Here is a 112,853-nt window from a genome sequence, read left to right as displayed (position 1 = left end):
ACTTAAGGGCACCTGCCTTGAACCCTTCTCGGTTTTCGCGGCGGATATGAACGATATCCAAGCCTGTTTGCTGAAGCTCGGCAATGATACGTGCTGTCTCAGCTACTGAGTCGTCAGTAGAGTCATCCAACACTTGTATCTCCAACTTGTTCTTAGGATACTCCAGCTTGGCTATATTCTCCAAGAGACGAGGTACTACATATTTCTCATTGTAGATAGGAAGCTGTACAGTCACATAAGGGATCTCATTAGGATCCAATAAGTTGAACTTGGGCGCTTCGTTATTCTGATGCTTGTTCTTTAGATAGTTCACAGACAGGTTGAGTATTGTCAAACTATAAAAGAAAATCAACAACAATGACAAGCAATATATAGTGATAACTACATAGGTGATGATAAGTCCTAAATTCATAATCACACATTTTTAATTGGGGGCAAAATTACGTTTTTTTTCGCAACCCACAATGATTATTTTTGATATTTTTAAAACAAACTTCTTTTTTTCTTAAATAAAAATAAACTCCCCCTTCTCAGGAGGAGCTTGACAGAATAATTTTAAAACTTATTTATTATGAAAAACCTTTCTATTTTTGGAATTTGGCATATTTGCTCTTGAACTTATCGATACGTCCAGCGGTATCTATAAGTTTTGCCTTCCCAGTATAGTATGGGTGGGAAGTACGAGAAATTTCCAACTTAACCAAAGGATATTCTACGCCTTCTACTTCTATAGTATCTTTGGCTTCTACAGTTGACTTGGTGATAAAGATATCATCATTGGACATATCTTTGAAAACAACCAAACGATAATTTGAGGGGTGTATCTCTTTTTTCATATTTTTCTTCTCATTTTTTCGAGGTGCAAAGGTACTACTTTTTTTTGAATTGACAAACAAAAAAAATGTTTTTTATTCACAACCTCTATTTTTAACATTTTTTATCTTTTCCATTCCTTCTCTACGGTGAGCAAAGTGCCGAAAATCAGGACTTTTTCTCCGAACTGAAGGAAGAGTTCTTTGCGGTGCGGCGCTTCTACAACTTCTTGAAAATGAACAATATCTTCTTCTTTTTCCGCTTCATACTGCACGCCGAAGGCCTTACTGCCGAGAGCATCGGTATGTATCTGTAAAAGCTTTGCTGCAGAACACTTACTTTGCCTTAGCAAAGGCTCCAAGCGTGAAGCTATCCACTCCTGCCAGAGAGGATATACTTCCTCTTCTATGTGATAGGTAAGGTTGTAAATATATTTCATATGCTATTTCCGACAATAATTTGGCTATAAGTTCCACTTGAGCCCCACAAAATAGGTGCGCCCTGGGGAAATACTCGAATAGAAACTGGTAGAAGGTGTTACGTAATCGAATAGGTTATCTATCCCTGCATTGAGCGTAAAGTGATAAGGGAGGTTTTTAGAAAACTGTAAGCGCCAGATGCTATAGGGGGCATAATATGTGTAAGTATTTTCTCCGTCATAAATATCCGACCCGCTGACATACTTGCCACTGAGGATGATATTGGGCAGGTATTTCATATCGGCCTGTTCTACATATTCCGCCTTGGCAGTAAAGGTATGCGGACGCACATCCGAACGGCTATTGCTGCTGGTATAATAAGCATAAGAACCCTTCAGGCGGAAATACTTACTGGGGCGATAGGTAGCTGCTATTTCGGAGCTCATGATATCGGTATTCCCTCCGTAATTGACATAACGAATGGTATCGCTGGCTTGTGTCCACCTATAAGCAATCTTATCCTTGACCTTGGAATATTGTGTCATGGCAGTAATATTCCATTTTCTGGCATTGAAATCCACGGAAAGTGTAATATTACGACTTGTTTCTGGCTTCAGGTCTTTGTTGCCCATGATCTGAAAGCCTCCCCCCCATGGATGAAACCAATTGGTATACAGTTCCTTGAGTGTAGGAGATCGGAAACCTGTAGAAAACCCTCCGCGGAAGGTGAACTGCTCCACCCTGAACATCCCTGAGAGGCGATAAGTCAAGTATTCTTTAAAAAGAGAATGGTAATCCATACGCACTCCGGTAACTAAAGTAAAGGCATCCGAAAGTGCCCATTCCTGCTGGGTAAAAATCGCATAGTTCTGAGCATTTTTCTTTTCCTCTGTTCCCTGATTTGTAAAGCGAAAACTCAATAGTTCATCGGAATTTCCTTCGGCACCTGCCACCAAGGAATGTTTTTCAAAAAGTGTTTGGTTATACTGAGCCCCTACCCGTAGGATAGAGTTTTCATAGCTTTTCTCCTTCTCATTGAGCAATACATAATACTTGTACTTATCATAGCGATCGTAAGCTGCCGAAAGACTCAGGGTCTTGCTATCAGTAATTTTGTAATCCGACTTGAATGCTGCTGTATAGTTATAGTAACGATCTCTGAGCTTCTTAGAACTCTCGGTACCTGCATTGCGCTCACTGAAATAATAGCTGGGCGTCAGGGTAATATTCCACTTAGGCGAGAGGTTAAAAGAGAGCTTAGGCGTAGCCCCATAGTTGGTAAATCCGGCTATGTTCAGTTCGCCCATCGGGGAGAGTATTTCTGAACCATTTTTGTAGGTTTTCAGAGGTTCTTTATCCACTATGACATAGGGTTCTCGGAAATTATAGAAAGAAGACAGGCGCAGACTTCCCCATTTTTGCTTAGTCGCTACAGAGAAATTTGTCTTATGATCCTTTTTGGTATTATAAAGATAGCTTGCACTAAGCTCCAAGGGTTTTTGGGCATTCTTTGTAATGATATTGATCACCCCACCCAAGGCATTAGAGCCATAGAGAGAAGAGGAAGCCCCCTTGATAATCTCTATACGTTCGATATTGTCCAAGTCGATACGATCATAGTCGATATTGTCAAAGGTCTCCCCTGCCATACGTTCGCCATCCATAAGGAAAAGCACATACTTTCCCCCGAAGCCCATCATATTGATATTGGGCATTCCCCCATCATAGGTAAAGTTGATTCCAGAGAATTCATTTTCCAAGAAAGATTGGAAGTCAGGAGCCTGAGCCTTTTGAATCTCCTGAGCGGTAACCACCTGTACTGTGATAGGCACATTCTTTAGATTGCGTTCTGTACGGGTAGCGGTAACCACTACTTCCCCTACTTCTATTTCTTTGTCCTTGCAGAGGGCAAAGATATAGTTTTTTTCGTCTTTTTTGAGAGAGACTTTAAAGAAATGGCCTTTGTAATCATCCTTAGTCACATAGAAATGATGAATCCCCTTCGGAAGGTCAGGGAAAGAGAACCGCCCCTCGGTATCGGTTTGTACACTTTTTTTCAGAGAAGCCAGCTCCACAGTAGCCCCAGATAAGGGGTGGCGTGTCTGGCAATCGGCAATCGTTCCCGTGAAAGTATATTGAGCCTGTAGCGTACCGACGCCACAGAAGCAAAGCAGCCAAATAAATATTCTTGACATTGTATATATTTTTCAGTAAAATAGAATTGCTATACTCTATGGGGGTATAGCAATTCTATTGAAATAGAGTTAGAGTTGGTATTGTTAGAACTTTCCATCCTCACTGAGGATATACTGGAAGGAAGGATAGTTCGCATCCGTTTTATCATTATAAAAATCAGTTACTTGGAACTTCACAAAAGCCCCTTTGGCTGTTTTGAGTACATATACCCACTTGGTAGGAGCATATACACTTGGCCATTTTCCTCCGCTGGATTGTCTATTATTCGGATTAAGCGACACATAACCTGTTGGAGTATCAAAGCCTCCTGATAGAAAAGTGGAAAAAGTATCTTCCTTCTCTGTTAGGTTGGGATAATTCCCATAGGACATAGTCCCTTTGACATCTTGTATATATTCACTGGGCAGGGTAGCGATGGGTGCTGAAAAATCCTTGTTTTCAGTTTTTGCGACCCCAGCCTGTCCTTTACCAGAAGCCCCTCCATTGAGCTTAGCATAGTAAGCAAAGAAAGCAATGTCCCAATCCAAACTATTTTGTGGATCGGCAACCTCTACAATAGCATTTTTTTCAAATGAGTAATACACCCATTTTTCTTGCCTTGCATTGAGGTTCTTCTCCTGTTTCACATTGGCAGGCTTTTTTTCTTCTTCCTTATTGCTATCTTTACTGCAAGAGGTGAGTGTAAAGATACCTGTTACTAAGGCAGCTAAAAATAACTTTACTTTCATAATTTTCTATTTATTCACTTACAGTCTTGCTCAATTGGTATTTTAGCTTAGGAGTTCCCCCTAATACATCTGTATTATCTTTGTAATAGTCGGTTACTTGTACTTTTGCATAAGTACCATCTGCTGTTTTAAGTACATATATGTAGTTAGTGGGTACATATACTTTAGGGGCTTTTGTTGGGTCTAATCCTATGATACCTGTTTTTGTACCAAATCCTCCTGACATATATTGAGAGAAAGAGGCATCTACTTTTGTAATATTAGGGTAACCTTGGCTCATTTTTCCTTGTGCATCTTTAGCAAAACCTGCTTTAGGGGCTTCTGTAACTGTAGCAAAATCAGTCGCTTCTACTTTAACTACTTCTGCCTTTCCTTTTCCAGAGGTACCTCCATTGAGTCTTACATAATATCCCTTGAAAGCAATATCCCAAGAGAGATCCTCTGCAGGATTATTAGGAGTTACTTCCCCATTTTTTAGAGAGAAATATTTCCAATCGCCTGTAGCATTCAATTGCACTTCTTTGGCTTCTGAGCCTGAGAAATCTAAAGTCACTTTTTCTGCTGGTTTAGCTGTTTCTTTTTCAGTTAAGAAATCATAGGAAAAAGTAATATATCCTGTTTCATTTTTATCATTGGTGTATCCAGTAAGTTGGATTTTCACATATTTGCCACCTTTGGCTGTTTTGAGCACATATACATATTTGGTAATCTCATGGTTGGGAGTCTTTTCTCCTTGTTTAGGAGGAATATAGTTATACCAACCTTTAGAATCTTGTTTGTTTACAGTACCAGAAATCACAGGGTTTTTTTCAGATTTAGTCACAGAAGGTTGTGTCTGTCCTGGATGAGGACGTCCAAAATCTGTAACTTCTTTATCTTTTTCATAACCCTCAGCAGGTGCTTTGGTTACAGCAGCAAAATCCTTGCTATTGGTATTGACTACTTCAGCCTCTCCGATACCAGATACTCCTCCATTGGTACGAATATTGTAGCGATTAAAAGCAATATCCCAATTATCAGTAGTTTTAGGATTGGTTACCTCCACAGTAGTCCCTGTTTGAAAAGAGAAATACACCCACTTTTGCTCATCAGAAGCATTCAAGTTTTTCACTTCTTTCACTGTATTTTGGGGTGGTATCGGGGTAGGAGTTTTGTTGTCATCTTTACTACAAGAAGTAAAGGCTACGAGACCTGTAAGGAGTACAGGCGCTAAAAATTTTACTTTCATTTTACCCTAAATTTTATAGTTCGTGGCCGCAAAGGTACGTTTTTATTTAGAATAAAACAAAATAAAATTTAATAATTAACGATTGATTGTTAGCCATATAACTGTAAGATATTGCTAATCAATCTCTAAAAGATTAAAACTAAAGGTTATTCAACCCTAAAATATTTCAACAGTACTTTGTACTCATCTTGTGCTGCCAAGCAAGTATCCAAGAGATAGCCTTCTACTTGTGGCCAATTCTGTAGTCCTCGATAGTAGTACCATCGGAGCTTCTCCGTGATGATAAAAGGGACTATCCCCTGTGCTAAGCATTCCTTAAAGAGCAACAAACGCCCTACTCTTCCATTACCATCCTGAAAGGGATGAATAGCCTCAAAATGCCAATGAAAAGCCACCAAATGTAGATTCACTTGTCACTTATCGTTAGTCACTACTCACTTCTTTTGACAAACTCTCTGACTAATGCTAATACTTTTGGCATGGTAGCATTGACAGCATTGAGTACCTCGGTATGGGAGACATTAGGGGCGATATCTTTTCCTCCCAAATCGGAGATAATGGATAGGGCAAAGACCTTCATCCCCTGATGGCGCGCTACGATTACCTCCGGTACGGTACTCATCCCTACGGCATCCCCACCAATGGCACGTACCATACCATATTCTGAAGGGGTTTCGAAGGTAGGACCTTGCAAGCCTACATAGACTCCTTTTTGTAGTTTTGTTCCTTGCTCCTTAGCGATATCCTCAGCAAGGGCAATCATAGAACGATCATAAGCCTCGCTCATATCAGGGAAGCGGGTGCCAAACTTTTCTAAGTTCTTTCCTCGTAAAGGGTGCTCTGGGAACATATTGATATGATCACGAATCAGCATAATATCTCCTATGGAGAAGTCAGGATTTACCCCACCAGAAGCATTAGAGACAATCAATTTTTTGATGCCTAAGAGGTGGAAAATACGAATAGGGAAAGTAACCTCCTGCATAGGATAGCCTTCGTAGTAGTGAAAACGGCCACTCATCAGTAGCACATATTTGCCGGCTAAGGTACCATATATAAGTTTGTTGCCATGCCCTTCGACAGTGGACTGAGGGAAGTTAGGAATTCCTGCATAAGGGATTTCCACAATAGGAGTTACTTCGCCCTGTAAGGAAGAGAGTCCAGAGCCTAAGATAATGGCAAACTCAGGGGTTTGTTCAGTGATGAACTGGCGGATGTAGTGAGCTGTCTGCTCATATTTTTCGTACATAATCTACTATTTTAGTGCCACAAAGGTACGGCTTTTTTAGGGATTATGCAAGAGGGTTCTGAGTTTTGAGTTCTGAGTTTTGAGTTTTGAGTTTTGAGTTTTGAGTTGCTAACAACTGCTCACTGACCTCTGTTCTCTGTTTTTAGCTGTTGGATTTCTTTTTGTAGATAGGCGATGAGGTTATCTTTCTCCAAAAGGCGTTTCTCATATTGCTCAATGAGCTTATCTGAAAGTTGGTTGATGACATAGCCGCCGCTATATTGGCAAGAAGTATTGTTATTATTGATGACGATATGATCGGCTTTGAGCAGTTCTTCGGGCTGTATACCAAAGAGGTCACACAGAGGGAGGATATAGCCCGCCCAAGAGTTACTTGCCCCGCTCTCCATACGAGCATAAGTAGACTGAGATAAATGAATATATTCCGCTACCTCCTCCTGAGAGAGGTTTTTGCTCTTGCGGAGGTTTTTAATTTTTTCACCTACGATTTCGTTCATCTCTTGTATTTTTATGCAAAAATAGGGTAAAAATATCTATTTTCAGCATAAACAGCTGTTTTTTTTCTTCTTATTTTTGTATGAGACTTTTTTAGCGTGAAAATGCTTTTATATTTATCTAATTATCAACATTTTAAATCATTCAATTCCATGAAAAAAATTTTAGTATTTTTGGCAATAGGGCTACTTTTAGGCTCTTGTTCCGACAAACTTACCTCCTCTAAGGCGGAGAAATTGGTAGAAAAATCTCTTGAAGAGAACCCTATGTATGGAAAAGTTCGTCTCTATACAGGAAAATTGAGAGAAAGTTCTTTTGATAGTAAAGAAGAGGCAGAGCTTTATAATAAATTGGCTACTGATGAATATATAAAAGTTCTTACTGATAAACAACCTGTTTTAAACTGGAGAGGAGAACCAAAAGAAGGAGAATTTAAGTATCTTTATACTGTTTCTCTCACTGAAAAATCTAAAGATTTTCTATTACAAAGCGATCATTACTCAGATGATATATATACAAACACTATGAAAAGTTACACTGCTAAAATTGACAAATTGGCTGACTTTCATATTGTCTCAGAAAAAGAAGCCGAAGCAAATGTTACTTTCTTAAAAAGAGACAAGACACCCTTTTTCCCTTTTGAAAAAGATCAAACAGATTTCTTTACTCAAAAAATAACTTTTATCAAAACTGAGAAAGAAGGATGGAAAGTTTATAGATAGTAGAAAATCTACTTTTATATATAAATCATAATTCAATTTTTTTATTTATGGAAAATACAAATTCCCAAGCTCCACAAGGACAGAATAGTGGAGAAAACAAACAAACAATTATCATTCAGCAGCCTGCCTCAAAAAGTAATGGAATAGGTACCGCTGGATTTGTATTAGCACTGGCTGCCCTTGTATTAGTTTGGGCTCCTATTCTTAATAGTATTCTTTGGCTATTAGGTCTTATCTTATCAGGGGTAGGGGTTACCAAACAACCTCGAGGCTTAGCCATAGCTGGCCTTTGTATTTCCTTGATAGGATTGGTTGTCCTACTGACCATCTTTGGTCTATTTGCAGCTAGTGCTGCCGCTGTTGGACACTAAGAAATAAAGAATCCTCTTTATGGACTGTTTTATCCCATAGAGGGGATTTTATCTTTAGAAATATCACTAAAAACACAATATACATGAGAAAGTTATTCCTTCTATTTGGCCTATTCTTCCTATCGCAGATAGGGTTCTCACAAAACAAAGATTGGGAGAAAATAATCGTTACTAAAAACCCTGAGGATGTAAAGGGACTCACACGCCTCAAGGAAGTATCTGCGGAGGCGGCTCGCTTCTATGGGAAGCAATCCAAATTGCGAGAAGAAGCCACCAAAAAACTAAAACAAGAAGCCGCTAAACTCGGAGCTACTGCGATACTCCTCTCCGTGGATGAGTTTGCCATGAGCCCTGTCAATAATGTAAGTATGGTCGGGATGTGCTTTACCGATGGCAGTGTTCCTGTAAAAGAAAATACTGACACTGAAACCTCTACCGCTTCTAATGAAGATATCATCCTCACCAAAAATCCTGATGACATCAAAGGGCGTACTCGCTTAGGGGATGTAAAAGGAGAAGCCAGTCAGTTCTTCGGTATGCAATCCAGACTAAGGAAAGATGCTACCAAAAAAATGAAAGAAGAAGCTGCCAAACTTGGGGCTACTATTATTCTTGTTACTACCGATAGTTTCACTATGACTCCTGTCAATAATGTGGTCATGGAAGGAACTGCTTACAAATAACCTCAAACTGAATGCTGTGAAAAGCCGCTTCCACTTTGGAGGCGGTTTTTATTTTCCCTTTTTCGGAGGGCTATAGTTTTTCTTAGGACAAGTAAGAACTGCAAGAAATAGCCCACTTAGAGCAGAATCAGGCACTATAAATTAATCCTGTAAAGATAACATTGCGAGAGGTATATTAACTAAAAAACCGCCCCAAAATAGGGGCGGTTTCTTTGTTTTAAAATAATTATTATGCCTCTGAAGAATTTCCTTCTTTAGCCTCAGGAGCCGCTTGTTCAGCAGCGGCTTTCTTGCCACCGCGGCTTCTACGAGTAGATTTCTTCTTGGCAGTACCCTTAGGAGAGTATCCTACTTCGTTGTAGTCTACTAATTCGATAAGCGCCATTTCAGCGTTGTCACCCAAACGGTTACCCAGCTTAATGATACGAGTGTATCCCCCTGGACGGTTGGCTACTTTTACTGAAATATTTTTGAAAAGCTCCGTAACGGCATATTTGTTATGCAAACGGCTGAATACGATACGGCGGTTGTGCGTAGTATCCTCTTTTGATTTGGTAATCAAAGGCTCTACAAATACCTTCAAGGCTTTAGCCTTGGCCAAGGTAGTGTTGATACGCTTGTGCTGTATCAAGGAGCAAGCCATATTCGCCAACATAGATTTTCTATGAGCGGCGGTTCTTCCTAAATTATTTATTTTATCTCCGTGTCTCATTTTCGTTGAATTAATGTATTATACCAGAATTAATTACTCTTTCTCCAATTTGTATCTTGAGAGATCCATACCGAAGGTCAGTCCTTTGCTTTCTACCAGCTCATCGAGCTCAGTGAGAGACTTTTTACCGAAGTTGCGGAACTTCATCAAGTCCGTTTTAGTGAAAGAAACCAAATCCCCTAAAGTATCCACTTCAGCTGCTTTGAGGCAGTTAAGGGCTCGAACAGAAAGATCCATGTCTATAAGCTTGGTCTTGAGGAGCTGTCGCATATGTAGAGACTCTTCGTCATAGCTTTCAGGCTGGACAACCTCTTCAGGCTCAATGGTGATGCGCTCATCGGAGAAAAGCATGAAGTGATGAATAAGAGTCTTAGCCGCTTCCATCAAGGCATCCTTAGGATGGATGGAACCATCTGTTTTGATTTCAAAAATCAACTTTTCGTAGTCGGTTTTTTGTTCCACACGATAGTTTTCGATGCTGTATTTTACATTTTTGATAGGTGTAAAGATGGCATCGGTAGGGATGGTACCCATAGGCATATTAGGTTTGGTATTTTCCTCAGCGAAAACATAACCCATACCCTTATCAATGGTGATATCCATTTTGATAGCCACGTCGGGTTCCATATTACAGATAACCAAATCGGGGTTAAGTACTTGAAATCCTGTTATAAATTTTTGAAAATCACCCGCAGTCAATTGTTTCTTACCGGTTACAGAGATAGAAGCCTTTTCATGGTCAGTACCTTCCGTTTGCAGTTTGAAACGCACTTGCTTCAAGTTCAAAATGATTTCAGTAACATCTTCAACCACCCCAGTGATGGTAGAGAATTCGTGTTCTACTGAATCTATTTTAACCGAAGTGATTGCGTAGCCCTCTAAGGAGGAGAGCATTACTCTTCGTAATGCGTTACCGATGGTGAGTCCATAGCCTGGTTCGAGGGGTCGAAATTCGAATTTTCCCTCAAACTCAGAGGATTCAATCATGATAACCTTATCTGGTTTTTGAAAATTGAATAATGCCATAATGTGACTGCTGACTAATATTATTTAGAGTACAACTCTACGATTAACTGTTCTTTAATGTTTTCAGGTATTTGGATACGCTGAGGGAGTGCGACGAAAGTACCTTCCAATTTTTCAGGATTCCAGGTAATCCATTCGTACACAGAGCTATTACTTGCCAAGGAATTTTCAATCACAGTAAGAGATTGTGATTTGTGGCGTACTCCTACGATATCACCAGGTTTTAGGGAGTAAGAAGGGATATTCACGACTTCTCCATTGACAGTGATATGGCGGTGAGAAACGAGCTGGCGAGCAGCACGGCGAGAAGGAGCGATACCCATACGGTATACAACATTGTCCAAGCGTGCTTCGCAGAGCTGAAGGAGCACCTCACCGGTTACCCCCTTGCTACGGCGTGCCTTTTCGTACATATTCTGGAACTGACGTTCAAGGATACCATAGGTATATTTTGCTTTTTGTTTTTCTTGTAGCTGGATTGCATATTCAGAGCGTTTGGCTCTTTTGCGGTTTATTCCATGCTGTCCAGGAGGATAGTTCTTTTTAGCAAAAGACTTATCTTCTCCGAAAATCGCTTCACCAAACTTACGAGCGATTTTAGTTTTTGGGCCTGTATATCTTGCCATTTTACAATTTTGAATTAAAGTGAGAGAGGATTATGAATTAAGGCTTGTCCTTCGATAATCGTGGCCTCTCTCTGAAGGGTTACATTTGTTATACTTTACGTCTTTTAGGAGGGCGGCATCCGTTGTGAGGAAGAGGAGTAACGTCGATAATTTCAGTTACTTCGATTCCTGCATTGTGAATACTACGGATGGCAGATTCTCTACCTACTCCAGGACCTTTTACGAATACACGTACTTTTTTAAGTCCTGCGTCGAAAGCTGTTTTAGCAGCATCTTCGGCAGCTACCTGAGCTGCATAAGGAGTATTTTTTTTAGAGCCTCTGAACTTCATTTTTCCTGCAGAAGACCAAGAAATCACATCTCCTTTTTTGTTAGTAAGAGAGATGATGATATTGTTGAAAGTAGCTGAGATATGAGCTTCTCCAGAAGATTCAATCACTACTTTGCGTTTTTTGGTAACTTTTGTATTTGTTTTTGCCATATCGCTACTTATTATTTAGTTGCTTTCTTCTTGTTAGCAACAGTTTTTCGTTTTCCTTTTCTTGTACGAGAGTTATTCTTCGTTTTTTGACCGCGCAAAGGCAATCCAGAACGGTGGCGGATACCACGATAGCAACCAATATCCATAAGTCGCTTGATGTTCAATTGCACTTCAGAACGCAATTCCCCTTCTATCTTGTAAGAAGAAACTGCTTCACGGATACGAGTGATCTGCTCATCGTTCCAATCGCTTACTTTGATGTCTTCATCTACTTGAGCTGTTTTCAAAATTTCTTTAGCTCTACTTCTACCAATTCCAAAGATGTAAGTAAGTCCTATGACTCCTCTCTTGTGTTTTGGTAGGTCAATACCTGCTATTCGTGCCATAATTTATCCTTGTCTTTGTTTGAATCTCGGATTCTTTTTGTTAATTACGTACAATACCCCTTTTCTTCGCACAATCTTGCACTCGGGGCTTCTTTTTTTAATAGATGCTCTTACTTTCATCTGTTGTCTGTTTTAAAAACGAATTATATTATTAATATCGGTAAGTGATGCGTGCCTTGGTAAGGTCATAAGGTGTCATCTCGAGCTTTACCCTATCGCCAGGAAGGAGCTTAATGTAGTGCATACGCATTTTCCCAGAGATGTGAGCGGTCACCACATGACCATTGTCCAATTCTACACGGAACATTGCATTAGAGAGAGACTCTATGATAGTTCCATCTTGTTCTATTGCTGCTTGCTTTGCCATTATCTTCTCTTTTTACCTGTTTTCATAAGGCCATCGTAATGGCGATTGAGTAGGTATGAATTAACTTGTTGCATAGTATCAATAGCTACCCCTACAAGGATGAGCAAGGAAGTACCTCCGTAGAAGAGCGCCCACTGCTGGTCGATCTCCAATAAAGGCAACTTGTTCACTACGGCAGGAAGTACAGCTATAGCCACTAAGAATAAAGATCCTGGGAAGGTAATGAGCGACATGATTTTGTCCAAATAATCACTGGTCTCTTGCCCTGGTTTCACCCCTGGTATGAAGCCTCCGTTGCGCTTAAGGTCATCAGCCATCTTATTGCTAGGTACGGTAATGGCCGTATAGAAATAAGTAAAGATGATAATGAGAAAGCCAAAGAGGACATTGTACCAAAATTCAAAAGGTGAACGGAAAGCATTCTGGATGCTAAGTGCCCAATCGGACTTAGAAAGTCCTGCCAAAGCAGCGGGAACGAACATGATCGCTTGTGCAAAGATGATTGGCATCACCCCTGCTGAGTTGAGCTTAAGGGGAATATACTGTCTGGCACCGAAGATATTCTTCTCCACCTGACCGCCGGTAGTTCTTCTGGCATACTGCACAGGAATCTGACGCACGGCCAAGGTAAGGAAAATACAACCTAAGATCACCAAGAGCCATAGAAGAATCTCTACAATAACAATCATAGGGCTGTGAACCCTGTTCATCTCACCGAAGAAAGCGTGAGGCATACGAGCGATAATCCCCACCATAATGAGCAAGGAAATACCGTTGCCCACTCCCTTATCAGTGATTTTCTCACCGAGCCACATCGCGAAGATAGTTCCTGTCACCAAGATAATAACAGAAGGGATGATAAAGCCTAATCCTTTTCCTTGGATAAAGGCCTCTTCAGGCACCCCTAAAGCACTGATTGAGTACAGGTAAGCAGGAGCTTGTACTATACAAATGGCAATGGTAAGCCAGCGAGTAATCTGATTGATACGCCTACGACCACTCTCCCCTTCTTGTTGTAGTTTTTGCAAATAAGGAATAGCGATTCCCATGAGCTGCACTACGATAGAGGCAGAGATGTAAGGCATAATTCCCAAAGCAAATACAGAGGCCTTAGCAAAAGCCCCTCCAGTGAAAGCATTAAGAATATCTAACAATCCTCCCTCTGAAGTCTTCTGAGTAAGGCTACTTAGTTGCTTGGCATCAATCCCAGGGAGAATGATATGTGCTCCAAAGCGGTACACTAACAAAATCCCAATAGTAAGGATGATACGATTACGAAGCTCCTCTATTTTCCAGACATTTGTTAAGGTCTCTATAAACTTCTTCATAAGATATCATTTATTAGAGCGTTATAGCTTCTCCGCCTAATTTTTCCACAGCAGCTTTAGCGCTAGCAGTGAACTTATGAACAGAGATCTTAAGTTTTGCTTTCAACTCTCCTCCACCAAGGATTTTAACCAAGTCATTCTTATTAGCCAAGCGGTTTTCCACGAGGATATCGAGATTGACTGTATCGGTAACTACACCCTTGTCTACCAATTCTTGTAGTTTTCCGAGGTTGATACCAGTATATTCCTTACGGTTGAAGTTTTTGAAACCAAATTTTGGTACGCGACGTTGAAGAGGCATTTGTCCCCCTTCAAAGCCAATTTTAGTAGAGAATCCAGAGCGAGATTTAGCTCCCTTGTGTCCACGAGTGGAGGTTCCACCTTTACCAGAACCTTGACCTCTACCTACGCGCTTCCCATCTTTGTGTACTGAACCTTGTGCAGGTTTCAAATTACTTAAATTCATAATTAAATGCTACTTTGTTTATTATGCTTCTTGTACAGAAACTAAGTGTTCTACTTTATTAATCATTCCCAAGATACTTGGGGTAGCCTCATGCGTTACGGATTTCCCGATAGTTCCCAACCCTAAAGAGATAAGGGTGAGTTTTTGGGTTTTAGCACGCTTTATGCTACTACGAGTCTGTGTTACGATAATTTTCTTTGCCATGAGAATGCTTTTTAACCTTTAAACATTTTATCCAAGGAAATACCACGTTGCTGAGCAATGGTTTTAGCACTTCTGAGCCTAAGCAAAGCATCGAAAGTAGCTTTTACCACATTGTGAGGGTTAGAAGATCCTTGAGATTTGGAGAGTACGTTATGTACTCCTAAGGATTCCAACACGGCACGTACTACTCCACCGGCAATTACTCCGGTACCTTCTGCGGCAGGTTGGAGATATACACGAGCTCCGCCGAATTTTCCTTTTTGTTCGTGAGGAAGGGTAGTACCATTTAGGGGGATACGAACTAAGTTTTTCTTAGCATCTTCCACCGCTTTGGCAATAGCCTCAGAAACCTCTTTAGACTTTCCGAGTCCTTGTCCTACTACGCCATTTTCATCTCCTACCACTACAATAGCAGAGAATCCGAAAGCACGTCCTCCTTTGGTAACCTTAGTTACGCGTTGTACGCCCACCAAGCGATCCTTAAGTTCCAATCCGCTTGGTTTTACATATTCTACATTTTTATAGTTCTGATACATAGTTTCTTAGAATTTAAGTCCGCCTTCTCTAGCTCCTTCTGCTAAGGATTTTACACGTCCGTGATACAAATAGCCACCTCGGTCAAAAGAGATAGATTCGATACCAGCAGCCAAAGCTTTTTTAGCGATAGCTTGACCTACTTGTTTTGCTTTTTCAGTTTTGGTACCTGTTGCCTTTAGATCCTTATCACGAGAAGAGGCTGCTACTAGAGTAACACCTTTGGTATCATCGATGATCTGTGCATAGATTTCACTATTGCTTCTAAAAACAACCAAACGAGGTTTTTGAGCAGTTCCAGAAACTATTTTTTTGATTCTGAACTTAATACGTTGTCTTCTTTCTATTTTTGATAATGCCATTATGTTACTTTTTAAGCTGATTTACCTGCTTTTCTTCTGAGTTCTTCACCTACAAACTTGACACCTTTTCCTTTGTAAGGTTCTGGCTTGCGGAAAGAACGAATCTTAGCTGCTACTTGTCCTAATAATTGTTTATCATGAGAGGTAAGCTTAATGATAGGGTTCTTACCTTTCTCGTTGATAGTTTCTACTTTAACTTCTTGAGGGAGTTCCATGAGGATATTGTGAGAGAAACCGAGCGCAAGGTCGAGTCTTTGACCTTGGTTAGTAGCACGGTAACCTACCCCTACAAGTTCTAACTCTTTGGTAAAACCTTCAGATACTCCTACGACCATATTGTGAAGTAGGGCACGATAAAGACCGTGTAGTGCATTACCTTGCTTAGTATCTAATTGTCTTTCCACTATGAGTTGTCCATCTTCTTGCTTTACAGCAACGTCTTTAACCACTTGGGTTAATTCGCCGAGTTTTCCTTTTACAGTAACAATATTTTCTTTGATAGTAATTGTCACTCCTTGAGGAATACTGATGGGAGCTTTACCTATTCTTGACATTTTTTAAGTCTATTTTTTTAGTAAACATTACAAATTACTTCTCCACCTATGTTAAGAGCTCTGGCTTGTTTTCCAGTCATAACACCCTTAGAGGTAGAAACGATAGTGATACCAAGTCCGTTCAATACACGAGGAAGCTTGCTAGCCCCTACATACTTACGAAGTCCAGGGGTACTTACACGTACAATTTTTCTGATAACAGGTTCTTTGGTTTCTTTATCGTATTTGAGGGCTATTTTGATAGTACCTTGTACATCATTTTCTTCAAACTTATAGCTAAGGATATACCCTTGGTCAAAAAGGACTTTGGTAATTTCCTTTTTAAGGTTTGAAGAAGGGATTTCTACTACTCGGTGCCCTGCACTACTGGCGTTGCGAATTCTAGTCAAATAGTCCGCGATTGGGTCTGTGTACATAACTTTTCTTATTTAATTACCAACTTGCTTTTTTTACACCCGGAATAAGTCCTTTGTTTGCCATTTCACGGAAGAGCACACGAGAGATCCCAAATGTGCGCATATATCCTTTAGGGCGACCTGTGAGTTTGCAGCGATTGTGCAAGCGTACAGGAGATGCATTTTTAGGTAGTTTTTGTAATGCTTCATAGTCACCAGCTTCCTTAAGAGCTTTGCGTTTTTCAGCATATTTTGCTACCAATTTAGCTCTTTTGACTTCACGAGCTTTCATTGATTCTTTCGCCATATTAATTCTTTTTAAAAGGTAATCCTAATTCGGTTAATAATGATTTTGCTTCTTTGTCGGTAGGAGCAGAAGTAACGAAGGTAATATCGAAACCTGCGATTTTGTTGATTTTATCAATATCAATCTCAGGGAAGATAATCTGTTCGGTGATACCTAAGTTATAGTTGCCACGTCCGTCAAATCCTGTAGCCTTGATTCCTTGGAAATCCCTTACACGAGGAAGGGCAGTGGTAATGAGCCTATCGAGGAACTCATACATACGTTCTCCACGGAGAGTTACTTTAGCTCCGATGGACATACCACGGCGGAGCTTAAAAGAAGCTACGTCCTTTTTGGAAGTAGTAGCGACGGCTTTCTGACCGGTAATCTTAGTGATTTCCTCTACGGCATACTCTATTTGCTTTTTGTCAGCAACAGCAGAGCCTACCCCGCGGCTTACTACGATTTTTTCAAGTTTAGGAACTTGCATTACATTTTTGTAACCAAATTCTTCCTTAAGAGCTGCAATTATGCGCTCCTTATATTCCTTTTTAAGTCGAGGTATATATGTCATAATTACACTACTTGTTTTGATTTTTTAGAAATTCTTACTTTTTTACCATCACGTTGTTCATATCCTACGCGAGTAATTTCTCCTGTTTTAGGGTCTAAAAGAGAGAGGTTAGAGATATGAATAGGAGCTTCTTTTTTGATGATGCCTCCCTGAGGGTTTTGTGCACTGGGTTTGGTATGTTTTGATACTAAGTTCACACCTTCCACGATAGCTCTATTTTTTTCGCGATCCACTTTGAGTACTTTACCTTTTTCCCCTTTGTGGTCACCAGCGATTACTTGCACGGTATCGCCTGCTTTAATTTTTAGCTTTATCATTATCGGACAGATATTAAAGCACCTCGGGTGCTAATGACACAATTTTCATAAACTGCTTGTCACGGAGTTCGCGTGCTACAGGGCCGAAGACACGGGTACCTCTCATTTCACCAGCAGCGTTGAGTAGTACGCAAGCATTTTCATCAAAACGGATGTAAGAACCATCTTGGCGTCTTACTTCTTTTTTGGTTCTTACCACTACAGCGGTGGATACTTGGCCTTTTTTTACAGTTCCATTAGGAGTGGCTTCCTTGATAGTAACGACGATTTTGTCACCTACAGAAGCATAGCGGCGCTTAGTTCCTCCAAGTACACGGATAGTCAAAACTTCTTTGGCTCCGGTATTATCTGCTACTTTTAATCTTGATTCTTGTTGTACCATAATTACTTCGCTCTTTCTATGATTTCTACTAAACGCCAGCACTTAGTTTTGCTAAGTGGACGTGTTTCCATAATGCGCACGGTATCCCCGATGTTGCAGTCATTTTTTTCATCGTGTGCAACAAACTTTTTGGTTTGTAATACGAATTTTCCGTACATAGGGTGTTTTACACGTTTTACTACAGATACCACAATGGATTTGTCCATTTTGTTGCTGGTAACTATCCCTATTCTTTCTTTTCTGATATTTCTCTTTTCCATATTAAGCCACAATGATTATTGTAATTTCCTACGAGTTAGCTCACTTTCTATACGTGCGATAGCTCTACGCGTAGTACGGATAGTTAGTGGATTCTCAATTGGAGAAATGGCGTGAGCCATTTTCATTCCCGAATATGTATTCTTAAGTTCGATGAGCTTTTGCTCGAGCTCAGCGACTGATAAATTTTTAACTTCTGACTGTTTCATTGTTAATAAAATTAATCTTGATAATCTCTCGCTACAACGAACTTAGTAGTTACGGGTAACTTCTGAGCGGCAAGGCGAAGGGCTTCTTTGGCAATTTCCAAAGGTACACCACCTACTTCGAATAGGATACGTCCTGGCTTTACTACCGCTACCCAGTACTCAACAGCTCCTTTACCTTTACCCATACGTACTTCCAAAGGTTTTTTGGTAATAGGCTTATCTGGGAAAATTTTGATCCAAAGCTGTCCTTCACGCTTCATATAACGAGTAGCTGCTACACGAGCGGACTCTATTTGACGGGCAGTAATAAAAGCTGACTCTAAGGATTTGATACCAAATGTTCCGTTAGAGAGCTGATGTCCTCGCTGAGAAACACCTTTCATTCTTCCCTTCTGATCCTTACGATATTTTGTTCTTTTTGGTTGTAACATTGCTTGACTGAATTTAAATTATTTTTTTCGGCGAGCACGTTTTGCATCAGAACTTCCTTCTTTGGAAGCAGAAGAACCGTTAAGGTTTTTCTTAGTCATTCCCACTAGTGGAGAAAGTTCTCTTTTACCATATACTTCACCTTTCATGATCCAAACCTTGATACCCATACGGCCATAAGTAGTATGAGCTTCGTCGGTAGCATAATCGATATCGGCGCGGAAAGTAGAAAGAGGGATACGACCTTCTTTGTAGCTTTCGTTACGTGCCATTTCAGCACCATTGAGACGGCCAGATATTTGGATTTTGATACCTTCGGCATTCATGCGCATAGTAGCAGCGATAGCCATTTTGATAGCACGACGGTAGGAGATACGGTTCTCAATTTGTCGAGCGATACTTGCTGCCACAAGCGGAGCGTCAAGTTCTGGTCTTTTGATTTCAAAGATATTGATTTGAATATCTTTTCCAGTAATTTTCTTAAGTTCTTCTCTTAGCTTGTCTACCTCTTGACCTCCCTTACCGATGATGCTTCCTGGTCGGGAAGTAGTGATAGTAACGGTTACAAGCTTCAAAGTTCTTTCAATAATTACGCGAGAAACACTAGCTTTAGCCAAACGAGTATGCACATATTTTCTGATTTTGTCATCCTCAGCCAATTTGTCTCCGTAGTCATTTCCTCCGTACCAGTTGGATTCCCATCCTCTGATAATTCCAAGGCGATTCCCTATTGGATTTGTTTTTTGTCCCATACTTTTATCTTAGCTTTCAGTGTTATTTTTAGCTCCTAATACGATAGTTACGTGATTGGAACGTTTGCGAATTCTGTGTGCTCTTCCTTGAGGAGCTGGGCGAAGTCTTTTGAGCATCGCACCCCCGTCTACACGGATTTCCTTGATGAATACTTGTGCAGCTTCGATATCTGCCCCTTCGTTTTTAACTTTCCAGTTTTCAATAGCTGAAAGTAATAGTTTATGCAAGGAGGTTGCTGCTTCTTTTTGGTTGAACTTTAGAATAGCTAATGCTTTTTCTACAGAAATACCACGAACCAAATCAGCTACCAAGCGCATCTTGCGAGGCGATGTAGGGCAATTATTCAATTTAGCAAAAGCCACACTTCGTTTCGCTTCTTTAATCTCTATTGCTTTTTCTCTTTTACGAACTCCCATAGCTTTTATTTTTTACCTTTATTCTTTGCACCTGCGTGTCCTCTAAAAGAACGAGTAGGGGCAAATTCTCCTAACTTATGTCCTACCATGTTTTCAGTAACATATACAGGAACGAATTGTTTTCCGTTGTGCACTGCGATAGTTTCTCCTACGAAATCAGGAGTAATCATAGATGCTCTTGACCATGTTTTGATAATGGTTTTCTTTCCTGTTTCCTTATTTTGGAGTACTTTTTTCTCCAAGGCATAATGAACATAAGGACCTTTTTTTAATGAACGAGCCATATCTTACTTATTTCTTTCTACGTTCTACAATATACTTATTACTAGCCTTGGTTTTAGAACGAGTTCTGTAACCTTTGGCAGGGATACCCTTACGAGAGCGAGGATGACCTCCTGAGGCACGTCCTTCACCACCACCCATGGGGTGATCTACAGGGTTCATTACTACAGCACGTGTACGAGGACGACGACCGAGCCAGCGAGAGCGACCTGCTTTACCAGAAAGTACCAACTGATGGTCGGAGTTCGATACAGCACCGATAGTTGCTAAACAAGTGAGCAAAATCATGCGGGTCTCTCCTGAAGGCAATTTGACAGTAGCATACTTACCTTCTTTAGCCATAAGCTGTGCGAAAGTTCCAGCTGAGCGAGCCATATTGGCTCCTTGTCCTGGGCGAAGCTCTATATTGCTGATTACAGTTCCTAGAGGGATCTGAGCCAGTGGCATAGCGTTACCTACTTCAGGAGCTACATTGTCTCCAGAGATAATCACCTGACCTACCTTCAATCCTGCTGGAGCGATGATATAGCGCTTTTCTCCGTCAGTGTACTGAACTAGCGCGATGAACGCTGTTCTGTTTGGGTCATACTCAATAGAAACAACGGTAGCTTCTACACCGAATTTGTTTCTTTTGAAGTCAATGATACGATACTTTTTCTTGTGACCACCACCTATGTAGCGCATGGTCATCTTCCCTTGGTTGTTTCTACCCCCGGTCTTTTTTAACGGAACGAGCAAGCTCTTTTCCGGCTTATCAGTGGTAATCGCATCGTAATTATTTACCACTCTAAAACGCTGACCCGGAGTCGTGGGTTTCAATTTTCTTACTGACATAAGGTCTTTTAAATAGTGTTATAAAAATCTATGATTTCTCCTTCTTTTACAGTCACTACAGCTTTCTTTACTGCATTAGTTTGTGAAAGTTGTAAGCCATTTTTAGTATAGCGAACAGAACGCTTTGGTGCATAATTAAGAGTACGTACTTTCTCAACAGTAACTCCATAAGCCTCTTCTACCGCTTTTTTGATTTGAATCTTGTTAGCCTTTTTATCTACAGAAAAGGTATAACGGTTATTCACTTCGCTATCATTAGTGGCTTTCTCTGTAATGATTGGTTTTATCAATATACTCATAATCTTACTTTGTTAAATTTGACTGAATCACCTCTACTGAGCTCTCCAACAATACTACAGTTTTTGCGTTAGCAATATCGTAAGTATTTAGTTCTGAGGCTGTTACTGTATTTACAGATGGGATATTGCGAGAGGACAAATATACATTTTTATTTGTATCCGCCAATACAAAAAGTGATTTTTTATCTTGGATCCCCAAAGCGGCTAAGATCTTAGTGAAGTCCTTAGTTTTAGGAGTTTCCAAAGAGAAATCTTCCAATACAATAATAGCTCCCTGTTGTGCTTTTTGGCTTAGGATAGAACGGCGAGCTAAGCGTTTTACCTTTTTGTTAAGTTTTTGAGTATAGTCCTTAGGGCGAGGTCCGAATATGCGTCCACCACCTACGAAGACAGGGGATTTCACGCTACCTGCACGAGCAGTACCTGTACCTTTTTGTTTTTTGATCTTACGAGTACTTCCTGCTACTTCGTTACGCTCTTTGGACTTGTGAGTTCCTTGTCGCTGATTGGCCAAGTATTGTTTGATATCCAAATAAATGGTGTGATTATTAGGCTCAATCCCGAAAACAGCCTCAGAAAGGGTTACCTTTCTTCCTGTTTCTTTTCCTTGTATATTTACTACTGCTACTTCCATTATTTATGAATCGTTACATAAGCATTTTTGTGACCTGGAACACATCCTTTTAGGATAATAAGGTTCTTTTCAGGAATCACTTTCAACACTTTTAGGTTTTGTACTGTTACTTTTTCAGCTCCCATACGTCCTGCCATACGCATTCCTTTGAATACGCGAGAAGGGTAAGAAGAGGCTCCTACAGAACCAGGTGCTCTGAGTCGGTTATGCTGACCGTGAGTAGACTGACCTACCCCACCGAAACCGTGGCGGCGTACTACCCCTTGGAATCCTTTCCCTTTGGAAGTACCTGTTACATCCACAAACTCACCTTCTACAAAAAATTCGGCAGTAATTGTATCGCCTAATTTGTAAGTGCTCTCAAAGCCTTGGAACTCGACAAGTTTCTTTTTAGGAGTAACGCCCGCTTTGGCAAAGTGCCCAGCTGCTGCTTTTGAAGTATGTTTCTCCTTTTTGTCATCGAAACCAAGCTGAAGAGCTTCATACCCGTCAACCTCTTTGGTTCTGACTTGGGTAACTACGCATGGTCCTGCTTCGATGATGGTACATGGGATATTCTTTCCATTCTCATCAAAAATGCTGGTCATGCCTACTTTTTTTCCAATTAACCCAGACATATAATAAAATTTAATTTGAACTTATTTTTTTCTTTACGCAAAATCAGGAAAACTTCTATTGTGAAATAATCCCAATTTTACAATCTGAAATTCAGGGTCAAATATTTCAACCCTGAATATCACTTGTTATACCGTTTTTCCCTCACGCTATTGTTTTGGGACAAGTCAAGCAAATCTTCCGTTTTGCTTTTATCACACTTTGATCTCTACTTCTACTCCACTAGGAAGCTCAAGCTTCATAAGAGCGTCAATAGTTTTAGGAGAAGAACTGTAGATATCCAATAGGCGCTTGTAAGAGCTCAATTGGAACTGTTCTCTCGCTTTCTTATTCACATGTGGAGAACGAAGTACCGTAAATAACTTTTTGTGAGTAGGAAGTGGAATAGGTCCTACTACTCCAGCTCCTGTTGATTTCACTGTTTTTACGATTTTCTCAGCAGATTTATCCACCAAGTTATGATCGTATGATTTTAATTTTATTCTTATTTTTTGACTCATTTCTTTACAAAATTAATTACCTCTTGCTTTTTTGATCACTTCTTCAGAAATATTAGAAGGTGTCTCTGCATAGTGAGAGAACTCCATAGTAGAAGTCGCACGCCCTGATGAAAGGGTTCTAAGAGTGGTTACATAACCAAACATTTCAGAAAGTGGTACGTTGGCTTTGATCACCTTAGCACCATTTCTATCCCCCATGTCATTTACCTGACCACGGCGACGGTTAAGGTCTCCTACGATATCCCCCATGTTTTCTTCTGGAGTGATTACTTCAAGCTTCATGATAGGTTCCATAAGCACGGCTTTGGCAGCACGAGCAGCCTCTTTGTAACCAAGCTTAGCAGCCAATTCGAAGGACAATGAATCGGAATCCACAGGGTGGAAAGAACCATCCTTAAGGGTAATCTTCATAGCATCCATTTCGAAGCCAGCCAAAGGTCCATTCTTCATAGCTTCTTTGAAACCTTTTTCGATAGAAGGGATATATTCTTTTGGAATGTTACCTCCCTTGATTTCATTGATGAATTCTAATCCGGTCTTACCTTCTTCAGCAGGTTCCATAGTAAAGACGATATCGGCAAACTTACCACGACCCCCTGTTTGTTTCTTGTAGACTTCACGGTGATCAGCCTTACCAGTGATAGCTTCTTTGTACTCTACCTGAGGTTCTCCTTGGTTTACTTCTACCTTGAACTCACGTTTTAAGCGGTCTACGATGATATCCAAGTGAAGTTCCCCCATACCAGAGATAATAGTCTGTCCTGAAGCTTGGTCTGTTTTTACTTGGAAAGTTGGGTCTTCTTCAGCGAGTTTTGCCAGAGCCATACCCAATTTGTCCACGTCGGCCTTAGTCTTAGGTTCTACTGCGATACCGATTACAGGGTCAGGGAACACCATACTTTCTAGTACGATAGGATATTTCTCATCACAAAGGGTATCCCCTGTTTTGATATCCTTGAACCCTACTGCAGCTCCGATATCACCTGCTTCTATATATTCGATAGGATTTTGCTTATTAGCGTGCATCTGGTAGATACGAGAGATACGTTCTTTGCTTTCTGAACGGGTGTTCAATACATAAGAACCTGCATCCAAGTGTCCTGAATAAGCACGGAAGAAAGCCAAGCGACCTACATAAGGGTCAGTAGCAATCTTGAAAGCCAAGGCAGCGAAAGGCGCATCTACTGAAGGCTTGCGAAGAGCAGGCTCTCCTGTCTCAGGGTTAGTTCCTTCGATAGCTTCTTTGTCAAGTGGAGAAGGCAAGTAGCGGCATACAGCATCGAGCATGAACTGTACTCCCTTGTTCTTGAAAGAAGAACCACAAGTCATAGGGATGATAGCCATATCCATTACTGCTGCGCGAAGTGCTTTGTGTACTTCTTCTTCAGTGATAGAGTTTTCGTCTTCCATGAATTTCTCCAAAAGACCTTCGTCATATCCAGCAACCTCTTCGATAAGTTGTGCACGATATTTGGCAACATCGGCTTTCATATCTTCAGGGATGTCTACGATGTCGAAAGTAGCTCCTTGAGTTTCCTCATGCCATATAATAGCACGGTTTTTGATCAAATCCACCACACCTTTGAAATCAGCTTCTTCCCCTATAGGAAGTACGATAGGCACGGCATTGGATTTAAGCATATCTTTCACCTGTTGGCATACCTTAAGGAAGTCAGAACCTTGGCGGTCCATTTTGTTGACAAATCCCATACGAGGCACTTTATAGTTGTCCGCAAGGCGCCAGTTAGTTTCGGACTGAGGTTCTACCCCATCTACAGCAGAAAAGAGGAACACCAAACCGTCCAATACACGAAGAGAGCGGTTTACCTCCACAGTAAAGTCCACGTGGCCTGGGGTATCGATAATGTTGAAGTGATATTCCTTAGCATCGGCTGTAGGTTTTCCATTTTCTGTAGGGAAGTTCCACTTACAAGTGGTAGCAGCCGATTGGATAGTGATCCCGCGTTCTGCTTCTTGTTCCATCCAGTCCATAGTAGAAGCACCATCGTGTACTTCCCCTATTTTGTGCGTTTTACCTGTATAGAAAAGGATACGCTCAGTGGTAGTAGTTTTACCCGCATCAATGTGAGCGGCAATACCAATGTTTCTTGTATATTTTAAATCTCTACTCATACTACCACAAATTAAAATCTAAAGTGAGAGAATGCCTTGTTAGCTTCTGCCATCTTATGTGTATCCATTTTTTTCTTTACAGCGGCACCTTCTTCTTTGGCAGCGGAGAGGATTTCACCTGCCAATTTCTGAGCCATTGACTTTTCATTGCGCTTGCGAGCATAGCCAATAAGCCACTTCATAGCCATAGACACTTTGCGGTCTGGGCGTATTTGCATAGGGATTTGGAAAGTAGCTCCCCCTACACGGCGAGAACGTACTTCCACATGAGGCATTACATTGGAGAGGGCATCTTTCCACACTTCCAAAGCCGTTTTTTCCTCATTATTTTTCTTTTGTTCTACGATATCAATAGCATCATAGAAAATCTTAAAAGCCACTGACTTTTTACCATCCCACATTAGGTTATTCACAAAGCGAGTAACCAACTGGTCATTATATTTTGCATCTGGTAAAAGAGGTCTTTTTTTAGCTTGTCTCTTTCTCATTTGATTCTTTTAGACGGTTTTAAAAAATTTACTTTTTCTTTCCTTTAGCTGGTGCTGCAGCTGCTTGTCCTGGTTTAGGGCGTTTGGCTCCATACTTAGAGCGTCTTTGGGTTCTTCCATTTACCCCAGCAGTATCCAGTGCACCACGTACGATGTGGTAACGTACCCCTGGTAAATCTTTTACTCTTCCGCCTCTTACCAATACTATCGAGTGCTCTTGGAGGTTGTGTCCTTCTCCTGGGATGTAAGCGTTCACCTCATTCCCATTGGTCAAACGCACACGCGCTACTTTACGCATAGCTGAGTTTGGTTTCTTAGGAGTAGTGGTGTACACACGTGTACATACGCCACGACGTTGAGGACATGAATCCAAAGCAGCCGATTTACTCTTCTTGGCTATTTTAGCTCTTCCTTTTCGTACTAATTGTGAAATTGTTGGCATTTATAAAATATTTTTTTAAGCGAGGGCAAAGGTACAAACTTTTTCCTAATTAACAAAACGCAATTCGCTAATTTTCAATATTTTTTTATTAACAATGTGATTTTGACTGCTTTTTCTCCTGTATATACTTACAAATAATTGATTTTTAGTTTGTTACTTATTCTTATTTCCATACTTCTAAAGACCTATATTTTTTAGAAAAGTTATTAACACCCCTTTTTAAAATGAGAAATAAGGAGAAATTCATTCCCTTTTTTGAATTTACTGAACAATGATTATTCTTCACTTTTGAACTCTATTTTATGAGAGAAAATTTTTTGGAGAGCAGGTAATCGTATTTCATTTGCTTAATTCGTATACAATGAATAGTGGTATAGAATATCTAATAATCTCTCAAAAAAAGCTAGTATGTGCTATACTATATAATCGTTATTCTTTTTTAAATTCCAAAAAAATAATACGTTAGGAAGGGGTACTACAAATACCTCTCCTACAGAGTTCCATGACAAATACCCAAAAGATATGTCCTAACATTTCTGAGAGATTCTCATCAAAAGGTATCTGGGATAGGGGAGGAACTAAACTAATAAGGGGCATTACTATATAAAAGCACCTATCCCCAAGGCCTTGGGTAGGTTGCGCTCATTGGCTGCTGTCATCTTAAAAATATATTTATCCATAACTTAGAATATAAGTTTGATAATTATTTTTTGATTCGTACCACCATAGCTGTATTACTTCCTCCAAATCCAGAAGCTGTTTTGAGAAAATGAGTCACTACAGCCTCTTGTGTTTGTTCTATGACATGAATAGGCTGGGACACACCCAAGGTGGTGTATCCTTTGCTCTGCAAGAGTTTTCGTCTTTTGGAAAGAGCGATAGTCAGTAGCGTTTCCAAGAGTCCTGAAGCCCCTAAGGTATGCCCAAAATAGCCTTTGTAGCTATTGATAGGCACTCCCAATAAGCCTGCTCGGGAGAAGGCAATGGCTTCCATCTCATCATTATAGAGGGTGCCTGTACCATGAGCATTGATCAGTTGTAACTGCTCAGGGGTAATCCCTGCTTGTGCCAAAGCCTTGCATACACTCAGGTATAGCCCTTCTCCCGTTCTTGAGGGACCTGAGATATGGTTAGCATCATTGATAGAACTACTCCCCAAGATCTGTGCAGAAGCTCCTACAGACTCCATGGAGAGAAAAGCGGCAGCGGCAGCCTCGCCAAGAGTAATTCCATCACGTGCCTTGTCATAAGGGCGGCAAGGCTTGGGGCTGACAGCTTGGAAGGACTGAAAACCCGAGAGGACAAAGGAGGAAATCTCATCTGCGGCCACTACAAGGGCATTGTCATACTGTCCACTCTCGAGCAACCTATCCGCTACCGAAAGAGCCATGACCCCCGATACACAGGCATTGGACACCACTATGGGTTCTGAGCGTATCCCTAAAAGACCTGCTATACTTTTGGCCAAGCGTGTCAAGTAGGGGAGATGTTCCCTATCCATCTGGCTGTTGAGCTGGGATATATTTCCCTTGGTCGTGGAGAGGATAAAAGCCGTATTCTCTGTAATGCGTATCGTAGGCAACAGAGGTACCACCGCCAAAAGAAGCATCTTCTCCAAAAAAGAAAGCTGCTCAGTAGCACTGATATAGGGAAAAGAATCCTCTATAGTGTCCATGGAGATTTTCGAGAGATATATATCCGAAAAGTTCTCATAATGAGGGTAAAACTGTATGCCTACCTGCCCCTGCAAAAGAGCTTCTACATTTTCACGTACTGTAATCCCTAAGGGAGTTACGCAATTATAGGAATGAATATATGCCACCTTTTATTTTTTAGTTTTATGACCTATTTTTTTACCTGATACATACCATTCTTCAAAACTCAATATATCACCTTCTCCTGCTATATATACAGTATCCATTTTCCATTGGAGTGCTATTGTATCTCCTTTTCGGAAAGGAATTTCTTCATCATAGTAAATAATCCCGACAGTATCCTTTTCTTTAGAAACTAAGAAAAAGAAATAATCATAATCTGTAATATTTTCTAAAAAAACAACTGTATCCTTGTATATTTTCCCTATTTCAAGTACTTGATCTCTTCGTAAATTACTACTTCTATTGAATTTCCCTATATTTTCAAGAACTTCAGTTATTTTTCCATTGTCTATAATTATTTTCCATCGTATAACTACATATTTTCCTTCTGAATAGTCCAAGTCCATATAGGTCATACTTTCAGCTTTTACAGGAAAACTTGTTTCTTTTCCATTCTTTTCAACCGTTAAAGTAGTAGGAGTGATTTTTTTAATCAAAACAACATCATTGTAATAGTGATCAAGGCTTAGTTCTTTATCAGGTAACAATTGACTTCTGAAATTTTTTACCAAAAGAGTTGTATCTATAGAAGAATTTATTTGTTCTTCCATAGTTACACTATTTGTATTAGGATTGTTTTCCCCACAAGAGAATAGTAAAAAGAATAAGAGAATACTATAATTTTTCATATTTCCTTAGCTCTACATATTCTATAGAAGTGAGTTCTATATTTCGCTCTCTAAAGGCATTATAAATATTCTTGATAAGATCGGACTTGATGATATACATATTCTGTGGTTCAAAGGTTACCGCATTGATCTCATAGGTAGCATTAAGTTCATTGAGGGAGATATGGTATATATAAGGAGTTATCTTATCTGTTACGCCCTTGGTAGCCTGTGCAGCGGCAATAAGAGTCGCATCGACCTCCTCCAAGCGAGCATCATAGCGTACTTTCACTTGGGTAGTGACCACCAATCCATTGGTACGTCCCATAGAAGAAAAATTCATCGTGGAAGAAGAAAGTATCATAGAATTAGGTACGGTAACCTCTTCATTATTAATAGTTTTTAGGCGAGTAACTAAGCTATCTTTATGTATAACCATTCCTATATAATCGCCTACCTTAATCCAATCATTCTCCCGAAAGGCACGCATATAGGTAATGAATATCCCCGCCATTCCATTAGATATAGTAGAGGAGGAACCCAGGGAAATAAGTAGCCCCAAGAAAATAGATACTCCCTGAAAAGCGGATGATCCTGATCCTGGAAGGTAAGGAAATATTACTATAAAAATAAAACACAAGAAGAGTATCCTAACCATTTTATAAGTAGGCTTTGCCCATTCCTTATAGAATCCTTTTATCTTGAGTGCTCCTCGCTCTATCTCATAGAGAAAGTATCGCATAAGGTTCAGCACCAAGCGAGCTATCAGCGCTATAATTCCTATAATAACTAAGTTAGGCAAATAATTCACTATGGCATTGCCTACTTGACTTAGTGGATCCAAAATAAGATTTAGTAACCTCTCTGCCCAGAGCTGAGTAGAGGGGAATAACTTCAGCGCCACAGATATACTTAAGAATATAACAATGAAAAAGATAATAAGCTTTACTAGAAAAAGAATACGAGTAAGAATATAGTTTATTTTCTCCTTATTCAATATCTGGTAATTTTTTACTTTTATCCCATTCTCAAATAATCTTTTTTTAAGAATTTGTTTTTCTAGTTTTCTAAAAAGGAAATTTAATAGACAGAAGAAAGTCGCAATAGCTATAACTAGCAATACCAATTCTCCTATGCGCATGAGTTTTTTCTGCATACTATGCTCATCCCTATAATGAGTCACTGCCCTAAGAATATCCCTTTGAAGAGATTTTGCCAATTCTTCTTGAGAGAGGTGTGCCATGATAGCATCTTCCTCACTTACTGCTTGTATCCATTCCCCTTGGTAGGTGATCATCAGTAGGTTATCATGAGATTGTATTTTGAGAGAATCTTGCTTAAAAGTGGGGAATTTTACTAATTTTTGTAGTTTTTTTTCTGTATATTCGGATCGCTCCAAAGGTGAATTGAGTCCTAAACTTGTATACACAGTATAGAGCGTATCCTTTTCCAGACACACAGGAGCTCCATTGGCTTTGGAGTAGATACGCTTGATTTCTTCCTGACGCTGTTTTTTATAGAGAGAATCCTTAGAAGTATCCACATGCTTGGTATCCAAAAGTAATAAGGCTTGTAGCTCTTGGCTTAGCACATTCACCTTTAGCGAATCTTGACTGCGCTGTACTTTTAGCTCCCTTACTTGGCGCTGGAGTAACTGTAACAAACTGTCCTGTGCTTGCCCAAAAAGAGCAGCTACAGAGAAAAAATTACTTAGCAGCAATAACAACCGGATGTTCATAATGGATTTATTTGGAAGGCAAAGTTACGAAATAATAGCTAATTATCAATAAATAATAATTATTTTTTCACTATTAATCTTAATAAAGATGAGTATAGGACATAAAAAAATTGCCTCTTGCGAGGCAATTCCTTTTTTAACCAATAAATTCCAATATTATGAAACAGTGCAAAGGTACGATTTTTCCCTGAATACACTATATTTTTAACCAATGTTTAACTTTTAATTACAAGTAGTTGATAATATACTGATTCCCTTATCAGTTTTGAAATTGCTGGCTCTTCTAAGTTCAGTAAGTTGTACTATTTCTACTTGTACACAATTGAGGTTCGTATTGCCTCGAATATCGAGCTTGTCTGTCAGCCTTGGAGCACGAGATATATCGAGCTTAACGAGCTTGTTACCACTTAGGTTCAGCTCTTCCAAGGTACTATTCCTAATAGTAGCAGTTTCTATCTTGTTATTAGAGAGATCTGCTTTTTTCAGGGTGAGCATTTTTTCCAATCCTTCCAAGGAGGTGATATTCTTATCCGCAGCCATAAGTGTCTCAATTTGGGCTAATTCACTATCCTGCATGATACCATCATTATTTCTATCATACCCTGCAGTGAGAAGATAATCCTTTAGGGTAAGGGTAGCTTGTCGGGTATTAGTATCAGTGTTGATCTTGTCATAATACTTATTAATCACCGTATTCTCTACCTTTGATTTATCACAACTTGCCAAGGATACCATGGCTACAGCCATTACAAATATTCTTTTCATAAGACTCTAATTTTTTTGTTAGTTATTTCACGGGGCAAAGTAACTTATTTTTTTTGAAAAAATAATAAGATTTAACATTTAATTTGTTGTTAATAGTTTTAGCTTGGTAATAGGGAGTATAGAAAAGAATCCAAATTCACCCTTCTATGTAGGGAAATCAAGCAAGTACTGACAACTGTAGGTAGGGTAGGGGATAGGTATTGAACCTTAATCATAGAAAATTGAGTATTATAAACATGTTTGTTTATTTCTTTTAGGAAAATACTCATTATCAAGTGCTCTAAAAAAGTGAGTTTTGTTGATAAATTTACAATAGAAAATAAGAAAAAATTTGCCCATTTTCTTTTTCCGTATATACAAGCTACACAAGGAAAAAAACAAATTTATTTACTAAGAGTTATCAACCTTTTATAAGGTGGTTTGGTGAATTTTTTAGAGACTTTTTTATAGAAAATAAAAACTGATAACAACTTTCCACTTTTAGTGAATAACCTCGGTAATAGACTATAAATCATTATATTATAATACCATTGATACGTTAATAACTGGTGATAAACTTCTATATCTATACCTACGACATTTTTCCTATTATTTTTTTATCTAAATTCACCCCGTATCATCATCATCATTTTTTTTTATTTAAAAAAAGATTTTATTTTTATGTATATTGTGTTTGTGGAAAAATCGAAAAAAAAATTTTTATTTTTAAATTCTTTGTACCTTTGCGCCATAATGGAAAGAAGAGGAGTAATTTGAAAAATATGATCAAATGAAAATTTCAAATAGAAAAATAATTATAGCCCTATGTACATTGATTCCATTTGTATTTTTATCGTGTGCAAAAATATATCATAGAGATTTATGTAAGGGATTTATCAATGAAAAATCGTTTGTATTAGGAGAATCTACGATTAAAGATATTCAAAAAAGATTCGATGCTTACAAAGATTTAGAAATTTTCCCCAATAATGATAGCCTTTATACTACTAAGGTTGAAGAAAAAGACGGTTTTATAAAGATATTATCTCAAAAAAGATTTCTATTTTAAGGATAGTTTACTTCAGAAAGTCAAATTGGTGGTAAGTACAAGTTGCTGTTGGAATAATGATTTCAAAGAAAATGATTTTGCAGAGAAAAAAGATGAAATTTTCAGAGCGTATGACAAGTATATTTCTACTATAAAATCAAAAAATTCTAAATCAAAATGCTTTAATTTTCAAAGTATTGATACGACAATATTTCATAAAACCACCTTATTTAAGTGGGAAAAATAAAACCAGAAAAAATCCATCGACTATATTGTAAATCAAAGTAAGGTACGCAGTGGGGTGCTATTGAAAAAAAGACAAATCAGAAATAGAAGAAATTATAAAACCATAAAAGGACTTAAATAAATGTTCAAAATACAACACTCAAAATAACTTATATGAGTAGGAAAAAAATTAAGCAAAAAAAGAAAAAGAACAAGGATTTTAGCAGAGATATTCTTGTGATCCTTCAGAAAAATAGCAATAAGAGTTTTACTTGGAAACAGATTGCTGAGAAGCTCAAGGCGACCTCTACCGAGATGCGTAATGATATCATTGCTTCCTTGACAAAGCTTGTAAAACAGTCTCATATTCAGGAAACTACACAAGGAAACTACCAAGCACAGGAATCTACTTATTACCACAAAGGGGTGGTGGATATGGCCTCCAATGGCAATGCTTATGTGGTTTGTGAGGATTTGGAACAAGATGTATTTGTTCCTAACAACTTGCTTAACAAGGCTCTACATGGTGATGTAGTGGAAGTATACGTATTCCCACGGCGTCGAGAGAAACTCGAAGGGGAAATCACCCAGATCATAGAGCGTAAGCGTACTACCTTTGTAGGGGTGGTACAGATGCAGAAGAATTTTGCTTTTGTAGTGCCTACCGATAGGAGAATGTATACAGATATTTTTGTACCTAAGACTGATTGTAATGGTGCTGAAGATGGGGATAAGGTCTTGGTACGTATTACTCAGTGGACATCGCGTGCCAATTCTCCCTATGGAGTGATAGAGAAGATTCTTGGCAAGCCTGGGGAACATGATACAGAGATACATGCCATCTTGGCCGAATATGGACTTCCTCATGAGTTTCCTAAGGAAGTAGAAGAATATGCACAGGGCTTGGATACTTCTATCAAGGAGGAAGAGATTGCCAAGCGTAGAGACATGCGAGAAGTGCTTACTTTTACCATTGACCCACGTGATGCTAAGGATTTTGACGATGCACTTTCCTTCCAAGTGCTTGAGAATGGTAACTTTGAGATAGGGGTACATATAGCTGATGTCTCTCACTATGTACAGCCCAATACGATTTTGGACGACGAGGCTTACCAGCGTGCCACTTCGGTATATTTAGTGGATAGGGTAGTGCCTATGCTTCCTGAGGTGCTATCTAACTTTGCTTGCTCACTGCGCCCTGAAGAAGAGAAATACACCTTCTCGGCAATCTTCGAACTCTCTCCGAAGGCAGAAATTCGCAATACTTGGCTGGGTCGTACAGTGATTCGCTCCGATGCACGCTTTGCTTATGAGGAGGCACAGGCAGTGATTGAGGCTTTTGATACCCCTTATATGGAGGTGCTGACGGATTTTGTGATGCCTCAGGAGATTTCCATTCGTCCTGAAGGGAGCTATACTGTTTCAAAAGAGATAGTAGAGGCTATTCTTTCGCTGAATGCCTTGGCTGAAATTCTCCGTGAGAAGCGCATGAGAGCAGGAGCTATTTCCTTTGATAAGGTGGAGGTGAAATTCCTTTTAGATGAAAATAATAATCCTTTGGGAGTATATACTAAGGAGAGTAAGGAAGCTAATAAGCTTATAGAGGAGTTTATGCTATTGGCCAATCGCAAGGTAGCCGAGTATGCCTCTAAGCTCCAAAAAACATTCGTCTACCGTATTCACGATGTCCCCGATGAGGAAAAACTCCTACAGATGCAGGGGATCATCTCTCGCTTTGGTTACCGCCTGAACCTCAAGGATAAGAAGAATATTTCCCACTCTATCAATCACTTGTTGGAAGAAGTACACGGCAAGAAGGAACAGAATTTGGTAGATACTTTGGCGATCCGCTCTATGAGTAAGGCAGCGTATTCTACTCATAATATTGGACATTATGGTTTGGCTTTTGACGATTATACTCACTTTACTTCGCCTATTCGCCGCTATCCGGATGTGATGGTACATCGCTTGCTGCAGCGATATTTAGATAAAGAAGCCTCGGCAAATGAGGCTGAGTATGAAGAGAAATGTAAACATTCGTCTCAGATGGAGAACTTGGCTACTTCTGCCGAGAGGGACTCTATCAAGTATATGCAGATCAAGTATATGGAGGATCACAAGGATCAGGAGTTCTTAGGAGTGATTTCAGGAGTGACCGAGTTTGGTATCTATGTGGAAATTATAGAAAATAAGTGTGAGGGGATGATACGTGCTCGTGATATCAAAGACGATTACTATGTATTCGACGAGAAAGCCTATGCACTGATAGGGGAGGTGAGTAAGAAGCACTATACCTTGGGCGATGAGGTATGGATACGTGTAAAGAATACAGACCTTATCAAGCGGCACTTGGATTTTGAGTTAGTAAAATAATTTTCCATTTTTGAGAAATCAAAAGAGGCTGTCCGAAAAGGATAGCCTCTTTTTGAATACTTTACAGTTATTTTTATTCTATAGTAATAGTGTATTTAGGATCAATATTGGTGCGCTCATCAAAGACGAAATCTATATAGCCTGCATCATCTTTTTTCCCACTAAGTTCTTGCTTAACACGTCCTACCTCTTGCATTTGTTTGTCAAATGCTTTTACAGTTATGGTGCCTGTAAAATCTTCTTCAAAGATGAAATATATTGAGATTTTGTTATCATTCCCAGACAAGGTTTCTATTTTGTGTCCTCCAAGCTTAATTCCTTTTTTGCTAAGGTTTTCTGAGAGTTTTATGGAGGAATTTCCAGCCTTATCCAATCCTTCTCCTACTCCATCGGCAAAGCTACGAGTACTTCCTCCAAGAATTTCTCCTGCTTTGGTAGCTGTCTTATTAGCTACTTCTTCAGTAGTATTGGCAATAGTACTTCCCAGATTACACGCTGAAAGAATAAGTACACTTACTGCTAAAATAACTTTTTTCATAATAGTTCTTTTAAATTGGTGCAAATATACGAAAATAATTGATTTATCAATAGTTTTTGGTATTTATTTTTCTGAATTAGACGCTGACAAACCCTTTGTTACTGCTTTACTACTTTTGAGATTCCCGATACGGTAACTTCATTGGCAGCATTTCCTTTGTACTGGACGGTAAGGATACCACTGATGCTACCTTTGAGTGTGTCCTCTACCCATAGGCGCATAGTTCCTATGCCACTTACTTCTTTGAAGAATACATTTTCTACTCTTACGTTTTCGAAATTCAAATCACCATCGCATCCTTCTATTTCTAAGTTTCCAACCTTTCCACTGAAAGCAATGTCTTTGACCCCTAGGCTGTACAAAGTACAGTTTTTGGACTGTAAGGAAACGGAACCTTTTCTTGCCAATTCTATTTTCAACTGTAGGTCATCTACACGGAGGGGGAGGTTTAGGTTGCTGACATACTCCATCTCGATAGCTGCCTTTTTCAGTTTGAGTTCTTTCTCACAACTTATATTACCAGCCATTTTAAAGTGTATTTTTTGGACTTCTTCAGGCACTGGTAGGCTTATGTTTATTTTTCCTGTAGTAATGAAAACAACCCCACCTTCTGTTTCTATATTCAGCTTGAGAGTATCTTTCTCCACCCTTGCTTTGATGATAGGGTGTATAGCATCATCAGCCTCTATCTGGATCTGGCGATCTCGGCTATTTCTTAGGGTGATATCGAAATGACTTTCGTCTATAAAAATATTCTTATAGTGACCCACTTCTACGGTTTTTACGCTTCTTTTTCCAGAAGGTTCATACACAGTTTGCCCATACATAGTTATCCCAACAAGGAATGCTATGAGGAAAAATAATTTTCTTTTCATAAAAAATGTTTTTAAATAATCTGGACAAAGATACGAAAAATATTGACATCTGGCTTATTTTTCCACTATTGATTTTATTTATTGAATTATTCAGACATATTATTTCTTTCTATAATAAAAAAATTAATTTTTTTCATTTTATTTGGAAAAAATGTTGTACATTCGTACCGATATAAATCATAATTTTGAAAAAATATGGAACGTAATTATTTTTTACTCTTATCCGTACTATTAGGAGTTTCTATGTTTGCGCAGGAGAAAGATTCTCTTGAGATGAAAAAAAAGTTACCTGATACAGAAGAAAATAGAAATGTTATGCTCAATGCATCGTCCAATTCTGGTCCTCGTGAGGTGAATATAGGGCTTCCTTCTTCTGTAGGTGGAATAACTGTTTTAGAAAATGATCTTCCTGTAGTGTATCATTTTTGGCCTGAGCTTCCTATACGGACTTGGCGTCCCTCACAGAGTTTAGATATGAAAGGGCTTATTTCTGTTAGTGAATCCACTCTCACTATTGCTGACTTTGGTTATGCGGTGAATTCCTATACTAAGACTGGGGGAGAGAAGACCCAGCTGGTAGGTACCCTCAAGGGCAATCACCATGGCTACTATTTAGGTGATGTAAACCTTAACGGTCGCTTTGGACAAAGCAATTGGTATTATGCTTTAGGCGCCTTAGTCACTGGAGATCCAGGAGAGGCTAAACACAAGGGCAGTAGACTTATTGATGATACTCAGATATTCAGAGGCGTATTGACCTACCGATTTGGTGAGAAAGATGAAATTAACTTAGCTTATAAGTATTCTCGCTCTAAGATGATAGGACATTACGCCCCTTTTATATATCATACTAATGGAGTAGTAAAGGAGTATGATGGCATAGGTATAGGTACAGATTCTTATATGATCACTGATGGTTATCTGAACTTCAAGAATGTACTTACAGGAGAGCCTTATAGAGCGGATTTTACAGGAAGTGATTCTAAACTTTGGTCAAGTTCTCATACATTTGACCTTTTTGGTAAGCATGATTTGGGTAATGACTGGTTACTAAGACACTCTACTCGCTTTCATGTAGCTAAGTCTTCGGCCTTATTACCTTTGTTGATAGGAGCAGAGAAGCGAGGTAATAATTCTTATACTTACTTAGATGGTACACCTTATACGGGTGAATATGTACAACGTATGCTTGCTATTCTTTCTCCACAGACTCCCACTACTACTCTGATGACACGCTTGTGGGCAGAGAAGAGAACAGAAAGACACAATTGGCGATTGGGTGTGTTAGGACAATACTACAATGTAGATGCCTATCACCAAGATCGCTCTTTTCTTTTTCATTCTGTAGAGAAACAACCTCGTATCTTACGAAAAAGTAGCACTACTGATCCTTTCTTTAATTACAATATTGGAGGAGAATATCATAACGGATATGAAACAAAAATTACCGCTTATGTCTCTGATAGTTGGAATGTAGCCCATTGGCTTGATTTCTCCTATGGAGCTAATTTCCAATACCAGAAGCTCGAAGGAGATTATAGTCTTCAGCCACGTGGAGCCGATGTAGTGCTCAACCAACCTTTTACTACCTTCAATCATGATTGGTATCACTTCAATGGAGACCTAAGGGCGGTAGTTAAGCTCAATGACCAATTTGGTTTTTTGGCTAATTTTACTTATCAAGAAAAGCATGGCTATTTGGAAGATTATTCAGGAGCTTATACTCCTGACTTTGCTAAGACTAAAACTCCTTTCTTAGCAGCAGGAATCTATTATAATAATAAGTGGTTGAGCTTGGTATCCCAAGTATCCACTCTTACACGTAATAACTATAAGACACGCTTGAGTATTTCTGATCCAGTAACCCGACGTCCGGAAGTGGTTTCTGCTCATTATGACATTCAGACAAAGGGATGGACTACCGACATGTTACTAAAACCTTTTCCTAATTTCCAATTGCATTACCTTCTCACTCTACAGAATCCAGAATATAGTAATTACAGCTGGGTGAATCCTTTCAATACTGCTGAGACTATTAGCTATAATGGTAATGTAGTGACAGGAATTTCTAAAATGCTGATGGAAATAGATCCTTCTTATACCATCAAAAAGTTCCGTTTTGGTCTTAACCTACGTTACTTTAGCAAACAATACGTGAGTCTTACTAATCAATTTTTCATAGAACCTCGTTGGGAATCTTTCTTTTCTTCTTCTTACGAGATTAACAAATATCTGAATTTTGGTTTCAATGTAGTGAATATTTTCAATCAAACAGGTGCTTCTACTAGTATTGCGGATTCTGAGTTTCCCTATGCCAATATCAATGATGCAGATGGTCGCTTAGTGACAGGTTCTTATATACGTCCGCTTACTTTTGAGTTCCAATTGAATTTTAAATTTTAGTCATTTTATGAAAGCAAAAAATATTCTTTTACCCTTAAGTTTTTTGGTGGGACTAAGCACCCTCGCGCAAGAAGCTGATATCAAGTACGTAACTAACAAAAAAGGAGCTACCTTGGGTTATAGTACTACCTCAGGAGTGAAGATACTTACCATAGGAGGTAAGAGCTTCAAAGACCTGAACAAAAACGGAAAGTTAGACAAGTATGAGGACTGGCGCTTACCTGTAGATGAGCGTGCCAAAGACCTTGCCAAACAAATGAGCATAGAGGAAATAGCAGGACTTATGCTCTACAGTAACCACCAAGCCTTGCCTGCCCCTCCTGATGGTTACCGCAAGAGTACCTACGGAGGTAAGCCTTTTGCCGAGAGTGGAGCCAAACCCTCCGACCTTACCGACCAACAGAAAACCTTCTTAGATCGTGACCATGTACGCCACGTACTGATTACTACGGTTTCCTCGCCTAAGGATGCAGCTATATGGAGCAATAACCTACAACGTACTAGTGAGAGCCTACCACTAGGTATTCCTGTAAATATCTCTTCCGACCCACGCCATACCACCTTGGTAACTGCAGAATACAATGCAGGAGCAGGAGGAAATATCTCCCTTTGGCCTGATGGATTGGCCATGTCCGCCACCTTTGATCCTTCTATCGTACAGAAGTTTGGTGAAATCGCTGCCAAGGAATACCGTGCTATGGGTATTACCACAGCTCTTTCCCCTCAGATAGACTTGGGTACAGAACCTCGCTGGAATCGTATGGTCTTCACTTTTGGAGAATCTCCAGAACTGACTACTGATATGGCACGTGCCTATGTAGATGGTTTCCAAACCTCCACAGGGAAGGCTGAAATCAAGGACGGATGGGGTTACGAGAGTGTCAATGCTATGAGCAAACATTTCCCTGGTGGAGGCGCTGGAGAGGGCGGTCGTGATGCACACTTCGCCTATGGTAAATATGCTGTATACCCAGGTAAAAACTTCGAGATGCACCAAAAACCCTTCGTAGAAGGTGCCTTTAAGCTTCATGAAAAGACCAAATCCGCTTCTGCGGTAATGCCTTACTATACTATTTCTTACAACCAAGATACCAAAAACCATGAAAATGTAGGTAATGGCTTTAGCAAATATATAGTCACTGACCTATTGCGCAACAAATATGGCTTTGATGGGGTAGTATGTACCGACTGGCTGATTATCGCTAAAGAACCAGGTACTCCAGGGGGCTTTGCTGGTAAGCCTTGGGGGGTAGAGGATTTGGATTTGCCACAGCTCCACTACAAGGCTTTGGAAGCAGGCGTAGACCAATTCGGAGGTAACAATATGGTGGCTCCTGTGGTAGAAGCCTATAAGATAGGGGTAAAAGAGCATGGAGAAGCTTATATGCGCAAGCGCTTGGAACAATCAGCGGTACGCCTATTGCGCAACATCTTCCGCTTGGGTCTGTTTGAAAATCCTTACCTTAACCCTGAAGAATCTGCTAAGATAGTGGGTAATCCTCAGTTCATGAAAGCAGGTTACGATGCTCAACTCAAGTCTATTATCATGCTCAAGAACAAAGGGCAAGTATTGCCTATTGACAAGAAGAAAACCGTCTATATCCCTAAAGTGTATAACGAACCTCAACGTAACTGGTGGGGTGTATATACCGAAGGCAACATCTCTTATCCAGTAAATATAGAGAACGTGAAAAAGTATTTCAATGTAATGGATGACCCCAATAAGGCTGACCTTGCCATTGTATTTGTTAAGAGTCCTACCCAAAACCACCCAGGATACAATGACGAACTCTTCAAGGCAGGAGAGAATGGATATATACCAATCTCCCTACAATACAATACTTACACTGCTGAATATGCTCGTGAGCACAGTATAGCTGCTGGTGACAAAGTGATTGCTCCACAAGTTACCGATCGTAGCTATAAGGGAAAGACAGCCAATGCCTCCAATATCACTGACCTATACAATATCTTGGAGACCAAGGAAAAGATGAAAGGCAAACCAGTGATTGTATCTATTACTGCCTCTCGTCCTATGGTATTCCACGAGTTTGAACCTATGGTAGAGGGTATACTGCTTAACTTTGGTACTTCCGAACAAGCACTTTTGGAAATCCTCTCTGGGAAAGTAGAACCTTCTGGCTTGCTTCCTACTCAGATGCCTGCCAATATGAAGACGGTAGAACAGCAGTTTGAAGATGTACCTTTCGATATGCAGTGTCATAAAGATACCGAAGGCAATGTATATGACTTTGGCTTTGGTCTTAACTGGAAAGGTGTTATCAAGGATGCTCGTACTGCCAAATATATAAAACATAGAAAATAGTTTTCACTTTTAAATTTTGTAAAAATACAGCAAGTTATTTTTTGGCTTGCTGTATTTTTTGTACTTTTGTCAGCCGAAAAGAAATATATCATATGCCGACTATTTTATCTATAGAGACTTCGGGTAAGAATTGTTCTATAGCATTATTTACTGATCATCATTTAGTACAACTAATAGAGGAGCGTACAGAACAATTTTCTCATTCAGAACATTTGCATGTATTCATAGAACACATACTCGAGGAAACACACACCCAGCCTAAAGATATTAAGGCTGTAGCTATCAGTATGGGGCCGGGTTCTTATACAGGATTGCGTATAGGTACAGCTACTGCTAAGGGACTCTGCTATGGTTGGGGTATCCCTCTTATAGCCTTGCCTACCTTGCGTATCTTGGCCGAGCAGGTAACCTATGAATTTGCAGATATTGAATATATTATTCCCATGATAGATGCTCGCAGGATGGAGGTTTTTACTGCTGTATATAATCGTGATTTTTCTCCTATACTGAAGGAACGTTCAGAAATTCTTACAGAAAGTACATTTGACACCTACCTTAACAAAGGAAAAACCATTTTTTTAGGAGATGGAATCACTAAGTTCCAAGCTATTTGTAAGCATGAGAATGCTTATTTTTTAGAGAATAAATTCCCTTCTGCTAAACAAATGGGTCGCTTAGCCTTAGAGAAATATCAAGCGCAAGCCTTTGAAGATATAGCTTATTTTGAACCTTTTTATCTCAAGGAGTTTTACTTTAATAAATAATAGATTGTTTCACGTGGAACTTTTATAAAGTAAAAATATAAAAGTGTTTCACGTGGAACAAATTTTACAATTGATTATTAGAAAATAAATATACTATATAAATCAATAGTCTTAGCCAGTGTTAAGGTAGAGATGCAATCTATTTTATCTTGTGATTATGTCTTATGATTGTAATTATGATTACATCATTAAAGAATTACTTACTGGGTTTGTAGAAAAATTATTGCTATCATAGAATAGTAAAATATATTTACCTAATAATCTATGAAAACATACAATAGTTCAATTTTCATAGCCATAAAAATTTGATTATTGATTTTAAAGTATTATTTTTCCATTATTTCTAATTGTGATGAATATTTATATTTAAAATAAAAAATAATTAAAATTTGATAGGTTTGTAGAGGTGATTTTTTGAATTTGTTTTTTTAAAATACTTATATGTCAGAGAAAATACGTTGTACTTGGTGCAAGGATGATTCACTCTATATAGCTTATCATGATATGGAGTGGGGGAGACTTATCACTAAGGACACCCTTCTTTTTGAGTTTCTCATATTAGAGAGTTTTCAGGCAGGGCTGAGTTGGATTACTATTTTGAGAAAACGTGAGGCTTTTCGTGAGGCTTTTGATAATTTTCTAATAGAGCAGATTGCTAATTATTCTCAAGAGAAGATAAGCGCACTTCTTACGAATGAGAAGATAGTACGCAATCGCTTAAAGATACAAGCGGCGGTAACCAACGCACAGGCATTTATAAGAATACAAAAGGAATTTGGAAGTTTTGTTAGCTATCTTAATACATTTATTCCTACTCCTATTGATAATCATCCTGAGTCACTTTCGGATATTCCTACTCACTCTTTCCTTTCAGATAGCTTGAGTAAAGACTTGAAAAAGCGTGGATTTAAGTTTGTCGGAACTACTATTGTCTATTCTTTTCTACAGGCTACAGGGTATATCAATGATCACGTTAGTAATTGTTGGGTGAGAAAAGAATTAAATGTTCCACGTGAAACAAATTAAAATAAGGAATAGAAGGTAAAGATAATAGTGGGTACTATGCTAATGAGAGAGTCTTTGGTGTGTCATGGTAAGAATACAATTTATTGTGTCTTATAGTTAATCATATTTTAGATTGCGAATAGATAGAATAGGAGATTAATTCTTTATTTGCTCTTTTCAAGAGACTGTCCGAAAAGTCTTGTTTTTCGAGAGTGAATTGTATTACATACTCCGCTTGTTCGGGGACTTTGTCCTACACCTGCTCACGGTAATTTTTCGCAAACCATTTCTGTTTGACCATGATTTGTTATGATTATGAATCTTGTTACTTTTTGCATAGGATTAATAATAAAAATTGCTACTAAAAACATAAAAAATCATTTAAACATATAAATTTTAAACGATTTCTATATTGAATAAATATTTATATTAAAAGAAAAAGAAAGTAGAAATTTGACACGTTTCTGAAAGTGAAATTTTTAACAAATGTAGAAATTTTGGTGTAACAAATGATTTTGAATATAAAAAATATTTTTCATTTTTCATTTTTTCACTTTTTACTTTATTCAAGGTTTCACGTGGAACAAAAACTTAAAATTCAAAATTCAAAATTCAAAACTTTAATGAATATAATAGACTATAGTGTAAGTAAGGAAGAATTTTTCTTGGAGTATGACCCAGTGTATAAGCTCTATCGTACAACTCCTGTGCCCCAAGAGCTGGGAAGGTATTACCAAAGTGATGCCTATATATCCCATACTGATGGGAAAAAGGGTCTTTTCGAAAAGCTTTACCAATGGGTGAAAACCTATACGCTACAGCAGAAAATAAAACTCATAGAGCGCTATGTGCCCCAAGGAAAACTCTTGGATATAGGTGCAGGTACAGGCGATTTCCTAAGGGTGGCAGCACAGCGAGGATGGAGTGTAAGCGGGGTAGAACCTGAAAAAAAAGCTCGCGATAGGGCAGAGGAGAAGGGAATCCTTCTGAAGGAAGATAAAACCCATATCACGGATACCTATCAAGTAATTACTCTTTGGCATGTGCTGGAACATGTTCCTAACCTACAAGAGCAGATTGCTTTTCTCAAAGACCATTTGACCAAGGGAGGATTGCTTGTGATTGCCGTGCCTAACTATAGGAGTAGGGATGCCCAACACTATGGGAAATACTGGGCTGCCTATGATGTACCCCGACACTTATGGCACTTCTCCCAAGAGAGTATTCGATTGCTTTTCACTGAAAAAGGTTTCCAACTCATAGGAGTCAAGCCCATGCCTTTTGATGCTTTCTATGTGAGCCTACTTTCCGAAAAGTACAAAACAGGGAGTATGAACTTCCTTAAGGGAGGTTATCAGGGACTTCTATCGAACCTCTCTGCACTGAAAACAGGAGAATATTCGTCCCTTATTTACCTGTTAAAATTGCATGAATAAAATAAGATAATAGGATACTTATCCTACTTTTTATAAGGGTAAACGTTAAATATTCATTCTGTTCCTATTTGTTTTGTTAAAAATGAAGATAATTGATATTTTCTTTCGTACTTTTGTGCCTACATTTTGAAAAAGTATAGTTATGAATAAAATTATCTTAGGTGTAGCACTAATGTTAAGTCTTGCTTCTTGTCAGCAAGGACAGAAAATTGCTTTTGTAGATAATAGCAAGCTCTTGGATGATTATCAAGAAAAAAAGGACTTAGAGGCGCTTCTCAAGGGAAAAATTGACAAATACCAACACAAGCGTGATAGTATTTCTCAGGCTTTCCAAGTGAAGGCTCAGGCTTTCGAAGCACAAGCAAAAACCTTGGCTCCTGCTGTAGCTCAGCAAAAGTATAGCGAACTGGCTCACGAAAGTCAGCTATTGCAACAACAACTCATGGCTGAAGAACAAGCAATCCAAGAGGAAAGCCGTACCAAAATGGATACACTACTGAAGAAAGTAAAGAACTTCATCAAAGAATATGGAAAGCAACATAGTTATGACTTTATTCTTGGTGCTAATGACGGAGGTAGTGTACACTATGGAAAAGCTGATAAAGATATTACAGCCGATATAGTAAAGGCTCTGAACGAGAAAAAGTAAAAAATTGTTACTTGTTTGTTTAAATTTTATTGGTTATTGATTGAAAAGTGTTTCTTCTGTACAAGGAGAGACACTTTTTCTATAGGAAAGCCTCTTTTACTGCTGCTAAAGCATTGGGGAAAACTCCATTGAGTAGTAGAAAAATTCCAAAAATAACTAAGAAGATATGGATACCCTGCTTTATTTTATGGATATTGGTAGGAGTGAGCTTGTGGCGAAGCCGCTTAGCGATGAGTATTTTTACAATATCTGTGAGCAAATAGGTCAGTAGTATAGTGCCTAAAAAGACCAGTACTTTTGTTGTGGTAGTACCTGCACTCGAGGAGAAAGTAGCAATGGTAGCTACCCAATAGAAAAAAACCCCTACATTGATGATATTCAAGAAAAATCCTTTGTAGAAAAAAGTAAAATAATTTCCTTCCTTGATCTCCACTATACGTGTCTGTGGAGGGTGTAGGCGATAGTCCTTGCGCTCTTTGAAAAAAGAAAATAACCCATATATGATGATGAGAATTCCTCCATATACGAATAGGTTGGGGTTATTCTTTATATAATCCGAGAGCTTACTTGTACCCCAATAGGCCAAGAGAATAAAAAAAATATCCCCAGAAATAGCTCCAAAATCAAAGGCTAAAGCCGAACGAATCCCCTTGGTAATACTCGTCTCTATCAGGATAAAAAATACAGGGCCTATGGTAAAAGCAAGCATAACTCCTAAGGATATGGCTACAAAAATACTCTCTATCATCTTTTGGTATAAAGGGCAAATGTACTAAAAAAATAGTAATTACAAAAGAACTTTTTATTCTATATCCACTGTGGGGTTATATTTTTGAACAATATCTCTCAGATAAGGATAGACTATTTCAGTCATGGTGGTGATAAACCATCGGGAAGATTTTATCAAGATAGTTCTATTTCCTCTTCTGGAGTTCCAAAAACGAATCTTTTTTATTTGTTTAGGGTCGAGTTCGCGAAGTGTAAAGAAAGTGAAAAAATATACCTTTTCTTTGCATAGTATGAAAAAAGGAAAATATTTCCTGAGCCAGAGCAAGTCCTTTTGTACTTTTAGGAGATAGGCAAAATCTTCCTTGCTCATTTCTTCCAATAACAAATGTTGGGCTTTGGCATGTCGCTTCACTACGTAGCTCAGCAGGTAGTATATCATAAGGAAAAGGGAAAGAGGAATCATCAGTAAAGTGAGCTGCTCAGGGACACTAAAATTGACTCCTTCCTTGGAGATTGCTACAAAGAATATAACAAAAGGGAGGACAATGAAAACACTTAGGAATATTCCCAGTCCTATACAAATGTATCGCTTGTATTTCTCTACTTTTTCCATATAGGTGCTGCGCTCCCTCTCCAAAGCATGATAGGGAATGTAGTGGGCTACACGCTCTTCGAAAGCATTCTTGCGAACAGCGACAAAGTACAACAAAACTCCCATAGACAGATAGGGGAGGGAAGAGACTATCAGAATAAGAATATCAGGGTTCATGGTTATCTGTATTTTTGAAAGTACTCATGAATGAGTTTCTCTAATTCTTCAAAAGAGATTTCGAGTTCGCTATCGTTTAGATAAATACCTGTAAAGTCTTTTCTCATACCCTTGAGCTGATTTACATATTTTTCAGGGTGTTTGAGTTTGATATGGATGTGTTGTCCATAATAATTTACTTTTCCTATAGAAGCTATTTCACTCCAAGGGATTTCACCTACCCTTTTACCCAGAGGAGTTGCATTGCTTTTGAGGTAGTCGGGGGTGAGGATAACACCTTCGTTCTTTTTGTTCGAGCGCCATAATTCTTGTATGTGTTTATAAAAAAGATAAGTTCCCGCTATAAAAAGGACTATAAAAAGCATTAGATAGAATAAGTTTATGCTATCAGCTGATAGGATAAAGAAAATAATAGCAGCAATACCAAGCATTACAAGGATATATAAGCCTAGGAGTTTGACCATTTTCTTTTTGCTAAATGGGATAATGATAGTGTTATTCATTTTTTTGTATTTAGTTAATAATTAAAATTCCTGATTTGTATATTGTTGAATAATTTGCAAGAAATGAGGGAGTACTTTTTTAGGTAGGGTAAATATTATTTTTTCAGGAGCTTTGAATTCTATAAAAATACCATTTCTACGATAGCTCCAATCTAGATCCGTTATTTGGGTAGGGTCAATTTCTTTGATAGCAAAGAAAATAAAAATGTACAACTTATCGTTGCAAAGCACAAATGGCGGATTATATTTGCTTGTGAATGACAAACTATCTTTAGCCTTGAGAAGGAGCTCGAAATCATCATCGCTCATTTGTTCTAAAAGCATATGTTGGGCTTTTTCGTTGCGCTTTATTACATAGAAGAGAAGGTAATGCAGTAACAAAATAGGTACATAGACAGATAGTAAGGTCATTTTTGTATCATCATAGATTGATAATATATTGAGTATTCCTGTTTTCTCATATTCTTCTTTGAGCAATATTGCTATAAAAACACATAGAGGGAGGTATAAAATCACTAAGAGTATGATATGTGCGTACTTGCTATATTTGCGTACTTGCTGCCTATAGGCTTCCCGCTTTTGTGAGAGGTGGCGAGTAGGGCTAAAGAGAGCTAAGCGCTCTTCAAAAGCATTTTTGCGCACTACTGTAAAGTACAAAAAGACGAGGCTGAAAAGAAATAAAGGAGCAAAACAGATAATATAAAGTGAGTCCATACTTATTTATTTTTTTGGTCTGTTAATAAATTGAGTTTTGTATATTGTTCTACAATTTGCAAAAAGATATCCAATGCACTTTTAGATATACTAAGGACGGTAACTTTAGCTTTAGGGTCTTTAATACGTACTATAAACCTATGTCTATTACTATACCATTTTACTGAGGTGATTTGAGTAGGGTCAATTTCTTTAATTGTATGGAAAAGAAAAATATATAAGTGATTGTTACACAACACAAATGGTGGGTCATATTTGTAAGGAAAAGATAAATTGTCTCTTAATTTGAGGAGCAGTTCGAAATCGGTATCACTCATTTGTTCTAAAAGCATGCGTTTGGCTTTTCTACTGCGTTTCTGCATATAAAAAATGATATAATAGCACACGAAAAGAGGCAGCAAAGTGGCTAATATTAACATCAAGTTCTCATCAGAAAATGAGGTATTAGCTTCGCTTATTTCTTGATAGTTTTCTTTGAACAATGCATAGACTAAAATGAAGAAAGGCAGTAAAAACAGGGCGAACATTATATTATTATATTTACTAACCTTCTGCATATAGGCTTCACGTTTTTGTGGTAGCTGGCGGTAAGGATAAAAAATAGCAAGGCGTTTTTCAAAATCATTTTTGCGCATTACTACAAAGTAGAAAAGCGCAAAGAGAAAAAGAAATAAGGGTACGAACCAGATCATGTAAATTATGTCCATAGTTACTATAATTTGAGTTTTGAGTATTGTTCAATGATTTGCAAGAAATAAGAGAATCCTCCTCTAGGTAGGCCAAGGGTTATTCTTTGAGGAGCTTTGAGTTGTACAAAAATACTATCTTTACCACGACTCCAGTTTACTTCGGTTACTTTGGCAGGGTCAATTTCCTTGATGGTAAAAAAAGAAAAAACATACAACTGATGGTTACATAATACAAAGGGTGGACTATATTTGCTTGTGAATGACAAACTATCTTTTACCCTGAGGAGGAGCTCAAAATCATCATCGCTCATTTGTTCTAAAAACATACGCAGGGCTTTCTCTTTGCGTTTTTTTAGGTAAATGATCAGGTAATGTGCCAAGAAAAGAACTAGTAAGATCATGATCATATTATTAGAGATTGGTATAACTAGTTTGCCTGTTTCCTCATATTTTTCTTTGATTATCAAGGTTATAAAAAAACACAGAGGGAGGTAGAATATTATTAAGAGAATAGCATTGAAATACTTGTGGTAGTTGTGCACCTTCTGCATATAGGCTTGGCGCTTCTGTGAGAGTTGGCGAGTGGGGCTAAAGAGTGCTAATCGCTTTTCAAAAGCATTTTTGCGCACTACTATCAAGTAGAAAAAGAGTAGTTCGAAAAGCAATAAAGGCAGAAAGTATGTGAAGGAAAGTGAGTCCATAGTTTATTAACAATATTGTTCTAGCTTTCTATTTGAGCGTCAGGACTGTATCTCTTGATAATCTCCACCAAAATAGGATATATATTCCTATACAGGGAAATTGTTGTAGATGTTGCAGATTTGATATGTACAATCATATTTTGTCCTTTAGCATAACTAAAGCTTACTTTTTTTATACTTGCAGGATCAATTTCTTTTATTACAAAACTAAAAAAATACAATCTATCTTTACAAAGTATAAAAGGAGGAAAATATTTAAAGAGATATGTATTTTTTTGTATATCTAGCAATAGCTCAAAGTCACTATCACTCATCTGTTCTAAGAGTAGTCGCTGTTTTTTTATATTTTTCATTAAAAAACGATACATTAGATAGGCGCACAAGCATTCTATTAGTATTATGAAAATTATAAAAAGAAAGATAATAAGACTATTGCTCACATCTTGAGATAATAGAGAGACAAACATAATCATCAATGGGAAACTCACAAATAAACCTATAATTATGCTTGCTTTTTTGGTATATCGTTCTGCCCCATTAATATATTCTTGTCGTTGGCTAGAAAGTAATCGAGGAGTATGGTAGGTTAAGCGTTTTTCGAAATCACCTTTTCGATTTATAAAGGTGTATAATACAAAAATAACTATAAGTATAGGTACTATAAGTAAAATCATTGAGGTATTCATAGTTGTAATTCATTTAAATTTTCTGACATATAATTAGGGGTTAATTTTTAAATTCTAAAAACTAACCCCTGAAATTTATTACTAACTCACTATATTGATAATCCTATTAGGCACTACAATTACCTTTTTAGGGGTGTTGCCTTGTAGCTGTTCTGCGGTTTGAGGATCGGCGAGGATGGCTTGCTCTATCTCTGCCACACTCATACTGGTAGCATAGGCGCGTTTGAAGCGTACTTTGCCATTGAACGATACAGGATACTCCTTGCTGTCCTCTTGCAAATACTTATCCTCGTGTACGGGATAAGGTGCATAAGTTACGCTTTCGGTATTTCCAAGCCTTTTCCAGAGCTCTTCAGCGATATGTGGAGCAAAAGGTGCTACCAGTACCGCAAGAGGCGCTAAAACGTCTCTATGGTGGCATTTTAGCGATGATAACTCATTCACACATATCATAAACTGACTCACTGAGGTATTGAAAGAGAAATTCTCAATATCTTCATTTACCTTTTTAATCGTTTTATGGAGTGCTTTGAGCATCTCGGGCGTAGGGGCTTCATCAGTTACTTGCCAGCCGTTGTCATTGAAATACAAGCGCCATAGCTTGCGCAAGAAGTTATATACCCCCGAAATACCTGCTGTGTTCCAAGGTTTAGCTTGTTCCAAAGGTCCTAAGAACATTTCGTAAAGGCGTAAAGTATCAGCTCCATACTGCTCACAAATATCATCAGGGTTTACCACATTGTATTTAGATTTGGACATCTTTTCTACTTCGCGACCTGTTATATACTTACCATCTTCTTCTAAAATAAATTCTGCATTAGCAAACTCTTTACGCCACGCTTTAAATTTCTCAATGTCTAACTCATCGGAAGTATCTTTTAAAAGAGAAACATCTACGTGAATAGGTTGCACCGATTGCCCTTTTATTTGATTTTTAGATACAAAAGTATTCGTGCCTTCTAAGCGATACGCAAAAGCACTCATTCCCAATATCATACCCTGATTAATCAGTTTTTTGAAAGGCTCTTCAGTAGGGGCAAAACCGCGGTCTTTGAGGAATTTGTTCCAGAAGCGTGAGTATAACAAGTGTCCTGTGGCGTGTTCGCTACCCCCTACGTAAAGGTCTACGTTTTGCCAATAGTCTACTACAGCTTTGGTAGGAAAGTCCGCACGTGCGTCTTTTTCCATCATATACTCCAACCAATACCAAGAAGAGCCCGCCCAACCTGGCATCGTATTCAATTCTAACGGGAATACGGTTTGGTTATCAATAAGTTCGTTGCTCACTACTTTGTGGTTTGCGGTATCCCACGCCCAAGCAGTGGCGTTGCCCAACGGTGGGTTACCCTCTTCGGTAGGGAGGTATTTCTCTACTTCGGGTAGGAGAATAGGGAGGTGCTCCTCGCCTATCATCTGTGGCAAGCCGTTTTTATAATATACTGGGAAAGGTTCGCCCCAATAACGCTGACGTGAGAAGACAGCATCGCGAAGACGGTAATTCACTTTGGCTTTACCTGCGCCCTTGGCTTCTAAGGCTGCTAATACTTTGGCTACTGCCTCGCTAAAGTTAGTGCAACCATTGAGAATGTCAGAGTTTTGGTAAGTCATTCCCTCTTTGTCGGTAAAGGCGTTTTCTGAAATATCTTTATCGAAGATGTTAATCACTTCGGGCATTCCTTTAGCGCCCTTGAAGTGTTTGGCAAAGGCATAGTCACGGTCGTCGCCGGCAGGAACTGCCATCACAGCCCCCGTACCATAGCTTGCCAATACATAATCGCCTATCCAGATAGGGATTTGCTTGCCGGTAAGTGGGTGCAGGGCATACGCCCCTGTAAATGCTCCTGATACGGTTTTGGTATCGGCCATACGGTCACGCTCTGAACGTTTGGCAGTAGCAGCGATGTAGGCTTCTACTTCAGCGCGTTGTTCCTCAGTAGTAATTTGCAATACTAAGGGGTGCTCGGGAGCAAGGGTAAGGTAAATAGCACCAAAGAGGGTATCGGGGCGGGTAGTGAAGACCTCGACTTTGTGCTCGCCGGAGGCGAGCACAAAGTCGATAGAGGCTCCAACTGATTTTCCTATCCAGTTGCGTTGACTTTCTTTGATGCTTTCACTCCAATCGATGGTGTCTAAGCCTTGCAAAAGGCGTTCGGCATAGGCGGTGATGCGCATACTCCATTGGGTCATCTTCTTGCGAATCACAGGGTGACCTCCACGCTCGGATACGCCATTGACGATTTCATCATTGGCCAGTACAGTTCCTAAGGCAGGACACCAGTTTACTTCGGTTTCTGCCAAGTAGGTAAGTCGGTATTTTAGTAAATGACGTTGTTTGCTTTCAGCTGTCATTGCGTGCCATTGGGCAGCAGTGAAGGTTGGGGTATCGTCGTCACAGTCAGCATTTACCTTACTATTGCCTTCTGTTTCAAAGAGAGCGATAAGGGTTTCAATAGGCTCTGCCTTGTCGGTTGCGTTGTTATACCACGAGTTAAACAACTGTATGAATATCCACTGGGTATGACGATAGTAATCGGGGTCGGAGGTCTTTACTTCGCGACTCCAATCGAATGAAAAACCTATTTTATCGAGCTGCTCGCGGTAACGAGCAATATTCTGTGCCGTAGTAACCGCTGGGTGTTGCCCTGTTTGGATAGCGTATTGCTCGGCTGGCAAACCGAAACTATCGTATCCCTGAGGGTGCAATACGTTAAAGCCTTTGTGACGCTTGTAGCGCGCCACGATGTCGCTGGCGATATAGCCCAGCGGATGCCCTACGTGTAAGCCTGCTCCTGAGGGGTAAGGGAACATATCAAGCACGTAGTACTTAGGTTTGGTACTGTCGTTTTGGGCTTTGAAAGTCTGGTGTTCTGCCCAATATTCTTGCCAAAAGGCTTCTATTTCTTTGTGATTATAGGTCATATTAGTCGTTAGTTTTTAGTTGTTAGATGTTAGTTCGGGGCAAAGGTAGTAATAATTTGTTGGTTCTTTAAGCTAATTCTAAAGATACAATCTCTGCTTTTTCTCCATTTTCAGTTTCACAGACGATAGAGATATAGTCAAAGCCATTTCTTTTCACTTCTTCCCAAGGGATATTTTCTCCATTGATAAGGGTTACTCTATCTTCTTCGTCTACTTCATAATCTTCTTTTTCTTCTTCGTAATCAATAGAATACCCAAAATCTATATGAATCTTGCAAGGAGTAATATTGTATTTTACCAAAGTTCGTTTTTCAACTTCTTCTGGGTCAAACTCATCGCAAAACATTGCATTATAGCCGTGTCGGTAGCCATCAAAAAGCAATATTTCTTCACCTGTTTCTGTATCTTTGGCTACTATTTTACAAGGAATTCCAGTTTTATTATCTACAATACAAGGGAGTTTTTTCCTCTTTACTTCAAATAAATCTCCATAATAATACACTTCAAAGAGCGTATTTCCATTTTTCGATTGTATATCCACAGAGAGATAATCGCCTGATTTTATATTAGAAGCATTTTCACTTAGGTAGGTAGGAACTTTTTGCATATACAAAATTATTTAGAATGTATGTTATATTTTTATTTAAAATCCCACTGTCTTTGGAAAGTTGCTTTTTCAAGAAATTCATCAAAGGTATCAGCTACTAATTCGGTATAAAGGTCATCATATATTACCCAAACACTATGATTTTCGGGGTGGAAGAAAAGTATACCGCCATCGGAAACACCAAAGGCAAAAGCTGTTTTTAGAACTTCAACTGAAGGAAGTTTGTCTATACTATTACCTTCTATTGATTTGTAGAAAAAGTCTTTTTGTGCAAGTAGTCGATAAGTAGGAATCAGCTTTTCACCATTATCATCAGTTTCACGGGTAAGAGAGAAAAAACCTTGTATTACATAAACTCTTTTAGGAAGAGTGGGTTTCTTACGGCGTGCATATTCGTAGAAAAAGTTAGATTTTTCAGGAATAGTAGCAAATAAATCTCGGTAGGACTGGGGAACATTTTGCTCTTGTATATTCATTTTATAATGTTTTTTTATTTGTATTTAAAATATGAAAGGTTTATTACTTGACCCTACACCCCGTTTTCACTTAAGTAGGAACTTTTTGCATATACAAAATTATTAAATGTAAAGTATAATTCTTAATTTGTCAATTTTCTAATTAGAAAATTTGGTGTGAGCTACAAGCTCGCATCAGCAGGGTTATAGTTTGAAAATAAACAGATCCCTAAAGAATTAATTTTTTAGGATCGTTTCTATTGTCAAAAAAGAAAACAATCTCTATCCTATCGGTGAATATTTGATAGAAAAGAGAGAAATTATGCAATATCAAAACTCTTCGAATTTCTTTTTCAGGAGTTTGATAAACAATAGGATGAGCTATAGGAAAATCCAATATCCTTTGTTCTATTCTTTCTACTTCATCTATAATTTTATTTGAATAGGTAGATGAATCGTTATGTTCTATCCAATATTCCAAAGTTGAAATATATTCCTCTTGAGCTCTTGGAGACCATATTACTTTTTTGTACATAATAGTCTCGCTTTTTTATGTACTTCTTCACTAGATATTCCTTTTCCTTCATGGAGTTCTTTCCATCCCTGCTCTATTCCTTCTATGATCTCAGCAGAGAGTTCTTCTTTCTTGACTTCCAATCCTATGGCTTCCAATACACGTACAGCCATTTGGTATTGTTCAAAAGTAATATTCTTGTTGAATTGTATAGTTCTCATAGTAGTAATTTTTCTGCAAAGGTAGTGATAATTTGCCAAACAACCAATAATGGAATTTAATAATAGACAATACTCCTTGTGTTGTGCCTTACGCAATGGGGATTGGTAGTATTCTTTTTGTGAATCCAATTGCCCTGGTCATCGTACTTGTAGGTAGTGGCAGGAGAAGAGCGCAAAATACCATTTTTGTAAGAACTTGTAAATGTACGGACTTGAGCTGTGTAGGGGATGTTATTACTCTGCTCAGTACGTTCTATTTCTTTCTCTACGCGTTCCTCTTCACCTCTTTTGTAGTGATAGGTTTTAGTGTCTGTTATTTTATCTTGTTTGTAAAGACAAATTGTAAGAGTTACTTCCTCTCCTTGATAAGAGTAAAAATGTTCTTGTGAGAGCTTATTACGCCAAATATACCAAGTGTTCTTAACCACGTTCCCTTGAGAGTCAAACTCAGTAATACATGTCCATTCGACATACTTTTTGGCCTTTTCACAACCTCCTGAATAGGAAGTAGTAGTGGCTTTTACTTGTTTTACTTTTCCTTTGAGGTCATACTTTTTCCAATCAGTTTGTTGGGCTTGCAAGTTGAAAACAAATGTTAGGAAGATAAGCAGTAAAAATAGTTTTTTCATAGTGGTTTATTTTCCGCAAAGGTAGTGATAATTTGTTAAAAAACAAACAGGCTGCCTGAGAAGGACAGCCTGTTTTGTTTTATAAAATGATAACAGCTTATTTTTTCTTCTTACCATCAGCTTTAGCAGCTTCTTGAGCGGCCTTAAGAGCGGCACGAGATACACGTACTTGGCATACTACGGTGTTGTCCGGATGCATGATTTTGTACTTTTCTTGTGCGATCTTAGTGATGTAGAGACGGTTACCCATTTCCATCCAAGAGATGTCTACAGGGACGAAGTCAGGCAAGTTCTCTGGTAAGGCTTTTACTTTAAGCTTACGGTTTACGATGCGGAGAGTACCCCCTGCCATAACCCCAGGAGCAGTACCTACGATCTGGATAGGCACAGCTAAGGTGATTTCTTTGTCCTTGTGTAGTTCATAGAAATCCACATGGATGATGTTGTCCGTAACAGGGTCAAACTGAATGTCCTGAAGGATAGCGTTGTAAGTCTTTCCTCCTAATTCAATCGTTGCTGTATATACATTAGGAGTATATATCAACTTTTTGAATGCTAAAGCATCCGCTGAAAAGTGAATGGTACTATTCCCTCCGTATAACACGCAAGGAACCTTTCCAGCATTACGTAAGGCCTTGCTTGCTGCTTTGCCCACGCTTTCTCTTTGAGATCCTACGATTGTAATCGATTGCATAAAATATATTAATTAAAAAATTTACATAATGAATTTGTCACTGATAGAGACATGTTGGTGTACGGAGTGCATCACATCAGCAAAGAGTTTTGCACAACTGAGTACATGTATTTTCTTTGTTCCCTCTAGGTTGTGAGGAATAGAATCAGTTACGATAATTTCCTCCATAGGAGAATTTTCTATTCTTTCTATAGCATTGCCACTAAGGATAGCATGGGTACATACCGCTCTTACACTAAGAGCCCCCTTTTCCATCATAATCTCAGAGGCTTTGGTAAGAGTACCTGCAGTATCAACCATATCATCCACCAAGATCACATGCTTGCCTTCGACCTCTCCTATAAGATCCATTTTCTCAATCACATTGGCTTTCTTGCGCTGTTTGTAACAGATTACCACATCGGAGTTCAGGAACTTGGCATAGGAATGAGCTCTTTTGGAGCCTCCCATATCAGGAGAAGCCATACAGAGATTTTCAAGGTTGAGCGACTTGATATAAGGCAAGAAAATAGTAGATGCATAGAGGTGATCTACAGGTATTTCAAAGAAGCCTTGTATCTGATCTGCATGTAAATCCATGGTAATGACACGTGTTGCACCTGCTGTTTCAAGCAGATTGGCTACAAGCTTGGCAGCTATAGGGACACGAGGTTTGTCCTTTCTGTCCTGCCGTGCCCAGCCGAAGTATGGAATGACCGCAGTGATATGCTTGGCAGAAGCGCGCTTAGCAGCATCTATCATCAGCAGCATCTCCATAAGGTTCTCCGAGGAGGGTTGGGTGGATCCAATCAAGAACACACGCGTTCCTCGTACAGATTCTTCAAAAGAAGGTTGAAATTCTCCATCACTGAAATGAGAAAAAATAATTTTCCCCAGCTCAATGCCATATTCTTGTGCGATTTTGCTTGCCAATTCGGTGGATTGAGTACAAGCAAAAATCTTAACGGCTGGCATAGAATATTCCATAAGTCAAGTGATTATAAGTATCTTAGATTTTTTTTATTGCGTATTACGAATGCCTTATAAGAGGTTGCAAAGATATAAATTAAAAATGACTCTTGAAAAAAAATTTTATTCTTTTTTTGCAGATTCAAAAAATAGTTGTACTTTTGCACTCGAATTCATAACACTACTTGCCTGAGTGGCGGAATTGGTAGACGCGCACGACTCAAACTCGTGTTCTTCGGAGTGAGGGTTCGATTCCCTCCTCAGGTACAACAATCCTCTTACTACTAAGAGGATTTTTTATTAACTTCCATCAAACACTTTATTTGTTATGAATACAATCATTGTCAATCCCTATTATACGCTTATTGCAGCGACTTTGGTATTGCTCATTGGGCGATTGCTTGTAGGGAAAATCAAACTACTTCAGAACTTCAACATTCCAGAACCTGTAGCAGGGGGCTTGCTCATGGCTTTTTTAATCTATATGCTATATATAGGTACGGGACTTTCCTTTGAGAATGGAATCCATATGGGGCAAGGACTCTCTTTGGATTTTGACAAAAGTCTACAAGATACTTTTATGCTTATCTTTTTCTCCTCCATTGGGCTAAGTGCTGACTTCTCGCGCCTAAAATCAGGAGGTGTCGGTTTGTTTATCTTTTTGGGAGTGGTAGCTCTTTTCATTGTGATACAGAACCTTGTAGGAGTGAGCTTGGCTACTGCTTTTGGGCTCAAGCCTATTATAGGGCTGATGACTGGTTCTATCACCCTTACCGGTGGGCATGGTACTGCTGGTGCATGGGGAAAGGTATTAGAACAAAAATACAGTATAGAGGGGGCTACAGCCTTAGGAATGGCAGCTGCTACCTTTGGCTTGGTATTAGGAGGGCTCATAGGAGGTCCTGTATCGCGCCGCTTGGTCAATAAGATGGGTAGAAAGCCCCTCACAGAATCTGGTGAAGAGAGTTCCGAAGCAGAAGTAGGAGTATTCGAGCATCCGGAAAAGCAGCGCCTTATCACTGCCAAATCGGCCATAGAGACTATGGCGCTCTTTGCTGCCTGCTTGTCCTTCTCTGCCCTGATGGATACCGATTTTGTCAAATCTTTTTTCCCAGAAAAATTCACCTTACCTCAGTTCATATGGGCTTTGCTCTTTGGGGTAGTTCTTCGTAATGTGCTGACTTCAGCTTTCAAGATTAATATGTTTGATCGTGCCATTGACGTATTTGGAAATGCTTCTCTGAGTTTGTTCTTAGGTATTGCTCTTTTGAACCTCAAGCTCTGGCAGATCATGGATTTGGCCTTGCCAATGTTGGTAATCCTTGCCGTACAGACCTTTGTGATGAGTACCTATGCATACTTTGTTACCTACCGCCTTATGGGCAAGGACTACGATGCCGCTGTATTGGCAGGGGGGCACTGTGGCTTTGGTTTGGGAGCAACCCCTACTGCTGTAGCCAATATGCAGTCTATCACTGAGAAATTTGGTCCTTCGCATAAGGCCTTTCTTATCGTGCCTATGGTAGGAGCTTTCTTTGTCGATTTTGTCAATGCTTTTATCCTTACTGGGTTTGTCTATATTTTCGGATAGTGAGCAGTGAAGGATGAATGGAGGGTGATTTTTTGAATAAATAGTTAGAGTCCTAAAATGGCTCCCTCGTCATAATACACTACCTTATCTCCCATAATTCGCGCAGGAGCAGTATATTTGTGAGGCTCGTCCTTACCTATGGCCATGATGTGGTCTACTTGCCAGCCTTTGGCTTTTAGGTAATCCGATATCATAGATCTATGACAGCGCCACCAGAGAGCTTCGGCACACATGTAAGCGGTGGTTTCTCTTTCGGCAATGGCTACAAGCTCAGCAATACCTTTTTCAAAATCAGGTGTCTCCATATAATCGGCATAGGCGCGGAAAGAGACGTTGTGCCAGCGGGTATTCTTGGAGTCTTTGTGCACTCTGCGTCTGCCCCCCAATAGTGGCAAGTGAGTATAAGCGATACCAACTTGAGGCAATACCACTTCTAAATTCTCTTTGTTGAATTGTGGATATTTGTTAGACCCTGGCAGTCCCCTGACATCCACTAAGTGCTGTATCTCAAAAGATTGCAATATTTTTATAAACTCCTCCAAGGTATGGGTGGAGTGTCCTATGGTATATATTTTCTTCATAAGTACAAAGGTAAGCCATATAACTCTCGAAAGTTGTTCTTAGGTGACTATTTTAATTTGTAAATATATAATAATCAATTTATTATAAAAAACTTCCCACAACTTCACCTGCTGGTGCGAGCAGAATGCTCGTTCTCTTTATGGTAGAGCTTCAAGCTCTTCTCTATAATAAGCACGAGCTACAAGCTCGCGCTAGCAGAAAAATGCCTGTGCGGCTCGCACTTCGCACGAGGAGATTTGTTAATTAGTCACATCTTGGTTCAACAGCTATAAAGCCTTTATGTATTTTCACTTTTCTAAGGCGTTTGAGTTTCTTTTCTTTTACAAAATCGTATAGATAGTTATAACCATCAAAAGATACTATAGCAATATTTCCATTTACGTATTCTATACTATCATATTTAGGTTCAGCTATTATTTCTCCTTTCAGATTGATAAGACCTGCACCTCTATCAGTATAGTATTCAGCCCCTCCATTTTTAAAGGAGCCTACCTCCTTATTAGTAAACTCAATCGGAATCACTATCTCATTTTTTGGATTGATATACCCCCATTTACCATCTTTGCGTACCGAAGCCAAACCTTCGCTAAAATTATTAACTTCTTCATATTCAAAGGGGACTATTACCTTGCCATAGCCATCTATATAGCCCCATTTACTACCTTTTTTAACCCCAAAAATAGCATTACCACTCCAATTGTTTATAAAACCATCATAGGTATCTAATAAATTACCATTCAAATCATAGACCATATACTTACATTCCTTACGCACACCTACTATGTAAGTGTTGTCAGAAGGTTCAATCACATAATTATCAAAATTTTGAATCACATAATTATCAAAATTTTGAATCACATAATTATCAAAATCTTGAATAACAGGTTCTCCTTTAAGGTTGATATACATATAATTTCTACCTTTTTTTACTCTAGCTACACCTTGTCGAAAAGCAAATGCATATTGATAAGTAGGAGGTATCACCCATTCATTTTTAGTATTGATATATCCTGCTTTGCTCTCGTTCAATTCTGCTACAATAGGAATATTGTCATCTATCTTATCCGTGTAAACCCAGTGATAGCTTATAGGGATAATTTCTTTCCCTTCAGAGTTAAAAAGACCTGCTTTTTGATTAAGTTTTACAGTATAGCCATTTTTGTTAGAGTTTATAAATGAATATTTTAAGGGGAGTATTATAGTACCTTTTTCAGAAACCACCCCATATTTCCCATTCTTCTCAACAATAAACTGACCTTCACAGCCAAGTTCTATAGAGTTATAATCCCCTTTAAGAATGGGCTGTAAATTTTCGTTATATACCGAACAGCCTTTTGCTTTACTACAAGCAAAGAAGTATGGTTGTTTTTCTTCTATAGAATTAAAAGTAGGGGCTAATACTGTTTTCCCCTGCAAATCTACCAATCCTAACTTACCCTTTTCTTCAAAGATAAAGTATTTAGGTTGTGCCAACCCCGTAAAGCTACACAACAGCAAGGTTAGTTTTAATAAAAAAAGAATTTTTTTCATTGTGTTTTTTAATTTACTGATTTATTAATTTGTTTGGCACGAGCTACAAGCTCACGAGGGTGAGTCACCCCTGACAATTATTATTAGCAAAAAAAATGCCCGTGTGGCTTCACACCTAACACCTAACACCTAATCCCTATTCTGCCCGTGCGGCTCGCACCTCGCGCTAGTGGTGGGTAAAAAAGGCTTCTCTTCTAATGTTTCTAAATTGAGTGTGCTAAGGTTGTAATTTTTATCTATCAACAGCAATGAATTGTTGAGAAACTGACTAAACCCTACTCTTCTTCCTAATTTGTACTTTTTATATGAAAAATCATTGCGATTGATGATGAATAACCACTCGCCATCTATCAAATAAACCCCTATGTAATCAGGATGATCTGAAAGACATATTGAAAAAAGTGTTTTGCCACTAAGTTTTTCTTTTTCTTTAAAATTGATACGCCAAACTTCCTTGTCTTCATTGTTCATATACACTAAGATATTACTGCCTAAATAGTAGTAACCTTTGTTGTTGCAAGCTACTTTACAATCAAATATACGTATTTTTTTATCCGTAGGTATGGCTGAAAACGTAAGTGTATCAAAGTTGAATTTGTACAGATTAGGCTGTCTGAAAGCACTAAAATACACCGAATTGCTCGCAGGATGATAAGCAGTGTTACCCCATTGTGTTTTTTCGTCGAGAGTAGCTATTACTTTACCCGTTTCGGCATCTACACAAAAAGGGTTCCCATAAATATTCTTATAAATATCGCTTTTAGTTACTGAAAATACTTTGCTACCTTCTCTATCAAGAGAGGGATAGATAAAAGTATGATTATAAATGGTATTTGTTATAGTTTTTTTATCAACATCAACCATAAGTAATGGTTCATTAGTGTTAATATCACGAGAAACAGCTATCGTTTTCCCATTATCAGCTACTGCCCTAACCAAATAATCCTTGTACAAAGAGTCTTTCAGCACACAAAATGCTTTTTCTTTATCAAAATCCTGACACCAAATACCCTCTTTTCCAAAGTAGTATCCACGCCAAAAATACATTCGTCTGTTAGTAAAATCTGTAATTATACTCATTTTATTGATTTTTTACTTTACAAAAAAGACAGATAAATTTGTTTTTTTTAATCCCCTCGAATTCGAGGGGTTATGAAAGTACAAAGATAAAGAAAATTCATTAATTATCCTTATCTTTGCAGCAAAAAATAATGTATGAAACAGTACAAAATTAAAGATTTTACACAGCACACTGATGACCCTACTTCTTATGATGGGATGGTGGTTATCAATGGAGAAGAATTAAGGGTGGACATCATCCTTGAAGATGAAGGCGAAACTGAAAAGATAGAACAGCAGATGAACTCTTTTTTCAGTGAGATAAACACCCTCCTGCCCAAAGCCAAAGAATGTATTGCCGAGAAATATTTAGACCTGTACAATGACAATTGGCGTTTTGGCGATGATGACGATGATGATCCTAATAAACCTGAGCTCACCAAAGAGGAATTTATGGAAAGTCTTAGCTTGCAGAGTCTCTTGTTTTACAGCGAGGATATAGAAGTTTTCTTTGATGACAAAGATATGTTCTTGGGGCACTCACTTATCGCCTCAGAGTTTGACGGTATGAATTTCAATGATGCCCAAATGTTTGGATAGAATAATTGATTGAAAATGACCTTAGAAACTATCATTACCCATTACAGAAATTGCTTAGCGGCATCACCCGATGCCATACTTATAGGTGAAATCCCCGAAGGGGCTGAAAATATTTCCCCAGAAGTGTTACAACTCATAGCCCCTGCACATTGTGCTTTTTTAAAACTTTGCAATGGTGGCTCTTTTGGCGATATCATTCTGTGGAGTACAGAAGAACTACCAGATAACCAATATCGCGTCCCTGCCGAACAGCCCTCGTGGTATGAAATAGGGCAACTATTGTATGAACCTCTTTTTCTTGACAAACACACCCAACTCGTGATTTTCCCTGCCGATAGCTATGAAGGTATTGAGGAGATTGATGTTGATTTTGATACTTTTGTGAGCGAATACATCCTTGGCAGTAAGTACAAGGAAAAAATTATAGGTTATGCCAATGCCGATGATGATTGGTCAGTATTTTTAAACAATTCTTCTATATGTTAAACCGCTTATAGTGGAGCTACAGGGCATAAAAACATCAAAAAAAATGGATAAAGAAAAAGCAATTATGGAGGTTTTATATTCTAAATATGGATCTATTTTAGAAAAGTATGGTTATAAACCTAATAAAGCCCAAAACAAATACAGCATCAAAACAAAAAACAATCTATCAGAGGTTAGTTTTCTTTTTTCTAAACGCAGCGATATCCTGCATCTTGTATATTCGTATACAGATTTGAAAGCAGGAAAATTACATATAGATATAGAAAACCAAATCCGTATGGAAGAAGGTGAAAATGCGCTTAAACTTCTGCGACCCACCTTTACCATTACCGATTGGAAAGATATCTTTACCTTGTATGGTTATGACTATCACAAAATGCCAGGTTGGTTCACTTTAATTGAATCTATTGATCATTTGGAGGAAGAAACAAAAAATACATTTCCACAAGCCTTAGAAATAATCATTGACTTAGATGAGAAATTTAAAACATTGGATGGGATATTGGATGTTTTATGGAAGAAGAATAACATAAATGAATATATGAATGTTTATGATGCCATCAATATATTGGTAATAAACAAATTAAAAAGTGAAGAAAATCTATTAGAATCCTATCAAAATATCATTTCTTGCTCCCAATATAAAAACCTCTCAGACAACGCTCAACGAGAAATTACAAAATATTTCAATACCCTGAAAAATAGCTAATTCCTTATACCCAAAAGAAACATTTCACAGCTCCCCAACCCTTACACCAATGAATTAAAAAACAATTTATTTCGTATGCAAATAAAGTATTTTCCTGTAAACTCTAAAAACTCTTATGTCGTTTTTGAAAATAATGACAAAATAGAAGAATTAGAACCTTTTATGAAGGAAAACAAGCTGTCACGCGTTATTTTTTCAGGATTTTTAGGGTATAGCAAATCTGTTCTTCCCTTCAATGAGGATATAGATGTGATTGAAGAAATTTCTATTCAATGCTCAAACATAACTGATTTTACCCCTCTTTATCATTTAAGTAACATTAAAAAAATCAGTATAGAAGAAAATGTGGCTCTTGCTCATCCGTTTGATATTAGAAAAATAGCTAAACTCACAGATTTCTTTACCGATGACACGCTTAAAATAGACGGTTTTTTTGACCACCCTACACTGAAACAGCTACACATAGAGCCTAAAAAAACAAAAAATTAGACATACATAACGAAAATAATATTTTAGAAAGTCTTAGCATTGCCAATAGTCATATACTAGATTTATCCGATTGTAAGAAATTCACCAACCTAAAAGGTTTATACATAGCTTATTTGCCTAAAATTGAAGATATTAACTTCATTTTAGGTATGCCTACACTCACAGATATCGAAATATGTTCCTGCAAGAAAATTGACAACTTGATTGCTACACTTGCCCAAAAGAACAACTTAGAAAAACTAACTCTTTGGAATCAAGGCAATTTAGATAGTATCATTCCGTTATCAAAATTAGAATATCTAACAACCCTCAACATTTGGGAGCAAACCAAAATTATTGATGGAAAGATTTCATTTTTGGAAGAAATGCCAAATCTAAAGAAAATAGATATAAGAAAATATACACACTACCATTAAAGCTAATTAGCAAATTATTACTATCTTTGCCCCTAATATTTAAACTAACATCATAAATACTTAACATTATGAGTTTTTTGAAAAAACTTTTAAATTTACATCAAGGAGAAGAGAAAAAGGAAAAAGTAATTGAAGATATCCTTAGCAATATCTCTTTTCGTGGCGCTAAATTGTGGATTTTAGCGTGTGCTATCCTCATTGCTTCCATTGGGTTGAATGTCAATTCTACCGCTGTAATCATCGGGGCGATGCTTATTTCACCTTTGATGGGACCTATCGTAGGGGCAGGATTTGCATTGGCTACTTACGATTTCGACCTATTGAAAAAAACGGGGCGCAGTTTGCTCATCGCTACGGTAGTGAGCCTCATAGTATCGTTTATCTACTTCTATATCAGTCCGTTTAAGGATGTGCAATCGGAGCTTTTAGCCCGTACCTCGCCTACTATTTACGATGTGTTCATCGCTTTTGTGGGTGGGTTGGTAGGTGCTATCTCCCTCACCCGTCAAGACAAAGGAAATCCTATCCCAGGGGTGGCAATTGCTACTGCTTTGATGCCTCCACTTTGTACAGCAGGCTTTGGTTTGGCAACAGGCAATACTAGTTTTTTTTAGGGGCTTTCTACCTCTATAGCATCAACTGTTTCTTCATTGGGATTGCTACTTTCCTCATCATCAAATACCTGAAATACACTCCTAAAAACACGGGTGACGAAGCGCTCAACAAGCGTTTGCGCGTTGTTATCACCACATTGGTCATCCTCATTGTTACCCCCAGTTTGTATTTGGCATATAGTCTTTTGAAAGAGAAGGAATTCAACGAGAATGTAGCTCATTATATCACTGCCGAGTTCGAAAACAACGGTTATACCATTATTTACAAGAAAATACACTACAATACGAATCCTAAATCTATTGAATTAGCCTTTTTGGATAAGAAATTTAGTGATGAAGAACTAAAAACGCTACAAAGCGACCTCAAAAACTTTAAACTGCTCAACACCAAGCTTATTGTACGACAAAAAGAATCGGAAATTGATAAAGAAATACTATCGGAAATCAACAAAAACAAGTCGTCGCTCTCTAGTAAAGATGTGATGATAAAGAACCTAACTGACGAGCTGGAAAAATACAAGCCTACTGATGCTACTTTTGCTAAAGAAATGCAGGTATTATTCCCAAGCATAGACGATTTTTATTTTGGTAAGCTGAACCTCTTGTCTAATAAAGATTCTCTACAAACGGCTACTGTACTGCTCTACACCCTGAAAAAAGATACTATAAAGGGCAAAGAAGTGACTAAAGAAATAGATGCCGCGCGATTGCAACAATGGCTCGCTGAGAAGTTTGGCGATAAGAAAGTGATTTGCCGAGTAGCAGATTAGGTCGTAGCACGACAAGCGATAAGTAAAAACTCCGCGTGGTGCGAGCCGCATAGGCAGTCACTATGGGGAGTTTTTTGGCTAACTTGTTAATTAACTAATTATTATCTTTGCAGTAGCACAACAGTAAATAGTCTCATCTTCCACTCATTCAGCAGCGATTAGACAGATGTTTTACACTATTATTAGCCTTAGATGAAGAAAGCTCCATAAGTAACACCCAGCAGACTTAACAAATGCAAATATCAAAGAACAACAATGACACATAACTTATTTCAAAACATCTACAAACACCCTCTGATAGGAGCGCAAGAACTGCAACAAATACAAAAAGCCCATCAGCCTATTGCTTTTCGCAAAGGTGATTTTATCTTGCGCAAGAACGAAATAGCTCGTGGTTATCTGATCTTGCAGAGGGGAGTTGCTCGCGCCTTTGTATATGACTATGAAGGCAATGATATCACTACCGACTTCTTTTGTGAAGGTGAAATTATCGTGCAAGAACTCTCTCTTTTTAAGCATTTGCCTTCTGCCGAAAATATCCAAGCCCTTACCGATTGTGAGGGCTGGCATATAGATTATGAGGATTTTCAAAAACTTTATCACAGTTTGAAAGGATATTCGGAATGGGGGCGACTCTTTATGACAGAGAAATTGTTTGAGGCAAAGAGACGATCGCTTGAAATGATTACACTTCCTGCCAAAGAGCGCTATATACAGTTTATAAAGAAAAAACCCAGTGCTATAAAGTGCGCCCCCTTAAAACATATAGCTACTTATTTAGGTATTACAGATACTTCGCTAAGCAGAATACGAAAGGAGGTTTGTTGAGAAAATCTTGTCGTTTTAAAAATTACCAGTAGGGGCTTTCCGCTAATTTTGTACCCTGATTGAATTATAAAAAATGAAATACAGAGAAATAAAACCCATTGGGTTCTTGACGAACTTTATTCAAAGTTTTTGGGAATATGAAACCTTTAGTACAGAATTTGAACATACGATTATTCCAGATGGATACTTCGACCTTATTGTAGAATTTGAAAACAATTCATTTAAACAAATAAAACTAACTGGAGTTTGGATAATGCCTATTAATGTAGTGATACCGAAATCAACTAAACTTTTTGGCATTCGGTTCAAACTTTTGGCAGCTGAATATATATTTCAGCGAGAAATAAAATCTATTCTGAACACAAACATAATTTTACACGATACATTCTGGAATATATCAAGTTATCAAACCAATGACTTTGAAATATTTGTTTCAGAAATCTCGAATTATTTGGAAAATTCAATCAAACATTTTAAGGAAATAGACAACAGAAAACTCAAACTTTTTGAATTAGTTTACCAAAGGCAAAATTTATCTGTTGAAGAACTTTCAAAAAGTGTGTTTTGGAGCAGCCGACAGATAAATCGGTATTTTAATCAGATGTTTGGGTTTTCATTGAAGCTATTTTTAAACATTGTTCGCTGTAATACTTCATATAAAGACATCTCGAAAGGAATTCTTTATCCAAGTGAAAACTATTTTGACCAAGCTCATTTCATTAAAGAAATAAAAAAATATACGGAAAAAACACCGAGAGAGTTGTCAAAAAACGAGAATGTCCGATTTTTACAATTAGCAACCAAGCGCAACGAGTAATTTTGCATTTTAAATTTAAAAGATTTATTATGAAGATTACAAAACTTACCCCAAATTTTGAAGTAACGGATGTGAAAAAATCGGTTGCTTATTATGAAAAAAACTTCGGGTTCAAATTGATTATGACTGTTCCTGCAACTCAAGACGGAATTGAACAAAGTTTTACCGAAGGTAAAGAATATGTTTATGCTATGATGCAAAAAGATAATGTTGAAATTTTCTTTCAACGTACCGATACATTTAAGGAAGATGTTGTTTTTGCAACAGGTTTGCCAATCGGAGCTTCCGTTTCTTTTTATATGGATATTGAGGGAATAGACGAATTTCATCAACAAATGAAAGCGAAAAAGTTAGAAATAACCGAATTAAAAACAACTTGGTACGGAATGAAGGAGTTTTACCTAAAAGACATTAATGGATACATTCTCGGATTTGCCGAAAAAGCTGAACAATAATGAATATTGAAGAATTGAGAAATTTTTGTTTATCATTAAAAGGCGCAGAAGAATCTATGCCTTTTGACGATAAAACGCTTGTGTTTTCCGTAAAAGGGAAAATGTTTTGTGCCACCGACATAAATACTTATGAGTTTGTTAATTTAAAATGTGATCCTGATAAAGCTATTCAGTTACGAGAACAATATAACGAAGTAATTGAAGGATATTATATGAATAAGAAACATTGGAACAGTGTAAAAACCAAAGGGGAAATTACTGACAAACAGTTTCAAGAATGGATAAAAGATTCGTATGATTTAGTTGTATTAGCTCTTCCAAAGAAAATACAAAAAGAACTCAACGATGAATAAAAACGCCATATAACAGGCGTTTGGTTATTTTTGGACAACCCAACAGCCGAAGATGATTTCTGGGGATAAACATTCATCATTGAAAACTTAAAATCTTGTCTTATGGCAAGATTTTTTTTATTTGAAGGCTGTACTTTTGCCCCCGAATTTTAAAAAGTATTTAAAAATGACAAAAACAAAACACTTTGATTTTCTTTTATCCATTCGCAAAAACCTATTGACTTACTTGGATAATCTTACTCCTGAACAATTAGGTTATATTCCAATAGGTTTTTCTAATAATATCTTTTGGAATATAGCACATTGTATTGCTGTACAGCAATTCTTATGTTATCAACTCAGTGGAAATAAACTGCTAATAAGCAATGATTTTTTAGAGAAATACAATCGTGGCACCTTTCCTCAAAAGATTGCACCTTCAAAGGAAGAAATCTACCAAGTAAAGGAATTGCTACTCAGTACAGTAAATCAATTACAAGAAGATTATCAAGGAAGGCCATTCAATGAGTTCCCAACGGTTAAGGTAGGTTTATTTTCTATTGATACTATAGAAGATGCTATGTATGTAAACAATATGCACGAATCGAGACATCTGGGAACTATAGTAGCTTTAAACTATTTTAGTTCAAAAATCTAATAAAAATGGCTTATAGTATAACACTTGCGAATAGAGTTCGCGAATATTTAGCCGAAATACCCCATATTACGGTGGAAGAAAAGGCGATGTTTGGCGGTTTGGCTTTCTTGGTGAATGACAAGATGTGCATCAATATAGGAGAGGATTCCTTAATGTGTAGGTTTGACCCTGAGCAGACAGAAGAAATTGCCGAAAGGCAGGGCTTCTTGCCAGTAGTAATGAGAGGCAAAGAGCTCTCTGGCTATTGCTATGTAGACCCTACGGGATACAACCAAAAAAAAGACTTTGATTTTTGGTTACAACTCTGTTTAGAATTCAACAGCAAAGCAAAGAGTTCTAAGAAAAAGAATAAAAACGACTAATTTTCAATAATATATGTTTGATTTCCTTACAGAACTTGCAGAAAACAACAATAAAGAATGGTTTGACGCTCATAAAGCTCAATACGAATCGGCTAAATTGGAAGCCACTACACTTTTTAAGCATATTTATTCTATACTTACTGAGAATGACACTTTGGCTTCACTAAAAATATATCGCATTCATCGCGATTTGCGTTTTTCTAATGACAAAACACCTTACAAAACGCACTTTGGGTGCTATATACAGCGCAAAGAACCCTACTATCTCGGTGGGTATTATGTATGTATCAGTCCGCAAGAGACTTTTATAGGGGGTGGTTTTTTTGAACCCAATAAAGATCAATTATTACGTATCCGTCAGGAGATATCATTTAACGCTGAGAAATTTAGGGCGATAATGAAGAATGAGGGTATACAAAAAGAATTTGACGGACAATTATGGGGAGAAGAAGTTAAAACAGTCCCTAAAGGTTTTCAGAAAGACGATCCAATGATAGATTATCTGCGTAAAAAACAGTTTCTTCTCAAGCACGATTACTCTTTAGAAGAAGCTACAGCAACTAACTTTACAGAGAAAGCAATTCAAGGATTATTAGCTATGCGTCCTTTTTTTGACTTTATGACCGAAGCTCTCACTACAAATCTCAATGGAGAATTGATATTGAATAATTAAAAGAATAAAAACAACTAATTTTATTTATATATGGCAATAAACATTAATCCTTTTCTGCAATTCAATGGTAATTGTAGAGCTGCCTTTGAATTTTACAAAAATGCCTTTGGGGGTGATTTTACAATGATTTCAACTGCTGAAGAAAACGCTCTACCCATAGCCGAAAATGAAAAAAATCTTCTTGTGTATATCGAACTTCCCATAGGAGATATAAAACTAATGGGAGCAGATATGTTCCCCTCAATGGGAGATAAACTCCAGCTTGGGAATCAGAATTATGTAGTAATTAATACCACGACCCAAGAGGAAGCTAACAAGCTGTTTGCTGTTTTATCGGAAGGAGGAACTATAGAAACTCCTATTGGGGAGCAGTATTTTGGTTACTATGGTAGTTTTACAGATAAGTTTGGCATTGGCTGGATGTTTTTATGCTAACTTTTTAAAAGTAAAACTCCCCGTGTAGTGAATAACTGCACGGGGAGTTTTTTATTTGTTAATTTTTACTATCTTTGTCCCCATAGAGGAAATTCAATCGTTATAGGGGTATAATATTAAATTCAAAAACGTATGAAAGATTTTGTATTAATTTTTCGTTTGAACAACATCGCTGATTTCAAACCTACTCCCGAGCAAATGCAAGAACGTATGAACTGGCTTGCAGGCATCGCTTCACAAAACAAATTAGCCGACAAGGGCAATACTCTTTTGCCTATTGCCGGCAGTGCCAAAACTATCAAAGCTGATAAGGTTGTAACCGATGGACCTTTTACCGAAATTAAAGAGTTTATCAGTGGTTATGTGGTAGTGAAAGCTGAAAACATTGATGAAGCAGTAGAGATGGCAAAAGCCAATCCTATTTTTGAACAAGTAGGTGGTAGTATTGAAGTACGTGAAGTGCTAAAAAGAGATTAAAATGCCTCACTCACAACTTTTATCCGATTTGTTTCGAAAAGAATACGCTAAAATGGTGGCAGTCTTATGTCGCCATTTTGGCTTTTCTCATTTGGAAATTGCTGAAGATATTGCGAGTGATACTTTCTTAAAAGCCTATGAATTATGGGAAATGCAGCCCTTGCCTGCTAACCCTACTGCGTGGCTTTACACCGTCGCCAAAAACAAAGCTAGGGACTATGAAAAACACGTAGCTATATTCCAAAATAAAGTAAAAAAGGGACTTACACCTACTGAAAAAAGCGAAGAACTTACCTTTGAAACTTCTGAAATAAACGACAGTCAGTTAGAAATGCTTTTCAATATATGTGATCCTTCTATTTCTGTAGAATCACAAATAAGTTTGGCTTTGCAAATACTCTGTGGTTTTACAGTAGAAGAGATTGCCAATGCCCTACTCACCCATACCGAAACTATAAAAAAACGACTTTTTAGAGCTAAAAGCAAACTCAGAGAGCATCATTTTCAAATCAAAACCGTAAGCCCAGCCGATATACAAGCCCGATTAGAAACTGTACTGCGCTGTTTGTACTTATTTTTCAATGAAGGCTATTTTTCAGAAACTAACAATCAGTTCATACGAAAGGAGTTCTGCAAAGAAGCCTTACGTCTTACGCTCTTACTTGCCGAGCACCCTCAAACTGACACACCACAAGTGAATGCTCTTTTATCGCTGATGTGTTTCCAAAGTTCCAGACTTGAAGCTCGTATCAATACCACTGGTGAAAACACTCTTTATGAACAACAAGATAAAAGCAAATGGGATAAAGAACTTATACACAGAGGCAACTATTACTTAGTAAAAGCCTGCGAAGACTGTCAAATCTCTAAATATCACTTAGAAGCTGGTATTGCCTATTGGCATACTACCCCTACCGATGAAAATAAGTGGGAGTATATTCTCCGCCTATATAACCAACTCATTATCATTGAATATTCTTCTGTAATAGCCTTAAATAGGACTTTTGCTTACGGCAAGGTGTATGGCAAAGAAAAAGCTATTGTAGAGGCTGAAAAATTAGGATTGCAAAACAATCGTTACTACCACGAGTTATTAGGATATTTGTATACTGATATCAATAACCAAAAAGCAATTGCTCACTACCAAAAAGCGATTACTCTCTCTAAATCCCCCAACGAACGCGCGACACTGCAAAAACAGATAGAACAATTAGTGGAATAAGATTTAAAGAACTCAAAATGCACACCTTTAGGGATTACTCAAAAAAGGGAAAAATGAAATGGTGTCAAATTATTACCAGTTAAAAATAGATGCCGCTGATGGTGGAATGGGTGGCTGATACAAAAGCTACAAATTTAGTAGGCTAAGTAAAAAATAATATGTACTTTTGCACATTATACCGTTTAAAGGTAGCCTGTGGCTACCTTTGAGTGCAAAAAAGGTAGGTATAGCCACCACAGCAGTAAAGAAATAATTGTAGCAAATGAAAAAGAAAATGATTTATATCCTTATAACCTTAGTGTTATTCTTGCTTGGAAGTGGGGCTTACTATATATTTCACTCAACATTTTTTGCAAAACCTATGGGCAAGTATGCCGTTGGCACAGTAACCTACTGTGTAACCGACCCTGATAGGGAGGAGATTTTTATCACGGATAAACACCAAGCCAGACAAATCCCCATACAAGTGTGGTACCCCGCCGAAAACACCGCTCAACCTGATTACGCCCCTTATATCCCTGAAGCTACAAAGGTGAGCGAGGCTATTTCAGAGCTTTTGCACATCCCTAAAGCGTTGCTTTATCCATTGCAATTCAAGCGTTCGAATGCCTTAGAAAAAGCCCCCATAAGCAAGGAAAAATCCCAATATCCTGTACTTTTGTACCTCACAGGGCTTTATGGTCACCGATGTATAAGCACTTTCCAGATACAAGAATTAGTCTCGCAAGGCTATATAGTGGTAGGTATTGATTGCCCTATGGCGGTAGCCTTGGCAACTTTCCCCGATGGCAGTACGCTCAAAAGCCTGCCACGAACACTCATCGACCCTATGCTCAATGAGAGCTTAACAGAAGAAAATCCTCTTCTGAGTTATAATGGAAAAACTTTTGAAGGGGGATTGATAGCCTACTTCGCCAAAGATGTATCACGAGTAATCGATTTCCTTACTGCGCTCAATACAAACGACCCTAACAATCTTCTTTACAACAAACTCAACTTGGATAGATTAGGAGCTTTTGGGGTCTCTCTCGGGGGAGTTATCGTATCGGAGGCCTCATGGAAGGATAGACGTATTAAGGCGAGCTTAATTATGGAATCTCCCATTCCTAAGAAGATAGCACAAACAGGTTTGCCTGTTCCTACAATGGTTATCACGCGTCCGGCAGAAGCTATGCGTGCTGAACGCAAGAAATCGGGAGGATGGACAGAAAGTGACATAGAGCAGCATCTCAGTACAATGAGGGCTTTGTTTGAGAATACAGCTGAAAGTGAATTTGTACAACTTCCTGATATGTTCCATGTAGATTTTACCGATGTACCCTTGTGGGTGCCTTTTCCTCATCTTTTGGGATTTAGTGGTAAAACCCCTATAGAGCAGACCCATGACAAACTGAATGGACTTACCCTTACTTTTTTTAAAGAATACTTATAATAAACTATATGAAACACTTCATTACATTCCTATTTATTCCCATTCTTAGCAGCTGCACAACCTGTTATTAGCAGTATAGATGTGATAAAACCTTATGGAGACTTCCAAAGTCCATTAGCTTTTGAAGAGACCGTAGTTGTACTTTAGAAAAACACCAGAAAAAATAGATGTTACAATGCTATAGTTAATAAATTCGTTAATTGGAGTGCTCAGAAATAAAGGAATTATCCTTATCTTTGTATTTTCTTAGAGAACACAAAAGATGAATGCCATTATCAATACTTCAGCCTACAGAGAATGGTTAGAAGCTCTTAAAACAAATATTCAACAAAGCCAAATCAAAGCAGCTATACAAGTAAATAGTGAGCTGTTGCACCTTTATTGGCGAATAGGGAAGGATATAGTTCAAAAGCAAGAACAAACCCAATGGGGTGATGGTTTTCTGCAAACCCTGAGCAGAGACCTACAAGAAGCCTTTCCTACTATGAAAGGGTTTTCTTATCGGAACTTAAAATATATAAGGCAGTGGTATTTGTTTTATAATCAAGAAAATATAATTGGGAAACAACTTGTTTCCCAATTAGAAATGACCCTATTCAATATCCCTTGGGGGCATCATATAATGATTATACAGCGTTGTAAGAACATATCTGAAGCCCTTTTCTATGTCAATAAAACCATAGAAAATCACTGGAGTCGCTCGGTGTTAGAACATCAGTTGGGGTTAAACCTCTATGACAGAGAGGGAAAAGCTATTACGAATTTCAAGCAGCAACTTCCTGCTATACAATCCGATTTGGCACAACAACTCACTAAAGACCCTTATATATTTGATTTTCTTACCCTAATGAAACCCTATACAGAGAAAGAGCTTCAAAGTTATTTAGAAGAAAATATGACTAAGTTTCTCTTAGAACTTGGGAAAGGATTCTGTTTTTATGGCAAACAAGTACATATAGATGTAGGTGGTGATGATTTCTATATTGATTTACTTTTCTATAATGTTCGCCTTCATTGTTATGTAGTAGTAGAACTTAAGTCCGTAAAATTCAAACCAGAACACGTAGGACAACTCAAGTTCTATGTTACCGCTGTAGATAAACAGATGCGTACTGAAGCAGATAATCCTACTATTGGTCTGCTTATTTGTAAAGACAAGAATGATGTAGTGGCTGAATATACACTTTCAGATGTTAATAGTCCTATTGGGATTTCCTCCTATCAGTTATATGAACAACTATCAGAAGGATATAAGTCCTCTCTCCCCAGCATTAAAGAGATAGAAGAGCAACTCAAAGATTAGCAAATCATCACTACCTTTGCACTCAAAAACAATATTATGGCTTTAAAATTACATATAATGTTATTTTTGCTATTTCCTCTTTTGGGAATGGCACAGATTAACTCTACAGAACTAAAAACCACCACCGAGTATATGGTGCAGAGTCCGTATACTTTTACACAAACTATAGAAAGGCTTCAGAAGGTTTTGAAGAGTAAAAACATTACCATTTTTGCTACTATCGACCATAAGAAGGCTGCCGAGGCTGTAGGCGAAAGCCTGCCGCCCGCAACCGTGCTTATAGTAGGCAACCCCAAAGTAGGCACCGCCCTGATGCAAGAAAATCCTCTCTTGGCTATTGAACTCCCTTTGAAAATCCTCATCTATGAGGACGGTAAAAAGGTAAACATACGCTATGAGAAAATTGCTGCTATTGCCGAAAAATACCATATAAAGCAAAACTTCAGCACAGCAGAGAAAATAGATGCAGCAATGCTACAACTGATAAAATCGTCAATTGGGGAATATCCTAGGGGAACAGCAGATTAATAACTAACCATTATGTATGATTCTTTAAAAAGACATTTTCAGCAAGTACTTCCTTTTACCGAAGAGGAACTCAGTGCAGTAGATCAATATTTTACTGAACATATTTTTGCTAAGAAAGCAATGCTTTTAGAGGCTCCTCACCCTTGTAAATATCTCTTTTTTATCGTCAAAGGTTGTGTACGTCATTTTCACACCAAAGATGATGGTAATGAAAAAACCTGCGATATTTCACTTGAAAACCAATGGACGACCGCTTTTATGAGTTTCAACAGCGGTTGTCCGTCTAATCTCTCGTTACAAGCCTTAGAGGAGACAACCGTCTATCGTATCAGTAAAGAAGACCTTATTTCTCTTTATGCTGAACATCACAACTTTGAAACTTTCGGACGCTTAATGGCAGAGCAGATCCTACAACGAGCTACCGATACCGCTATGTACCTCGCTGCTGATAAACCCGAAGAGCGCTTTGAGCATCTGTTGCACTCGCGCCCGGAACTCTTCTTGCGTGTGCCCCAGAAGTATATAGCCAATCTGTTAGGTATCAGTCCTGAGAGTTTAAGCCGTTTGCAAAAACGTATGTACAGCAAAAAATCTTAACTTAAGTCAACAAGAGGGAAGCTCATTGTGCCGTACTTTTGCCCCGAATTTAAAAAAGCACACGCAATGAAAACTCTTAATGATTATCAAATCGCCTTAGACGATGTAATGGAATTCATCGACAACAATCTCCTGCAAGCCAAACTTTCCGAAGTTGAAGCCGATTATAAGGCAAACTCTTCCTTGCTAAGCAAAGTACGCTTAGGAATTATTTATCACGAAGTAGCCCTAAATTTAGGCTTCTTCAACAAGTACTACAAAGGCTATGCACAAAAAAGCCTCACCATTTTATCAGAATGTGAATCAGCCCCCGAAGCCTCAGAGGCTTTACAACCTTTTATCCTCTCCTACAAAGCATCGGCAATGGCTTTAGTAGCAGGAGAAACATTCAAGCTTTCCCTTATTGGGAAAAGTTTCCAACTCTTTGAAACAGCTATACAAAAGTACGGAGCAATACACTATCTTCCTGAATTTATGCGGGGGAGTGTAGCCGAGAATCTGCCTTGGTTTTACTTCCGAAAGCGTGCTTTAGCCAAAATCGACTTTGAGAATATCATTCGCAAACAAGCGCAACACCCCGAGTATGCTTCTTGGAAAATAATGAGCTTCGTATATTGGGCTTGGGCAAAACAGCACCCTCAGCGCAAATACCGCTCGCAAGCCCTTGTGTATTTGCAGAAAGCTATAGAACTCGATCCTCATTATTTAGCAGGGCGCAAGCGCTCGGAAGAGTTAATGACAAAATTAGCTGATTAAAAGTCGTAGCACTACAAACAGTAATAAAACTCCCTCGTATGCAAACTGCCTATATGGCTCGCATCACGGGGAGTTTTAGTATTATTGATTTTATTTAGGCATGTCACGCGAAACCCTTAGCCGTTTGTATTTTGCCTTATCCCAAAAAAAATGATATACCTCTCAGCAATATACATATTTTAGATGTATCTTTGCCCCGAATTTTAAAAAGAAAAAACAATGAAAAAATTAGTAGTATTGCTCACCCTTATCTACAGTGTAGCAGGGGTAGCACAGAACAAAAAAGAACTTTTTGTAGTAACCAATCATACTCAACTGGGGAATACAGGTGAAACTACAGGCTATTTTCTATCGGAAGTAACTCACCCCTTAGAAGTGCTTACAAAAGAATTGCAAAAATCACCTCTCCGCTTTGATGCTTCTAAATACACTACCCAGCAAGTAACACAAGGCGACCAAACCCTTACTGTACGTGCTTATGAGGGAATAGTATATGTAGCCAATCCGGTAGAAGAACAATACCAACAGTTCAATCTCTACATTCCGGAAGCCTACTTCAATGGCGGAACTATTAATGGCTTTAACGCTCAAACTGCCCCTATCTTTCTTCCCAATGGGGTAGGAGGCTATATGCCAGCTAAGCCGCTTTCGCTCACCGGAGGTAAGTTTAAAGATACGAATAATTCGCTCATTATGGCTCTTAGCAAAGGGTTTGTGGTTGCCTCACCTGGTGCGCGTGGGCGTACCTCGGCTACTGGTAAAGCTCCTGCTGTGATTGTAGACCTGAAAGCGGCAGTACGTTACCTCAAATACAACGATAAAGAAATACCAGGGGATGCCAACAAAATCATCTCCAATGGTACCAGTGCAGGAGGAGCCTCCTCTGCCCTCTTAGGAGCTTCGGGCGACCAAGCCGCTTACGAGCCTTACTTAAAGGAATTAGGTGCTGCCCCTGCTACTGATGCTATATTTGCCGTATCAGCCTACTGCCCTATCACCAACTTAGAGAATGCCGATAAAGCTTACGAATGGCAGTTTGGTAACCTCTCTCAGTATAAAACGATGGAGATTTCTATGCTTGATTACAACGTACAACGCACCTACAAAACGGGTACTTTTACCCCTGAGCAGTCCAAAGTTTCTGCTGACCTGAGAAAAGACTTCCCCGCTTACCTAAATAGCTTACAACTGAAAGACAGCAAAGGCAAACGCCTTACTCTGAATGCTAAAGGCGAAGGCAATTTTAAAGAATTGCTAAAACAAACAGTTATAGCTGCTGCTGAAAAAGCACAAAAAGAAGGTACTGATCTTAGTCAATATTCTTTCCTTACCCTTAGAAATGGTAAAGTTACGGCTATCAATTGGGAAGGCTACATCACTTATATGGAGCGACACAAAAGTCCTCCAGCCTTCGATGCCCTCGACCTAAGCACGGGAGAGAACCAACTCTTTGGCGATAGCACCACCGACAAAAAGCATTTCACCCCTTATGCTTTTAAGAACAGTATTGTAGAGAGCCAAATGGCAGATGCCCATATCGTAAAACTGATGAACCCTATGAGTTTTATAGGTAAAAAGAATGCTCATTTGCCCAAATATTGGCGCATACGCCACGGCGCTAAGGACAGTGATACCTCCGCTGCTATATCCTTAATCCTCGCTACGGCACTCCAAAATCACCACTACACTGTAGATTACGCCCTCCCTTGGGACAAACCCCATAGTGGCGATTACGACCTCGAAGAACTCTTCGATTGGGCTGAGAAAATTAGTAAATAAACCCATAAAATCCCTCGTGTAGTACCTGCTACACGGGGGATTCTTAGTTATTGAACTACCTATAATTCATTATAAAATTATATTGTGCAAAATTTATTTGTAAAAAATTTTGTTGTTTAAAATATTTGTTGTACTTTTGCCCCTGAAATCAAGAAGTGATGATAGAAGAAAACTTACAGTTAGGCGCTCAGGTATGCTTTCCGCTCTATGCGGCTTCGCGTAAGATTACACAGCAATACGCTAAGTATCTTACTCCCTTAGACCTTACCTATCCGCAGTATTTGGTACTTTTAGTACTCTGGGAAGAAGGCTCTCTCACGGTAAATGCTATAGGAGAAAGGCTCTACTTAGATAGTGGTACCCTTACCCCTTTGCTTAAGCGAATGGAAGCCAAAGAGTTGCTCACTCGTATCCGCTGCAAGAAGGACGAACGCATTATGTGGATCGCGCTGACTGAAAAGGGCCAACAGTTACAAGAAACCGTCAAAGACATTCCTTCGCGATTGAAAGAGTCAATAGCGCTTAGCGCTCAAGAATTAGAGACTCTTAGGACATTAGTATATAAAATCCTTAAGTAAAAATAAATAACAAAGTAAATAAAAAAGAATTAATATGACAGCACTGTACACAGCAGTGGCTACCGCTACCGGAGCCCCTAATAGAAAAGTAACTTCCGACAATGGCGTATTAAGCCTCGAACTTCGCTCTCCTAAAGCCTTAGGAGGCGCTAATGACGATTATACCAATCCAGAGCAACTCTTTGCAGCAGGGTATGCAGCTTGTTTTGATACCGCACTGAACTTGGTTATCAAACAAACTAAAGTAACCACAGGGGTGACTACTGTAACAGCCCATGCATCTATAGGAAAGCTTGATACTGGAGGTTTTATCTTTGCCGTAACCTTACAAGTGAATGTACCTGGGGTATCACTTGAGCAAGCCAAAGAACTTGCGGACAAAGCACACCAAGTATGTCCGTATTCTAACTCTACTCGTGGGAATATAGAAGTAACTACAGAAGTTAGTAATAATTAATTTAAAAATAAAACTATATGAATTTTTTAGAAATCGCACAAAAGAGATATACTACCAAAACATATCGCAATGAGAAGATAAGTGAGACTAAAATCAAGGAATTAGCAGAAATTCTCCGCTTAACTCCTTCTTCAGTAAATAGCCAGCCTTGGAAATTTGCTATCATAGGTGATGAAGCCCTCAAAGCCGACTTGGCAGGACATTCGTTTTTTAACGAACAGAAGATAAAAGAAGCTAGTCATTTAGTGGTTTTCTTTGCCAAAGACAATGTAGCCGAGTTTGAAGAGAATTTCAAGCAGGTAGCTCCTCAACCTATTCTAGATTTCTATGCAGGTATGAAAGCAGGTGATGAGAAAAACGCTAAAACTTGGTTCCAGAAGCAAGTGTATATTTCACTTGGTTTCTTCTTAGCGGCTTGTGGAGTAGAGGGCATTGATGCTACTCCTATGGAAGGCATTGATACTGCTTACTACACTGAAAAATTGCAAGTAGAAGGCTACAAAGCGGTACTTGCTGTAGCAGTAGGCTATCACAGTGAAGCTGACGGCAACCACCCAAGTAAGACTCCTAAGAAGAGACTTCCACTGGAAGAAGTAGTGGAAATTCGTTAATTTAGATTGTAATAGATAGACAATAACTAAACTCCCCGTAGTGAAAGCCGTATAGGCAGTTACTATAGGGAGTTTTTACTATTATTGGGCTTCTCGGGCAATTCTGATTTTTCTCAGCCATAAACCTACACCGAGATACAACAGACAAGGGATCATCCCTGAAACAGGAGAAATGAGTATCTCTCTACCCGCTTCAATGAGAATATGTTTGTCGTATATCAGGCTGTTGATGGTAGTATCCTCAACAGCGTGCATCCACACCCCAGGCCATATCGACTTGGTAAGGCGGAAAAGTTCGGTATATATCACCGTCCACGAGATACAGCACACCAATGCCACTACGCAAAAAGTAACCTTTTCGTAGGGAAACACAGCAAATAGCTGTTCGGGTTTTACAAAATAAAAGAAGTAAGGCCAATGCCACGAGCACCACACCACCCCTACAATCAGGTAGAGCCACACGTCTTTAATATGCAAACTGAGCAAACGAGCGGTAAGATACCCCCGCCACGACGATTCTTCAAAGAAATTCTTTACAAATTCGGCTACTACAAAAATACCAAAACCCGCAAAATAGTCCGTCCACCGGATTTGTACTTTTAGCCAGCCTAACAGCTCCCCTATAAGCAGGGTAAGGGTAATCACTGCAGGGTAAATAAGAGTTGCCACTCCATACCAACGCAGGTTTTTCTTGATAAGCGGACGCAACCCTGCATCACTCCAACCATCACCCATAAAAGCGCGCAACAAGAGCCAAGTAAGCAGGGGAGCCACTATAAAAATACCCATTCCAGTAGTACCATTATTAGTATCGCTGAAATCGCCTGTCGTTTCCCCCGTAAGCGAATCTACCCATACGCCCACCCAGCCACAACTGAGGGCTACGAGAATAAAAATACATAAATTCCTAATAGTTCGTGATTGATTCTTCATCTTTTAAAAATATTTGATTATCTTTGGCGCAAAATTACGGCGGTGCGCATCACTACACAATACTGAAAAATAACCATTTTGAAATGACAACCGATAAAAGCATAGAGGAAATAGCACAGGAATACATCCCCCACTTAAAAATCTTAGAACAAGCAGGGAGTTTTGCCGTTTTTCTGTTAGATAGATTCGGTCATTACTATTATGTAACCAAATATGTGGAAGATATTCAAGCATCTGATGAGCTCAATATTGAGAAATTAGTACATCCCGATGATTTAGAGGTAGTAAGACGAATTGATAAAAAAGTATGGGAGTTTTTGGACACGCTCCGCGAGGAAGAAAAGCTAACTTACAAATACATCTATGAAATGAGAGTCTTGGATAGAGGAAAGTATGTACGAATGATTTACCAAATGCGTATGTTAGCCTTTAAAGACGATAATTTTCTCGGAATGGGCATCATAGACCTTGCTCCCGAGCAATCGGCAAATACTTCTGTCCGTTTTCAGATAAAAAACTGCCTTACCGATGAGATTGTACCTTTTGCTATCGAAACTGCTACCGATACCCTGCTCACTCCACGCGAGAGAGAAATACTCGCCCTTGCCAAAGAAGGAATGTTCAGCAAAGAAATATCCGAAAAATTGAACATCAGTGTACATACTGTAAACCGCCACCGCCAAAACATCCTCGAAAAACTACAAGTAGATAATATGATTGAAGCCATAAGGTAGTAGCACGAGTCGTAACACGAGTCGTAGCACGACACGCAATAAGTAAAATTCACTCGGACTTATCCCTAAATGATGCTGTACAAAAAATATTCATTAATTATCTATTTATTGAAATGAATTTCGTATTTTTGTTGTGAATTTAAGGAAGGGAGATTTTTTTACTTAGATTCTTGTGTGTTTATATTTATTAACTAAATAGTTATGTTATGAAGAAAGTAATAAAAAAAATACTACTTACTATCCTTGTTATTTTCTTGCTCTTAACTATATTGCCCATAGCGTATTTCTTTATTTATGGGTTCTTCCTTGGGGGTGATATTAGTGAAGAAAAAGTAAATTACCTTAAAGCTAATAGTATAATATTACCGCCAGAATGCACAATCTCTGATACAGCATTATTTACAGAGGTTAATACACCTACGGTGTTTATGTTTGGTGAGATTCACGGATTTTCCAAGACACAGCTTTTTGACGCTCAACTCTTGATATACCTGAACAAAAAGTTTGGAGTTACGGATTATTTTAATGAATTTTTTACCGAAGATGCTGAACTTCTGAATCGATACCTAAATGCAGGTACTCCTGATGAAACGTTATTGAAACAACACTTTAACAATCTTAAAGAGAATATCCCGCAGCGCCAAACACAGGAGTATCTTGAAAAATGGAAGATACTTTACAACTATAATCAAACACTCCCCAAGGATCAAAAGATACGAGTTTATGGACTTTTAGGTAAACAAGAAGCCTTTAAGCACAATCGCGATAGTGTTATGATGAGTAATTTTGATTCAACTATTATCAAGCAGTTAGATAGTGTAACTGATACAAAAAGAAACTATTATTGCTCTTTGGGTAGTGGACATATCTATCAAGAAAAATACAACGAGAGAAAATGTTTTGCTGCTCTTCTAAAACAGAAAGATTATACAGTGATTTCGGTGATGCATCGTCCTTTCGATTCAGAAATGTATCTTCCAAAAGGGTTGGGTATGCCAACAAGCCCTAACGAGATGATTTCTTGGGCAAACTGCGATGGGCCTATCTTCTATTTCACAAATGCAGAAAATTTTAAAGAAGCCTCTGAAAATCCTTCAATAGTGCTTTACAAGCTCAACAGTAAAGATTCTCCTTATGCACACTGTCAAGATGTTGTTGGTTTCAAATCACCTATTAGTTTCCTTATGGGAAAGATAACGCCTGAGGAGGATAAATATACTACTGATTATTTTCAATATGTTTTAGTAACCAGAGGCTGGAAAGGTCCAAAATTACCATAGTAAGTCTTTGTAGCTACAAAAAATAAACTCCCCGTGTGATACATACATATGGGGAGTTTTATTCTCTAACGAATGAGTTTTACTTGGTGCGTTATTAAAGTTTTCATTTGGGTAATAGCAGTTTTATTGAGCTCAAGCAAACGGTCAGCTTGTGAAAGACCTTGCCTAATAAGCAAAGCGTTTATACTCTCTAAATTGCTCAGTACTACTAACTGCTCTAAAGTTGCCTCATCGCGGATATTTCCTTCTTTATTAGGGTGTGCATCTCGCCATTCTTTAGCTGTGATACCGAATAAAGCGATATTTAGCAAATCAGCTTCATCAGCATAGATATATTGCATCTGTTTTTTAGTAACTTCTTTGGGAATAAGGTTCTCTTTTATCGCATCAGTATGGATATGATAATTGACCTTGGCGAGGGTGCGTTGTAGATTCCATTCCAGCTTTAAGCGGCTATTTTCTTCTTCTTTAAGGCGTTGAAATTCTTTGATAAGAAATATCTTAAACTGAGGGCTAATCCACATACCAAATTCAAAAGCTATATCAGGGTGGGCATAAGTCCCTCCATATCTACCTGTTGTTGCTCTTAGTCCTATCGCATTGGTCTTTTCAACCCATTCTTTTACACTGATTTTGTAACTATTAAGTCCCGCTTGACTTTTAATTATGGCGAATTCGCCATAATTAAAATCGGGATTATACACACTTTCCCAAATCCCCAAATACTCTACCGTATTTCTGTTACGCAACCAATCAGAGATAAAAAAATCACCGTCTTTAGCTTTCAGCATATCAGTAAGAGAAATATATTCTTTCCCCTTATTTTCAATGATAGTTATTTCATTTCCTTGTACATTTATCTTTTTGTTCTTTGCCATAATTAAAAGTTTTGAAAGCACAAAGATAGAGGAAAATTTAAAAAAACTACACTTCTCTGTAACAATTATTTGACAAAAATTGTTTATCTTTGCTGGGTATAAAACTAAAAATAAGAATTACAAATGAAAAACATTGAGTTAAACAACGGGGTACAAATGCCCCTCTTGGGCTATGGTGTATACCAAGTAGACCCTAAAGAATGTGAGCGTTGCGTAAGTGATGCTATTTCGGTAGGCTACCGAATGATTGACACTGCCCAAATCTACAAAAATGAAGAGGGCGTAGGCAATGCTATTAAGAAAAGTGGTATCCCCCGCAAAGAATTCTTTATCGTTACCAAAGTGTGGGTAAGCAATGCAGGTTATGAAAAGGCAAAAGCCTCTATCGAGACCTCTTTGCGCAAACTACAAACTGATTATATTGATTTGCTACTCGTTCACCAGCCTTTTGGTGATTATTATGGCTCTTATCGCGCTATGGAAGAAGCCTACAAAGAGGGCAAAGTGCGTGCTATTGGCGTCAGCAATTTTTATGCCGATAGATACCTCGATTTGGCATACCACTGCGAGATAAAACCTGCTGTAAACCAAATGGAAACTCACGTATTCTACCAACAGCAAGACCTCCAAGAGCTAATGAAGAAATACGACACCAAACTAATGTCGTGGGGACCTTTTGCCGAAGGTAAAAACGATTTCTTTGCCAATCCTACGCTCAATGCTATTGGAGAAAAGTATCACAAAAGCGCTGCCCAAGTAGCTTTGCGCTATCTCTTGCAACGTGATATTATCTGCATTCCTAAGTCGGTGCGCAAAGAGCGTATGGAACAGAACCTTAATGTATTTAACTTTAATCTGCCTAAAGATGATATGGCGAAGATTGAAGCTCTTGATACCAAGCAAACGCTGTTCTTCTCTCACCGAGATCCTGCTTTTGTAGAGATGATACTACAATATGGTAGATAGACCGTAGTGTGACAAGACCATAAAATCCCCATGAGCTATCATAACTCATGGGGATTTTTAATTAACTTATGACAAATCTGCTAATTGGCAAATTATGATTATCTTTGCACAAAATATATCATCCTATGCATACCGATAATTTTGATATTCTTGCCCAACTGATTGATAGGCGCCTTGCCCAAGTAAAGGATGAGGCAGCAAGAGCTTTGCTTTTCTTTCCTATACAAATCTTACAACGCAAGAAGGATATAGCAGGGTTGCCCCAGAATGCTCATGTCATTAAGCTATATCAGGTGAAGGATAGCCAAGACCTTCTAAAGAAAAGAGCTGAAATCACACGGTTATGCGAGCTTTTTGAGGCGCGTGCTATGCTGAACCTTAATCCTAAGAGCTACAAAGAGGTAGCCTTTGGGATGCTAAAGAAACTTTCAGAACTCCTCTCTCAGGAGGCTTATCCTGCTGTAGACAAACTATTAAGCTCGTGTATCAACAGCGCAGGAGTAGGAAGTAAAGAACTCAAAAAGTATTGGATTATAGATGTAGATGAGGTAAACGAACCAGCACCTGTGATAGCTACTATCCAAGAACAATTGACAAGTACGAACCCTATAGGTGAGGAAAAGCTTGTGAGCATAGTGCCTTCTAAAAGTGGGGTTCACCTCATTACCCACCCTTTTGATACAAACGGAGTGTGTTTTGCGGACATTATAGAAATAAAGAAAGATTGCTTAACAAATTTGCTTATTTGCTAAATCATGAGAAAAGTATTCATTATTCTAAGCGCCTTGAATATCCTTGTAGGATGTTCTCGAGATCAAAAAGAAGAACCTGCTGTCAAAGAAAAAGACGTCTGGGAATTGGTTTGGGAAGACGATTTCAACCGCGATGATATCTTCTCCACGGGTATATGGTCGAAAATATGGGGTTGCCCTACTTCGACTGCCGATTGGTGCAAGACGATGAATCATGACCCCAGTTTGTTTGAGATAAAGGACGGCAACCTTATCCTCTTGGGCAAGCCCCGTACAGACCCAGCCAAGCACAAAACACCCTATATCACCGGAGGAGTAACCACCCAAGGAAAGAAGTATTTCGAGAAAGGACGCTTGGAGATCCGTTGTAAGCTCGAAGCTACCCAAGGGGCATGGCCTTCCCTGTGGATGGTCCCCGATGCGCCTTGGCCTACAGGGGGTGAGATAGACATCGTAGAGCGACTCAACTACGAGCCTTTTGTACACCATTCGCTGCACTCTACTTATACACAAGCAGGAAAAAAAGACAAATCTAAGCGTACTCCCCCAAGCACCGCTACCGCTCCTATCAACCCCGATGATTACAATATCTATGCGGTAGAGCTCGATACCGATGAGGTGCGTTTTTATGTAAATGGCAAGCAAACATTCAGCTATGCGCGCGTCCCTGGGAAAGAGAGTGAAGGACAGTTTCCTTTTGCTCGCCCCTATATGTTGCGCATCGATATGCAATTAGGAGGCAGTTGGGTAGGTGAAGTAAAACCTTTTACCGACCCCGTGAGAATGTATGTAGACTGGGTACGGTTTTATCAAAAGAAATAACGACTATTCTCCTATGAATCCACCGATTACAGATATGGCTGCTTTGGGGCGGCAGCTCCGTTGTCCTGAAGGGGCTTTGGCACAAGAGGTAGCCGACTATATTTTTGCTTCCAACGAATATATGATTCGCCAGACGATTGATAGGCTCTTCCTCACATCGGGGGAGCGGATCTTGGAGGTAGGCTTTGGCAATGGAGGGCATCTCCCTTATCTCTTTGCCCAAGGTGATAACCTTCACTATACTGGTATAGAACGCTCTGAAGAGATGCTCTTACGTGCAAGAGAGCAATACATGCCGCTTATCGAGCAAGGAAAGGCGGTTTTTTTAAAAGCAACAGAAGGAGCGATGCCGAGACTTCCGGAAGAAGCATTTGAAGTGTTTTTTTCGGTCAATACGTATTATTTTATCCAAGACCTCAGGGGGTACTTTGAGAGGCTCTATCCTATGCTTACCCGTGGAGGAAGGCTTGCCTTGGGGTATATAGACAAAGATTTTGGAGAGCGTATGCCCTTTACCAAGGAAGTCTTCACCTTTTATACCAATGAGCAGATAGGACAATGGCTGCTTGAAGTGGGTTTTTCTTCCTTTGGAATCACCTCCTATACCGAAGAAATTTTCAGTAAAAATGGGCGCACAGTTACCAGACCCTTTCATATAGCAATGGCAATAAAATAAAGAAGACTACCTCCTGAAAAGGGGGTAGCCTTCTTCTACAAACAAAAAAACTATATTCTTCTTTCTCTCTCCTGAGCATCGACTACGGCAAAGGTAGTGAGATTCACCATTTCATCTACACTGGCATTCATCAGGGTGATGTGTATAGGTTTGGAGAGACCTAAGATGATAGGTCCTATAGAGCTAATTCCTTCGGATTCCTTCATGATCTTATAGGTGATATTGGCCGATTCCAAGTTAGGGAATATAAGCACATTAGCAGGCTTTCCATTGAGTTTGGAGAAAGGGAAAGCGGCTGCCATTTTTTCTGGATTCAAGGCTACATCCACCTGTACTTCTCCATCTACGATAAGGTCTGGGTAGTTCTTGTGTAGGTAAGCCACTGTCTTGGACAGTTTTTGGGTACTTTCTGAAGGGGCAGAGCCAAAGTTAGAATAGGAGAGTAGCGCAATGGCAGGCTCCAATCCGAACATTTTTGCTTTTTCAGCTACGGCCAAGGAGATGGATATCAAGTCCTCAGACGATGGATTAGGGTTCATCGTGGTATCAGAGAGGAACAAAGGACCTCGCTTAGTGATAAGGATACTGGTGGCGGCGATACGGCTGAATCCTTCTTCTTTTTCTACCAAGTCCAAGATAGGGCGAATTACCTGAGGGTAAGAACGAGAGTATCCTGTGATCATAGCATCGGCCTGACCTGTATTGACAAGCATGGCGCCAAAGTAGTTACGCTCGCGCATAAGGCGGCGGGCATTGATCTGGGTAATTCCCTTGCGTTGGCGTTTTTTCCAATAGATATCGGCGAACGAATGACGGCGCTGGGTTTCTTCATCGCTCTTAGGGTCAATGATCTGCAAGTCGGCCTCGAAACCAAGTTCTTCCATATAGCCAAGGATAACATCCTTACGACCGAGGAGTACAGGAATAGCGATACCCTCTTGGTATACACGTTGGGCAGCCTTGAGCACTTCCAAGATATCGGCTTCTGGGAATACCACACGTTTTGGATTCTGGCGGGCACGCTCCTGAAGGACACGGATTTCGCGATTGCTACCACCGAGCCTGTCCATAAGCTGTTCTCGGTAAGCATCCCAGTCAGTGATAGGCTTTTGAGCCACTCCTGTTTCTATAGCTGCTTTGGCGATAGCAGGCGGTACTTCATAGATAAGGCGAGGGTCGAAAGGTTTAGGGATGATATATTCTTTTCCGAAAGTGAGGTTTACCCCATATACCAAATTGACCTGATCAGGTACTGTTTTCTTAGCCAGATCCGCCAAGGCATGTACCGCAGCGATCTTCATTTCCTCATTGATCTTGGTAGCACGTACGTCCAAGGCACCGCGGAAGATGAAGGGGAACCCAAGGACATTGTTCACCTGGTTAGGAGTATCCGAACGGCCAGTAGCCATGATGATATCTTTACGAGTCTGGATAGCCAAGTCATAGGCAATCTCAGGAGTAGGGTTGGCCATAGCAAAAACGATAGGATCCTTCGCCATGCTAAGGAGCATTTCGGGGCTTACCACATTTCCTTTAGAAAGTCCGATAAAGACATCCGAATCCTTCATGGCTTCTTCTAAGGTGTGAAGGTCACGATCGGTGGCGAACTCTGCCTTGAGGGCATCCAAGGAAGGATTGTCCTTGCGGATAACCCCCTTGCTGTCGCACATCACGATATTCTTAGGGTCAGCTCCTAAAGCGATATAAAGACGGGTACAAGAAATGGCCGCTGCTCCAGCACCATTGACCACGATTTTTACTTTGTGGATATCCTTGCCAACGATTTCCAAAGCATTCTTAAGCGCTGCAGCCGAGATAATAGCAGTTCCGTGCTGGTCGTCATGCATCACTGGAATATCCAATTCTTCCTTGAGACGGCGCTCGATTTCGAAGGCCTCAGGTGACTTGATATCCTCAAGGTTGATCCCTCCGAAGGTAGGGGCAATGGCTTTTACTGTATTGACAAAAGCATCTACATCGGTAGTATCCACTTCGATATCGAAGACATCGATATCTGCAAAAATCTTAAAGAGCAAGCCCTTACCCTCCATTACAGGCTTGGCAGCATCAGCCCCTATGTTTCCCAATCCCAACACAGCAGTACCGTTGGAGATCACCGCTACAAGGTTCCCTTTGTTGGTATATCGGTAGGCATCATTCTTGTTTGCTTCGATAGCCAAGCAAGGTTCAGCCACCCCAGGGGAGTAGGCTAAGGAGAGGTCATACTGCGAGGCATGTTTCTTGGTAGGCACTACGGCTATCTTCCCAGGTTGGGGGAACTCATGATAGTCTAAGGCATCTTTCTTGTTATCTTTCATCTGAAATATTTTTATCAAAGTTGCTTTTTCAAAAGTGCAAAAGTACGAAATAAATGAGTAATGGTCAATGATTAATGATTAATTTTTTGCTAAGAGGGAATGTATATAGGAGATATTGCATTTTAAACATTTTATTAGTGGTTGATATACAATCGCTTATAATTGTTTTTTTCTCTTTAGTACTCTCAATAAGATAGTTAGAAAGAGGCTAAAGAGGGAATGAAAAGTGAAGAAGAGAGAATAGGCTGCTCAAATCATCTTTGAGCAGCCTATTAATTTTTTTAGGCTATGAGAATAGTCCTTTTATTTTCCCCAGAAAGCCTTTTTTCTTTCCTAAGAGGGCTTCTATTTCTGCTTTGGTATCTATACGGATATTCATATAGTGTCCGTCCAATTTTTGGATTTTCTCTTTTGGGAGTCGCTCTAAGAAGGTTTGGTAATCTACATCGCCCATGGAGGTAAATTGTTCTTCTTTGGGGAGATTGGGGTCGTAGTCTCCAATGTTCACACGCCACTCTTTGACATCTTCTTGGGAGAGGTTGTACTTGGTGATGTCGATAAACGGAGGGTACTCATAGGGAAGTATACTCTGTACCGTTTTGGTAAGGACATATATTCCTATGATTTCATCTTTGTCATTTTGCATAAAAATAGGGCGTGCGATGTATATATCCTCATGCTGGAGCTGTGCTGCTACAAAATCATCAAAAGCCTTTACTTTATCCTCGGCGGACTGGATTTGATGGATGTTTTCTTCTGTGAGGAAGATAGGACGTTTTACCCCAAAGATGAAGTGTCCTTCACGACTTTTGTTAAAGGATTTTATTCCAAATTCTATATCATGGCGATAGTCATAGGTGATATTGTTGCCCTCATATTCTTCTCCCTCTTCATCGGTAACCGATACGCCGAAATGGCTTGCCAACCTTTCGATGAAGGAGAGTGCCCCATGCCAGTCGGCCGAGGTGCTGGGGGTGAAGACACGCACATCATAGGAGTGATTCTCGTCAGAGTAACTACACTCAAAGCCACGACCACTGATGCCTTCTTGCCCCAGTAGCATGTGGCCAAATTCGTTCAAGGGCATTTGCATGACCTCATCAAGTTCTTCATCATCCTCTCTGAGGGCGAATTGTCTAAAATTACCTCCTACGAGGTCTAAGAGTTCCTCGGTGCTCATCACTTTGGGAGCTTCAGGGTTTTGAATGTAAAAAGTACGACTCATAGAATTTTGAGTTTTAAGTTTTTAATTTTGAGTTAGTTATTAATCATTTAACTACAACCATTTTTTCTTTTTAAAATAGAGGAGCATAGCGATGGTAATTACTATCATCACACCCCAGCAGGCAGGGTAAGCCCACGGGTAGTGTAGCTCAGGCATATGTTCGAAGTTCATTCCGTACACCCCTACAATAAAGGTTAGCGGGATGAAGATGGTCGAGATCAGGGTCAGAAGGCGCATGATGTTGTTCATCTTGTTGCTCATAGCTCCCATATAGGTATCGGTAAGTCCCCAAAGGATATCCCTATAGGAGGCGAGGGTTTCTGCTATCTGGATAATATGGTCATTGAGATCTCTGAAATAGGGCTTGCATCCCTCTTGTATAAGCATATGGTTGTTTCGCTCTATACGGCTGATGACCTCACGAGCCGGAACGATGGATTTCTGAAGAAAGGTAGCCTTCTTCTTCAGGAGTTGTATTTCCGAGATCATATCCTCCCGTGGACGAGCGATAATCTCGTCCTCCATAGATTCAATGGTATCGCTAACCCTATCCACAATCGCCAAGTAGTTGTCCACGATGCTATCCAAAAGTCCAAAGAGGAGGTAATCTGCCGAGGACTTTCTCAGCAAGCTCTCTGGCTGTTGTAGGAGCTTGCGTATAGGGTCGAAGACATCTCCTCCTTCTGACTCCTGAAAGGAGATGAGGTAGTTGTGTCCCAAAAGCAGCGCCAAGTGCTCAGCGGTAAGCTGTCCTTCTTGGTGGTAGATCATCTTGATAATCACCAAGAGATGTTCCTCAAGGAGTTCTACCTTGGGGCGGTGCTGGGTGTCGAGCACATCTTCCAAGAGTAGGTTGTTCAGATGGGTATAGGCTCCTATTTTGCGTATTTCCTCTATATTGTTTAGCCCGTTGATGTTGATCCAAGTGATACATCCCTCATTGATAAAGGACAGTGCCTCTTGGGCAGATCCTACTTTCTGGGTATAGAAAGAGCTATCAGAGTAGGAGATGATATCTATATCGATGAGTTTCTCCTTTTCTCCGAAATATACCAAGCTCCCTGGAGGGAGCCCTATTTTCTTCGCTCTATTGGCTTTTCTTTTTTTACTCATTATCAGTTGTCAGTGAATAGAGGTCAGTTGTCATTAACCATTAATCATTGTTCATTGCTTCTTCTATTGCATTGTCAAAGAGGTTTGTTAGTGAGATACCCGCAGCTTTAGCCTGTTGAGGGAGGATACTATTCTTGGTTAGTCCAGGAGTGGTGTTCATCTCCAATAGGTGAGGTACCCCCCCGACAAGGATATATTCACTACGGCTGAATCCCTTCATTTGTAATAGGTTATAGACCCTTAGGGCGACTTCTTCTACTTTCTTTCTTTCCTCTTCACTTAGGCGAGCAGGGGTGATTTCTTTGCTTTTACCCTGGTATTTCGCTTCATAGTCGAAGAAATCATTTTCGGATACAATCTCAGTGATGGGTAACACTCGTTTTTTGCCATGGTAGGTAATCACTCCTACAGAGACTTCGGTTCCCTTGAGGAATTCCTCAATGATTACCTCGGTATCCACCTCGAAAGCCTTTTCTATAGCCTGATCAATATCCTTTTCGTCGTAAGCCTTGAAGACTCCTATGCTACTGCCAGATCGGTTGGCCTTGACAAAGCAAGGTAAGCCTACTGTTTTGATAATCTCGCGAGTGGAGAAAGGTTCTCCTTGGTTCAGGTAATAAGCCTTTGCCCGAGGGATACCATAAGGCTTGAGCACCGAGAGCATATCTCGCTTGTTGAAAGTCAGTGCTGAAGCATACATGCTACAGCCAGTAATAGGTACACCCACCAGAGCAAAGTACGCCTGTAAGTTGCCATCCTCCCCAGGGGTTCCATGGATGGCATTGAAAGCACAATCGAAGGTGATTTTCTTCCCCTCTAGGGTCAGAGAGAAATCATTCTTATCTACCAGAATTTCTTGACCAAGGGTGTCGGTATATACCCATTTTTCTTTGGTAATCAGGATGCGGTAAGCTGTGTATTTGCTCTTGTCCAAGTACTCAGCTACAGTGGCAGCACTTTGGAGAGAAACGGCAGCTTCTTGGGAGAAACCTCCCATAAGTATGGCGATATTTTTCATGGTATGCTTAGAAATTTGTCTTTTAATCAATCTAAATAGCGGGGCAAATGTACGAAAAATCTTTTAAAGAAAAAACAAATTAGGACGCCTATTTGTCCCTATTCACCCTGCTTGTAAGGGGCGGTTAAAAAAGAAATTGATATAGTGAATAATGAGGATTCCTCCGCGGAAAGCCATCCAGACAAAGAAGGTCAGCCAGATTCCGCTCAGCCCCCATTCCAGCAGCGATTGGGTGACATAGAAGGTAGGGAAGAAGCCTAAGAAGGTAGCGATGATAAAGGCATTTCTTAGGATGGCAGTAAAGCCCATACTCTTATAGATACCATCGAAAAGGAAGGTGATGGCATTGAGAGGCTGCATGAGTACCACAATCCAGAAGGTTTCGAAGAAGAGTAACTGCACGTCCTTGTTCTTGGTCATAAAGATTCCTATTTGATGGTAGAATAGGAAGTATACTAAAAGGATAGCCATTCCAATGGTTAGTACTATATAGAACAAGTCCTTTACCAAGTTGCGTATGGTCTGGTACTGCTGGGTACTATAGAGCCGTCCAGAGAGTAAGCCGCCCGCATTGCAATAGCCGTCAAAGAGAAAGACTGAAAACAGCCAAACTTGATTTAAGATGGTATGGGTGGCAACAATGGTACTGTCCTCACCCCCGCCTAACTTTGTGGCACTGAGGAAAGAGAAGTAAAGTACCCCTTGTAGTAAGGATGAGCGTATGATTAGGTCGAAGCTCATGCGCAAGCTCTGGAAGAACTTAGGGTGTAGCGACCTAGTGAGGATAAAGCGGTAAGGGGTTCTCTCATAGAGGAAGTATAAGGATACGGCAAACATGACCCCTTGTGCCAATAGGCTCGCCCAAGCCAATCCCTTGATATCCCAATGGAGGACAAAGACGAAAATATAGTTGAATACCAAGTTGATAACCCCGCCTAAGATACTGATATACATAGACCAAGAGGTGTTCTGCATCCCTCGGAAGATACTGTGTATAGTCAGGGTTAGCAGGGTAAAGGGGAATCCCCACACACGGATGCGAAAGTAATCCAAGCAATAATCCAAGAGGATGCCATCGGCATCGTAGAAATTGGTTAGGATCACCTCACTGTTGAAAAACGCGAAGATAGAGCACAACAGCGAGAGCCCCAAGGAAAGGGTAAGGATCTGTGCTACTAAGCTCTTGAGCTGGTTGAGCTTCTCCTGCCCATAAGCATAGGCTACTTGTGAGGTGATGGCACGACTGCTCTGAATGAATATCCATACCAAGGAGGTCAGAAAAGAAGAAACGATGCCCACTGCCCCGAGGACTTCCTTTGTATTCAGGGCGATATGTCCAGCCATGATCGTATCAGTAAGCGATATAAGCGGTTCTATCACACCAGAAACAAGGGCGGGCAACGCCAAGCGGTTGATTTCTGTAATAGATATTCGTTTCAAAAAATATGGATTTGGCTAATGAACACAAATAGCACCACAAAGTTACGTTATTTTTAGGACATACCCAAAGAAAGTATAAAGTTTTATTTTTTATATAGTGAGCAGTGAATGGTGAGCATAGTTATGTCCTGATAAAAGCGATTATCCCCTACGCTGGAACAGATCATATACTCACTTGTATGTATTCAGCGACTTTAGCTCGTACCTACCATAAAGAGGGCTTTTAGCTCTTTATTGGAGAATTTGGTAAAAAATCGTAATTTTGTAACCCCTTTTGAAAATCATAAAAATACATGCAAACCAATATATCTATTACAGGGATGGGGAGTATCTCCCCTTTGGGAGCGGATAGAGCCAACATCTGGAGGCAATATCTCTTAGACAAACCGCTGCTGGTAGGGCAAAGGGTAGGGGAGGAGCTGCTTCCCGTGGGGAGATTGCAGGAAGAAAGCCATGCCTTGGTCAGAGAAATACGACAAGAAAACGCCCGATATAGAAGTGTAGATCCTACGGTACTCTATGCACTATATGCCTCGCGGCAGGCCTTGCAGGAGGCAGGTTGGGAGCAGGGTAAGGACTTTGGGGTCAATATAGGTTCTTCTCGAGGAGCGACAACCCTCTTTGAAGAGTATCACCAGAGTTTTCTCGAGCAGGGTAAGTGTGCCCCCTTGGCCTCGCCTACTACTTCTTTAGGCAATATTGCTTCTTGGGTGATGCAGGATGCCAAAGGGCAAGGAGCGGCTATCTCTCACTCTATCACTTGCTCCACAGCACTACATGCCTTGCTCAATGGTATCGCTTGGCTTCATGCAGATATGGCGGAGGGCTTCCTTGTGGGTGGGAGTGAAGCACCACTGACACCCTTTACGCTATCTCAGATGAAGGCCCTGAAGATTTATGGTTCTTTGAGTGATTCCTACCCCTGCCAACCCCTGCTCTTAGAGAAACTTAAGAATACTATGGTACTGGGAGAAGGAAGTGCCGTTTTTGCTATAGAGAAAGGGGTGCGACCCAACGCTTTGGCGATTGTCAAGGGGATAGGCTATGCTACCGAAGCCATCACCCACCCTGTGGCCATCTCTGCCCAAGCGGAAGCCCTGCAGCTAAGTATGCAACAGGCTTTGCAGGGAGTAGCCCCAGCTGAGGTGGATGTGGTGATTCCTCATGCTACGGGAACCATCAAGGGGGATGAGGCCGAGTACCATGCCCTCAGGGAGGTTTTTGGACAGGACTTGCCACGACTTACCTCCAACAAATGGAAGATCGGGCACACCTTTGCTGCCAGTGGTGCCTTAGCTATCGAGATGGCGGTACTCATGCTCCAGAATCAGCAGTTTTTGCCACTACCTTATCTGAAGAAAGAGGCAGAAGCTCCTCTTAGGAATATACTTATCAATGCAACAGGCTTTGGAGGAAATGCCGTGAGTGTACTTATAGGCTTGCCTTACTGAGGTGAAAAATAGTCGAGAAAATATTGACCATTCTCCATTAATTTTGTACTTTTGCACCAACGAAAATATTTTAAAAAATGTTACAATACAAGAGAAGTAGTGAATTATTTCACCAGGCACAACAGGTGCTTCCTGGAGGGGTCAACTCCCCCGTGCGTGCTTTCAATGCGGTAGGAGGAAATCCTGTATTTGTAGAATATGCCAAGGGAGCTTACCTATATGATGCTGATGGGAATAAGCTCATCGACTATATAGCCTCCTGGGGACCTCTGCTCTTTGGTCATGCCTATGCTCCTGTTATCGAAGCGGTAACCGAGCGCGCCAAGCGCGGTACGTCCTTTGGGATGCCTACCGAAGTAGAGACAGAAATTGCTCAAAAAGCCCTTTCTATGGTGCCCCATGTGGAGAAAATTCGATTTGTCAATAGTGGTACCGAGGCGTGTATGAGTGCTATTCGCTTGGCACGAGGCTATACTCAGCGAGAAAAGATTATCAAGTTTGCCGGTTGTTATCATGGTCATTCAGATTCCTTCCTTATTGCCGCCGGAAGTGGCGCCACTACCTTTGGAGTTCCTAACAGTCCAGGGGTGACACAAGGAACAGCTAAGGATACTTTACTGGCTACCTACAATGATATTGATTCCGTAAAGCAACTCTTTGCGGCACACCCCAAGCAGATCGCTGCACTTATTATAGAGCCTATAGCAGGGAATATGGGCTGTGTATTGCCAAAAGAAGGGTTCTTGGAAGCGCTACGAGCACTATGTGACCAAGAGGGTACTCTTCTTATCTTAGATGAGGTGATGACCGGTTTCCGTTTGGCCAAGGGAGGAGCTCAAGAGGCACTTGGGATTCGGGCGGATATTGTTACCTTTGGGAAAGTAATAGGTGGTGGATTGCCTGTGGCTGCTTTTGCAGCACGCAATGAGATTATGGATCACTTGGCGCCCTTAGGAGCAGTGTATCAAGCAGGGACACTCAGTGGAAACCCCTTAGCGATGAGTGCAGGACTGGCCATGCTTACCGAGATAGAGAAGCGCTCTGACGTATTTGAGAGCTTAGGCAAGAAGACAGCCTATCTGCACGAAGGCTTGGATAGGGTACTTACCCAGGCGGGAATCCCCCATCAGATCAATCGTTTTGGCTCCATGTGTTCGGTATTCTTTACCGAAGAACCTGTAACCGATTTTGCTTCAGCACAGCGTGCGGATCACCAGCGTTTCAAGAAGTATTTCCATGCGATGCTCTCCCGAGGGATCTATCTTCCCCCCAGTGGTTACGAAAGTTACTTCCTCAACGATGCCCTTTCCTACGCCGACTTGGATACAACCATCCAAGCCCTGGCGGATGCCTTGGAGAAAGGGGAAATCTGAAAAACAGTGAGCAGTGAGCAGTGAACGGAGAGCAGAGAGCAGTTGTCAGGATGTTATGACAGTTGCTCTCTGTTTTTTGTTTCTATTCATGTAAGTAGGGTTCACTTTCTCCACTCTCGGAGAGAGACGGCTTAGAACTCACTATTTTATGGTTGTCTATTTAGATTGATTATAAAAGAATATAATTTTCTTAAAAAACCAGAAAAAAATTCGTCAGTCTCGTGAAAAATCGTAAATTTGGCCTAAAAATAAAAACTCAAATTTATGCGAATCAAAATAAGCATTTGCTTACTGTTTTCCCTTCTGGGGATGATTCACACTTTTGCACAAGAGAAGTCCATCAGTGGGACCGTTAAGAACTCACAGGGCTTACCACAGCAAGGAGTCGTCGTTTCTCTCAAGGGGGATTCCTCACGTACTACCCAGACCGATGCTAAGGGAGGGTATACGATTTTAGCCAAAAGTACTGACATTTTGGTATTTTCCTCTTTGGGAATGGCAACCATAGAGCGAACAGTAGGGGAGGCAACCACGATAGATGTGGTGATGTCTTCTTCCACAGCCAAGACAACCTCTACCCCTTCCACCACAGGAGAAGCGGTAGCACGTACCAATGTACGAGGCCCTTCTTCCATCTATGGGGAGAGCAAGCCGCTATGGGTGGTAGATGGGATCATTTTGGACGATGGGGTAGAGCTCAGCCCAGATGCCCTCTCCTCTTCGGATGCCAAAACCCTTATTGCCTCAGCTTTGGGGGGACTATCTTCTGATGATATTGATACCTTCCGTGTGCTCAAGGATGCTTCAGCTACTTCCATCTATGGGCCTCGTGCCATAGCAGGGGTAGTGGTAGTCAATACCCGCAAAGGGTCTAAGGGCACCAATAGCATTTCCTATACCAATGAATCTACCTTTAGGCTCATTCCTTCCTATAACAACTTCAATATCATGAACTCCCAAGACCAAATGGATGTCTTCATGGAGATGATGAGGCGAGGAAATATTACCTATAAAGAGATGGGAAACCGCCGTCACTATGGAGAGATAGGCCGTATGTATGCCCTACTCAATACTGCAACTCCTTCTGGTTATGGTCTTGCCAATACAAACGAAGCTAAAGAAGCTTTCTTAAGAGCTGCTGAGATGCGCAATACTGACTGGTTTTCCCGACTTTTTCAAACAAGCATTCTACAAAGCCATTCGGTAAGTATCTCCACCGGTACCGACAAAGCTTCTTACTATGCTTCTGTGGGAATTATCAATGACCCAGGATGGATGCGCTTTTCTAACTATAATAGGTATACAGCCAACATTAACGCAAACTATAAGCTTAGTAAGAGCGTTTCCTTCAACTTAATTGCCAATGGTTCTTATCGTGAGAATAAGACTCCTGGTTCTGTAGATGGCGTATCCGGAAAGGTGTCCTCAGCTTTCTCACTGAATCCTTATTCGTATGCACTAAACGCTTCTCGTACTATGGATCCAGACGCTGTCTATCGTTATCGCTTTGCGCCCTTGAATATCTTTGAGGAAATGGAGAATAACTATACCAATACTCATATAGGAGATATCAAGATACAAGGGCAGCTCTCTTGGAAAATCTCTCCTAAGGTGACTGCTGTCGGGTTGGCGGCTATTCGCTACCAGAATATTTCTCAAGAGCTGAACCAAACTGAAAGATCGAACTTGGCCAGAGCTTATAGAGCGATGGACAATGTTACCATGATCACTAACAATACCTACCTCTATGAAGACCCTTATGACGATTTCGATGTAAAGCGTACCGTACTTCCTGAAGGAGGAATTCGTGAAAAGAGTGAAAGTATCCTCAATGGTAAGGACTTCCGTGGTACGATAGACTATAGGGATGCTTTCTCAGGAGGTATTCACAAGATACAAGTATTGGGAGGTGCTGAGACCAGTGACATCTACCGCAACAAGGACTGGAACCAGAACTTAGGTTTGTTATACGAATTGGGCGATATGTCCTACTTCTCCTATGAGGCCTTCAAGCAGATGCAGGAGAATAAAACCAACTACTACACCCTTACCCGTACCACTACACGCAATGTAGCTTTCTTCTCCAACGCAATGTATTCCTATAAGGACAAATATATCTTCAACGGGACTCTCCGTACCGATGCCTCCAACAAGTTCGGTGCTTCTCACTATATCCGCTGGATGCCTACATGGAACCTTGCTCTCACTTGGAATATCTCTCAGGAAAAATTCTTCCCTAAGCTCAAGCCTATTTCAGCTCTTTCTTTCAAAGGATCTTTTGGGATGACCCCTGAGAGTCCTTCAGTGAGCAACTCCTTGGCCAAGATTATAGGGGAGCGTCCATGGCGTAGTGCAGATCGCTTCCAAGAAACCGCTTTGCGTATCAGCGAAGCTGCCAACCATGATCTTACCTATGAGAAAAAAGAAGAGCTAAACCTTGGGGTACAGATGGGGCTTTTCAAGAACCGAATCAACCTTGCCTTGGACTGGTATACTCGTAACAACTACGACCTTATAGGGCGTGTACCTTCACAAGGGCTTAATGGAACTGTAATTCGTTCAGGCAACGTAGCTGCGATGCGCTCCTCAGGAGTGGATTTGAGTCTCCAGACTAAGAACCTTACCATAGGAGACTTCTCCTGGGTAACTACCTTCGTCTATGCCCGAAATGACAATAAAATCACCAAACTCTATGTAGAGGCCACCATCGAGGATATGGTCAAGGGAACGGGCTTCTCCAAGGAAGGCTACCCAGTGGGCTCTATCTTCTCTATTCCTTTCCGCGGACTCAACAGTGAGGGACTTCCTACCTTTGCCGACTCCAATGGTAACACCACTATAGACGGACTTCGCCTTGATCAGCGAGACAACTTGGACTTCTTAAAATATTCAGGAACTACCCGCCCTACCGATGTGGGAAGCTTGGGGAACCTATTCAAGTACAAAGGAATATCTCTTAATATACTCCTTACCTACTCTTTTGGAAATGTATTGCGCTTACCAGCTTCTTTCAAACATTCATATATTAACGACTCTCCTACCTCACCCAGTGATATGGTTGCAATGCCAAAAGAGTTCAAAAATCGCTGGATGCAACCAGGAGATGAGAACAGAACGAATATCCCTGCTATTGCTTCTGCTTATCAGCTCTATGCAACCCCTACCTTGGAGTATGCCTATACCGCTTATAACTATTCCGATGTACGTATCGCCAAGGGAGATTTCATTCGCTTGAAAGAGATTTCTCTCGCCTATGACTTTGATAAAGAAACGCTTCGTGATATGAAAATCAAGCGCCTAAGTTTCAAACTACAAGGAACAAACCTTTTCTTACTCTATGCTGATAAGAAGCTTAACGGAGCTGATCCGGAGTTTTCGGCAAGTAGCTCTTTCATCCCTACGCCTAAGCAGCTTACTTTCAGTATACGTGTAGGACTATAACCTAAAAAATATTCACATGAGAAGAAATAAAATTCCATTGATACTAATGCTACTACTGAGTGTGGTGGCCTGTGACAAATATTTGGATAAAGACCCCGATAGTAGGGTGACAGTCGATAGTGCGGATAAAGTGCAGAAGCTCTTGGTCAGTGCCTATCCTACCTCGACCCCAGCGGTAGTTACCGAATTTTCCTCGGATAATATAGACGATATAGGTGCAACCAATGCCAAGACACTTTCTTTTATCGAAGAGCTTGTCTATTGGCATAAGGATATGCATGAATATAAGTATATAGATGGCTTGCGTACTCTATGGGAAGACCATTATGGCGCTATCTATCATGCCAATACCGCCTTGGAAGCTATCACAAAGCTGGGTGATTCTCCTCAGCTGAGAGCAGCTAAGGGAGAAGCCTTAGTGGCACGAGCTTATGCTCATTTTGTCTTGGTAAACCTTTTTGGTAAACCCTATAATGCCCAGACAAGTACAACAGACCTTGGAGTACCTTATATAGATTTTCCAATCAATAACTTCAGAGCAGAACGTCCTCGTAATACCGTAGCAGAGGTATATCAGTATATAGAAAAAGACCTTACAGAAGGGCTTCCTTTGCTTGATGATACTTACTATAAAGTACCTAAGATGCATTTTAATAAAAAAGCAGCCTATGCTTTTGCCGCTCGTTTCTATCTGTATTATACTAAATGGGCTAAGGCAGAGGAGATGGCTACTGAGGTATTAGGAGATACTCCTACCAACTTGCGTAACTGGATTGCCTTCCAAGCTTTGGGGAACAATGACCCTCATGCCAAGGAATACACCCGTGAAGGGGTAGAGGCAAATCTTATGCTCGCCTCTGTATCTTCCTATGCTCGCCGCTTTATCGATGGACAGACAGTAGGTCGCTTTGCACACTCCAGAGGTACTGCTGTAAGAGAGACCTTCCGCGATGCGAATAATCTTTGGACTAATAACTACAAGGATAAACAATATGAGTCCTTCCGTGTAGATGCCAGCAAGTATATCTATACCAAATATCCTACCTATACAGGTAATAATACCCAGATTGTCCTTTTTACTACGGATGAGACCCTACTGGTTCGTGCGGAAGCTCGCATTCTTCAGAAAAACTATACAGGAGCGGTTGCGGACTTGAACCTTTTTGCTAAGGCCTACTTTATGGATGAGCCTCAGTTCACCATGAGTCAGATTGTTTCTGGATACCAAAATATCCCCTATTCAAGCTATGATCCTACCTCTAAACTGAGTCACGCCACCCAGAAGAAGCGACTTTCTCCAGAATTCACTATAGATAATGATCAGGAAAATCTTTTGCACTTCCTTTTACAATGTCGTAGGTTACTCACCCTTGGCGAGGGCTTGCGCTGGTATGATATTCGCCGCTATGGCATAGAAATTCACCGCCACCAGATGGATATAGACGGGAATGCTCACATAGTGGAGGTACTTACTAAGGAAGATAACCGACGTACCCTGCCTATCCCTGTGGATGTAGCAGCAGCCGGAATGACACAAAACCCAAGATAAAATGATTTCAGTATGAAGAAAATATGTATAATTCCATTCCTTGCGCTCTTTCTTTTCTCTTGTCAGAAGGACAATCCAGATAAAGACAATAGTGTGGTGCAACTTACCACAAAGGAGCAAGCCAAAAACCAATCTGAATTAGATAGGTATATCAATCAAAAACTGACCATCCCCTACAATGTAAATATCAACTACCGATATCCTGAGAACGATATCAATAGAAACCAATTTACCTATGTAACGCCTCCTTCTACTCAAAAGGCATTGGAGATGGTGAACCTCATAGACTATATGTACTACCAACCTTACTCCAAGGTAGTGCCTAAGAAGTTCATGGAGGAATATGTAACCAAACAAATTACGTTGATAGGGTCCTATGCCTATGCACGTGAAGGGGGAACCTATAATGGGTTGGCGACCGCAGGGATACGCCTGGAACTGCTGGGGGTCAACTATATAGAACCCAATACTCATGATGATAGTAAGCGTAAGGATATGGATAACAACCTGCTAAGGCTTATCTACCATGAGACTTCTCATATATTGGAACAAAACAAGCAAATACCTCCTGAGTATGAGAAGCTCTGTGCGGCAGAGTATAAGGGGGGATCTTGGACAAGATCCTGGAATCTCAATACTCAAAACTATCTCAAGTCAGGCTTTATCAGTCCCTATTCTAGTGATAATGTGCATGAGGACTTTGTTGAGTTCATCGCTCACTATATTGTATTCTATCAGAAAAACCAGTGTGGATGTGAAACGACAGATGCTACTGCCGATACTGATGGAGATGGCTTGGATGATGCTGCCTACACAGCTTGGAAGACTCAGATACTCAAAAGAGGCTTTATATGGGAAGAAGCACTTGCTACGGCTGATGGTAAAAATAAGACCGATGCCCAGTACACAGGAAAGGAAATCCTCTTGAAAAAGTTAGAAATTGTTAAGAATTACTTCAGCCAAGAGTTTGGTGTGGATTTAGAAAAACTTCGCAAAGAAGTACAAGCCCACCATGTAAACCTTCCTAATTTGAATTTTTCAACTTACAATTGGTAATGTATAACCATTAGAATTTTTAGAACGATATGAAGAAATATATATATATGTGCTTAGCTGCCTGCCTGCTGGCCTCCTGTAGTCAGGAAGAAGAAGCTGTCTATGGCAAGGGCAACAGCTATGCCAAGCGAACTGGAGAGACTTCCACTGAGTATGTGAACCTCTTGGAAGGAGCTACCAATGGATGGTTGCTCTCCATGTATGTAGGAACAGGTCAACAATACGGAGGGTACAATTATATCCTTAAGTTCCACCAAGGGAAAGTAACCGCCCTATCGGAGGCTACCACCGAGGAAGATACTTCCCTCTATACCCTTAACTTTAGTGAGAAATCTATCCTTACTTTTGATACCTATAACAAGGTATTGCACCAATTCGTAGAACCTTCTGCACTCTTCCCAGAGGGAAAAATAGGAGACAATCAGTTAGTGATACAGTCCTACGAAAATGGCGTGTTCACCCTCAAAGGGCAACGCTCTAACAATCTGATGACTCTAAGGAAGCTTGAGGGAGAGGCAACTGCCTATCTCACTAAAATAAGAGAAAGACAAAGCTTGTTCAGAGTTTCAGATGCTTACCCTGTAACTATAAATGGCAAGGAAGTAGATTTCGAACTACAACCCTCCAATCGCCAATTCATAGCCCGAGAAGGGACTACTGTGATCAAGAAGGCCTATATCTATACCGAAAATGGCTTTAAGCTCTATGAGCCTATTACTATTGCAGGGAAGACCTTCTCCGAATTTACCCTTTCGGCTGACAATAGTGAGATTACAGCGGATGATGCTTCTATAAAGACCCGAATGGTGTATAACAACCTACCTTTTGATTTTTATAATGGCAATATAAAGATTAATATGTTAGATGATCTTTGTAGTAGTAATGCTGCCTTTGTTAAGATATATAATCTCTATAAGACGGTTAAGTCACGTAATATAGCGCCTTATTTTTATTTAGGGAAACTTTCCCCAAGCGAAGATATTGCGATGAATTTTACTATATATTATTACGATAATAGAAACTATAAGATGCGTTATCTCTTGGATTTCCTACCAGTGGCAGGAAAGTCTGATCAGGTAAATATAGTTCCTGTAGAGCAAGGCTTTTATTGGAATTACTACGGCAACTATCCTTTGGTAGAGGTCTTGACACAGAATGCTCCTTACCAGATGACCGATGTCAATGGAGATGGAACTCTTTATAAGTTTACCAGTACCAAGAACAGTGAGGTAACTTTCCTTTCGCATAATAATGCTACCTTGCCTTATGATCCTTCACAGAATGAGTGGAAATCTATAGATTTTGAGTATGCTTCTGATGCGCTTAAGGCACTCTATGAGACTTACAAAACCCATACAGTAACCAAAGGGAATGCTTCTGCAACGTATCGTTTGCAGGATTCTATGTCTATTGGGTACGGCAGCTTGTGGTTTACAGTACGTAGGGGTACAAGTTCCGCTACAGTTTCTTATGCCATAGATGCCCTTGCGGTGCCTTGCGATACTAACCAAGTGAGTTTTGTAGACAAGGGAGCTACTCATACGGCAAGTAGCAACTGGACTACCTATAACTATCTTTCCCCTATAGTGAATTTCTTCTTGCAGAATGGTCCTTTCAAAGTAGAGGATGTAGGCGGAGGATGGACAAAGTTCATCAGTGCTAAGAATTCTGACTATTGGTTCTATACCCGATAAAGAGATCAAGAAAAAGAAAGAGGCTGTCTCCACGGAGGGACAGCCTCTTTTGTATATGGCTTCTATATTACTTTTTGTTTTTAGCGATCAGATTCAGAGCACTACCGGCCTTGAACCATTCTATTTGAGAAGCATTATAAGTGTGGTTGCAGGGGATAACATCCTTGCTGCCGTCCTTGTGAACGAACTCCAAGTGTAGGGGTTTGTTAGGCGCAAAGTCGGTAAGGTCAAGGAAGTTGATGGTATCATCCTCCTGTATTTTGTCATAATCGGCCTCGTTGGCAAAGGTCAGGGCAAGCATACCTTGTTTTTTGAGGTTGGTCTCATGGATACGCGCAAAGGATTTTACCAAAACAGCCTTCACCCCGAGGTGACGAGGTTCCATAGCCGCATGTTCGCGAGAGGAACCTTCCCCATAGTTTTGGTCACCTACCACGATTGAGGGCACCCCAGCTGCTTTGTAGGCACGTTGTACCTTAGGTACTTCGTCATACCCGCCGGTAAGCTGGTTTTTGACACTATTGGTCTTGCCATTGAAAGCATTGACAGCCCCGATGAGCATATTGTTTGAGATATTGTCCAAATGTCCACGGAAGCGCAACCAAGGCCCCGCCATAGAAATATGGTCGGTGGTACATTTGCCTTGAGCTTTGATGAGCAACTTAGCACCAGTGATATTCTTACCATCCCAAGGAGCGAAAGGTTCCAAGAGTTGTAGGCGGTTGGAGGTAGGCGATACCACTACCTCTATATGGCTACCATCTTGGGCAGGTGCTTGATAGCCAGGGTCATCTACCGCAAAACCTTTGGTAGGGAGTTCTTCTCCGTAAGGAGGCTTGAACTTCACTTCCTCCCCCTTATCATTGGTAAGGGTATCGGTGATAGGGTTAAAATCCAATCGTCCGGCAATGGCCAAGGCCGCGACTATCTCAGGAGAGGTCACGAAGGCATGGGTATTGGGGTTCCCATCAGCACGCTTGGAGAAGTTGCGGTTGAAGGAGTGGATGATAGTATTTTTCTCCTGTTTTTCAGCCCCTTCTCGATCCCATTGGCCAATACAAGGGCCGCAAGCATTGGTGAAAACTTTGGTATTGAGCTGTTCAAACACTTTCATGATGCCATCACGGACGATAGTATAGCGAATCTGTTCTGAACCAGGATTGATTCCAAAAGCAGCCTTAGGAGTTACTCCCATATCTACCGCTTGTTTCACTACGGAAACAGCACGGCTTAGGTCTTCGTAAGAGGAGTTGGTACAAGAACCAATGAGTCCCCATTCCACTTTCAGAGGCCAATCATTGGCGCGGGCTACTTCCTTCATCTGGCTTACAGGTGTACCTCGGTCAGGTGTAAAAGGTCCATTGATGTAAGGCTCTAACTCAGAGAGGTTGATTTCGATAAGTTGGTCAAAATATTTCTCAGGGTCAGCATATACTTCAGGATCAGCGGTGAGGTAGGCGGCTACTTTGTCGGCAGCTGCTACCACATCCTCACGCCCAGTAGCCTTGAGGTAGCGGCGCATGGACTCATCGTAGCCAAAGGTAGAGGTTGTTGCTCCAATCTCGGCACCCATATTACAGATTGTACCTTTACCTGTACAAGAGAGGGATTGAGCACCTTCGCCAAAGTATTCTACAATAGCACCTGTACCACCCTTTACAGTAAGGATATCGGCTACTCTGAGGATTACGTCCTTAGGGGCAGTCCATCCGTTGAGCTTACCCGTGAGCTTGACCCCGATGAGCTTAGGGAATTTTAGTTCCCAAGCCATACCCGCCATCACATCCACAGCATCGGCACCTCCTACTCCTATGGCAAGCATTCCGAGACCTCCTGCATTGACTGTATGAGAGTCTGTTCCTATCATCATACCCCCTGGGAAAGCATAGTTCTCCAAGACAATCTGGTGGATAATTCCCGCCCCAGGTTTCCAGAAACCAATCCCATATTTGTTAGATACAGAGGAAAGGAAGTCAAAAACCTCTTTGGACTGTTCAGTAGCTACTTTAAGATCTATTTCGGCGCCTTCTTTGGCTTGAATAAGGTGGTCACAGTGTACAGTAGTAGGTACAGCCACTTTGGATTTGCCGGCATGCATGAACTGTAGGAGTGCCATTTGAGCAGTAGCATCCTGACAAGCGATACGGTCAGGGGCAAAATCCACATAGTCCTTACCACGAACAAAAGCCGTGGCAGGGAGCGCATCCCAGAGGTGCGCATAGAGTATTTTTTCAGTGAGAGTAAGGGGTCTTCCCAAGAGCTTTCGCGCTTGATCAACCCTTTCAGGCATACGAGAGTATACCTTTTTTATCATTTCTATATCAAAAGCCATACGTTGTTAGTTTTTAGTTTTGAATTTTGAGTTGTTGTAGGGGCGAATGCTGCTTATTCAACCGCATTTTCCGTTTACTTAAGGGCGAATTTTGGTTCATTTAAGAGCGAATTGCCTCACATACTCCACTTGTCCGCGGACTTCGCCCCTACAGTTAGTTTTTGTAAATTATTTTTTAATTATAATTAATCATTGAACATTAATAATTGAATTAAGTGTTTTACTGGGTCGCATCACCTGATAGGTCTTCTCTTCTTGAGGGTGATAGTAGCCATGTATGTCTACTTTTTCTCCTTGTACTTGCATCAACTCTTCTACGATTTGAGTCTCATTCTGGCGAAGTGCTTTGGCAATAGGAGTAAACTCTTGAGAGAGAGCGGCCTCTTTTCCTTGAGCAGCGAGGGCTTCAGCCCAGTATAGTGCCAAGAAGAAGTGACTACCACGGTTGTCGAGCTCTCCTGCTTTTGACTTAGGCGACTTGTCTTCTTCGAGTACCCTACCTATGGCCTCATCCAGCGTTTGGGCTAAGACTAAGGCTTTGTTGTTGTGATAGGTAGCCGCAAAGTGCTCTAATGACGCTCCTAAGGCGAGGAATTCTCCTAAGGAATCCCACCTGAGGTGGTTTTCCTCTAACAATTGTTCCGCCAATTTCGGCGCAGAACCGCCAGCTCCTGTCTCGAAGAGACCTCCTCCATTCATTAGGGGTACAATAGAGAGTACTTTGGCACTGGTACCGAGCTCTAAGATAGGGAAAAGGTCTGTGAGGTAGTCGCGGAGGACATTCCCTGTAACAGAAATCGTGTCTTCTCCTCTTTTGGCTCGTTCCAAAGAAAACAAAGTAGCTTCTTCAGGAGAGAGAATACGTATGTCTAAATCCTTAGTATCGTAAGCAGCCAAATATTTTTCCACTTTTTTAATCAGTTCACGGTCATGAGGGCGATGAATATCAAGCCAAAAAACAGCAGGACTTTGGGAGGCTTTGGTACGGCTTATAGCAAGTTTTACCCAATCCTGTACAGGCGCATCCTTCACTTGGCACATACGCCAGATATCTCCTGCTTCTACCGAATGAGAAAGGTATACTTCCCCAGTGGCACCGACTACCCTTATTTGTCCATCCTCAGGCACCTCGAAAGTCTTGTCATGAGAGCCATATTCTTCCGCCTTTTGTGCCATCAGTCCTACATTGGAGACAGAACCCATGGTAGAAGGATCGAAGGCACCATGTTCTCGGCAGAAGTCAATGACTACTTGATAGATGCCCGCATAACTACTATCGGGTAGTACCGCCAGCGTATCCTGAGTATCTCCTTGGGCATTCCACATCTTCCCCGAATTGCGTATCATCGCAGGCATAGAGGCATCGACAATCACATCGTTAGGATAGTGAAGGTTTGTAATTCCCTTGTCGGAGTTTACCATAGCCACAGCAGGATCCTTCTGGAAGGCTAAGGAAATGTCCTTACCAATAGCTTCCTGTTTTTCTGAAGGGAGTTCTGTAATCTTACTTAGCACCTCAGAGAAGCCATTGCGAGGATTTATCCCAAGATTTTTGAAGTCTTCTGCATACTTATGGAAAAGCTCTTCGAAGAATGTCTCTACCGCATAGCCAAAGAGAATGGGGTCAGAAACCTTCATCATAGTGGCTTTCAGGTGTAGGGAGAGCAATACCCCTTTCTCTTTAGCCTTGGCAAACTGCTCCTTGTAGAAAGCCAGTAGTGCCTTGCGGCTCATAAAGGTAGCATCGATAATCTCGCCGGCCTCCAAGGGGAGTCCGTCCTTGAGAGTGAGTGTGTTCCCCTGAGTGGTTACTAACTCTATACGCACCTTATCTGCTTTAGGAAGGGTTACAGACTTTTCATTATGGAAGAAATCGCCTACTTGCATAGTGGCTACAGCCGTCTTTGAATCACGACTCCAAGCCCCCATCTTATGAGGGTGTTTTTTAGCATAATTCTTGACAGATTTGGGAGCGCGGCGGTCGGAATTTCCTTCTCTCAGCACAGGATTTACCGCACTTCCCTTCACCTTATCATAGCGGGTTTTGATTTCCTTTTCTTTGTCATCCTTAGCCGTCTCAGGATAATCCGGCAGGGCGTATCCTTGTCCTTGTAGTTCTGCTATGGCAGCCTTGAGCTGGGGTACAGAGGCACTGATGTTGGGGAGCTTGATGATATTGGCATGTGGTTCCTTGGTCAAATCTCCCAGAAGAGCCAGAGCATCTTCCACACGCTGTTCAGGGCGGAGGTATTCGGGGAAAGTAGCCAAAATACGACCCGCCAAGGAGATATCTTTCAGTTCGAAGTGTACTCCGGAAGAGGCACAAAAGCGCTCAATAATAGGAAGTAAGGAATGTGTTGCTAGCAGAGGGGCTTCATCTGTTTTGGTATAGATAATACTTTCCATGAGCTTATCGTTTTTCTAATGGTACAAAAGGTCTTTGTGTAGCTCCTACATAGACCTGGCGAGGGCGACCAATAGGTTCTCCACCTTGGCGCATTTCCTTCCATTGTGCGATCCAGCCGGGCAAGCGGCCGATAGCAAAGAGTACAGTGAACATTTCCAACTGCATACCCAAAGCCTTGTAGATGATACCAGAATAGAAATCCACATTGGGGTATAGGTTGCGAGCTTTGAAATACTCATCTTCTAAAGCTACTTTCTCTAAGTGTTTAGCGATGGCAAAGATAGGCTCATTGATACCTAAGGCATTGAGCACATCATCGGCAGCGGCTTTGATAATAGTGGCACGAGGGTCGAAGTTCTTGTATACACGGTGTCCGAAGCCCATAAGGCGGAAAGGATCGTCTTTGTCTTTTGCCTTGCGGATGAACTTGTCCACATCGCCCCCATCGGCATGAATCTCTTCCAACATTTCGATAACTGCCTGATTCGCCCCACCATGCAAGCGACCCCAGAGGGCAGAAACTCCAGAGGAGATACTGGCGAAAAGACCCGCTTCGGAAGAACCTACCAAGCGTACAGTAGAAGTAGAACAGTTCTGTTCGTGATCCCCATGCAGGATAAGAAGCTTATTCATAGCAGCTACCACTATAGGATTGATATGGTACTTTTCTGTAGGGATGGAGAAGAATAACTGGAACAGATTCTCTATATAGCCCAACTCATTGTTGTAATAATTTAGAGGGAGTCCTTCACGCCTACGGTATACCCAAGTGGCAATGATAGTCACCTTGGCAATAGCCTTACATACCGCTTGGTATACATCCTTTTCACACTTCACATTTACTGGAATAGGATTGAAGGCTGTAAGAGCGCTGGTAGCTGCAGAGAGTACCCCCATAGGGTGTGCTGCCTTAGGGAAACCATTGAGAATTTGGCGCATTTCTTCATGAACTAAAGTATACTTGTGGATAGTACGCTTGAAATCATCGTACTGCTCCACAGTAGGAAGTTCTCCGAAGATAAGCAGATAAGCTACCTCCAGGAACTCCGCCTTGGCTGCGAGATCCTCGATATTGTACCCACGATAGCGTAGAATCCCTTTTTCCCCGTCGAGGAAAGTAATGGCACTCTTACAAGAACCTGTATTCTTGTAGCCAGAGTCTAAAGTAATTAGACCAGTTAGGGCGCGTAACTTTTCAATGTTCATCGCTTTCTCCCCTTCAGTGCCTACCACAATGGGAAAGTCATATTCTTTCCCTTCGAAAATAAGTTTTGCTACATTCTCCATAAGAATAAATTTTTACTCCTACAAAAGTAAGAATTTTTTCTGAAATACGAGATAAATTCGTATTTTTTTAACATTATTTGATTTCTTATGATAGACTTATTAAAAATTTTTATTTCCAAGTAGTATGTATTATATTTGTAATCAATAAGTTGTATTTTTGGATTTTAGGGAAGCTGATTAAGAGTGATAGCCTGCAAAGGAGGGATTTCGGAAAGAAGCCTTAAATAATATTGTAAGAGGGACTATTTTTCTACCCTTAGGAAAATTCATTTCTGCACCGAGCGGATGCAAAAAGACCTTGATGATTCCTTTTTGTCCCCAATATAGTATAAGGAGAGACTATTGCGAACGTTTCAACAACAATTACCCATTAAACGACCTGATATGGTATAAGTACTAACAAAAGATTCATTTACCCTTGCTATCGAATAAATTTTTGTCAAAAAATTTTGTACAACCAATAATTTGTAGTACTTTTGCCAACTGAATTTTTCATGAATTAAAATCAACCCTAATGAATATTAGCAAGGAACAAATAGACGCGCTCAATGCCGTGATTACCTTAGAGATTGACAAATCTGATTACCAGAAAAAAGTAGATGAAGCTCTGAACTCCTACCGCAAAAATGCTTCTATCCCAGGATTCCGCAAGGGACATATCCCTATGGGAATGATTAAGAAACAATATGGGAGAGCTATTCAAGTAGATGAGGTAAATAAGCTCATTAGTGATTCTTTGAACAAGTTCGTAAGTGATGAAAAATTGGAGCTATTAGGACAACCGATCCCTAAAGAGAATGCCCCTGAGGTGGATTGGGATAGTGATCACCATACTTTCGTCTTCGAAATAGGTCTTGCACCACAATTCTCCATCGATCTTTCTACCCCTATTGATTATTATCAAATCAAAGTAACAGACAAAGAGGTGGATACTCAGATAGAACACCTACGCACTCGCTTTGGTTCCCTCGTTCCTACCGAAAAAGTAGCTAAAAATAGTCAGATCAGTGGGATCTTCTTCAATGAGGCTCAGAATATAGATAAGGAATATAGCTTCCTTGCAGAAGCACTTACAGACAAAGCTTTTGAAGTAATCAAAGACAAAGCTGTAGGAGATCAGCTTTCCTTCTCTACCAAAGAACTTTTCAAGGATCCACATGTACTGATGCAGGCCTTGGGAGTACCTCATGAAGTGGTTCACTCTTTGGATATCGAAGTTACTTTCACTATAGAAAGTATTCAAGAGGTGGTTTTGGCTACTATGGACGAAGCTTTCTTTGCTCAGCTATATCCAAATGAAAATATCACTACCGAAGAGGATTTCCGTAAGAAAGTAGAAGAAGGTATCCGCGAGGAGTTCACTGTCAATAGCGATACACGCCTATTGGACGATGCTACAGAAATGCTTATAGAGAAAACCTCCTTTGACCTACCTAAGGAATTCCTAATAAGATGGATTCAAGCAACTAGCGAAAATCCTATCACTGAAGAACAAGCCGCAGAGGATTATAAAAATTCAGAAAAAGGCTTGCGCTATCAGCTTATAGAAGGTAAGATAATTCAGGAAAATAACCTACAGGTGACCTATCCTGAGATTCGTGAATTCGCAGAGAAGGCTATTCGTGCTCAGATAGCTCGTTATGGGCTTACTGATGTAGAACAAGCTCAGATAGATACTTTTGTGAACAACACCCTTAAGAATGAGCAGGAACTTAATCGTATCCACAGAGAACTTACCGGAGGTAAACTTATTCAGTTCTATAAGGAAAAGGCCAATCTCAATAAGATTGAAATAGATGTAGATGCTTTTATAGAAAAATTCTACTCTCACCAACACCAACATTAATTAGAAAAAAATGAACTATTCAGAAGAATTTAAAAAATATGCTACCCAACATCGTGGGGTTTCCAGTACTTACTATGACAAGATCATCAGTAGTATGACTCCCTATATCATGGAGGAAAGGCAACTGAATGTAACCCAGATGGATGTGTTCTCCCGCTTGATGATGGATAGAATCATCTTCTTGGGGACAGATGTCAACTCCCATGTGGCCAATATTATACAAGCGCAGTTGCTCTTTTTGGAAAGTTTGGATGCGAGCAAAGACATTCAGATATACATCAACTCTCCAGGAGGAGAGGTATATTCAGGCTTAGGAATCTATGACACTATGCAGTTCATCAAGCCAGAGGTGGCTACCATCTGTACAGGGATGGCCGCTTCTATGGCAGCAGTACTGCTCTGTGCTGGAGCCAAAGGGAAGCGTTCGGCGCTTCCTCATTCCCGTGTGATGATTCACCAGCCCTTGGGAGGCGCTCAGGGACAAGCCAGTGATATAGAAATCACTGCTCGTGAGATCCTCAAGATCAAAGAAG

General features: G+C 39.9%; 126 protein-coding genes, 1 tRNA gene and 2 pseudogenes (2 of these 129 cut by a window edge). 53 read left to right on the top strand and 76 right to left on the bottom strand.

Annotated elements, in window-relative coordinates; genetic code table 11:
- The 9 genes from CAPGI0001_RS03525 to CAPGI0001_RS03485 form a co-directional block, all read right to left on the bottom strand.
- Nucleotides 1-412: the 5' end (the start) of a cellulose synthase family protein gene (locus tag CAPGI0001_RS03525; protein ID WP_002666693.1), read on the bottom strand. Its footprint begins 1,079 nt before the window's first position; the window shows 412 of its 1,491 coding nt (coding positions 1-412); it begins with the start codon at nt 410-412; its stop codon lies off the left edge, out of view.
- Nucleotides 413-584: 172 nt separating this feature from the next.
- Nucleotides 585-836 (bottom strand): type B 50S ribosomal protein L31, encoded by a 252-nt coding sequence (locus tag CAPGI0001_RS03520; protein WP_040359524.1) that lies wholly within the window; start codon nt 834-836, stop codon nt 585-587.
- A gap of 101 nt (nt 837-937) precedes the next feature.
- Entirely contained in the window at nt 938-1,252 is a 315-nt protein-coding gene (locus CAPGI0001_RS03515; protein WP_002666522.1) for a DUF4286 family protein, read from the bottom strand.
- Between the two features lie 24 nt (nt 1,253-1,276).
- Nucleotides 1,277-3,427: a TonB-dependent receptor gene (locus CAPGI0001_RS03510; RefSeq protein ID WP_002666874.1), complete on the bottom strand. Its 2,151-nt coding sequence runs from the start codon at nt 3,425-3,427 to the stop codon at nt 1,277-1,279.
- 84 nt (nt 3,428-3,511) lie between these two features.
- A complete protein-coding gene (locus CAPGI0001_RS03505; RefSeq protein ID WP_002666718.1) occupies nt 3,512-4,156 on the bottom strand; it encodes an HmuY family protein in 645 nt (214 codons plus the stop codon).
- Nucleotides 4,157-4,166: 10 nt separating this feature from the next.
- Nucleotides 4,167-5,384 (bottom strand): HmuY family protein, encoded by a 1,218-nt coding sequence (locus CAPGI0001_RS03500; RefSeq protein WP_002666557.1) that lies wholly within the window; start codon nt 5,382-5,384, stop codon nt 4,167-4,169.
- Nucleotides 5,385-5,530: 146 nt separating this feature from the next.
- A complete protein-coding gene (locus CAPGI0001_RS03495) occupies nt 5,531-5,794 on the bottom strand; it encodes a Fic family protein (RefSeq protein ID WP_002666539.1) in 264 nt (87 codons plus the stop codon).
- 20 nt (nt 5,795-5,814) lie between these two features.
- Entirely contained in the window at nt 5,815-6,633 is an 819-nt protein-coding gene (locus CAPGI0001_RS03490) for a purine-nucleoside phosphorylase (RefSeq protein WP_002666922.1), read from the bottom strand.
- A gap of 119 nt (nt 6,634-6,752) precedes the next feature.
- Nucleotides 6,753-7,130 (bottom strand): helix-turn-helix domain-containing protein, encoded by a 378-nt coding sequence (locus CAPGI0001_RS03485; protein WP_002666468.1) that lies wholly within the window; start codon nt 7,128-7,130, stop codon nt 6,753-6,755.
- Between the two features lie 150 nt (nt 7,131-7,280).
- Between CAPGI0001_RS03485 and CAPGI0001_RS03480 the strand changes: the two genes are divergently transcribed.
- From CAPGI0001_RS03480 to CAPGI0001_RS03470, 3 genes are all read left to right on the top strand, one after another.
- Nucleotides 7,281-7,850, top strand: coding sequence for a hypothetical protein (locus tag CAPGI0001_RS03480; protein WP_002666849.1), 570 nt, complete (start codon nt 7,281-7,283; stop codon nt 7,848-7,850).
- A gap of 47 nt (nt 7,851-7,897) precedes the next feature.
- Nucleotides 7,898-8,221 (top strand): hypothetical protein, encoded by a 324-nt coding sequence (locus CAPGI0001_RS03475; RefSeq protein ID WP_002666624.1) that lies wholly within the window; start codon nt 7,898-7,900, stop codon nt 8,219-8,221.
- Nucleotides 8,222-8,304: 83 nt separating this feature from the next.
- A complete protein-coding gene (locus CAPGI0001_RS03470; RefSeq protein ID WP_002666822.1) occupies nt 8,305-8,904 on the top strand; it encodes a heavy metal-binding domain-containing protein in 600 nt (199 codons plus the stop codon).
- A 229-nt stretch (nt 8,905-9,133) separates the two neighbouring features.
- On the opposite strand, the gene rplQ is transcribed toward CAPGI0001_RS03470, so the two are convergent.
- The 37 genes from rplQ to CAPGI0001_RS03295 all read right to left on the bottom strand — a co-directional run bounded on the left by rplQ (nt 9,134) and on the right by CAPGI0001_RS03295 (nt 31,184).
- Complete coding sequence (gene rplQ / locus CAPGI0001_RS03465; protein WP_002666425.1) at nt 9,134-9,616, bottom strand: 50S ribosomal protein L17; 483 nt, start codon at nt 9,614-9,616, stop codon at nt 9,134-9,136.
- A 33-nt stretch (nt 9,617-9,649) separates the two neighbouring features.
- Entirely contained in the window at nt 9,650-10,642 is a 993-nt protein-coding gene (locus CAPGI0001_RS03460; protein WP_002666817.1) for a DNA-directed RNA polymerase subunit alpha, read from the bottom strand.
- Between the two features lie 20 nt (nt 10,643-10,662).
- Complete coding sequence (gene rpsD / locus CAPGI0001_RS03455) at nt 10,663-11,268, bottom strand: 30S ribosomal protein S4 (protein WP_002666729.1); 606 nt, start codon at nt 11,266-11,268, stop codon at nt 10,663-10,665.
- An 88-nt stretch (nt 11,269-11,356) separates the two neighbouring features.
- Nucleotides 11,357-11,749 carry a 30S ribosomal protein S11 gene (gene rpsK, locus CAPGI0001_RS03450; RefSeq protein WP_002666650.1) on the bottom strand — a complete coding sequence of 131 codons (393 nt, stop codon included), beginning with the start codon at nt 11,747-11,749 and terminating at the stop codon, nt 11,357-11,359.
- Between the two features lie 11 nt (nt 11,750-11,760).
- On the bottom strand, nt 11,761-12,135 hold the full coding sequence (gene rpsM, locus CAPGI0001_RS03445) for a 30S ribosomal protein S13 (RefSeq protein WP_002666562.1): 375 nt from the start codon (nt 12,133-12,135) through the stop codon (nt 11,761-11,763).
- Between the two features lie 3 nt (nt 12,136-12,138).
- Nucleotides 12,139-12,255, bottom strand: a complete 117-nt coding sequence (ykgO, locus tag CAPGI0001_RS12715; RefSeq protein WP_002666762.1) for a type B 50S ribosomal protein L36 — start codon at nt 12,253-12,255, stop codon at nt 12,139-12,141.
- A gap of 31 nt (nt 12,256-12,286) precedes the next feature.
- Nucleotides 12,287-12,502 carry a translation initiation factor IF-1 gene (gene infA / locus CAPGI0001_RS03440; protein ID WP_002666434.1) on the bottom strand — a complete coding sequence of 72 codons (216 nt, stop codon included), beginning with the start codon at nt 12,500-12,502 and terminating at the stop codon, nt 12,287-12,289.
- Entirely contained in the window at nt 12,502-13,830 is a 1,329-nt protein-coding gene (gene secY, locus CAPGI0001_RS03435) for a preprotein translocase subunit SecY (protein WP_002666581.1), read from the bottom strand. Before secY ends, infA begins: the two co-directional genes overlap by 1 nt.
- Before the next feature lie 13 nt (nt 13,831-13,843).
- Entirely contained in the window at nt 13,844-14,296 is a 453-nt protein-coding gene (gene rplO, locus CAPGI0001_RS03430; protein ID WP_002666677.1) for a 50S ribosomal protein L15, read from the bottom strand.
- 21 nt (nt 14,297-14,317) lie between these two features.
- Nucleotides 14,318-14,500, bottom strand: a complete 183-nt coding sequence (gene rpmD / locus CAPGI0001_RS03425; RefSeq protein ID WP_002666626.1) for a 50S ribosomal protein L30 — start codon at nt 14,498-14,500, stop codon at nt 14,318-14,320.
- Nucleotides 14,501-14,511: 11 nt separating this feature from the next.
- Nucleotides 14,512-15,036 (bottom strand): 30S ribosomal protein S5, encoded by a 525-nt coding sequence (gene rpsE, locus CAPGI0001_RS03420; protein WP_002666854.1) that lies wholly within the window; start codon nt 15,034-15,036, stop codon nt 14,512-14,514.
- A 6-nt stretch (nt 15,037-15,042) separates the two neighbouring features.
- On the bottom strand, nt 15,043-15,396 hold the full coding sequence (rplR, locus tag CAPGI0001_RS03415) for a 50S ribosomal protein L18 (protein ID WP_002666877.1): 354 nt from the start codon (nt 15,394-15,396) through the stop codon (nt 15,043-15,045).
- A gap of 11 nt (nt 15,397-15,407) precedes the next feature.
- Nucleotides 15,408-15,950 (bottom strand): 50S ribosomal protein L6, encoded by a 543-nt coding sequence (gene rplF, locus CAPGI0001_RS03410; protein ID WP_002666716.1) that lies wholly within the window; start codon nt 15,948-15,950, stop codon nt 15,408-15,410.
- A gap of 17 nt (nt 15,951-15,967) precedes the next feature.
- Nucleotides 15,968-16,366, bottom strand: a complete 399-nt coding sequence (gene rpsH, locus CAPGI0001_RS03405; protein WP_002666601.1) for a 30S ribosomal protein S8 — start codon at nt 16,364-16,366, stop codon at nt 15,968-15,970.
- A 16-nt stretch (nt 16,367-16,382) separates the two neighbouring features.
- On the bottom strand, nt 16,383-16,652 hold the full coding sequence (rpsN, locus tag CAPGI0001_RS03400) for a 30S ribosomal protein S14 (RefSeq protein WP_002666758.1): 270 nt from the start codon (nt 16,650-16,652) through the stop codon (nt 16,383-16,385).
- Between the two features lies 1 nt (nt 16,653).
- Nucleotides 16,654-17,205, bottom strand: coding sequence for a 50S ribosomal protein L5 (gene rplE, locus CAPGI0001_RS03395; protein ID WP_002666890.1), 552 nt, complete (start codon nt 17,203-17,205; stop codon nt 16,654-16,656).
- Nucleotides 17,206-17,207: 2 nt separating this feature from the next.
- Nucleotides 17,208-17,522, bottom strand: coding sequence for a 50S ribosomal protein L24 (rplX, locus tag CAPGI0001_RS03390; RefSeq protein ID WP_002666524.1), 315 nt, complete (start codon nt 17,520-17,522; stop codon nt 17,208-17,210).
- Between the two features lie 13 nt (nt 17,523-17,535).
- Nucleotides 17,536-17,904, bottom strand: coding sequence for a 50S ribosomal protein L14 (gene rplN / locus CAPGI0001_RS03385; protein ID WP_002666690.1), 369 nt, complete (start codon nt 17,902-17,904; stop codon nt 17,536-17,538).
- Between the two features lie 2 nt (nt 17,905-17,906).
- Nucleotides 17,907-18,164 (bottom strand): 30S ribosomal protein S17, encoded by a 258-nt coding sequence (gene rpsQ, locus CAPGI0001_RS03380; RefSeq protein ID WP_002666735.1) that lies wholly within the window; start codon nt 18,162-18,164, stop codon nt 17,907-17,909.
- A gap of 15 nt (nt 18,165-18,179) precedes the next feature.
- On the bottom strand, nt 18,180-18,371 hold the full coding sequence (rpmC, locus tag CAPGI0001_RS03375; protein ID WP_040359515.1) for a 50S ribosomal protein L29: 192 nt from the start codon (nt 18,369-18,371) through the stop codon (nt 18,180-18,182).
- A gap of 11 nt (nt 18,372-18,382) precedes the next feature.
- On the bottom strand, nt 18,383-18,802 hold the full coding sequence (gene rplP / locus CAPGI0001_RS03370; RefSeq protein ID WP_002666859.1) for a 50S ribosomal protein L16: 420 nt from the start codon (nt 18,800-18,802) through the stop codon (nt 18,383-18,385).
- Between the two features lie 18 nt (nt 18,803-18,820).
- A complete protein-coding gene (rpsC, locus tag CAPGI0001_RS03365) occupies nt 18,821-19,552 on the bottom strand; it encodes a 30S ribosomal protein S3 (RefSeq protein WP_002666843.1) in 732 nt (243 codons plus the stop codon).
- A gap of 9 nt (nt 19,553-19,561) precedes the next feature.
- Nucleotides 19,562-19,969, bottom strand: coding sequence for a 50S ribosomal protein L22 (gene rplV / locus CAPGI0001_RS03360; RefSeq protein WP_002666697.1), 408 nt, complete (start codon nt 19,967-19,969; stop codon nt 19,562-19,564).
- 5 nt (nt 19,970-19,974) lie between these two features.
- Nucleotides 19,975-20,253 (bottom strand): 30S ribosomal protein S19, encoded by a 279-nt coding sequence (rpsS, locus tag CAPGI0001_RS03355; protein WP_002666664.1) that lies wholly within the window; start codon nt 20,251-20,253, stop codon nt 19,975-19,977.
- Nucleotides 20,254-20,260: 7 nt separating this feature from the next.
- On the bottom strand, nt 20,261-21,085 hold the full coding sequence (rplB, locus tag CAPGI0001_RS03350; RefSeq protein WP_002666552.1) for a 50S ribosomal protein L2: 825 nt from the start codon (nt 21,083-21,085) through the stop codon (nt 20,261-20,263).
- An 8-nt stretch (nt 21,086-21,093) separates the two neighbouring features.
- A complete protein-coding gene (gene rplW / locus CAPGI0001_RS03345) occupies nt 21,094-21,384 on the bottom strand; it encodes a 50S ribosomal protein L23 (RefSeq protein ID WP_002666440.1) in 291 nt (96 codons plus the stop codon).
- Nucleotides 21,385-21,388: 4 nt separating this feature from the next.
- A complete protein-coding gene (gene rplD, locus CAPGI0001_RS03340) occupies nt 21,389-22,018 on the bottom strand; it encodes a 50S ribosomal protein L4 (protein WP_002666846.1) in 630 nt (209 codons plus the stop codon).
- Nucleotides 22,018-22,635 carry a 50S ribosomal protein L3 gene (gene rplC, locus CAPGI0001_RS03335; protein WP_002666801.1) on the bottom strand — a complete coding sequence of 206 codons (618 nt, stop codon included), beginning with the start codon at nt 22,633-22,635 and terminating at the stop codon, nt 22,018-22,020. Before rplC ends, rplD begins: the two co-directional genes overlap by 1 nt.
- A gap of 192 nt (nt 22,636-22,827) precedes the next feature.
- Nucleotides 22,828-23,133: a 30S ribosomal protein S10 gene (gene rpsJ / locus CAPGI0001_RS03330; protein ID WP_002666495.1), complete on the bottom strand. Its 306-nt coding sequence runs from the start codon at nt 23,131-23,133 to the stop codon at nt 22,828-22,830.
- Nucleotides 23,134-23,145: 12 nt separating this feature from the next.
- On the bottom strand, nt 23,146-25,266 hold the full coding sequence (gene fusA / locus CAPGI0001_RS03325) for an elongation factor G (protein ID WP_002666671.1): 2,121 nt from the start codon (nt 25,264-25,266) through the stop codon (nt 23,146-23,148).
- An 11-nt stretch (nt 25,267-25,277) separates the two neighbouring features.
- Complete coding sequence (gene rpsG / locus CAPGI0001_RS03320) at nt 25,278-25,754, bottom strand: 30S ribosomal protein S7 (protein ID WP_002666721.1); 477 nt, start codon at nt 25,752-25,754, stop codon at nt 25,278-25,280.
- A 28-nt stretch (nt 25,755-25,782) separates the two neighbouring features.
- Nucleotides 25,783-26,196 carry a 30S ribosomal protein S12 gene (rpsL, locus tag CAPGI0001_RS03315; protein WP_002666477.1) on the bottom strand — a complete coding sequence of 138 codons (414 nt, stop codon included), beginning with the start codon at nt 26,194-26,196 and terminating at the stop codon, nt 25,783-25,785.
- Between the two features lie 462 nt (nt 26,197-26,658).
- On the bottom strand, nt 26,659-26,793 hold the full coding sequence (locus CAPGI0001_RS12710) for a DUF1440 domain-containing protein (protein ID WP_002666604.1): 135 nt from the start codon (nt 26,791-26,793) through the stop codon (nt 26,659-26,661).
- 106 nt (nt 26,794-26,899) lie between these two features.
- A complete protein-coding gene (locus CAPGI0001_RS03310; RefSeq protein ID WP_002666475.1) occupies nt 26,900-28,018 on the bottom strand; it encodes a beta-ketoacyl synthase N-terminal-like domain-containing protein in 1,119 nt (372 codons plus the stop codon).
- A 3-nt stretch (nt 28,019-28,021) separates the two neighbouring features.
- Entirely contained in the window at nt 28,022-28,624 is a 603-nt protein-coding gene (locus tag CAPGI0001_RS03305) for a hypothetical protein (protein ID WP_155813425.1), read from the bottom strand.
- A 64-nt stretch (nt 28,625-28,688) separates the two neighbouring features.
- Nucleotides 28,689-30,419, bottom strand: a complete 1,731-nt coding sequence (locus CAPGI0001_RS03300) for a mechanosensitive ion channel family protein (RefSeq protein WP_002666739.1) — start codon at nt 30,417-30,419, stop codon at nt 28,689-28,691.
- Between the two features lie 222 nt (nt 30,420-30,641).
- Complete coding sequence (locus CAPGI0001_RS03295; RefSeq protein ID WP_040359511.1) at nt 30,642-31,184, bottom strand: hypothetical protein; 543 nt, start codon at nt 31,182-31,184, stop codon at nt 30,642-30,644.
- 769 nt (nt 31,185-31,953) lie between these two features.
- Between CAPGI0001_RS03295 and CAPGI0001_RS13315 the strand changes: the two genes are divergently transcribed.
- The gene (locus tag CAPGI0001_RS13315) at nt 31,954-32,232 is read left to right on the top strand and encodes a hypothetical protein (RefSeq protein WP_002666764.1); all 279 of its coding nucleotides are present in this window, start codon (nt 31,954-31,956) and stop codon (nt 32,230-32,232) included.
- 378 nt (nt 32,233-32,610) lie between these two features.
- Nucleotides 32,611-34,809 (top strand): ribonuclease R, encoded by a 2,199-nt coding sequence (gene rnr, locus CAPGI0001_RS03285; protein ID WP_002666563.1) that lies wholly within the window; start codon nt 32,611-32,613, stop codon nt 34,807-34,809.
- Between the two features lie 73 nt (nt 34,810-34,882).
- Here rnr and CAPGI0001_RS03280 read toward each other — a convergent pair whose 3' ends face one another.
- Nucleotides 34,883-35,347 (bottom strand): hypothetical protein, encoded by a 465-nt coding sequence (locus tag CAPGI0001_RS03280; RefSeq protein ID WP_002666456.1) that lies wholly within the window; start codon nt 35,345-35,347, stop codon nt 34,883-34,885.
- A gap of 98 nt (nt 35,348-35,445) precedes the next feature.
- The gene (locus tag CAPGI0001_RS03275) at nt 35,446-36,222 is read right to left on the bottom strand and encodes a GIN domain-containing protein (RefSeq protein WP_002666741.1); all 777 of its coding nucleotides are present in this window, start codon (nt 36,220-36,222) and stop codon (nt 35,446-35,448) included.
- Nucleotides 36,223-36,417: 195 nt separating this feature from the next.
- On the opposite strand from CAPGI0001_RS03275, the gene CAPGI0001_RS03270 reads away from it, so the two are divergent.
- The 6 genes from CAPGI0001_RS03270 to CAPGI0001_RS03245 all read left to right on the top strand — a co-directional run bounded on the left by CAPGI0001_RS03270 (nt 36,418) and on the right by CAPGI0001_RS03245 (nt 44,805).
- Complete coding sequence (locus CAPGI0001_RS03270) at nt 36,418-38,625, top strand: TonB-dependent receptor (protein WP_002666692.1); 2,208 nt, start codon at nt 36,418-36,420, stop codon at nt 38,623-38,625.
- A gap of 7 nt (nt 38,626-38,632) precedes the next feature.
- Complete coding sequence (locus CAPGI0001_RS03265) at nt 38,633-40,951, top strand: glycoside hydrolase family 3 protein (protein WP_002666526.1); 2,319 nt, start codon at nt 38,633-38,635, stop codon at nt 40,949-40,951.
- A 92-nt stretch (nt 40,952-41,043) separates the two neighbouring features.
- Nucleotides 41,044-41,715: a tRNA (adenosine(37)-N6)-threonylcarbamoyltransferase complex dimerization subunit type 1 TsaB gene (gene tsaB / locus CAPGI0001_RS03260; RefSeq protein ID WP_002666723.1), complete on the top strand. Its 672-nt coding sequence runs from the start codon at nt 41,044-41,046 to the stop codon at nt 41,713-41,715.
- 441 nt (nt 41,716-42,156) lie between these two features.
- On the top strand, nt 42,157-42,741 hold the full coding sequence (locus CAPGI0001_RS03255) for a DNA-3-methyladenine glycosylase I (RefSeq protein ID WP_002666672.1): 585 nt from the start codon (nt 42,157-42,159) through the stop codon (nt 42,739-42,741).
- A gap of 602 nt (nt 42,742-43,343) precedes the next feature.
- A complete protein-coding gene (locus tag CAPGI0001_RS03250; RefSeq protein WP_002666629.1) occupies nt 43,344-44,156 on the top strand; it encodes a class I SAM-dependent methyltransferase in 813 nt (270 codons plus the stop codon).
- Between the two features lie 142 nt (nt 44,157-44,298).
- A complete protein-coding gene (locus CAPGI0001_RS03245; RefSeq protein ID WP_002666661.1) occupies nt 44,299-44,805 on the top strand; it encodes an OmpH/Skp family outer membrane protein in 507 nt (168 codons plus the stop codon).
- A 79-nt stretch (nt 44,806-44,884) separates the two neighbouring features.
- Here the strand turns inward: CAPGI0001_RS03245 and CAPGI0001_RS03240 are convergent, their stop codons facing one another.
- The 15 genes from CAPGI0001_RS03240 to CAPGI0001_RS03170 form a co-directional block, all read right to left on the bottom strand.
- Nucleotides 44,885-45,553 carry a LysE family translocator gene (locus CAPGI0001_RS03240; RefSeq protein ID WP_002666795.1) on the bottom strand — a complete coding sequence of 223 codons (669 nt, stop codon included), beginning with the start codon at nt 45,551-45,553 and terminating at the stop codon, nt 44,885-44,887.
- Nucleotides 45,554-45,607: 54 nt separating this feature from the next.
- Nucleotides 45,608-46,303: a hypothetical protein gene (locus CAPGI0001_RS03235; RefSeq protein WP_002666924.1), complete on the bottom strand. Its 696-nt coding sequence runs from the start codon at nt 46,301-46,303 to the stop codon at nt 45,608-45,610.
- Between the two features lie 2 nt (nt 46,304-46,305).
- Nucleotides 46,306-46,806, bottom strand: coding sequence for an STM3941 family protein (locus CAPGI0001_RS03230; protein WP_040359506.1), 501 nt, complete (start codon nt 46,804-46,806; stop codon nt 46,306-46,308).
- 21 nt (nt 46,807-46,827) lie between these two features.
- Nucleotides 46,828-47,520 (bottom strand): hypothetical protein, encoded by a 693-nt coding sequence (locus CAPGI0001_RS03225; protein WP_002666453.1) that lies wholly within the window; start codon nt 47,518-47,520, stop codon nt 46,828-46,830.
- A 2-nt stretch (nt 47,521-47,522) separates the two neighbouring features.
- Nucleotides 47,523-48,227, bottom strand: a complete 705-nt coding sequence (locus CAPGI0001_RS03220) for a hypothetical protein (protein WP_040359504.1) — start codon at nt 48,225-48,227, stop codon at nt 47,523-47,525.
- 5 nt (nt 48,228-48,232) lie between these two features.
- Entirely contained in the window at nt 48,233-48,910 is a 678-nt protein-coding gene (locus CAPGI0001_RS03215) for a hypothetical protein (RefSeq protein WP_002666666.1), read from the bottom strand.
- A 20-nt stretch (nt 48,911-48,930) separates the two neighbouring features.
- Nucleotides 48,931-49,596, bottom strand: coding sequence for a hypothetical protein (locus CAPGI0001_RS03210; RefSeq protein ID WP_002666438.1), 666 nt, complete (start codon nt 49,594-49,596; stop codon nt 48,931-48,933).
- Between the two features lie 81 nt (nt 49,597-49,677).
- The gene (leuS, locus tag CAPGI0001_RS03205) at nt 49,678-52,515 is read right to left on the bottom strand and encodes a leucine--tRNA ligase (RefSeq protein ID WP_002666923.1); all 2,838 of its coding nucleotides are present in this window, start codon (nt 52,513-52,515) and stop codon (nt 49,678-49,680) included.
- Nucleotides 52,516-52,582: 67 nt separating this feature from the next.
- Entirely contained in the window at nt 52,583-53,122 is a 540-nt protein-coding gene (locus tag CAPGI0001_RS03200; RefSeq protein WP_002666545.1) for a hypothetical protein, read from the bottom strand.
- A 32-nt stretch (nt 53,123-53,154) separates the two neighbouring features.
- The gene (locus CAPGI0001_RS03195) at nt 53,155-53,598 is read right to left on the bottom strand and encodes a hypothetical protein (protein ID WP_002666575.1); all 444 of its coding nucleotides are present in this window, start codon (nt 53,596-53,598) and stop codon (nt 53,155-53,157) included.
- 208 nt (nt 53,599-53,806) lie between these two features.
- Nucleotides 53,807-54,112 (bottom strand): type II toxin-antitoxin system RelE/ParE family toxin, encoded by a 306-nt coding sequence (locus CAPGI0001_RS03190; RefSeq protein ID WP_002666752.1) that lies wholly within the window; start codon nt 54,110-54,112, stop codon nt 53,807-53,809.
- A complete protein-coding gene (locus CAPGI0001_RS03185; RefSeq protein WP_002666819.1) occupies nt 54,097-54,312 on the bottom strand; it encodes a hypothetical protein in 216 nt (71 codons plus the stop codon). Before CAPGI0001_RS03185 ends, CAPGI0001_RS03190 begins: the two co-directional genes overlap by 16 nt.
- A gap of 56 nt (nt 54,313-54,368) precedes the next feature.
- Complete coding sequence (locus tag CAPGI0001_RS03180) at nt 54,369-54,941, bottom strand: hypothetical protein (RefSeq protein WP_002666439.1); 573 nt, start codon at nt 54,939-54,941, stop codon at nt 54,369-54,371.
- Between the two features lie 97 nt (nt 54,942-55,038).
- Nucleotides 55,039-55,635, bottom strand: a complete 597-nt coding sequence (locus tag CAPGI0001_RS03175; protein WP_002666921.1) for a 50S ribosomal protein L25/general stress protein Ctc — start codon at nt 55,633-55,635, stop codon at nt 55,039-55,041.
- Nucleotides 55,636-55,656: 21 nt separating this feature from the next.
- A complete protein-coding gene (locus CAPGI0001_RS03170) occupies nt 55,657-56,601 on the bottom strand; it encodes a ribose-phosphate pyrophosphokinase (protein ID WP_002666875.1) in 945 nt (314 codons plus the stop codon).
- 169 nt (nt 56,602-56,770) lie between these two features.
- Here CAPGI0001_RS03170 and CAPGI0001_RS03165 point away from each other — a divergent pair.
- Nucleotides 56,771-56,850 (top strand) — tRNA-Leu (locus CAPGI0001_RS03165).
- 61 nt (nt 56,851-56,911) lie between these two features.
- A complete protein-coding gene (gltS, locus tag CAPGI0001_RS03160; RefSeq protein ID WP_002666689.1) occupies nt 56,912-58,174 on the top strand; it encodes a sodium/glutamate symporter in 1,263 nt (420 codons plus the stop codon).
- A gap of 44 nt (nt 58,175-58,218) precedes the next feature.
- Here gltS and CAPGI0001_RS03155 read toward each other — a convergent pair whose 3' ends face one another.
- From CAPGI0001_RS03155 to CAPGI0001_RS03145, 3 genes are all read right to left on the bottom strand, one after another.
- A complete protein-coding gene (locus CAPGI0001_RS03155; RefSeq protein WP_002666654.1) occupies nt 58,219-58,755 on the bottom strand; it encodes a DUF488 domain-containing protein in 537 nt (178 codons plus the stop codon).
- Nucleotides 58,756-58,999: 244 nt separating this feature from the next.
- Nucleotides 59,000-60,286, bottom strand: coding sequence for a WG repeat-containing protein (locus CAPGI0001_RS03150; protein WP_002666488.1), 1,287 nt, complete (start codon nt 60,284-60,286; stop codon nt 59,000-59,002).
- Nucleotides 60,287-60,415: 129 nt separating this feature from the next.
- Nucleotides 60,416-61,366 (bottom strand): hypothetical protein, encoded by a 951-nt coding sequence (locus tag CAPGI0001_RS03145; RefSeq protein WP_081451912.1) that lies wholly within the window; start codon nt 61,364-61,366, stop codon nt 60,416-60,418.
- A gap of 135 nt (nt 61,367-61,501) precedes the next feature.
- On the opposite strand from CAPGI0001_RS03145, the gene CAPGI0001_RS03140 reads away from it, so the two are divergent.
- The 26 genes and pseudogenes from CAPGI0001_RS03140 to CAPGI0001_RS03020 all read left to right on the top strand — a co-directional run bounded on the left by CAPGI0001_RS03140 (nt 61,502) and on the right by CAPGI0001_RS03020 (nt 79,729).
- The gene (locus tag CAPGI0001_RS03140) at nt 61,502-61,945 is read left to right on the top strand and encodes a DUF2262 domain-containing protein (RefSeq protein WP_002666714.1); all 444 of its coding nucleotides are present in this window, start codon (nt 61,502-61,504) and stop codon (nt 61,943-61,945) included.
- A 15-nt stretch (nt 61,946-61,960) separates the two neighbouring features.
- On the top strand, nt 61,961-62,431 hold the full coding sequence (locus CAPGI0001_RS03135; protein ID WP_002666591.1) for a hypothetical protein: 471 nt from the start codon (nt 61,961-61,963) through the stop codon (nt 62,429-62,431).
- 43 nt (nt 62,432-62,474) lie between these two features.
- Entirely contained in the window at nt 62,475-63,140 is a 666-nt protein-coding gene (locus CAPGI0001_RS03130; protein ID WP_002666551.1) for a hypothetical protein, read from the top strand.
- Between the two features lie 75 nt (nt 63,141-63,215).
- On the top strand, nt 63,216-63,629 hold the full coding sequence (locus CAPGI0001_RS03125; RefSeq protein ID WP_002666861.1) for a hypothetical protein: 414 nt from the start codon (nt 63,216-63,218) through the stop codon (nt 63,627-63,629).
- Between the two features lie 113 nt (nt 63,630-63,742).
- A complete protein-coding gene (locus tag CAPGI0001_RS03120; RefSeq protein ID WP_155813424.1) occupies nt 63,743-64,045 on the top strand; it encodes a hypothetical protein in 303 nt (100 codons plus the stop codon).
- A gap of 68 nt (nt 64,046-64,113) precedes the next feature.
- Nucleotides 64,114-65,429 (top strand): annotated as a pseudogene (locus tag CAPGI0001_RS03115) (DUF389 domain-containing protein).
- Between the two features lie 255 nt (nt 65,430-65,684).
- Nucleotides 65,685-66,257, top strand: coding sequence for a Crp/Fnr family transcriptional regulator (locus CAPGI0001_RS03110; protein ID WP_002666665.1), 573 nt, complete (start codon nt 65,685-65,687; stop codon nt 66,255-66,257).
- A 73-nt stretch (nt 66,258-66,330) separates the two neighbouring features.
- Nucleotides 66,331-67,074 carry a helix-turn-helix domain-containing protein gene (locus CAPGI0001_RS03105; RefSeq protein ID WP_002666776.1) on the top strand — a complete coding sequence of 248 codons (744 nt, stop codon included), beginning with the start codon at nt 66,331-66,333 and terminating at the stop codon, nt 67,072-67,074.
- A gap of 29 nt (nt 67,075-67,103) precedes the next feature.
- Nucleotides 67,104-67,529, top strand: coding sequence for a VOC family protein (locus tag CAPGI0001_RS03100; RefSeq protein ID WP_002666885.1), 426 nt, complete (start codon nt 67,104-67,106; stop codon nt 67,527-67,529).
- On the top strand, nt 67,529-67,882 hold the full coding sequence (locus CAPGI0001_RS03095) for an MmcQ/YjbR family DNA-binding protein (RefSeq protein WP_002666703.1): 354 nt from the start codon (nt 67,529-67,531) through the stop codon (nt 67,880-67,882). The genes CAPGI0001_RS03100 and CAPGI0001_RS03095 overlap by 1 nt, the downstream gene beginning before the upstream one ends.
- 166 nt (nt 67,883-68,048) lie before the next feature.
- Nucleotides 68,049-68,519, top strand: a complete 471-nt coding sequence (locus tag CAPGI0001_RS03090) for a DinB family protein (protein ID WP_002666840.1) — start codon at nt 68,049-68,051, stop codon at nt 68,517-68,519.
- A gap of 5 nt (nt 68,520-68,524) precedes the next feature.
- Nucleotides 68,525-68,881: a TfoX/Sxy family protein gene (locus tag CAPGI0001_RS03085; RefSeq protein ID WP_002666449.1), complete on the top strand. Its 357-nt coding sequence runs from the start codon at nt 68,525-68,527 to the stop codon at nt 68,879-68,881.
- A 13-nt stretch (nt 68,882-68,894) separates the two neighbouring features.
- Nucleotides 68,895-69,554: a DUF2461 domain-containing protein gene (locus tag CAPGI0001_RS03080; RefSeq protein ID WP_002666659.1), complete on the top strand. Its 660-nt coding sequence runs from the start codon at nt 68,895-68,897 to the stop codon at nt 69,552-69,554.
- Nucleotides 69,555-69,584: 30 nt separating this feature from the next.
- Nucleotides 69,585-69,989 carry a VOC family protein gene (locus CAPGI0001_RS03075; protein WP_002666909.1) on the top strand — a complete coding sequence of 135 codons (405 nt, stop codon included), beginning with the start codon at nt 69,585-69,587 and terminating at the stop codon, nt 69,987-69,989.
- A gap of 159 nt (nt 69,990-70,148) precedes the next feature.
- A complete protein-coding gene (locus CAPGI0001_RS03070) occupies nt 70,149-70,466 on the top strand; it encodes a YciI family protein (RefSeq protein ID WP_248601291.1) in 318 nt (105 codons plus the stop codon).
- 1 nt (nt 70,467) lies between these two features.
- Nucleotides 70,468-71,688 (top strand): RNA polymerase sigma factor, encoded by a 1,221-nt coding sequence (locus tag CAPGI0001_RS03065; protein ID WP_002666911.1) that lies wholly within the window; start codon nt 70,468-70,470, stop codon nt 71,686-71,688.
- Nucleotides 71,689-71,950: 262 nt separating this feature from the next.
- A complete protein-coding gene (locus CAPGI0001_RS03060; protein ID WP_040359488.1) occupies nt 71,951-73,120 on the top strand; it encodes an alpha/beta hydrolase in 1,170 nt (389 codons plus the stop codon).
- Between the two features lie 8 nt (nt 73,121-73,128).
- Nucleotides 73,129-73,264: pseudogene (locus CAPGI0001_RS13485) on the top strand (DUF302 domain-containing protein); the annotation flags it as partial.
- Nucleotides 73,265-73,382: 118 nt separating this feature from the next.
- Complete coding sequence (locus tag CAPGI0001_RS03055; RefSeq protein ID WP_002666602.1) at nt 73,383-74,423, top strand: PDDEXK nuclease domain-containing protein; 1,041 nt, start codon at nt 73,383-73,385, stop codon at nt 74,421-74,423.
- A 57-nt stretch (nt 74,424-74,480) separates the two neighbouring features.
- On the top strand, nt 74,481-74,951 hold the full coding sequence (locus CAPGI0001_RS03050) for a DUF302 domain-containing protein (RefSeq protein WP_002666824.1): 471 nt from the start codon (nt 74,481-74,483) through the stop codon (nt 74,949-74,951).
- A gap of 12 nt (nt 74,952-74,963) precedes the next feature.
- Nucleotides 74,964-75,548: a Crp/Fnr family transcriptional regulator gene (locus CAPGI0001_RS03045; protein ID WP_002666564.1), complete on the top strand. Its 585-nt coding sequence runs from the start codon at nt 74,964-74,966 to the stop codon at nt 75,546-75,548.
- A gap of 66 nt (nt 75,549-75,614) precedes the next feature.
- Nucleotides 75,615-76,304: a hypothetical protein gene (locus tag CAPGI0001_RS03040; RefSeq protein WP_002666451.1), complete on the top strand. Its 690-nt coding sequence runs from the start codon at nt 75,615-75,617 to the stop codon at nt 76,302-76,304.
- 219 nt (nt 76,305-76,523) lie between these two features.
- Nucleotides 76,524-78,083: a subtype B tannase gene (locus tag CAPGI0001_RS03035; protein ID WP_002666920.1), complete on the top strand. Its 1,560-nt coding sequence runs from the start codon at nt 76,524-76,526 to the stop codon at nt 78,081-78,083.
- 158 nt (nt 78,084-78,241) lie between these two features.
- Nucleotides 78,242-78,661: a MarR family winged helix-turn-helix transcriptional regulator gene (locus tag CAPGI0001_RS03030; protein ID WP_002666421.1), complete on the top strand. Its 420-nt coding sequence runs from the start codon at nt 78,242-78,244 to the stop codon at nt 78,659-78,661.
- A gap of 34 nt (nt 78,662-78,695) precedes the next feature.
- The gene (locus CAPGI0001_RS03025; protein WP_002666559.1) at nt 78,696-79,118 is read left to right on the top strand and encodes an organic hydroperoxide resistance protein; all 423 of its coding nucleotides are present in this window, start codon (nt 78,696-78,698) and stop codon (nt 79,116-79,118) included.
- Between the two features lie 17 nt (nt 79,119-79,135).
- The gene (locus tag CAPGI0001_RS03020; RefSeq protein WP_002666668.1) at nt 79,136-79,729 is read left to right on the top strand and encodes a nitroreductase family protein; all 594 of its coding nucleotides are present in this window, start codon (nt 79,136-79,138) and stop codon (nt 79,727-79,729) included.
- An 81-nt stretch (nt 79,730-79,810) separates the two neighbouring features.
- Here the strand turns inward: CAPGI0001_RS03020 and CAPGI0001_RS03015 are convergent, their stop codons facing one another.
- The gene (locus tag CAPGI0001_RS03015; protein WP_002666454.1) at nt 79,811-80,662 is read right to left on the bottom strand and encodes a CPBP family intramembrane glutamic endopeptidase; all 852 of its coding nucleotides are present in this window, start codon (nt 80,660-80,662) and stop codon (nt 79,811-79,813) included.
- 83 nt (nt 80,663-80,745) lie between these two features.
- Here CAPGI0001_RS03015 and CAPGI0001_RS03010 point away from each other — a divergent pair, with 83 nt between their 5' ends.
- Together CAPGI0001_RS03010 and CAPGI0001_RS03005 are read left to right on the top strand one after the other, a co-directional pair.
- Nucleotides 80,746-81,396, top strand: coding sequence for a helix-turn-helix transcriptional regulator (locus CAPGI0001_RS03010; RefSeq protein ID WP_002666574.1), 651 nt, complete (start codon nt 80,746-80,748; stop codon nt 81,394-81,396).
- Nucleotides 81,397-81,602: 206 nt separating this feature from the next.
- Nucleotides 81,603-82,676 (top strand): TraB/GumN family protein, encoded by a 1,074-nt coding sequence (locus CAPGI0001_RS03005; protein ID WP_002666600.1) that lies wholly within the window; start codon nt 81,603-81,605, stop codon nt 82,674-82,676.
- Nucleotides 82,677-82,741: 65 nt separating this feature from the next.
- Here the strand turns inward: CAPGI0001_RS03005 and CAPGI0001_RS03000 are convergent, their stop codons facing one another.
- On the bottom strand, nt 82,742-83,554 hold the full coding sequence (locus tag CAPGI0001_RS03000; protein ID WP_002666733.1) for a KilA-N domain-containing protein: 813 nt from the start codon (nt 83,552-83,554) through the stop codon (nt 82,742-82,744).
- A gap of 123 nt (nt 83,555-83,677) precedes the next feature.
- On the opposite strand from CAPGI0001_RS03000, the gene CAPGI0001_RS02995 reads away from it, so the two are divergent.
- The 4 genes from CAPGI0001_RS02995 to CAPGI0001_RS02980 all read left to right on the top strand — a co-directional run bounded on the left by CAPGI0001_RS02995 (nt 83,678) and on the right by CAPGI0001_RS02980 (nt 86,770).
- Nucleotides 83,678-84,520 (top strand): aldo/keto reductase, encoded by an 843-nt coding sequence (locus tag CAPGI0001_RS02995; RefSeq protein ID WP_002666902.1) that lies wholly within the window; start codon nt 83,678-83,680, stop codon nt 84,518-84,520.
- Nucleotides 84,521-84,645: 125 nt separating this feature from the next.
- The gene (locus tag CAPGI0001_RS02990) at nt 84,646-85,272 is read left to right on the top strand and encodes a hypothetical protein (RefSeq protein WP_002666506.1); all 627 of its coding nucleotides are present in this window, start codon (nt 84,646-84,648) and stop codon (nt 85,270-85,272) included.
- Nucleotides 85,273-85,275: 3 nt separating this feature from the next.
- Nucleotides 85,276-86,094 carry a glycoside hydrolase family 16 protein gene (locus CAPGI0001_RS02985; protein ID WP_002666469.1) on the top strand — a complete coding sequence of 273 codons (819 nt, stop codon included), beginning with the start codon at nt 85,276-85,278 and terminating at the stop codon, nt 86,092-86,094.
- A gap of 13 nt (nt 86,095-86,107) precedes the next feature.
- Nucleotides 86,108-86,770, top strand: coding sequence for a class I SAM-dependent methyltransferase (locus CAPGI0001_RS02980; RefSeq protein ID WP_002666865.1), 663 nt, complete (start codon nt 86,108-86,110; stop codon nt 86,768-86,770).
- A 50-nt stretch (nt 86,771-86,820) separates the two neighbouring features.
- Here the strand turns inward: CAPGI0001_RS02980 and CAPGI0001_RS02975 are convergent, their stop codons facing one another.
- The 5 genes from CAPGI0001_RS02975 to CAPGI0001_RS02955 all read right to left on the bottom strand — a co-directional run bounded on the left by CAPGI0001_RS02975 (nt 86,821) and on the right by CAPGI0001_RS02955 (nt 93,884).
- Complete coding sequence (locus CAPGI0001_RS02975) at nt 86,821-89,088, bottom strand: NADP-dependent malic enzyme (RefSeq protein ID WP_002666683.1); 2,268 nt, start codon at nt 89,086-89,088, stop codon at nt 86,821-86,823.
- A 286-nt stretch (nt 89,089-89,374) separates the two neighbouring features.
- A complete protein-coding gene (locus CAPGI0001_RS02970; protein WP_002666844.1) occupies nt 89,375-90,313 on the bottom strand; it encodes a DUF4299 family protein in 939 nt (312 codons plus the stop codon).
- 51 nt (nt 90,314-90,364) lie between these two features.
- Complete coding sequence (corA, locus tag CAPGI0001_RS02965) at nt 90,365-91,426, bottom strand: magnesium/cobalt transporter CorA (RefSeq protein WP_002666670.1); 1,062 nt, start codon at nt 91,424-91,426, stop codon at nt 90,365-90,367.
- A 40-nt stretch (nt 91,427-91,466) separates the two neighbouring features.
- Nucleotides 91,467-92,444: a D-alanine--D-alanine ligase gene (locus CAPGI0001_RS02960; protein WP_002666504.1), complete on the bottom strand. Its 978-nt coding sequence runs from the start codon at nt 92,442-92,444 to the stop codon at nt 91,467-91,469.
- Between the two features lie 102 nt (nt 92,445-92,546).
- Nucleotides 92,547-93,884, bottom strand: coding sequence for an MATE family efflux transporter (locus CAPGI0001_RS02955; protein ID WP_002666916.1), 1,338 nt, complete (start codon nt 93,882-93,884; stop codon nt 92,547-92,549).
- 293 nt (nt 93,885-94,177) lie between these two features.
- Here CAPGI0001_RS02955 and CAPGI0001_RS02950 point away from each other — a divergent pair, with 293 nt between their 5' ends.
- The 6 genes from CAPGI0001_RS02950 to CAPGI0001_RS02925 all read left to right on the top strand — a co-directional run bounded on the left by CAPGI0001_RS02950 (nt 94,178) and on the right by CAPGI0001_RS02925 (nt 104,448).
- A complete protein-coding gene (locus CAPGI0001_RS02950; protein WP_002666790.1) occupies nt 94,178-95,335 on the top strand; it encodes a beta-ketoacyl synthase N-terminal-like domain-containing protein in 1,158 nt (385 codons plus the stop codon).
- A 77-nt stretch (nt 95,336-95,412) separates the two neighbouring features.
- Complete coding sequence (gene hemL, locus CAPGI0001_RS02945) at nt 95,413-96,708, top strand: glutamate-1-semialdehyde 2,1-aminomutase (protein ID WP_002666856.1); 1,296 nt, start codon at nt 95,413-95,415, stop codon at nt 96,706-96,708.
- Nucleotides 96,709-96,972: 264 nt separating this feature from the next.
- Nucleotides 96,973-100,149: a SusC/RagA family TonB-linked outer membrane protein gene (locus CAPGI0001_RS02940; RefSeq protein ID WP_002666903.1), complete on the top strand. Its 3,177-nt coding sequence runs from the start codon at nt 96,973-96,975 to the stop codon at nt 100,147-100,149.
- Nucleotides 100,150-100,165: 16 nt separating this feature from the next.
- The gene (locus CAPGI0001_RS02935) at nt 100,166-101,698 is read left to right on the top strand and encodes a RagB/SusD family nutrient uptake outer membrane protein (RefSeq protein ID WP_002666589.1); all 1,533 of its coding nucleotides are present in this window, start codon (nt 100,166-100,168) and stop codon (nt 101,696-101,698) included.
- Nucleotides 101,699-101,710: 12 nt separating this feature from the next.
- Complete coding sequence (locus tag CAPGI0001_RS02930; protein WP_002666428.1) at nt 101,711-102,754, top strand: substrate import-associated zinc metallohydrolase lipoprotein; 1,044 nt, start codon at nt 101,711-101,713, stop codon at nt 102,752-102,754.
- 29 nt (nt 102,755-102,783) lie between these two features.
- A complete protein-coding gene (locus CAPGI0001_RS02925) occupies nt 102,784-104,448 on the top strand; it encodes a DUF4302 domain-containing protein (RefSeq protein ID WP_040359480.1) in 1,665 nt (554 codons plus the stop codon).
- Between the two features lie 67 nt (nt 104,449-104,515).
- Here the strand turns inward: CAPGI0001_RS02925 and CAPGI0001_RS02920 are convergent, their stop codons facing one another.
- From CAPGI0001_RS02920 to CAPGI0001_RS02910, 3 genes are all read right to left on the bottom strand, one after another.
- On the bottom strand, nt 104,516-106,780 hold the full coding sequence (locus tag CAPGI0001_RS02920) for an aconitate hydratase (protein ID WP_002666712.1): 2,265 nt from the start codon (nt 106,778-106,780) through the stop codon (nt 104,516-104,518).
- Nucleotides 106,781-106,969: 189 nt separating this feature from the next.
- Nucleotides 106,970-109,186: an NADP-dependent isocitrate dehydrogenase gene (locus tag CAPGI0001_RS02915; RefSeq protein ID WP_002666806.1), complete on the bottom strand. Its 2,217-nt coding sequence runs from the start codon at nt 109,184-109,186 to the stop codon at nt 106,970-106,972.
- A 4-nt stretch (nt 109,187-109,190) separates the two neighbouring features.
- Nucleotides 109,191-110,474, bottom strand: coding sequence for a citrate synthase (locus tag CAPGI0001_RS02910; RefSeq protein WP_002666657.1), 1,284 nt, complete (start codon nt 110,472-110,474; stop codon nt 109,191-109,193).
- Nucleotides 110,475-110,988: 514 nt separating this feature from the next.
- Here CAPGI0001_RS02910 and tig point away from each other — a divergent pair.
- The gene (gene tig, locus CAPGI0001_RS02905; protein WP_002666904.1) at nt 110,989-112,320 is read left to right on the top strand and encodes a trigger factor; all 1,332 of its coding nucleotides are present in this window, start codon (nt 110,989-110,991) and stop codon (nt 112,318-112,320) included.
- Between the two features lie 10 nt (nt 112,321-112,330).
- Nucleotides 112,331-112,853, top strand: partial view of an ATP-dependent Clp endopeptidase proteolytic subunit ClpP gene (clpP, locus tag CAPGI0001_RS02900; RefSeq protein ID WP_002666517.1) — the 5' portion only. It continues 137 nt past the right edge of the window; only the first 523 of its 660 coding nucleotides appear in the window; its start codon is at nt 112,331-112,333; the stop codon falls past the right edge of the window.

The organism is Capnocytophaga gingivalis ATCC 33624, assembly GCF_000174755.1.
Lineage (GTDB): Bacteria > Bacteroidota > Bacteroidia > Flavobacteriales > Flavobacteriaceae > Capnocytophaga > Capnocytophaga gingivalis.
Note: the sequence above shows the minus strand (reverse complement) of the source record. Positions and strands in the feature narration are given on the sequence as shown.

Excerpts from the sequence above, each read along its gene's own strand:
- CAPGI0001_RS03010 (WP_002666574.1), top strand. The coding sequence starts at position 80,746 with ATGACAACCGATAAAAGCATAGAGGAAATAGCACAGGAATACATCCCC.
- CAPGI0001_RS03245 (WP_002666661.1), top strand. The coding sequence starts at position 44,299 with ATGAATAAAATTATCTTAGGTGTAGCACTAATGTTAAGTCTTGCTTCT.
- CAPGI0001_RS03250 (WP_002666629.1), top strand. The coding sequence starts at position 43,344 with ATGAATATAATAGACTATAGTGTAAGTAAGGAAGAATTTTTCTTGGAG.
- CAPGI0001_RS03515 (WP_002666522.1), bottom strand. The coding sequence starts at position 1,252 with ATGAAATATATTTACAACCTTACCTATCACATAGAAGAGGAAGTATAT.
- CAPGI0001_RS03470 (WP_002666822.1), top strand. The coding sequence starts at position 8,305 with ATGAGAAAGTTATTCCTTCTATTTGGCCTATTCTTCCTATCGCAGATA.
- CAPGI0001_RS03155 (WP_002666654.1), bottom strand. The coding sequence starts at position 58,755 with ATGAAGAAAATATATACCATAGGACACTCCACCCATACCTTGGAGGAG.
- CAPGI0001_RS03460 (WP_002666817.1), bottom strand. The coding sequence starts at position 10,642 with ATGGCATTATTCAATTTTCAAAAACCAGATAAGGTTATCATGATTGAA.
- rpsH (WP_002666601.1), bottom strand. The coding sequence starts at position 16,366 with ATGTACACAGACCCAATCGCGGACTATTTGACTAGAATTCGCAACGCC.
- CAPGI0001_RS03085 (WP_002666449.1), top strand. The coding sequence starts at position 68,525 with ATGGCTTATAGTATAACACTTGCGAATAGAGTTCGCGAATATTTAGCC.
- CAPGI0001_RS03090 (WP_002666840.1), top strand. The coding sequence starts at position 68,049 with ATGACAAAAACAAAACACTTTGATTTTCTTTTATCCATTCGCAAAAAC.
- CAPGI0001_RS03000 (WP_002666733.1), bottom strand. The coding sequence starts at position 83,554 with ATGGCAAAGAACAAAAAGATAAATGTACAAGGAAATGAAATAACTATC.
- rplR (WP_002666877.1), bottom strand. The coding sequence starts at position 15,396 with ATGGCATTATCAAAAATAGAAAGAAGACAACGTATTAAGTTCAGAATC.
- CAPGI0001_RS03095 (WP_002666703.1), top strand. The coding sequence starts at position 67,529 with ATGAATATTGAAGAATTGAGAAATTTTTGTTTATCATTAAAAGGCGCA.
- rplX (WP_002666524.1), bottom strand. The coding sequence starts at position 17,522 with ATGATAAAGCTAAAAATTAAAGCAGGCGATACCGTGCAAGTAATCGCT.
- rnr (WP_002666563.1), top strand. The coding sequence starts at position 32,611 with ATGAGTAGGAAAAAAATTAAGCAAAAAAAGAAAAAGAACAAGGATTTT.
- rplF (WP_002666716.1), bottom strand. The coding sequence starts at position 15,950 with ATGTCAAGAATAGGTAAAGCTCCCATCAGTATTCCTCAAGGAGTGACA.
- CAPGI0001_RS03230 (WP_040359506.1), bottom strand. The coding sequence starts at position 46,806 with ATGAATAACACTATCATTATCCCATTTAGCAAAAAGAAAATGGTCAAA.
- corA (WP_002666670.1), bottom strand. The coding sequence starts at position 91,426 with ATGAGTAAAAAAAGAAAAGCCAATAGAGCGAAGAAAATAGGGCTCCCT.
- CAPGI0001_RS03300 (WP_002666739.1), bottom strand. The coding sequence starts at position 30,419 with ATGAACATCCGGTTGTTATTGCTGCTAAGTAATTTTTTCTCTGTAGCT.
- CAPGI0001_RS03485 (WP_002666468.1), bottom strand. The coding sequence starts at position 7,130 with ATGAACGAAATCGTAGGTGAAAAAATTAAAAACCTCCGCAAGAGCAAA.
- CAPGI0001_RS13315 (WP_002666764.1), top strand. The coding sequence starts at position 31,954 with ATGAAAATTTCAAATAGAAAAATAATTATAGCCCTATGTACATTGATT.
- rpsM (WP_002666562.1), bottom strand. The coding sequence starts at position 12,135 with ATGGCACGAATAGCAGGTATTGACCTACCAAAACACAAGAGAGGAGTC.
- fusA (WP_002666671.1), bottom strand. The coding sequence starts at position 25,266 with ATGAGTAGAGATTTAAAATATACAAGAAACATTGGTATTGCCGCTCAC.
- CAPGI0001_RS03110 (WP_002666665.1), top strand. The coding sequence starts at position 65,685 with ATGACACATAACTTATTTCAAAACATCTACAAACACCCTCTGATAGGA.
- gltS (WP_002666689.1), top strand. The coding sequence starts at position 56,912 with ATGAATACAATCATTGTCAATCCCTATTATACGCTTATTGCAGCGACT.
- CAPGI0001_RS03190 (WP_002666752.1), bottom strand. The coding sequence starts at position 54,112 with ATGTACAAAAAAGTAATATGGTCTCCAAGAGCTCAAGAGGAATATATT.
- CAPGI0001_RS03500 (WP_002666557.1), bottom strand. The coding sequence starts at position 5,384 with ATGAAAGTAAAATTTTTAGCGCCTGTACTCCTTACAGGTCTCGTAGCC.
- CAPGI0001_RS03295 (WP_040359511.1), bottom strand. The coding sequence starts at position 31,184 with ATGAAAAGAATATTTGTAATGGCTGTAGCCATGGTATCCTTGGCAAGT.
- tsaB (WP_002666723.1), top strand. The coding sequence starts at position 41,044 with ATGCCGACTATTTTATCTATAGAGACTTCGGGTAAGAATTGTTCTATA.
- rplP (WP_002666859.1), bottom strand. The coding sequence starts at position 18,802 with ATGTTACAACCAAAAAGAACAAAATATCGTAAGGATCAGAAGGGAAGA.
- CAPGI0001_RS03490 (WP_002666922.1), bottom strand. The coding sequence starts at position 6,633 with ATGTACGAAAAATATGAGCAGACAGCTCACTACATCCGCCAGTTCATC.
- rplV (WP_002666697.1), bottom strand. The coding sequence starts at position 19,969 with ATGGGAGTTCGTAAAAGAGAAAAAGCAATAGAGATTAAAGAAGCGAAA.
- CAPGI0001_RS02980 (WP_002666865.1), top strand. The coding sequence starts at position 86,108 with ATGAATCCACCGATTACAGATATGGCTGCTTTGGGGCGGCAGCTCCGT.
- rpsJ (WP_002666495.1), bottom strand. The coding sequence starts at position 23,133 with ATGAGTCAAAAAATAAGAATAAAATTAAAATCATACGATCATAACTTG.
- CAPGI0001_RS03480 (WP_002666849.1), top strand. The coding sequence starts at position 7,281 with ATGAAAAAAATTTTAGTATTTTTGGCAATAGGGCTACTTTTAGGCTCT.
- rpsN (WP_002666758.1), bottom strand. The coding sequence starts at position 16,652 with ATGGCGAAAGAATCAATGAAAGCTCGTGAAGTCAAAAGAGCTAAATTG.
- rplB (WP_002666552.1), bottom strand. The coding sequence starts at position 21,085 with ATGTCAGTAAGAAAATTGAAACCCACGACTCCGGGTCAGCGTTTTAGA.
- CAPGI0001_RS03185 (WP_002666819.1), bottom strand. The coding sequence starts at position 54,312 with ATGAGAACTATACAATTCAACAAGAATATTACTTTTGAACAATACCAA.
- rpmC (WP_040359515.1), bottom strand. The coding sequence starts at position 18,371 with ATGAAACAGTCAGAAGTTAAAAATTTATCAGTCGCTGAGCTCGAGCAA.
- CAPGI0001_RS03140 (WP_002666714.1), top strand. The coding sequence starts at position 61,502 with ATGAAACAGTACAAAATTAAAGATTTTACACAGCACACTGATGACCCT.
- CAPGI0001_RS03145 (WP_081451912.1), bottom strand. The coding sequence starts at position 61,366 with ATGAGTATAATTACAGATTTTACTAACAGACGAATGTATTTTTGGCGT.
- rplD (WP_002666846.1), bottom strand. The coding sequence starts at position 22,018 with ATGGAAGTAGCAGTAGTAAATATACAAGGAAAAGAAACAGGAAGAAAG.
- CAPGI0001_RS03505 (WP_002666718.1), bottom strand. The coding sequence starts at position 4,156 with ATGAAAGTAAAGTTATTTTTAGCTGCCTTAGTAACAGGTATCTTTACA.
- CAPGI0001_RS03280 (WP_002666456.1), bottom strand. The coding sequence starts at position 35,347 with ATGAAAAAAGTTATTTTAGCAGTAAGTGTACTTATTCTTTCAGCGTGT.
- CAPGI0001_RS03060 (WP_040359488.1), top strand. The coding sequence starts at position 71,951 with ATGAAAAAGAAAATGATTTATATCCTTATAACCTTAGTGTTATTCTTG.
- rplC (WP_002666801.1), bottom strand. The coding sequence starts at position 22,635 with ATGTCTGGGTTAATTGGAAAAAAAGTAGGCATGACCAGCATTTTTGAT.
- CAPGI0001_RS03225 (WP_002666453.1), bottom strand. The coding sequence starts at position 47,520 with ATGGACTCACTTTATATTATCTGTTTTGCTCCTTTATTTCTTTTCAGC.
- CAPGI0001_RS03045 (WP_002666564.1), top strand. The coding sequence starts at position 74,964 with ATGTATGATTCTTTAAAAAGACATTTTCAGCAAGTACTTCCTTTTACC.
- CAPGI0001_RS02935 (WP_002666589.1), top strand. The coding sequence starts at position 100,166 with ATGAGAAGAAATAAAATTCCATTGATACTAATGCTACTACTGAGTGTG.
- CAPGI0001_RS03220 (WP_040359504.1), bottom strand. The coding sequence starts at position 48,227 with ATGGACATAATTTACATGATCTGGTTCGTACCCTTATTTCTTTTTCTC.
- rpsC (WP_002666843.1), bottom strand. The coding sequence starts at position 19,552 with ATGGGACAAAAAACAAATCCAATAGGGAATCGCCTTGGAATTATCAGA.
- CAPGI0001_RS03125 (WP_002666861.1), top strand. The coding sequence starts at position 63,216 with ATGCAAATAAAGTATTTTCCTGTAAACTCTAAAAACTCTTATGTCGTT.
- CAPGI0001_RS03025 (WP_002666559.1), top strand. The coding sequence starts at position 78,696 with ATGACAGCACTGTACACAGCAGTGGCTACCGCTACCGGAGCCCCTAAT.
- CAPGI0001_RS03305 (WP_155813425.1), bottom strand. The coding sequence starts at position 28,624 with ATGGAAGAACAAATAAATTCTTCTATAGATACAACTCTTTTGGTAAAA.
- CAPGI0001_RS03200 (WP_002666545.1), bottom strand. The coding sequence starts at position 53,122 with ATGCAAAAAGTTCCTACCTACCTAAGTGAAAATGCTTCTAATATAAAA.
- CAPGI0001_RS03040 (WP_002666451.1), top strand. The coding sequence starts at position 75,615 with ATGAAAACTCTTAATGATTATCAAATCGCCTTAGACGATGTAATGGAA.
- CAPGI0001_RS03215 (WP_002666666.1), bottom strand. The coding sequence starts at position 48,910 with ATGGACTCACTTTCCTTCACATACTTTCTGCCTTTATTGCTTTTCGAA.
- CAPGI0001_RS03100 (WP_002666885.1), top strand. The coding sequence starts at position 67,104 with ATGAAGATTACAAAACTTACCCCAAATTTTGAAGTAACGGATGTGAAA.
- CAPGI0001_RS03105 (WP_002666776.1), top strand. The coding sequence starts at position 66,331 with ATGAAATACAGAGAAATAAAACCCATTGGGTTCTTGACGAACTTTATT.
- CAPGI0001_RS02995 (WP_002666902.1), top strand. The coding sequence starts at position 83,678 with ATGAAAAACATTGAGTTAAACAACGGGGTACAAATGCCCCTCTTGGGC.
- leuS (WP_002666923.1), bottom strand. The coding sequence starts at position 52,515 with ATGACCTATAATCACAAAGAAATAGAAGCCTTTTGGCAAGAATATTGG.
- CAPGI0001_RS03005 (WP_002666600.1), top strand. The coding sequence starts at position 81,603 with ATGAAGAAAGTAATAAAAAAAATACTACTTACTATCCTTGTTATTTTC.
- CAPGI0001_RS02960 (WP_002666504.1), bottom strand. The coding sequence starts at position 92,444 with ATGAAAAATATCGCCATACTTATGGGAGGTTTCTCCCAAGAAGCTGCC.
- CAPGI0001_RS03130 (WP_002666551.1), top strand. The coding sequence starts at position 62,475 with ATGGATAAAGAAAAAGCAATTATGGAGGTTTTATATTCTAAATATGGA.
- CAPGI0001_RS03055 (WP_002666602.1), top strand. The coding sequence starts at position 73,383 with ATGAATGCCATTATCAATACTTCAGCCTACAGAGAATGGTTAGAAGCT.
- CAPGI0001_RS03510 (WP_002666874.1), bottom strand. The coding sequence starts at position 3,427 with ATGTCAAGAATATTTATTTGGCTGCTTTGCTTCTGTGGCGTCGGTACG.
- CAPGI0001_RS03175 (WP_002666921.1), bottom strand. The coding sequence starts at position 55,635 with ATGCAATCGATTACAATCGTAGGATCTCAAAGAGAAAGCGTGGGCAAA.
- CAPGI0001_RS03255 (WP_002666672.1), top strand. The coding sequence starts at position 42,157 with ATGTCAGAGAAAATACGTTGTACTTGGTGCAAGGATGATTCACTCTAT.
- CAPGI0001_RS03520 (WP_040359524.1), bottom strand. The coding sequence starts at position 836 with ATGAAAAAAGAGATACACCCCTCAAATTATCGTTTGGTTGTTTTCAAA.
- rpsE (WP_002666854.1), bottom strand. The coding sequence starts at position 15,036 with ATGTATCAGAACTATAAAAATGTAGAATATGTAAAACCAAGCGGATTG.
- CAPGI0001_RS03050 (WP_002666824.1), top strand. The coding sequence starts at position 74,481 with ATGTTATTTTTGCTATTTCCTCTTTTGGGAATGGCACAGATTAACTCT.
- tig (WP_002666904.1), top strand. The coding sequence starts at position 110,989 with ATGAATATTAGCAAGGAACAAATAGACGCGCTCAATGCCGTGATTACC.
- CAPGI0001_RS02910 (WP_002666657.1), bottom strand. The coding sequence starts at position 110,474 with ATGGAGAATGTAGCAAAACTTATTTTCGAAGGGAAAGAATATGACTTT.
- hemL (WP_002666856.1), top strand. The coding sequence starts at position 95,413 with ATGTTACAATACAAGAGAAGTAGTGAATTATTTCACCAGGCACAACAG.
- infA (WP_002666434.1), bottom strand. The coding sequence starts at position 12,502 with ATGGCAAAGCAAGCAGCAATAGAACAAGATGGAACTATCATAGAGTCT.
- rpsK (WP_002666650.1), bottom strand. The coding sequence starts at position 11,749 with ATGGCAAAAACAAATACAAAAGTTACCAAAAAACGCAAAGTAGTGATT.
- CAPGI0001_RS03135 (WP_002666591.1), top strand. The coding sequence starts at position 61,961 with ATGACCTTAGAAACTATCATTACCCATTACAGAAATTGCTTAGCGGCA.
- rpsL (WP_002666477.1), bottom strand. The coding sequence starts at position 26,196 with ATGCCAACAATTTCACAATTAGTACGAAAAGGAAGAGCTAAAATAGCC.
- CAPGI0001_RS03275 (WP_002666741.1), bottom strand. The coding sequence starts at position 36,222 with ATGAAAAGAAAATTATTTTTCCTCATAGCATTCCTTGTTGGGATAACT.
- CAPGI0001_RS03195 (WP_002666575.1), bottom strand. The coding sequence starts at position 53,598 with ATGAATATACAAGAGCAAAATGTTCCCCAGTCCTACCGAGATTTATTT.
- CAPGI0001_RS02915 (WP_002666806.1), bottom strand. The coding sequence starts at position 109,186 with ATGGAAAGTATTATCTATACCAAAACAGATGAAGCCCCTCTGCTAGCA.
- rplO (WP_002666677.1), bottom strand. The coding sequence starts at position 14,296 with ATGAATTTAAGTAATTTGAAACCTGCACAAGGTTCAGTACACAAAGAT.
- CAPGI0001_RS03270 (WP_002666692.1), top strand. The coding sequence starts at position 36,418 with ATGGAACGTAATTATTTTTTACTCTTATCCGTACTATTAGGAGTTTCT.
- CAPGI0001_RS03210 (WP_002666438.1), bottom strand. The coding sequence starts at position 49,596 with ATGAATACCTCAATGATTTTACTTATAGTACCTATACTTATAGTTATT.
- rpmD (WP_002666626.1), bottom strand. The coding sequence starts at position 14,500 with ATGGCAAAGAAAATTATCGTAACACAGACTCGTAGTAGCATAAAGCGT.
- CAPGI0001_RS03065 (WP_002666911.1), top strand. The coding sequence starts at position 70,468 with ATGCCTCACTCACAACTTTTATCCGATTTGTTTCGAAAAGAATACGCT.
- CAPGI0001_RS03265 (WP_002666526.1), top strand. The coding sequence starts at position 38,633 with ATGAAAGCAAAAAATATTCTTTTACCCTTAAGTTTTTTGGTGGGACTA.
- CAPGI0001_RS03035 (WP_002666920.1), top strand. The coding sequence starts at position 76,524 with ATGAAAAAATTAGTAGTATTGCTCACCCTTATCTACAGTGTAGCAGGG.
- CAPGI0001_RS02925 (WP_040359480.1), top strand. The coding sequence starts at position 102,784 with ATGAAGAAATATATATATATGTGCTTAGCTGCCTGCCTGCTGGCCTCC.
- CAPGI0001_RS03170 (WP_002666875.1), bottom strand. The coding sequence starts at position 56,601 with ATGGAATATTCTATGCCAGCCGTTAAGATTTTTGCTTGTACTCAATCC.
- CAPGI0001_RS03180 (WP_002666439.1), bottom strand. The coding sequence starts at position 54,941 with ATGAAAAAACTATTTTTACTGCTTATCTTCCTAACATTTGTTTTCAAC.
- CAPGI0001_RS03240 (WP_002666795.1), bottom strand. The coding sequence starts at position 45,553 with ATGATAGAGAGTATTTTTGTAGCCATATCCTTAGGAGTTATGCTTGCT.
- CAPGI0001_RS03020 (WP_002666668.1), top strand. The coding sequence starts at position 79,136 with ATGAATTTTTTAGAAATCGCACAAAAGAGATATACTACCAAAACATAT.
- CAPGI0001_RS03030 (WP_002666421.1), top strand. The coding sequence starts at position 78,242 with ATGATAGAAGAAAACTTACAGTTAGGCGCTCAGGTATGCTTTCCGCTC.
- CAPGI0001_RS02985 (WP_002666469.1), top strand. The coding sequence starts at position 85,276 with ATGAGAAAAGTATTCATTATTCTAAGCGCCTTGAATATCCTTGTAGGA.
- rplE (WP_002666890.1), bottom strand. The coding sequence starts at position 17,205 with ATGACATATATACCTCGACTTAAAAAGGAATATAAGGAGCGCATAATT.
- CAPGI0001_RS02990 (WP_002666506.1), top strand. The coding sequence starts at position 84,646 with ATGCATACCGATAATTTTGATATTCTTGCCCAACTGATTGATAGGCGC.
- rpsD (WP_002666729.1), bottom strand. The coding sequence starts at position 11,268 with ATGGCAAGATATACAGGCCCAAAAACTAAAATCGCTCGTAAGTTTGGT.
- CAPGI0001_RS02920 (WP_002666712.1), bottom strand. The coding sequence starts at position 106,780 with ATGGCTTTTGATATAGAAATGATAAAAAAGGTATACTCTCGTATGCCT.
- rpsS (WP_002666664.1), bottom strand. The coding sequence starts at position 20,253 with ATGGCTCGTTCATTAAAAAAAGGTCCTTATGTTCATTATGCCTTGGAG.
- CAPGI0001_RS03015 (WP_002666454.1), bottom strand. The coding sequence starts at position 80,662 with ATGAAGAATCAATCACGAACTATTAGGAATTTATGTATTTTTATTCTC.
- secY (WP_002666581.1), bottom strand. The coding sequence starts at position 13,830 with ATGAAGAAGTTTATAGAGACCTTAACAAATGTCTGGAAAATAGAGGAG.
- CAPGI0001_RS02950 (WP_002666790.1), top strand. The coding sequence starts at position 94,178 with ATGCAAACCAATATATCTATTACAGGGATGGGGAGTATCTCCCCTTTG.
- CAPGI0001_RS02975 (WP_002666683.1), bottom strand. The coding sequence starts at position 89,088 with ATGAAAGATAACAAGAAAGATGCCTTAGACTATCATGAGTTCCCCCAA.
- CAPGI0001_RS03080 (WP_002666659.1), top strand. The coding sequence starts at position 68,895 with ATGTTTGATTTCCTTACAGAACTTGCAGAAAACAACAATAAAGAATGG.
- rpsQ (WP_002666735.1), bottom strand. The coding sequence starts at position 18,164 with ATGGAAAAGAGAAATATCAGAAAAGAAAGAATAGGGATAGTTACCAGC.
- rplW (WP_002666440.1), bottom strand. The coding sequence starts at position 21,384 with ATGAGTATATTGATAAAACCAATCATTACAGAGAAAGCCACTAATGAT.
- rplQ (WP_002666425.1), bottom strand. The coding sequence starts at position 9,616 with ATGAGACACGGAGATAAAATAAATAATTTAGGAAGAACCGCCGCTCAT.
- CAPGI0001_RS03475 (WP_002666624.1), top strand. The coding sequence starts at position 7,898 with ATGGAAAATACAAATTCCCAAGCTCCACAAGGACAGAATAGTGGAGAA.
- CAPGI0001_RS03075 (WP_002666909.1), top strand. The coding sequence starts at position 69,585 with ATGGCAATAAACATTAATCCTTTTCTGCAATTCAATGGTAATTGTAGA.
- ykgO (WP_002666762.1), bottom strand. The coding sequence starts at position 12,255 with ATGAAAGTAAGAGCATCTATTAAAAAAAGAAGCCCCGAGTGCAAGATT.
- CAPGI0001_RS03235 (WP_002666924.1), bottom strand. The coding sequence starts at position 46,303 with ATGAACCCTGATATTCTTATTCTGATAGTCTCTTCCCTCCCCTATCTG.
- CAPGI0001_RS12710 (WP_002666604.1), bottom strand. The coding sequence starts at position 26,793 with ATGCCCCTTATTAGTTTAGTTCCTCCCCTATCCCAGATACCTTTTGAT.
- CAPGI0001_RS02930 (WP_002666428.1), top strand. The coding sequence starts at position 101,711 with ATGAAGAAAATATGTATAATTCCATTCCTTGCGCTCTTTCTTTTCTCT.
- CAPGI0001_RS03150 (WP_002666488.1), bottom strand. The coding sequence starts at position 60,286 with ATGAAAAAAATTCTTTTTTTATTAAAACTAACCTTGCTGTTGTGTAGC.
- CAPGI0001_RS02940 (WP_002666903.1), top strand. The coding sequence starts at position 96,973 with ATGCGAATCAAAATAAGCATTTGCTTACTGTTTTCCCTTCTGGGGATG.
- rplN (WP_002666690.1), bottom strand. The coding sequence starts at position 17,904 with ATGGTACAACAAGAATCAAGATTAAAAGTAGCAGATAATACCGGAGCC.
- rpsG (WP_002666721.1), bottom strand. The coding sequence starts at position 25,754 with ATGAGAAAGAGACAAGCTAAAAAAAGACCTCTTTTACCAGATGCAAAA.
- CAPGI0001_RS02970 (WP_002666844.1), bottom strand. The coding sequence starts at position 90,313 with ATGAGTCGTACTTTTTACATTCAAAACCCTGAAGCTCCCAAAGTGATG.